101 protein-coding genes and 6 tRNA genes (1 of these 107 running past the window's edge) are annotated in these 115,343 nt (G+C 33.4%); 32 read left to right on the top strand and 75 right to left on the bottom strand.

Translation table 11 applies throughout. The features are described 5' to 3' along the window. Positions 1-63 precede the first annotated feature (63 nt). The 3 genes from JOOMADRAFT_RS10500 to JOOMADRAFT_RS10510 form a co-directional block, all read right to left on the bottom strand. Positions 64-1,146: a Gfo/Idh/MocA family protein gene (locus JOOMADRAFT_RS10500; protein WP_040879677.1), complete on the bottom strand. Its 1,083-nt coding sequence runs from the start codon at positions 1,144-1,146 to the stop codon at positions 64-66. A 153-nt stretch (positions 1,147-1,299) separates the two neighbouring features. Then, positions 1,300-2,655, bottom strand: a complete 1,356-nt coding sequence (locus JOOMADRAFT_RS10505; RefSeq protein WP_008613214.1) for a pyridoxal-phosphate dependent enzyme — start codon at positions 2,653-2,655, stop codon at positions 1,300-1,302. A gap of 128 nt (positions 2,656-2,783) precedes the next feature. Beyond that, positions 2,784-4,019 (bottom strand): ABC transporter permease, encoded by a 1,236-nt coding sequence (locus tag JOOMADRAFT_RS10510; RefSeq protein WP_008613215.1) that lies wholly within the window; start codon positions 4,017-4,019, stop codon positions 2,784-2,786. A gap of 3 nt (positions 4,020-4,022) precedes the next feature. Between JOOMADRAFT_RS10510 and JOOMADRAFT_RS10515 the strand changes: the two genes are divergently transcribed. Continuing rightward, on the top strand, positions 4,023-5,252 hold the full coding sequence (locus JOOMADRAFT_RS10515) for an exo-beta-N-acetylmuramidase NamZ family protein (protein WP_008613216.1): 1,230 nt from the start codon (positions 4,023-4,025) through the stop codon (positions 5,250-5,252). A gap of 8 nt (positions 5,253-5,260) precedes the next feature. On the opposite strand, the gene JOOMADRAFT_RS10520 is transcribed toward JOOMADRAFT_RS10515, so the two are convergent. After that, positions 5,261-6,076 (bottom strand): sterol desaturase family protein, encoded by an 816-nt coding sequence (locus tag JOOMADRAFT_RS10520; protein ID WP_008613217.1) that lies wholly within the window; start codon positions 6,074-6,076, stop codon positions 5,261-5,263. Between the two features lie 69 nt (positions 6,077-6,145). After that, on the bottom strand, positions 6,146-6,640 hold the full coding sequence (locus JOOMADRAFT_RS10525) for a YkgJ family cysteine cluster protein (protein WP_008613218.1): 495 nt from the start codon (positions 6,638-6,640) through the stop codon (positions 6,146-6,148). Positions 6,641-6,794: 154 nt separating this feature from the next. On the opposite strand from JOOMADRAFT_RS10525, the gene JOOMADRAFT_RS10530 reads away from it, so the two are divergent. Together JOOMADRAFT_RS10530 and JOOMADRAFT_RS10535 are read left to right on the top strand one after the other, a co-directional pair. Further along, positions 6,795-7,466 carry a hypothetical protein gene (locus JOOMADRAFT_RS10530; RefSeq protein ID WP_008613219.1) on the top strand — a complete coding sequence of 224 codons (672 nt, stop codon included), beginning with the start codon at positions 6,795-6,797 and terminating at the stop codon, positions 7,464-7,466. Between the two features lie 3 nt (positions 7,467-7,469). Continuing rightward, complete coding sequence (locus tag JOOMADRAFT_RS10535; protein ID WP_008613220.1) at positions 7,470-8,177, top strand: class I SAM-dependent methyltransferase; 708 nt, start codon at positions 7,470-7,472, stop codon at positions 8,175-8,177. A gap of 31 nt (positions 8,178-8,208) precedes the next feature. Here the strand turns inward: JOOMADRAFT_RS10535 and JOOMADRAFT_RS10540 are convergent, their stop codons facing one another. Next, on the bottom strand, positions 8,209-8,841 hold the full coding sequence (locus tag JOOMADRAFT_RS10540; RefSeq protein ID WP_008613221.1) for a 7-carboxy-7-deazaguanine synthase QueE: 633 nt from the start codon (positions 8,839-8,841) through the stop codon (positions 8,209-8,211). Between the two features lie 226 nt (positions 8,842-9,067). On the opposite strand from JOOMADRAFT_RS10540, the gene JOOMADRAFT_RS10545 reads away from it, so the two are divergent. Then, positions 9,068-10,582 carry a helicase HerA-like domain-containing protein gene (locus tag JOOMADRAFT_RS10545; RefSeq protein ID WP_008613222.1) on the top strand — a complete coding sequence of 505 codons (1,515 nt, stop codon included), beginning with the start codon at positions 9,068-9,070 and terminating at the stop codon, positions 10,580-10,582. Between the two features lie 789 nt (positions 10,583-11,371). Here JOOMADRAFT_RS10545 and JOOMADRAFT_RS10550 read toward each other — a convergent pair. The 10 genes from JOOMADRAFT_RS10550 to JOOMADRAFT_RS10590 all read right to left on the bottom strand — a co-directional run bounded on the left by JOOMADRAFT_RS10550 (position 11,372) and on the right by JOOMADRAFT_RS10590 (position 18,443). Beyond that, the gene (locus JOOMADRAFT_RS10550) at positions 11,372-11,866 is read right to left on the bottom strand and encodes a VOC family protein (RefSeq protein ID WP_008613224.1); all 495 of its coding nucleotides are present in this window, start codon (positions 11,864-11,866) and stop codon (positions 11,372-11,374) included. A gap of 75 nt (positions 11,867-11,941) precedes the next feature. Continuing rightward, positions 11,942-12,757 (bottom strand): AraC family transcriptional regulator, encoded by an 816-nt coding sequence (locus JOOMADRAFT_RS10555; RefSeq protein WP_008613225.1) that lies wholly within the window; start codon positions 12,755-12,757, stop codon positions 11,942-11,944. Between the two features lie 106 nt (positions 12,758-12,863). Next, positions 12,864-13,691 (bottom strand): mechanosensitive ion channel family protein, encoded by an 828-nt coding sequence (locus JOOMADRAFT_RS10560; RefSeq protein WP_169313490.1) that lies wholly within the window; start codon positions 13,689-13,691, stop codon positions 12,864-12,866. After that, positions 13,684-13,860 (bottom strand): hypothetical protein, encoded by a 177-nt coding sequence (locus JOOMADRAFT_RS20310; protein WP_008613227.1) that lies wholly within the window; start codon positions 13,858-13,860, stop codon positions 13,684-13,686. The genes JOOMADRAFT_RS10560 and JOOMADRAFT_RS20310 overlap by 8 nt, the downstream gene beginning before the upstream one ends. Positions 13,861-13,862: 2 nt before the next feature. Further along, positions 13,863-14,435, bottom strand: coding sequence for an RNA polymerase sigma factor (locus tag JOOMADRAFT_RS10565; protein ID WP_008613228.1), 573 nt, complete (start codon positions 14,433-14,435; stop codon positions 13,863-13,865). An 83-nt stretch (positions 14,436-14,518) separates the two neighbouring features. Next, positions 14,519-14,998 (bottom strand): SRPBCC family protein, encoded by a 480-nt coding sequence (locus JOOMADRAFT_RS10570; RefSeq protein WP_008613229.1) that lies wholly within the window; start codon positions 14,996-14,998, stop codon positions 14,519-14,521. After that, the gene (locus tag JOOMADRAFT_RS10575) at positions 14,988-15,686 is read right to left on the bottom strand and encodes a lycopene cyclase domain-containing protein (RefSeq protein ID WP_008613230.1); all 699 of its coding nucleotides are present in this window, start codon (positions 15,684-15,686) and stop codon (positions 14,988-14,990) included. The genes JOOMADRAFT_RS10570 and JOOMADRAFT_RS10575 overlap by 11 nt, the downstream gene beginning before the upstream one ends. After that, positions 15,686-16,135, bottom strand: coding sequence for a sterol desaturase family protein (locus JOOMADRAFT_RS10580; RefSeq protein ID WP_008613231.1), 450 nt, complete (start codon positions 16,133-16,135; stop codon positions 15,686-15,688). The genes JOOMADRAFT_RS10575 and JOOMADRAFT_RS10580 overlap by 1 nt, the downstream gene beginning before the upstream one ends. Then, positions 16,132-16,983: a phytoene/squalene synthase family protein gene (locus tag JOOMADRAFT_RS10585; protein WP_008613233.1), complete on the bottom strand. Its 852-nt coding sequence runs from the start codon at positions 16,981-16,983 to the stop codon at positions 16,132-16,134. The genes JOOMADRAFT_RS10580 and JOOMADRAFT_RS10585 overlap by 4 nt, the downstream gene beginning before the upstream one ends. Continuing rightward, entirely contained in the window at positions 16,980-18,443 is a 1,464-nt protein-coding gene (locus JOOMADRAFT_RS10590) for a phytoene desaturase family protein (RefSeq protein WP_008613234.1), read from the bottom strand. The genes JOOMADRAFT_RS10585 and JOOMADRAFT_RS10590 overlap by 4 nt, the downstream gene beginning before the upstream one ends. Positions 18,444-18,754: 311 nt before the next feature. Here JOOMADRAFT_RS10590 and JOOMADRAFT_RS10595 point away from each other — a divergent pair, with 311 nt between their 5' ends. Further along, positions 18,755-23,599 carry a T9SS type B sorting domain-containing protein gene (locus JOOMADRAFT_RS10595; RefSeq protein WP_008613235.1) on the top strand — a complete coding sequence of 1,615 codons (4,845 nt, stop codon included), beginning with the start codon at positions 18,755-18,757 and terminating at the stop codon, positions 23,597-23,599. Here JOOMADRAFT_RS10595 and JOOMADRAFT_RS10600 read toward each other — a convergent pair. From JOOMADRAFT_RS10600 to JOOMADRAFT_RS10655, 12 genes are all read right to left on the bottom strand, one after another. Beyond that, positions 23,596-24,516 (bottom strand): ROK family protein, encoded by a 921-nt coding sequence (locus JOOMADRAFT_RS10600; RefSeq protein ID WP_008613236.1) that lies wholly within the window; start codon positions 24,514-24,516, stop codon positions 23,596-23,598. The two genes, JOOMADRAFT_RS10595 and JOOMADRAFT_RS10600, sit on opposite strands and share 4 nt — an antisense overlap. A gap of 249 nt (positions 24,517-24,765) precedes the next feature. Next, positions 24,766-25,794, bottom strand: coding sequence for a LacI family DNA-binding transcriptional regulator (locus JOOMADRAFT_RS10605; RefSeq protein ID WP_008613237.1), 1,029 nt, complete (start codon positions 25,792-25,794; stop codon positions 24,766-24,768). A gap of 624 nt (positions 25,795-26,418) precedes the next feature. Next, entirely contained in the window at positions 26,419-28,038 is a 1,620-nt protein-coding gene (locus tag JOOMADRAFT_RS10610; RefSeq protein ID WP_008613238.1) for a sodium:solute symporter, read from the bottom strand. Between the two features lie 2 nt (positions 28,039-28,040). Further along, positions 28,041-29,234 carry an aldose epimerase family protein gene (locus JOOMADRAFT_RS10615; protein ID WP_008613239.1) on the bottom strand — a complete coding sequence of 398 codons (1,194 nt, stop codon included), beginning with the start codon at positions 29,232-29,234 and terminating at the stop codon, positions 28,041-28,043. Between the two features lie 112 nt (positions 29,235-29,346). Next, on the bottom strand, positions 29,347-30,852 hold the full coding sequence (gene araA, locus JOOMADRAFT_RS10620) for an L-arabinose isomerase (RefSeq protein WP_008613241.1): 1,506 nt from the start codon (positions 30,850-30,852) through the stop codon (positions 29,347-29,349). Positions 30,853-30,868: 16 nt separating this feature from the next. After that, positions 30,869-31,573, bottom strand: coding sequence for an L-ribulose-5-phosphate 4-epimerase (locus tag JOOMADRAFT_RS10625; RefSeq protein WP_008613243.1), 705 nt, complete (start codon positions 31,571-31,573; stop codon positions 30,869-30,871). Between the two features lie 14 nt (positions 31,574-31,587). After that, the gene (locus tag JOOMADRAFT_RS10630; protein ID WP_008613245.1) at positions 31,588-33,267 is read right to left on the bottom strand and encodes a ribulokinase; all 1,680 of its coding nucleotides are present in this window, start codon (positions 33,265-33,267) and stop codon (positions 31,588-31,590) included. Positions 33,268-33,271: 4 nt separating this feature from the next. Continuing rightward, the gene (locus JOOMADRAFT_RS10635) at positions 33,272-35,245 is read right to left on the bottom strand and encodes an alpha-L-arabinofuranosidase C-terminal domain-containing protein (RefSeq protein ID WP_008613246.1); all 1,974 of its coding nucleotides are present in this window, start codon (positions 35,243-35,245) and stop codon (positions 33,272-33,274) included. 21 nt (positions 35,246-35,266) lie between these two features. Continuing rightward, the gene (locus JOOMADRAFT_RS10640) at positions 35,267-37,249 is read right to left on the bottom strand and encodes a glycoside hydrolase family 127 protein (protein ID WP_008613248.1); all 1,983 of its coding nucleotides are present in this window, start codon (positions 37,247-37,249) and stop codon (positions 35,267-35,269) included. A 66-nt stretch (positions 37,250-37,315) separates the two neighbouring features. Next, positions 37,316-38,296 (bottom strand): arabinan endo-1,5-alpha-L-arabinosidase, encoded by a 981-nt coding sequence (locus JOOMADRAFT_RS10645; RefSeq protein ID WP_008613249.1) that lies wholly within the window; start codon positions 38,294-38,296, stop codon positions 37,316-37,318. A gap of 151 nt (positions 38,297-38,447) precedes the next feature. Continuing rightward, positions 38,448-39,410 carry a glycoside hydrolase family 43 protein gene (locus tag JOOMADRAFT_RS10650; RefSeq protein WP_008613251.1) on the bottom strand — a complete coding sequence of 321 codons (963 nt, stop codon included), beginning with the start codon at positions 39,408-39,410 and terminating at the stop codon, positions 38,448-38,450. Positions 39,411-39,412: 2 nt separating this feature from the next. Beyond that, positions 39,413-40,969 carry an alpha-N-arabinofuranosidase gene (locus JOOMADRAFT_RS10655; RefSeq protein ID WP_008613253.1) on the bottom strand — a complete coding sequence of 519 codons (1,557 nt, stop codon included), beginning with the start codon at positions 40,967-40,969 and terminating at the stop codon, positions 39,413-39,415. A gap of 316 nt (positions 40,970-41,285) precedes the next feature. Here JOOMADRAFT_RS10655 and JOOMADRAFT_RS10660 point away from each other — a divergent pair, with 316 nt between their 5' ends. After that, the gene (locus tag JOOMADRAFT_RS10660) at positions 41,286-41,975 is read left to right on the top strand and encodes an NUDIX hydrolase (protein WP_040879682.1); all 690 of its coding nucleotides are present in this window, start codon (positions 41,286-41,288) and stop codon (positions 41,973-41,975) included. A 76-nt stretch (positions 41,976-42,051) separates the two neighbouring features. On the opposite strand, the gene JOOMADRAFT_RS10665 is transcribed toward JOOMADRAFT_RS10660, so the two are convergent. The 7 genes from JOOMADRAFT_RS10665 to JOOMADRAFT_RS10695 all read right to left on the bottom strand — a co-directional run bounded on the left by JOOMADRAFT_RS10665 (position 42,052) and on the right by JOOMADRAFT_RS10695 (position 57,023). Continuing rightward, a complete protein-coding gene (locus JOOMADRAFT_RS10665; RefSeq protein ID WP_157136673.1) occupies positions 42,052-43,488 on the bottom strand; it encodes a TolC family protein in 1,437 nt (478 codons plus the stop codon). 10 nt (positions 43,489-43,498) lie between these two features. Next, positions 43,499-46,648 (bottom strand): efflux RND transporter permease subunit, encoded by a 3,150-nt coding sequence (locus JOOMADRAFT_RS10670; RefSeq protein ID WP_008613268.1) that lies wholly within the window; start codon positions 46,646-46,648, stop codon positions 43,499-43,501. A 158-nt stretch (positions 46,649-46,806) separates the two neighbouring features. Continuing rightward, complete coding sequence (locus JOOMADRAFT_RS10675; RefSeq protein ID WP_008613269.1) at positions 46,807-47,967, bottom strand: efflux RND transporter periplasmic adaptor subunit; 1,161 nt, start codon at positions 47,965-47,967, stop codon at positions 46,807-46,809. Between the two features lie 65 nt (positions 47,968-48,032). After that, entirely contained in the window at positions 48,033-48,629 is a 597-nt protein-coding gene (locus tag JOOMADRAFT_RS10680; protein ID WP_008613270.1) for a TetR/AcrR family transcriptional regulator, read from the bottom strand. Positions 48,630-48,808: 179 nt separating this feature from the next. Continuing rightward, positions 48,809-51,508, bottom strand: coding sequence for a DUF5695 domain-containing protein (locus JOOMADRAFT_RS10685; RefSeq protein WP_008613271.1), 2,700 nt, complete (start codon positions 51,506-51,508; stop codon positions 48,809-48,811). A gap of 96 nt (positions 51,509-51,604) precedes the next feature. Beyond that, the gene (locus JOOMADRAFT_RS10690) at positions 51,605-54,661 is read right to left on the bottom strand and encodes a beta-L-arabinofuranosidase domain-containing protein (protein WP_008613272.1); all 3,057 of its coding nucleotides are present in this window, start codon (positions 54,659-54,661) and stop codon (positions 51,605-51,607) included. 91 nt (positions 54,662-54,752) lie between these two features. Further along, the gene (locus JOOMADRAFT_RS10695) at positions 54,753-57,023 is read right to left on the bottom strand and encodes a S9 family peptidase (protein ID WP_008613273.1); all 2,271 of its coding nucleotides are present in this window, start codon (positions 57,021-57,023) and stop codon (positions 54,753-54,755) included. A gap of 226 nt (positions 57,024-57,249) precedes the next feature. On the opposite strand from JOOMADRAFT_RS10695, the gene JOOMADRAFT_RS10700 reads away from it, so the two are divergent. Then, positions 57,250-58,089 (top strand): AraC family transcriptional regulator, encoded by an 840-nt coding sequence (locus JOOMADRAFT_RS10700; protein ID WP_008613275.1) that lies wholly within the window; start codon positions 57,250-57,252, stop codon positions 58,087-58,089. A gap of 221 nt (positions 58,090-58,310) precedes the next feature. Here JOOMADRAFT_RS10700 and JOOMADRAFT_RS10705 read toward each other — a convergent pair whose 3' ends face one another. From JOOMADRAFT_RS10705 to JOOMADRAFT_RS10715, 3 genes are all read right to left on the bottom strand, one after another. Next, entirely contained in the window at positions 58,311-59,912 is a 1,602-nt protein-coding gene (locus tag JOOMADRAFT_RS10705) for a RagB/SusD family nutrient uptake outer membrane protein (protein ID WP_157136674.1), read from the bottom strand. Positions 59,913-59,923: 11 nt separating this feature from the next. Further along, positions 59,924-62,920, bottom strand: coding sequence for a SusC/RagA family TonB-linked outer membrane protein (locus JOOMADRAFT_RS10710; RefSeq protein WP_008613279.1), 2,997 nt, complete (start codon positions 62,918-62,920; stop codon positions 59,924-59,926). A gap of 319 nt (positions 62,921-63,239) precedes the next feature. Further along, positions 63,240-63,313: transfer RNA gene (locus JOOMADRAFT_RS10715), tRNA-Arg, on the bottom strand. Between the two features lie 102 nt (positions 63,314-63,415). Between JOOMADRAFT_RS10715 and JOOMADRAFT_RS10720 the strand changes: the two genes are divergently transcribed. The 6 genes from JOOMADRAFT_RS10720 to JOOMADRAFT_RS10745 all read left to right on the top strand — a co-directional run bounded on the left by JOOMADRAFT_RS10720 (position 63,416) and on the right by JOOMADRAFT_RS10745 (position 67,784). Then, the gene (locus JOOMADRAFT_RS10720) at positions 63,416-64,048 is read left to right on the top strand and encodes a Crp/Fnr family transcriptional regulator (RefSeq protein ID WP_008613286.1); all 633 of its coding nucleotides are present in this window, start codon (positions 63,416-63,418) and stop codon (positions 64,046-64,048) included. A gap of 130 nt (positions 64,049-64,178) precedes the next feature. Further along, positions 64,179-64,736 carry a YeeE/YedE family protein gene (locus JOOMADRAFT_RS10725; RefSeq protein WP_008613287.1) on the top strand — a complete coding sequence of 186 codons (558 nt, stop codon included), beginning with the start codon at positions 64,179-64,181 and terminating at the stop codon, positions 64,734-64,736. 10 nt (positions 64,737-64,746) lie between these two features. Further along, positions 64,747-65,160, top strand: coding sequence for a DUF6691 family protein (locus tag JOOMADRAFT_RS10730; protein WP_008613288.1), 414 nt, complete (start codon positions 64,747-64,749; stop codon positions 65,158-65,160). A gap of 4 nt (positions 65,161-65,164) precedes the next feature. Beyond that, positions 65,165-65,956: a sulfite exporter TauE/SafE family protein gene (locus tag JOOMADRAFT_RS10735; RefSeq protein ID WP_008613289.1), complete on the top strand. Its 792-nt coding sequence runs from the start codon at positions 65,165-65,167 to the stop codon at positions 65,954-65,956. Between the two features lie 123 nt (positions 65,957-66,079). Next, positions 66,080-67,480 (top strand): MBL fold metallo-hydrolase, encoded by a 1,401-nt coding sequence (locus tag JOOMADRAFT_RS10740; RefSeq protein ID WP_008613290.1) that lies wholly within the window; start codon positions 66,080-66,082, stop codon positions 67,478-67,480. An 88-nt stretch (positions 67,481-67,568) separates the two neighbouring features. Beyond that, complete coding sequence (locus tag JOOMADRAFT_RS10745) at positions 67,569-67,784, top strand: YgaP family membrane protein (RefSeq protein ID WP_008613291.1); 216 nt, start codon at positions 67,569-67,571, stop codon at positions 67,782-67,784. On the opposite strand, the gene JOOMADRAFT_RS10750 is transcribed toward JOOMADRAFT_RS10745, so the two are convergent. The 5 genes from JOOMADRAFT_RS10750 to JOOMADRAFT_RS10770 form a co-directional block, all read right to left on the bottom strand. Next, complete coding sequence (locus JOOMADRAFT_RS10750; RefSeq protein ID WP_008613292.1) at positions 67,785-68,060, bottom strand: ATP-dependent Clp protease adaptor ClpS; 276 nt, start codon at positions 68,058-68,060, stop codon at positions 67,785-67,787. Between the two features lie 15 nt (positions 68,061-68,075). Continuing rightward, positions 68,076-68,909 carry a 50S ribosomal protein L11 methyltransferase gene (gene prmA / locus JOOMADRAFT_RS10755; RefSeq protein WP_008613294.1) on the bottom strand — a complete coding sequence of 278 codons (834 nt, stop codon included), beginning with the start codon at positions 68,907-68,909 and terminating at the stop codon, positions 68,076-68,078. 248 nt (positions 68,910-69,157) lie between these two features. Continuing rightward, the gene (gene tpiA, locus JOOMADRAFT_RS10760) at positions 69,158-69,907 is read right to left on the bottom strand and encodes a triose-phosphate isomerase (protein ID WP_008613295.1); all 750 of its coding nucleotides are present in this window, start codon (positions 69,905-69,907) and stop codon (positions 69,158-69,160) included. 101 nt (positions 69,908-70,008) lie between these two features. Beyond that, positions 70,009-71,103, bottom strand: coding sequence for a BT_3928 family protein (locus JOOMADRAFT_RS10765; RefSeq protein WP_008613297.1), 1,095 nt, complete (start codon positions 71,101-71,103; stop codon positions 70,009-70,011). 51 nt (positions 71,104-71,154) lie between these two features. Continuing rightward, positions 71,155-71,700: a DUF1599 domain-containing protein gene (locus JOOMADRAFT_RS10770; RefSeq protein WP_008613299.1), complete on the bottom strand. Its 546-nt coding sequence runs from the start codon at positions 71,698-71,700 to the stop codon at positions 71,155-71,157. 89 nt (positions 71,701-71,789) lie between these two features. Here JOOMADRAFT_RS10770 and folP point away from each other — a divergent pair, with 89 nt between their 5' ends. Further along, on the top strand, positions 71,790-72,629 hold the full coding sequence (folP, locus tag JOOMADRAFT_RS10775) for a dihydropteroate synthase (RefSeq protein WP_008613301.1): 840 nt from the start codon (positions 71,790-71,792) through the stop codon (positions 72,627-72,629). A gap of 128 nt (positions 72,630-72,757) precedes the next feature. Further along, complete coding sequence (locus JOOMADRAFT_RS10780) at positions 72,758-73,540, top strand: diadenylate cyclase (protein WP_008613303.1); 783 nt, start codon at positions 72,758-72,760, stop codon at positions 73,538-73,540. A 23-nt stretch (positions 73,541-73,563) separates the two neighbouring features. Here JOOMADRAFT_RS10780 and JOOMADRAFT_RS10785 read toward each other — a convergent pair whose 3' ends face one another. Beyond that, on the bottom strand, positions 73,564-75,333 hold the full coding sequence (locus tag JOOMADRAFT_RS10785; protein ID WP_008613304.1) for an ABC transporter ATP-binding protein: 1,770 nt from the start codon (positions 75,331-75,333) through the stop codon (positions 73,564-73,566). Then, positions 75,326-76,078 (bottom strand): tRNA pseudouridine(38-40) synthase TruA, encoded by a 753-nt coding sequence (gene truA, locus JOOMADRAFT_RS10790; protein WP_008613306.1) that lies wholly within the window; start codon positions 76,076-76,078, stop codon positions 75,326-75,328. The genes JOOMADRAFT_RS10785 and truA overlap by 8 nt, the downstream gene beginning before the upstream one ends. A 459-nt stretch (positions 76,079-76,537) precedes the next feature. On the opposite strand from truA, the gene JOOMADRAFT_RS10795 reads away from it, so the two are divergent. The 7 genes from JOOMADRAFT_RS10795 (at position 76,538) to JOOMADRAFT_RS10825 (ending at position 81,024) form a co-directional block, all read left to right on the top strand. After that, positions 76,538-77,035, top strand: coding sequence for a metallophosphoesterase family protein (locus tag JOOMADRAFT_RS10795; RefSeq protein ID WP_008613308.1), 498 nt, complete (start codon positions 76,538-76,540; stop codon positions 77,033-77,035). A 78-nt stretch (positions 77,036-77,113) separates the two neighbouring features. After that, complete coding sequence (locus JOOMADRAFT_RS10800; protein WP_008613315.1) at positions 77,114-77,830, top strand: DUF4197 domain-containing protein; 717 nt, start codon at positions 77,114-77,116, stop codon at positions 77,828-77,830. 272 nt (positions 77,831-78,102) lie between these two features. Further along, positions 78,103-78,348, top strand: coding sequence for a hypothetical protein (locus JOOMADRAFT_RS10805; RefSeq protein WP_008613316.1), 246 nt, complete (start codon positions 78,103-78,105; stop codon positions 78,346-78,348). Between the two features lie 62 nt (positions 78,349-78,410). Then, entirely contained in the window at positions 78,411-79,208 is a 798-nt protein-coding gene (locus JOOMADRAFT_RS19700) for a GLPGLI family protein (protein WP_008613319.1), read from the top strand. Positions 79,209-79,279: 71 nt separating this feature from the next. Continuing rightward, a complete protein-coding gene (locus JOOMADRAFT_RS10815) occupies positions 79,280-79,909 on the top strand; it encodes a hypothetical protein (RefSeq protein WP_008613320.1) in 630 nt (209 codons plus the stop codon). Further along, entirely contained in the window at positions 79,875-80,636 is a 762-nt protein-coding gene (locus tag JOOMADRAFT_RS10820) for a hypothetical protein (protein WP_008613322.1), read from the top strand. Before JOOMADRAFT_RS10815 ends, JOOMADRAFT_RS10820 begins: the two co-directional genes overlap by 35 nt. A 7-nt stretch (positions 80,637-80,643) precedes the next feature. After that, a complete protein-coding gene (locus JOOMADRAFT_RS10825; protein WP_008613324.1) occupies positions 80,644-81,024 on the top strand; it encodes a hypothetical protein in 381 nt (126 codons plus the stop codon). Here JOOMADRAFT_RS10825 and JOOMADRAFT_RS10830 read toward each other — a convergent pair. The 17 genes from JOOMADRAFT_RS10830 to JOOMADRAFT_RS10910 all read right to left on the bottom strand — a co-directional run bounded on the left by JOOMADRAFT_RS10830 (position 81,021) and on the right by JOOMADRAFT_RS10910 (position 96,454). Next, complete coding sequence (locus JOOMADRAFT_RS10830) at positions 81,021-81,335, bottom strand: DUF3467 domain-containing protein (protein ID WP_008613325.1); 315 nt, start codon at positions 81,333-81,335, stop codon at positions 81,021-81,023. The two genes, JOOMADRAFT_RS10825 and JOOMADRAFT_RS10830, sit on opposite strands and share 4 nt — an antisense overlap. A 151-nt stretch (positions 81,336-81,486) precedes the next feature. Further along, a complete protein-coding gene (gene rpoC, locus JOOMADRAFT_RS10835) occupies positions 81,487-85,791 on the bottom strand; it encodes a DNA-directed RNA polymerase subunit beta' (RefSeq protein WP_008613327.1) in 4,305 nt (1,434 codons plus the stop codon). A 183-nt stretch (positions 85,792-85,974) separates the two neighbouring features. Further along, a complete protein-coding gene (rpoB, locus tag JOOMADRAFT_RS10840) occupies positions 85,975-89,784 on the bottom strand; it encodes a DNA-directed RNA polymerase subunit beta (RefSeq protein WP_008613329.1) in 3,810 nt (1,269 codons plus the stop codon). Between the two features lie 137 nt (positions 89,785-89,921). After that, complete coding sequence (rplL, locus tag JOOMADRAFT_RS10845) at positions 89,922-90,296, bottom strand: 50S ribosomal protein L7/L12 (protein WP_008613330.1); 375 nt, start codon at positions 90,294-90,296, stop codon at positions 89,922-89,924. Between the two features lie 54 nt (positions 90,297-90,350). Continuing rightward, positions 90,351-90,872: a 50S ribosomal protein L10 gene (rplJ, locus tag JOOMADRAFT_RS10850; RefSeq protein ID WP_008613331.1), complete on the bottom strand. Its 522-nt coding sequence runs from the start codon at positions 90,870-90,872 to the stop codon at positions 90,351-90,353. Between the two features lie 23 nt (positions 90,873-90,895). Then, positions 90,896-91,585 carry a 50S ribosomal protein L1 gene (rplA, locus tag JOOMADRAFT_RS10855; RefSeq protein ID WP_008613333.1) on the bottom strand — a complete coding sequence of 230 codons (690 nt, stop codon included), beginning with the start codon at positions 91,583-91,585 and terminating at the stop codon, positions 90,896-90,898. Positions 91,586-91,604: 19 nt separating this feature from the next. Beyond that, entirely contained in the window at positions 91,605-92,042 is a 438-nt protein-coding gene (rplK, locus tag JOOMADRAFT_RS10860) for a 50S ribosomal protein L11 (protein ID WP_008613347.1), read from the bottom strand. A 73-nt stretch (positions 92,043-92,115) separates the two neighbouring features. After that, positions 92,116-92,667 carry a transcription termination/antitermination protein NusG gene (nusG, locus tag JOOMADRAFT_RS10865; protein ID WP_008613358.1) on the bottom strand — a complete coding sequence of 184 codons (552 nt, stop codon included), beginning with the start codon at positions 92,665-92,667 and terminating at the stop codon, positions 92,116-92,118. A gap of 24 nt (positions 92,668-92,691) precedes the next feature. Further along, the gene (secE, locus tag JOOMADRAFT_RS10870) at positions 92,692-92,877 is read right to left on the bottom strand and encodes a preprotein translocase subunit SecE (protein ID WP_008613363.1); all 186 of its coding nucleotides are present in this window, start codon (positions 92,875-92,877) and stop codon (positions 92,692-92,694) included. 23 nt (positions 92,878-92,900) lie between these two features. Next, a tRNA-Trp gene (locus JOOMADRAFT_RS10875) sits at positions 92,901-92,971 on the bottom strand. A 69-nt stretch (positions 92,972-93,040) separates the two neighbouring features. Further along, positions 93,041-94,228, bottom strand: a complete 1,188-nt coding sequence (gene tuf, locus JOOMADRAFT_RS10880; RefSeq protein ID WP_008613365.1) for an elongation factor Tu — start codon at positions 94,226-94,228, stop codon at positions 93,041-93,043. Positions 94,229-94,284: 56 nt separating this feature from the next. After that, positions 94,285-94,356 (bottom strand) — tRNA-Thr (locus JOOMADRAFT_RS10885). 168 nt (positions 94,357-94,524) lie between these two features. Beyond that, positions 94,525-94,597 (bottom strand) — tRNA-Gly (locus tag JOOMADRAFT_RS10890). A gap of 43 nt (positions 94,598-94,640) precedes the next feature. After that, a tRNA-Tyr gene (locus JOOMADRAFT_RS10895) sits at positions 94,641-94,722 on the bottom strand. Positions 94,723-94,895: 173 nt separating this feature from the next. Then, positions 94,896-94,969, bottom strand: a tRNA-Thr gene (locus JOOMADRAFT_RS10900). A gap of 88 nt (positions 94,970-95,057) precedes the next feature. After that, complete coding sequence (gene hpf / locus JOOMADRAFT_RS10905) at positions 95,058-95,360, bottom strand: ribosome hibernation-promoting factor, HPF/YfiA family (protein ID WP_008613366.1); 303 nt, start codon at positions 95,358-95,360, stop codon at positions 95,058-95,060. A gap of 200 nt (positions 95,361-95,560) precedes the next feature. After that, positions 95,561-96,454, bottom strand: coding sequence for a tyrosine-type recombinase/integrase (locus JOOMADRAFT_RS10910; protein ID WP_008613367.1), 894 nt, complete (start codon positions 96,452-96,454; stop codon positions 95,561-95,563). Positions 96,455-96,485: 31 nt separating this feature from the next. Between JOOMADRAFT_RS10910 and JOOMADRAFT_RS20175 the strand changes: the two genes are divergently transcribed. After that, on the top strand, positions 96,486-96,737 hold the full coding sequence (locus tag JOOMADRAFT_RS20175) for a hypothetical protein (RefSeq protein ID WP_157136675.1): 252 nt from the start codon (positions 96,486-96,488) through the stop codon (positions 96,735-96,737). Positions 96,738-96,785: 48 nt separating this feature from the next. Here JOOMADRAFT_RS20175 and JOOMADRAFT_RS10920 read toward each other — a convergent pair whose 3' ends face one another. The 13 genes from JOOMADRAFT_RS10920 to JOOMADRAFT_RS10980 all read right to left on the bottom strand — a co-directional run bounded on the left by JOOMADRAFT_RS10920 (position 96,786) and on the right by JOOMADRAFT_RS10980 (position 107,833). Beyond that, positions 96,786-97,166 carry a hypothetical protein gene (locus JOOMADRAFT_RS10920; protein WP_157136676.1) on the bottom strand — a complete coding sequence of 127 codons (381 nt, stop codon included), beginning with the start codon at positions 97,164-97,166 and terminating at the stop codon, positions 96,786-96,788. A gap of 568 nt (positions 97,167-97,734) precedes the next feature. After that, on the bottom strand, positions 97,735-97,929 hold the full coding sequence (gene rpsU, locus JOOMADRAFT_RS10925) for a 30S ribosomal protein S21 (protein WP_008613369.1): 195 nt from the start codon (positions 97,927-97,929) through the stop codon (positions 97,735-97,737). 612 nt (positions 97,930-98,541) lie between these two features. Next, positions 98,542-99,087, bottom strand: coding sequence for an alpha/beta hydrolase family protein (locus tag JOOMADRAFT_RS10935; protein WP_008613371.1), 546 nt, complete (start codon positions 99,085-99,087; stop codon positions 98,542-98,544). A gap of 101 nt (positions 99,088-99,188) precedes the next feature. Then, complete coding sequence (locus JOOMADRAFT_RS10940) at positions 99,189-100,328, bottom strand: acyl-CoA dehydrogenase family protein (RefSeq protein ID WP_040880055.1); 1,140 nt, start codon at positions 100,326-100,328, stop codon at positions 99,189-99,191. 87 nt (positions 100,329-100,415) lie between these two features. Further along, positions 100,416-100,778 (bottom strand): helix-hairpin-helix domain-containing protein, encoded by a 363-nt coding sequence (locus JOOMADRAFT_RS19705; RefSeq protein ID WP_050989692.1) that lies wholly within the window; start codon positions 100,776-100,778, stop codon positions 100,416-100,418. After that, the gene (locus JOOMADRAFT_RS19710; protein WP_050989693.1) at positions 100,775-101,128 is read right to left on the bottom strand and encodes a hypothetical protein; all 354 of its coding nucleotides are present in this window, start codon (positions 101,126-101,128) and stop codon (positions 100,775-100,777) included. The genes JOOMADRAFT_RS19705 and JOOMADRAFT_RS19710 overlap by 4 nt, the downstream gene beginning before the upstream one ends. A gap of 152 nt (positions 101,129-101,280) precedes the next feature. Continuing rightward, a complete protein-coding gene (locus JOOMADRAFT_RS10950; protein WP_008613373.1) occupies positions 101,281-103,362 on the bottom strand; it encodes an amino acid carrier protein in 2,082 nt (693 codons plus the stop codon). A gap of 86 nt (positions 103,363-103,448) precedes the next feature. Then, the gene (locus JOOMADRAFT_RS10955) at positions 103,449-104,474 is read right to left on the bottom strand and encodes a potassium channel family protein (RefSeq protein WP_008613375.1); all 1,026 of its coding nucleotides are present in this window, start codon (positions 104,472-104,474) and stop codon (positions 103,449-103,451) included. Positions 104,475-104,531: 57 nt separating this feature from the next. Then, positions 104,532-104,759, bottom strand: a complete 228-nt coding sequence (locus JOOMADRAFT_RS10960; RefSeq protein WP_008613376.1) for a PspC family transcriptional regulator — start codon at positions 104,757-104,759, stop codon at positions 104,532-104,534. Between the two features lie 15 nt (positions 104,760-104,774). Further along, positions 104,775-106,046: a DUF2851 family protein gene (locus JOOMADRAFT_RS10965; RefSeq protein ID WP_008613378.1), complete on the bottom strand. Its 1,272-nt coding sequence runs from the start codon at positions 106,044-106,046 to the stop codon at positions 104,775-104,777. Between the two features lie 169 nt (positions 106,047-106,215). After that, positions 106,216-106,530, bottom strand: a complete 315-nt coding sequence (locus tag JOOMADRAFT_RS10970) for a rhodanese-like domain-containing protein (protein WP_008613380.1) — start codon at positions 106,528-106,530, stop codon at positions 106,216-106,218. A 118-nt stretch (positions 106,531-106,648) separates the two neighbouring features. After that, positions 106,649-107,263, bottom strand: a complete 615-nt coding sequence (locus JOOMADRAFT_RS10975; protein WP_008613382.1) for a thioredoxin family protein — start codon at positions 107,261-107,263, stop codon at positions 106,649-106,651. A 15-nt stretch (positions 107,264-107,278) separates the two neighbouring features. Continuing rightward, positions 107,279-107,833 (bottom strand): TlpA disulfide reductase family protein, encoded by a 555-nt coding sequence (locus JOOMADRAFT_RS10980; RefSeq protein ID WP_008613387.1) that lies wholly within the window; start codon positions 107,831-107,833, stop codon positions 107,279-107,281. 143 nt (positions 107,834-107,976) lie between these two features. Between JOOMADRAFT_RS10980 and JOOMADRAFT_RS10985 the strand changes: the two genes are divergently transcribed. From JOOMADRAFT_RS10985 to JOOMADRAFT_RS11025, 9 genes are all read left to right on the top strand, one after another. Beyond that, positions 107,977-108,426 carry a MarR family winged helix-turn-helix transcriptional regulator gene (locus JOOMADRAFT_RS10985; RefSeq protein ID WP_008613389.1) on the top strand — a complete coding sequence of 150 codons (450 nt, stop codon included), beginning with the start codon at positions 107,977-107,979 and terminating at the stop codon, positions 108,424-108,426. A gap of 50 nt (positions 108,427-108,476) precedes the next feature. Continuing rightward, a complete protein-coding gene (locus JOOMADRAFT_RS10990; protein ID WP_008613391.1) occupies positions 108,477-109,091 on the top strand; it encodes an NAD(P)H-dependent oxidoreductase in 615 nt (204 codons plus the stop codon). Between the two features lie 54 nt (positions 109,092-109,145). After that, entirely contained in the window at positions 109,146-109,718 is a 573-nt protein-coding gene (locus JOOMADRAFT_RS10995; protein WP_008613393.1) for a YceI family protein, read from the top strand. Between the two features lie 509 nt (positions 109,719-110,227). Continuing rightward, positions 110,228-111,628: an anthranilate synthase component I family protein gene (locus JOOMADRAFT_RS11000; RefSeq protein ID WP_008613395.1), complete on the top strand. Its 1,401-nt coding sequence runs from the start codon at positions 110,228-110,230 to the stop codon at positions 111,626-111,628. Between the two features lie 79 nt (positions 111,629-111,707). Next, the gene (locus tag JOOMADRAFT_RS11005; protein ID WP_008613397.1) at positions 111,708-112,271 is read left to right on the top strand and encodes an anthranilate synthase component II; all 564 of its coding nucleotides are present in this window, start codon (positions 111,708-111,710) and stop codon (positions 112,269-112,271) included. Positions 112,272-112,363: 92 nt separating this feature from the next. After that, positions 112,364-113,356: an anthranilate phosphoribosyltransferase gene (gene trpD, locus JOOMADRAFT_RS11010; protein WP_008613398.1), complete on the top strand. Its 993-nt coding sequence runs from the start codon at positions 112,364-112,366 to the stop codon at positions 113,354-113,356. A gap of 145 nt (positions 113,357-113,501) precedes the next feature. Then, on the top strand, positions 113,502-113,864 hold the full coding sequence (locus JOOMADRAFT_RS11015) for a four helix bundle protein (protein ID WP_008613399.1): 363 nt from the start codon (positions 113,502-113,504) through the stop codon (positions 113,862-113,864). A 71-nt stretch (positions 113,865-113,935) separates the two neighbouring features. Then, complete coding sequence (trpC, locus tag JOOMADRAFT_RS11020) at positions 113,936-114,721, top strand: indole-3-glycerol phosphate synthase TrpC (RefSeq protein ID WP_008613400.1); 786 nt, start codon at positions 113,936-113,938, stop codon at positions 114,719-114,721. Positions 114,722-114,796: 75 nt separating this feature from the next. Further along, a protein-coding gene (locus JOOMADRAFT_RS11025) for a phosphoribosylanthranilate isomerase (protein ID WP_008613401.1) crosses the window boundary here: on the top strand, positions 114,797-115,343 show its 5' portion. 146 nt of this gene lie beyond the right edge of the window; the window shows 547 of its 693 coding nt (coding positions 1-547); it begins with the start codon at positions 114,797-114,799; the stop codon falls past the right edge of the window.

The following is a 115,343-nucleotide window of genomic DNA, read 5'->3' on the forward strand; positions in this document are numbered from 1 at the left end:
TATAACACAAAACTTTCCGATAAACCCAGAACAGACTTGACAATTTAAACTTTCATAGAAGGTTTAAATTGAAATCCAACTACTATTTTTAGAAGCCGACTCATAAATTTTTTCTACAATATGGATATCCTTCATCCCTTCTTCTCCAGGAACTAACATTGGTTGATGGTTGAGAATTGCCAAAGCATCATCGTCCATTTGTTTTGCTTGTTGATTGCCTTTCCAAGGTTTTAATATCTCACCATCGCTAGTAGCTCCTTGAACTCCACTGTATGATTGAAAAGGTTTTAAAAAATAGCTTCCTTCTTCACAAGTAGCTTCTAAATTATTAAAGTGCTCTCCTAAACTTGTTTCTCCATGCGCTATAGTCCCATCAGAAAATTTTAAATCGAAAATGGTAGTCTCGTCAACTTCATGATAAATTTCTGGTCTCTTTGTTATATGTTTAGCGCTAACAGAAATAGGTTCTTTCCCTTTGGTATAACGAATAGCATTTAGTGGATACACTCCCATATCGTACATAGCGCCGCCGCCGAGTTCTTTTATTTGCTTCCAATGATTTGTTCTAGTATCAAAATACCCTGCCTTAGCTAAAACATTATTTATTTGTCCGTAAGGCTCGGTCTCAGCCCAATTCATCAAAGTTTGTGTATTTGGCTCATGATGCATTCTATACCCAATAGCTAGTTTTACTCTATTTTTCTTGCAAGCATCTATCATAGCTTGACACTTTTCTGCACTTACCTCCATTGGCTTTTCACACCAAACATGTTTCCCCGCATTGGCTGCTATAATACTATATTTAGCATGTAAAGCAGGTGGTAACACAATATAAACTACATCTATTTCATCATTATTTGCAATCTCATGCATTGTTTCATAAGAATATACATTACCATCTTTTATTCCGTATTTGGATTGCCATACTGGAACCTTTTCTGGACTTCCTGTTACAATTCCTTTTAGTTCACAATGCTTGGTTAATTGCAATGCAGGCGCCAATAAATCGGTGCTATAATAGCCCAAACCAACTAAGGCAATTCCTAGTTTTTTATTTTTCTGCGGAAGCAAAAAGGATGGATATGGCATCATCCCAGCTGCCATAATTAATCCTGATTTATGTATAAAACTCCTTCTGTTAATCATAAATATCTATTTTACTGAAAGTTACTGATTTTTAATCAACTACCTCGAGGCAAGCCTACGAAATTTTCAAAGGAAAATAATTTAACTTATTTTGATACAAAGCCTTCGAAATACTTAGTACAGGCTCTATGGAATTAGACCCTCAATGAGGGATTAAATAGCACTTATAATATCATGTTTGGTAATTATTCGAAACTTCCCATTCCCTAAATCCACCAAAACAGCTTTATTTTCTCTATTAATAAGCTTTGAAAGTTCATCTATTGCTAGATTCTTTTTCACCATTGGAAAAGGAGATTGCATAATCTCTTTAATTGGTTTATCTGCAATATCTTTGTTGTCTATGTATGCTTTAAAAAGTGTAGATTCATCCAAAGAACCTACAAAACCTTTAGAATCTACCACAGGAATTTGAGAGATGTTGTATTTCTTCATTCGTTCAATTGCATGAGCCACCAACTCTTCTGTTTTAGCTGTAATTAATTCATGTTCATTTATACCTATTAAATCTTCCGCCAACTTAACCTCAGTTTCCAAAAACCCACGATTTCGCATCCAATCGTCATTAAAAACTTTGGCAATATATCTACTTCCCGAATCGTGAAATAAAACAACCACTACATCTTCTGGCTTGAAATGCTCTTTAAGTTGTAGTACTCCTTTTATGGCGGAACCTGCAGAATAACCAACAAAAATGCCTTCCTCTTTGGCTAGTTTCCTTGTAAAAACAGCTCCATCCTTATCGGTAACTTTAGTAAAACCATCAATTACCTCAAAGTCTACATTTTTAGGAAGAATATCCTCCCCAATTCCTTCGGTTATGTACGTATAAATTTCATTCTCATCAAAAACACCTGTTTCATGATATTTTTTAAAAACAGAACCATAGGCATCTACTCCCCAAATTTTAATGTTTGGATTCTTTTCTTTAAGGTATTTTCCTACCCCAGAAATGGTTCCACCAGTACCCACTCCTACAATAAAATGAGTGATTTTTCCATCTGTTTGCTTCCAAATTTCTGGCCCTGTTTGCTCGTAATGTGCTAATGAATTTGAAAGATTATCATACTGGTTTACGTACCATGAATTAGGAGTTTCTTCAGACAATCTTTTAGAAACTGAATAATAAGAACGAGGATCTTCTGGAGAAACATTGGTAGGACAAACTACCACTTCCGCTCCAACAGCACGAAGGATATCCATTTTTTCTTTGGATTGCTTATCGCTAATAACACATATTAATTTATACCCCCTAGCAATTGCAACCAATGCAAGTCCCATTCCTGTATTTCCGCTTGTTCCTTCTATTATGGTCCCCCCAGGTTTTAAACTCCCATTTGCCTCTGCATCGTCAACCATTTTAACCGCCATTCGGTCTTTTACAGAATTCCCAGGGTTAAATGTTTCTACTTTAGCCAATACTAAAGCTTCAATACCTTTAGTTATTCTATTTATTTTAACCAAAGGAGTATTTCCAATGGTTTCTAATATATTCTTTGCGTATTCCATGTCTTCTTTTCTTCCTTTTAAAGATAAGAAATGATAGCACAGAAAATTAAATGTAAGAAGTTAAATAATAGATAAATTGGTTTTATATGAATTACTAAAGAAACAGGTTATCAATAAATTGCATTGAATTATTCAAATTTAATCGACCTTGCTGGAGATATTTTTGTGATGATATACGAAGGAATTAAAAGCATTAATAAGCATAAAATTAACACTCCAACATTTAGAATAATAACATGAATAGGATTTATATAAACTGGAGCTTCAGAAACATAATAAGTAGCGGCATCCAAGCTTATAAAACCAAATTTATCTTGTAAAAACAAGATTCCTAGCCCTATTAGATTTCCCCAAAAGAGTCCAATAACAATAAGGTAAGTGGCGTTGTATAAAAATATTTTTCTAATACTCCAATTATTAGAACCTAAAGCTTTTAAAAGTCCTATCATTTGAGTACGCTCTAAAATAAGAACAAGCAGGGCAGTTATCATATTTATCCCTCCTACAATAATCATAATCCCTATGATTATAGCTATATTAAAATCGAATAACGATAACCATTCGAAGATGATGTAGTATTTTTCAGCAATTGTTTGAGAATCTAGTGTGGAGAGCGTTACTCCATAAATCTCTCTTCCTTTTTGCTCTATTTGATCAAAATCGTCTAAAAAAACTTCAAAAGTACCAATCTCATCATCTTTCCATTTGTTCATTCGTTGAATATGGCGTAAATCAACGAAAATGTAATTGGCATCAAAATCCTCAAAGCCACTATCGTAAATCCCTACAATCTTAAATTTCACCTGACTTGGAATGGCGCTCACTTCATCTTTTAAAAAAAATGCCCAAAATTCGGTTCCTACTTTAAATTGTAACCGATTTGCTAAGTATCTCGAAATTAAAATTTCTTCATTTCGTTTTCCAGAATAATCGGGGATTCTCCCTTCAACTAAAAAATCTTTAAAAGGATCCCAGTTATAATCGGCGCCAACTCCTTTGGCTATAATCCCTTCAAAAGTATTTTTTGTGCGTATAATCCCTCCTTTTGTAGCTACTGCTTGCACATGACTAATGCCACTTACGTTTTTAAATTCTGGATAAAAATCTTGATGGATGGAAATCGGATTCACAGAAACATCCGAGGTATTATTATCGTAATTATAAATTTGAACATGCCCATTAAAAGCTGCAATTTTTTCACGGATTTTTCGTTGTAAACCAACTCCAGTGGCAATTGCAATCAACATCATAATAACCCCCATTGCAATTGCTGCAATAGCGATTTTTATTATTGGTGCCGATATACTACTTTTATGCTCCTTTCCCTTTATAAGGCGTTTGGCAATAAAATATTCTAAATTCAAACTATGCGATACTTTATGAGTTTCAAAAATACATTTTTATTATTGTTTTTAGTAGTGATTTCCTGTGCGAATGGAAATCAAGAAAAAAAAGTTGATATTTCTACTGAAGAAAAACCAAAAGAAACTCCAATTATTGTTGGCGCTAATAGAACTGAAGAATATTTATCTCTTTTAAAAAATAAAAAAGTTGGAATAGTAGCCAATCAGACTTCTGTTATTTATAAAGAAGATGGTAACTACACACATTTGGTTGATTCTCTTACAGCTTTACAAGTAAATATTCAAAAAATATTTTCGCCTGAGCATGGTTTTAGAGGAAAAGCGGATGCTGGAGAACATGTAAAGGGAAATAAGGATGCCAAAACAGGTTTGGAAATTGTTTCACTATATGGAAAGCATAAAAAACCAGCTGCTGCCCAATTAAATGCTATAGATGTTATGGTGTTTGATATTCAAGATGTAGGAGTGCGTTTTTACACCTACACTTCAACCCTACATTTGGTAATGGAAGCTTGCGCCGAAAATAACATTCCACTAATTATATTAGACCGTCCAAATCCCAATGCTAGCTATGTTGATGGCCCTACACTTGAAGTTGAACATGCTAGTTTTTTAGGAAAAGTTCCTATTCCGCTTGTATATGGATTAACTATTGGAGAGTACGGAAAAATGCTTAACGGAGAGCTTTGGTTAGCCAATAAATTAAAGTGCGATTTAACCGTTATTCCTGTTAAAAATTACAATCATAGCCTAGCATATAGTTTACCAATTCGCCCTTCTCCTAATTTACCTAATGATCAATCTATTTTGCTATATCCTAGTTTAGGGCTTTTTGAAGGTACTAATGTAAATGCAGGAAGAGGAACAGAATTCCAATTTCAGCGTTATGGTGCTCCATGGTTGGATAAAAAAGTGTTTTCTTTTGAATACACTCCAAAGCCTAATTTTGGCTCTAAAGATCCAAAGCAAAATGGAAAAATATGTTATGGGGAAAATCTTTCAGAAATAACACCGCCTAAAGAAGTTACTATGAAATGGATTATTAAAGCTTATGAAAATTCCACCGATAAATCTAATTTCTTTAAGACCTCTGGATTTACACTCCATGCTGGAAATGAAAAACTACAAAAACAAATAGAGGCTGGAAAGAGCAATGAAGAAATTAAAGCCTCATGGCAAGCAGACATAGAAAATTTTAAAAAAATTAGAAGCAACTATTTAATTTACGAATAACACACGTTTTAACTGTTTCTATATTTTTCAAAGGGGATTTTTAATAATTTCCCTACTCTTGTAGATGTATTTATATCTGGATGTGTGTCTATTCCGTAGATCAAATCTTTTGAATTCATTTTAGAAAAAGTACCTAAAAGCCGATCCCAGATAGCAAAGATATTTCCGTAATTGGTGTCGGTATACGGTAAGACATAATGGTGATGTACTTTATGCATATCTGGAGATACAAAAACCCAACTCAACAAGGTATCCAGTTTTTTTGGTAATTTAATATTTGCATGATTAAATTGGGAAAAAACCACGGAAAGCGACTGATATAATAGTACAATTCCTACTGGAATTCCTCCTATAAACACTCCTAAAGTTGTAAAAACAAACCGTACAAAACTCTCCCCAGGATGGTGCCTATTTGCTGTTGTAGTATCTACATAGGTATCTGTATGATGTATTAAATGAAACTTCCATAACACCTTAACCTTATGTTGCACCCAATGCGCCAACCAAGCCCCTATAAAATCTAATAAAAGCACTCCTAATAACACTGTTGCCCACATTGGAAATGCTATCCATTGAAGGATTCCAAAACCATTTACAACCACCCAATCGCTTGTTTTTAAAAGAATAAATGCCAATAAAAAATTAACAATAATAGTAGTAAACGTAAAGAAAATATTAGGCCAAGCATGTTTAAGTTTATGATACCTAAATTTAAATAATGGTATTCCGTACTCCAATATCCAAAAAAAAGTAATCCCCGAAATCAAAATTAAACTCCGATGTGAGGACGGAATTGTTTCAAAATAAGTAATTAAAGTTTCCATATAAACAAGATACAATAATTTTTAATTTGAAATATAAATGACTTAAACTCACTCTATTTTACAAAAATTTTATTTTGGAAGTTTTGCTTTCATAGCCTCTACAATATTATATACGGCAGGACATATGGATGTATTTTTTATAGTTAAATTGCTTATCTGCTGAAATTTCTTTCTGTCCGTATGTGGATATTCGCGACAAGCTTTAGGGCGTACGTCATAAATTAAGCAATAATTATCGGCTCCTAAAAATGTGCAAGGCACTTCTTGTAAGACATAATCATTGTCTTCATCAATTCTTAAATAAGTATCTATAAACTGCTGGGGCTTCTGCTTAAAATGTTTTGAAATACGTTCAATATCTGCATTGGTAAATAGCGGACCAGTAGTTTTACAACAATTTGCACATGTTAAGCAATCGGTTTTTTCAAACTCCGCTTCATGCAATTCTTGCATTACATAATCTATATTTTTTGGTGGCTTCTTTCGTAATTTAGCAAAATACTTTTTGTTCTCGTTTTGCTTGTCTTTAGCCAGTTGCGGGAGTTGTTTTAAAAAATCGTCCATTTATTTCTTATCAGAAGAAAAAATCCTTTCAGCTACAAAGATAAGGCTTATTATAAAATAACTGTTCCTGTCTTATTTTCATTAATATGTTTTAGTATTTTTTTGGTTTTTAAAGAAAATTCCTCTTAATTTACTGTAAATGAATTACATTCTTATGAGAAAAATAATCTTATTACTATGCATCCTCGCTTGCACTTTACTCCAAGCGCAAATTGATCAATATGGATACCAAAATGGTCCATTAATAGACACTAAGAGTTCTAACGAATTTGCTGGTTTAGAAGGTTCTATATATTTAAATGGAGATGAATTTACAAAAGGAAAAATTTTTGCAGATGGAAAAGTGTATGATAATGTAGATTTACGGTACAATATTTACAAAGATTATATCGAAATTAAAATGTCGGAATCTGAGATCTATAAAGGTTCTACAAAGCCAAATTATGCCTACGAGATTCATGGTAAAAAGCTATATTTAGTAGACTACCAAGACAAAAATGAAAAGAAGACTGGATATATGGTTTGTCTTTTCTGTACAGCAGATGATATGCTTTTAAACAAATACACCAAAATATATTATCCACCAGAAAAAGCAAACACAGGTTACCAAAAAGATAAACCTGCTAAGTTTAGCGATAACGAAGATTACTTTATAAAGTTAAAAGGAAGTTCTTATGCTATTCCTCTGGAAAGTAACACAAAGAAGATTTTAAAACAGTTTGATAACAAACAATTAGATAAATTTGTAAAAGAAAAAAAATTAAATTTAAAGAAAGAAGACGATTTAATTACTTTCTTTAAATATTATGTCAACATTAATCAATAAACTTTGAAAGACCTCCTCGGGAAAGCTATTGTAGACTTTTATTCTGATAATTTTTCAGAAGAAGTTCTTACCGAAACCTCCATCTCCGAAGAAGATATTCTTCCTATTTCCTATTTATTTAGAAGTTATAAAGAGATGCCTCCTTTGGAGAAAAAAGCCTTAGATAAAAGTTTTGGTAATATCCTCGATATAGGATGCGGTGCTGGGAGCCATGCATTATACTTACAGGAAACTAAAAAAAACTCTGTAACTGCTATTGATATTTCTGCTGGAGCTATTGAGGTTGTTAAAAAAAGAGGTCTTAAAGATGCATTTCAAAAAGATGTTTTCGAGCTAAAGGATAAAAAATATGATACCATTTTAATGCTCATGAATGGTACTGGAATTTTTGGAACCTATAAAAGTGTTCCAGAAAAACTAACACACCTAAAAAACTTACTTACTGATAACGGACAAATACTTATCGATTCTACAGATATTATCTACATGTTTGATGAGGATGAAGATGGCGGAAAATGGATTCCTATGGATAATGATTACTATGGCGAACTTACCTATACCCTCAAATATAAAGGAGAAACAGAAACTACAACATGGCTGTATTTAGACTTTAATACTTTAAGCCTCTTTTGCGAAATGGTAGGACTCCAATGTAATCTCCTAGCCGAAGGCAAACATTACGATTACCTAGCCCAACTCACAAAAAAATAACAACATATAGGAAGCAATTTTCAACTTTCAACTAAGGAATATTCAAGTATTTATGGGTTTGTAAAGACACTTTCCATTTCGGATTCTTCATTACGTACTCCACTATCTCTGGAATCATCTTATCACGTTTACTCCATTCTGGTTGTAAGTATAAAATGCAGTCTTTTCCTACCTTTTCAGCTTGAGCTTCAGCAAACTCAAAATCATTTTTATTATAAACAATACATTTAAGCTCGTTCGCTTTTTCGTACACTTTTGCAGTTGGCAACTTCATTTTCTTTGGCGAAAGGCAAATCCAATCCCATTCTCCTGTTAATTCATATGCCCCAGAAGTTTCAATATGCGTTTTCAAGCCTCGCTTTTTTAATTCAGAAGTAATAAACGTCATATCCCAAGTAAGCGGTTCTCCTCCAGTAATTACAATAGTATCTGAGTATTTTGCAGCATTCTCTACAATAGTAGCAACCGCTGTTGGCGGATGGGTTTCGGCATTCCAACTTTCCTTAACATCGCACCAATGGCAACCCACATCACAGCCTCCTATTCTAATAAAATAAGCTGCTGTCCCTTTGTAAAACCCCTCTCCTTGGATGGTATAAAACTCCTCCATCAACGGGAGCATTTCCCCCGCATTTACCTTCGCTAAGATCGCTTCTTTTGTCATGCCGCAAAGATACGTTTTCCTTTTTTATTTTTAGTAGCCATTTCCTATTGCTTTTTTGGAGTCGCCATTTCCTGCTTTCGCTACTACACGGTAGTTAGCTCAATCAGGGCTAGCATCAATAATTAGCGTACGCTTACTAATGGTAACACTATAAAAAAATACTCCTTTCAACTTAGCAAACTTTACCTTATTTTAGTAAACACGTTCAATAGCAAATAATTTCAAGATGAGCAATAAAGACGCTTTTTTTCAACATATAGAAGAAGGTTATAAAACTAAAGGTGATTATATAAGCATGGGAGCCGCCATGCTTAATGGTGACCCGCTAACAAATGCCTTGGTTAAAATCCCTCTAAAAACTTTAAACCGACACGGACTCATAGCCGGTGCCACAGGAACTGGAAAAACAAAAACACTTCAAATTCTGGCCGAAAATCTTTCGGAAAAAGGAATTCCAGTTTTGTTGATGGATTTAAAGGGGGACCTTAGCGGACTAGCACAACCTGGAAATGATAATGCTAAAATACAAGAGCGACATACCAAAATTGGATTTCCATACGAAGCAAAAAAATTCCCTATAGACATCCTTACTTTATCCGAACAGAACGGAGTGCGACTTCGTGCTACCATCTCTGAATTTGGTCCTATTTTACTATCTCGGATTTTAGACCTAACAGATACGCAACAAGGAATTGTAGCGGTGCTTTTTAAATATTGTGACGACCACCAGCTTCCGCTTCTTGATTTAAAAGACTTCAAAAAAATATTACAATACTGTACTTCCGAAGGAAAAGAAGAATTCCAAGAAGCCTATGGGCGAATTTCAACATCTTCTACTGGAGCTATCTTACGTAAAATTATAGAATTAGAACAACAAGGAGCTGACCTATTTTTTGGTGAAAAATCTTTTGATGTAGAAGATCTTACCCGTATTGATGAGAATGGTAAAGGAATTATAAACATAATCCGATTAACAGATATACAAGACAAGCCTAAACTTTTTTCTACTTTTATGTTGAGTCTACTAGCCGAGGTTTATGCTACTTTTCCTGAACAAGGAGATAGCGACCGTCCAGAGCTTGTTATATTTATAGACGAAGCACACCTTATTTTCAATGAGGCTTCAGACGCACTTTTAGACCAAATAGAAAGTATTGTAAAACTAATTCGCTCTAAAGGAATTGGACTCTATTTTGTAACGCAAAACCCAACTGATGTTCCAGATGCCGTGCTTTCTCAACTCGGATTAAAAATTCAACATGCGTTACGTGCTTTTACTGCAAAAGACCGAAAAGCAATAAAACTAACAGCAGAGAATTACCCTATTTCAGATTTTTACAATACTTCAGAAGTGCTTACTTCACTCGGAATTGGAGAGGCTCTCATCTCTGCTTTGGATGAAAAAGGACGACCAACACCTTTAGCTGCAACTATGTTAAGAGCTCCTATGAGTAGAATGGATATTTTAACAGATACTGAAGTAAAACAAGTAATTAGTACGTCTAAATTAATTCCAAAATACAATGAGGTAGTAGATCGTGAAAGTGCGTATGAACTTCTAAATAAAAAAATTGAAAAAGCACAAACTGAGGAGGCTCAGCAAAAAGCAAAAGAAGAACAAAAAAAGACTTCGAGAACTTCTACTCGAAAAAGTTCGGCTATGAATCCTATTATAAAAGTACTAACAAGTGCTACTTTTATAAGAGGTGTTATGGGAATCCTAAGTAAAGCCATGCGATAAAAAAACAGCGCTTAAGAAATTAATCTTAAGCGCTACTGTTTTGGAAATTATTGCTACAAAACCCTCATAATGTAACAACTATTGCAATTTCTTACTTATCATTTCATTTTTTCAACTTCATATAAGTTTCTCTAGACTTTTTGTAATCAAACCAACTAATCAAAATCAAAAAAATTAATCCTGGCAAAATTAAAAATTGAATAAGTAAAAAAACCATTTCCATTATTTATCTATTTAATTTGTATGTTATTATATGTTTTGGCGTTTGCTTCTCTATATTATAAGACACACGTTTTTTAAAAAGGTCACATGTACTATTATCAAAAATTTGAAACATCCTATCACTGAAAACACACAACAAACTCACTGTCAATTACTTAAATATAAAATGTTAAAATTTATTAAATTGTGTAAGGGAGCTATCATAATAGAAGAAAATTATAAAGCCTTGTAAATTTTATTGATTTTGAATTGAATAAACCACTTCAAACATAAATGCAAAGAGCTTTGTAGTAAACTAAAAGTGTTTTAAGATGAATTTAAATTCATAATTTATTTCTTACTGTGTGGCATAGGTAATTCCTACAAGGAAGTAAGACACAAGTTTTTTAGTAAAATATTTTGGAGTAAGCTCTCGTGGAATTCAAAATAAGAGTTATATATAGCTTAAGAACGTCGTTAACGTATAGATGTTGACATCGGTTCTAGTTAAAAGTTATGGAGTTACAAAGAAAAACACTGTTTACTGCTATTACCTATAAACATTGCTGAGCGTTCGCTCTTTTCTACTTAATTTGAGGAGTTTAAACCAAGTCTATTTCCTTCTGTATCCAAAAATAAAGCAAAAAATCCATTTCCATCTGCATGGGCTGTTTTCGGCATAAGGATTTTTCCGCCATTTTTTTCAACTTTATCAAGAATGTTTTGAAAATTGTCTCCGCCATTTAGGTATATTGTTACTCCATCAGCAGAAGGTTTGTATCCATCTCCTTTTATAATTACTCCTGTTACCATTTGTTCTTCGTATGGAAATATTCCCATCTCCATTCCTGTCATTTCTATTTTTTCAATATTAATATTTAAAATTGCTTGATAAAAATTTACTGCCCTTGAAATATCCGTTGCAGGAATTTCAAAAATTGAGATATGACTTTTCATTTCTATAGTTTTTTGATTTAGATTAGATTCAACCGCGTAAGATTCTGTTTTTGATTTATTTTGATTGTTGCATGCAACTATATTTATAGATAGTAATACAATTGCACAAAGCATGTCCTTATTCATACAGTTTTGTTTAATTTGATAGGACAAATCTAGTTTACTTGTATAAATCAAAATTGTAAAAATGCGACACGCTAACTATTTGTAGAAAAGAGTAGAAAGCGTCATGTTTTCATTACCTAAAAACTCCTTTGGGTTGATTCCAGTAAATTCTTTAAAGTCTTTTATAAAGTGTGCTTGGTCAAAATATTCACTTTCATAGGCAATGTCAGTTAGACTTCCTGAGTCTTTGTTGAGCAACATTTTGAGAGCCGTTTGTAGTCGGATTACTTTGCCTAATTGTTTCGGACTTACACCAATTTGTTTAATAAAATTTCTCTCAAGTTGCCGTCGTTTGGACAGATCTTCTTTAAGGATTTTACTTATTGAAGCACTCCCTTTTGATGCTAAAAGTGCATCTATAGTAGTTTTTACAATAGTATTAATAATAGATTTTTCATTAAATTTCTTTAAAAGAAAATCTTCAATAATTTCTATTCTTTTACTAGTATTCTTTGCCTCTATTATTTTTCGCTCTAATTCACTAGCAGATTTTTCTCCGAACAATAGTTTTATTGGTGTTTCTTTATTAGCCAATTTCTTAATCGGCATTGTTACGAAATTCGAAAAACCATAAGGATAAAAACGAATGGCAAAAGTATTGACATACCCTGTCGGTTCGATATAAAAAGGTTCAATTGTCTGTCCGAGAACCATTGCACGAGGCTGTATAATGAATTCATTTTCTGAAGTGTATCGTTTAATATCGTCTCCAAGAATAAAAGCCATTTCAATTGTTCCATCTGGAATTATTCGCTGTCTTTGCGCAGAAAATTCTGCAGGAACTTCTAAAGTCCAATAACAACTGATAATAGATTCTAAATCAGAACTTGGTTGAAATGTTTGATAATTCACAACTTAGGAAATCGTTTTTTAAGTGATATACAATTAGCAAATAAACTGTATTCAGTTTAAAATAAATGCTTTATAAATTTATTTTCAATAATTTACTAACCAATTATCAATTTAAAATCTCTACTTTTTCATTAACTATTTGCTTAATTGGAACCACTATCTTTTTATTTTCGTCATTTTTTATAAGAATGGAGATATTATTTACAGCGAGTACAACTCCCTCTATTTCTCCAAATTTTATACGCTTCCCAATGGAAAAAGTCTTTCTTGTATAAAAAACAAAAAGTAAACGAGAAACAATGTCTCTAGAACCTAAACCAAGTGCTATTGCTAAAGCTGCCATAAATGTTCCTATTATTAAAAATAGGTTATTAGTGATTATTTCGGTATCTACCCCTGCTTGGTTAAGAGACATGATGGCCACTATAATAAACACTAAGTAAAAAACTAAAATACTTATGGCTTTAGAGCCATTCATATCAAAAGCTTTTATGGCAGATTGAACTGCTTTTCGTAATAAAACTGCACCATAGGTACCTACAAGAAATATAATAACTGCAGTGAAAATTCGAGGTAAGTACTGTACTAGTTTACCAACTTCGTTGGAAACTATAGATAGCCCTAAAATATCGGCCCCAACAATAATTAGTATTAATATTAAAAACCATTTTAAAAAGGCAAGAATAATTTTTGTTGGTTTAATTTTTACAGAATCTCCAAATATTGGATTTTTATCATTTACATTCTCTAATAACGAATCTATTTTAGTTAGTTTCAATGATTTTTTTGCTATAAAAAGTATCAATTTTAATAGTAGCCAACTTAAAATTATGAATACAATTCCTCCTACAACTTTAGGCAAGACCTCTAAAAAATCATTATAATAATTGTGTAAAATCTTGAAATCAAAATTCATTTGTAATTGTCTAATCATTATCATCTCCTAGGTTTAAAATATTAGTTATTGTTTCTGGATATTTAATAACAAACAAATCCGCAACATCGAGCGACAGCTTAATTAAATCAATATCCTTCATTACCTTTTTCCTTACGGCTTCTGGTAATTTTTCATTGTTTATTATTGTTTTGAACGGATTATCCATAATTACAACGTGTTGTAGATTTCAATTAAACGTCCTTTTGCTCTATTCAATCGCATTTTTACTGCACTGCTTCCCAAATCTAGAACTTCTTGAATTTCTTTTATTGAAAAATCATCTTGATATCTCATTAATAATATCATCTTGTCATTAGCTTCAATCTTTTTTAGCGCTTTTTCTAATTTCTTAGATTTTAACTGATAAATATTTTCATCTAAAATTTCCTGATACTCATGCGATTCACCAGGTAATTCTTCTGTCTGCACAAACTTATCTTGTCTTTTATTTAAGCTCCTTTGGACATAATTCACACAAAAATTATAAGTAAAGGAATACAACCATGTAGAAAATTTTGACTTTCCTTTGTAGGTTTTTAGCTTTAAGAATAAGTTTATGAAAATATCATGAGTTAAGTCTTGAGCCTCTTCTGCTTCATGCGTAAAACTGAGGCATTTGTTATATATTATTTCAGAATATCGGTCGTAAAGAATCGCAAATAAATGCGTGTTATTAGTTGCAACAATTTCTGCTACAAGCTGTTCATCATCTATCTCACTATCTCCCTGCGTGTTTACCAAAATAACAAAAAATTAGGTTAAGGCTAGTCCCAATCATTTAGACACAAGAAGTAAGAAATGGTCACATTAAATTTAAAAAATTATTAAAAAAAATTAAAAATTACTTCTTTCCTAAAGGTAAATATTTCTACAAAACGTTTACGAATTATTTTTCCTCCAATAAAACGTCCTAGTAAACCAAATGGTAATTTATAGGTAACTATGTCTTCAACCAAGGTTTTATTTGCATCAATCTTTTTAAAATGATGTTCATGATGGAGCATTTTATAGGGTCCTAAACGTTGTTCATCAACAAATAAACTTTGATTTTCGAACTGTGTAATTTCAGTTACCCAATTAGTTCTATATAAAGGTAACACTTTAATACTGTATGTTATAATCTGACCCTTATAGGTTTGATTACTTTTTGGAGAGGTTATTTTAAAGTCTAAATCCTTTGGGGTTAAACTATTTAAGTTCTGCGGATTTATAAAAAACTCCCATACATCTTTTATAGAAGCGTTAACTTCTTGAGAGACTCTTAACTGATAAATCCCTGAATGAGATGTTATTTTAATGCTCAAAACGTTTTTTTTTTAAATGTTCAAATAACAAAATGCTTCCATAGAGCATTGAAAAACAATAGAAAAAATCTTCTAGTGGAATGGTTCCTACACGAATTCCTAAATTCTCATCATCATTATAAAAAACAATAGGCTCTGCTGTAAAAGCCCCTGTAAGCCATGAATTGACAATAAAAAAGGGGATTAAAATAATAAGGAATGAAAGTATATATCTCTGAAAAATGGCAAAACCATACTTTAATTGTATAAGCATTAAGATACTGAAAAGTCCAAAACTACAGAGGGTATATATTTTATCGAAATTTAAAACTGCCACTACCGCACTCAAAATAAATAATGAAAGACTTAAATAAAAACTAGATTGTGGAGTTAGTTTAGGCTTCGGGAAAAAGTATTTTAAAGAATAATGAATAAAGTTGCTAGCATAAGGAATTAGCAGAAAAAACAACCATTCTTCTAGTGGAAGATAAAAAATATTTATCCCGACTAAATAACGATTGTTAAACCCCCAAACTCCTTCTACAGTAAAGTAAACATCCCAAGCAATAAAAAACAATCCTACTAATAAAATAGCCAAGAAATAGGGTTTCCAATATTGAATAAAATGAAGATGCTTACGTTCAAAGCTATACGCAAACGGAATAAGAAAACTAAAAACATCTAATACTAAATACAGAAATTTCTCCACTACATTTTAAAGTATTTTTTTGGAACAAAAAGCATCCCAAAACATTCTCCGTCTTCTTTCCCTAAATGTTTATGATGAATCTTATGAGCCTTTCTAAGCCCCTTTAAATAGGTGTTATTAGTACGCTTAAACCACTTAAATCTTTGATGAATTAAAACATCATGCACTAAAAAATAAGCTATTCCATAGAATAAAATTCCTAAACCAATAAACAACAAATAATTTACTCCGTCTATGGTTCCAAAGTAGAATAATAAAATACTAGGAATGGCAAAAATGATAAAAAAGAAATCATTTTTTTCAAAAACATGTGGATATCCGGGTTGGTGATGATCGTCATGAAAATACCACATAAAACCATGCATAATATATTTATGTGTAAACCAAGTAACCGCTTCCATTAAACAGAAAACAAAAACAGTAAGTACTATATAAAAGACATAAATCATATTTGAATTTTTAGACTTTTCTGAACATATATTCTTGAAAACAACATTAATTTTTCAAGATTATTTACTCGAATACGCTTTTTAAATAGTAGCGCAGAATCGGTCTTTTTAATTTTATCAAACAAACTAGTGTAATAAAGATACGCAAGGTAAACTGCAAATCGGGAGGAAAGGGGTAATTTTTTTATTCCTATTATTGCCTCTTGAAAATCCTCCTTAATCTCTTCTTCAATCCTTATTTTATCTTCTAATGTAAAACTTTGGAAGTCTACATTTGGAAAGTAAGTACGATTAAGCTGATGAAAATCTGCACTGATATCTCTTAAAAAATTCACCTTTTGTAAAGCAGCTCCAAAACGCTGTGCATGAGGCTTGAGCGCTTCAAAATCTTTACAATCTCCTTTGAGAAAAACATTTAAACACATTAAACCTACTACTTCTGCAGAACCATATATATATTTCTGGTAGGCTTCTGAATTTAAATCTTTCATCACTCCTAAATCCATATACATCGAATCTAAAAATGAATCTACCAAATGCTGAGGGATAGAAAACGCTTTTTGAGTTCTACAGAATGCTTGTAAAACTGGATTTAATGAAATCCCCTGAGAAAGTGCCAAATGATAATCTGCTACAAACCGATCTAATAATTTTTTCCGATCGTGCTCATAAAAAGTATCTACAATTTCGTCTGCAAAACGAACAAACCCATAGATATTATAAATATTCTCTCTTATTTCTGGGGTTAAAAATAAAATAGAACGGGAAAAAGACGAGCTGTACTTTTTGGTAACCATTTTACTCGTTTCCGAACATACTTTATGATAGAGATTGTAGTTGGTTGTCATAGGTTTTTCTTTTTTATATAGTTACTCACAATTTTACCAGAAATTAATGCTGGTGGAACTCCTGGCCCTGGAACTGTAAGTTGCCCGGTATATAACAAATTGTTAATTTTTTTATTTTTAATACTTGGTCTTAATACCGAGGTTTGTAAAAGTGTATTTGCTAAACCATATGCGTTCCCTCTACAAGAATGGTATCTCGACTTAAAGTCTGTTACTCCAAAAGATTTTTTATATACAATTCTATCCTTCAAATTTTCTCCAGTGCAGGCTTCCAATCGTTTTAAAATAAGATCTAAATAGTTATCATGCATTGTAACATCGTCTTCTATATCTACAGAAACAGGGATTAAAAAAAAAGCTGTAGACATTCCTTCTGGTGCTAATGAAGCATCTGTTTTTGAGGGGAAATTTGCATAAAATAATGGATCCTTAGGGAGACATTTTTCATCATAAATTTCTTCGGCATGGGCTTTAAAGTCGGTATCAAAAAACAAATTATGGTGCGCTAACTTTTCTGTATCTCCTTTAAATCCTATATAATACAAAAATGCAGAAGGAGCAAATGTCTTTTTCTGCCAATAACTCGATTTATAATTACGTAATTTTGAGGTTAATAGTTTTTCTGTATGTGCATAATCTGCACCAGAAACTACCAAATTACAATGAAATAAATTTGTTTTTGTCTCTACCCATGAAACTTCTTTTCCTTCCAATTCTATCGACATAACCTCTTGGTTGGTAAGATATTTTACCCCTAAAGACTTCCCTAAAGAAACCATTGCTTTTACAATTTCATTCATTCCTCCTTCTGGATACCAAGTTCCTTTACCAAAATCGGCATAATTCATAAAATTGTAAAATGCAGGTGTTTTTTCTGGTTTTGCTCCCAAAAAAAGTACTGGAAACTCTAATATACTTTGGAGCTTTTCATTATTGGTAATCTTTTTTACTTCCGAAGTTATATTGGTAATAAATAAATTAAGTCTAGAAATAGTCTCGGCAGTGACTAATTCTGAAATTGAAATTCCAGGCTTGTAAACTAATTCTTGCATCGCGATAGAATAATTTGTTTTTGCCTCATCAATAAATTTTTTTAGCTTACTACCACTTTCTGGGTCTATAGATTCAAATGTTTCAATAATTTTATCTAAACTATCACCAATTGTTATAACATCGTCCTTACCAAAAAATACTTTATAAGCAGGCGATAATTTTTTAAGCTGATAATAATCGGAAACTTCCTTTCCGAAGTCGTTAAAAAAGCGCTCAAAAATATCGGGCATCCAATACCATGATGGTCCCATATCAAATTTAAAACCTTCTTCCTCCAAAACAGACGCACGTCCTCCGAGCTGTTCATTTTTCTCCAAAACAACAACATTTCTACCCGCTTGCTGTAAATAACAAGCAGTAGCCAATGATGAAAATCCAGAGCCTATTACAATAACATCATTATCCATATAAGCAAAAAGATGTATTTAATTTGTTGAGATACATCTATTGTTTTGTTTAATTTTTACACTATAAAGTTAAACAAAAAAATCAATAAGCTATAATAACTTTCAAGAAAAAAATTAATTTCCTACAATATACAGAAATCTAAAAATTATGATTCAATAAAACTCAAAGAAAATAAGACATAACCTACTGAAATTCAGCACCATTATTTGCTACATCTGAAAGAATTGACTACATTTAAATAACTATTTAATCTTACAAACACCCCATAGCAGTTTCACCCCAACCTCTATAAATTCTTTTTTATATTAGGATGAAATTAAAATGGTATACATTAATCTTTGTAGGTGTGTTATGCATTGCTAAAATCAATGCGCAACGGCTAACTATTGATAATAACCAACCACTTCCAGAGTTAATTGAGGGGAGTTTTGTAGAGGGTTGTGTAGAAATTTTAAATGTGAGTTCTCCCATTAATGGTATGGCTACTGGTATTGAAAGCTATGGATATTTTAGTAATAATGCTCCCTCCTTTCCTTTCTCTGAAGGAATTGTAATTACCACTGGAGCTATTAACCAAATTAGTGGATCGGTTAATGGTGAGTTATTAAGTGCTGGAGATGAAAATTGGAGCGGAGATCCAGATTTAGAGGTTATTACTGGGGTTACAGAAACCTTTAATGCTACTACAATTGAATTTGAATTTATTGCAGGAACAAATACTATTAGCTTTAATTACTTACTAGCTTCTGAAGAATATTCCAATCATTTTCCATGCGAATATTCTGATAGTTTTGCTTTTTTAATTCAACCCGCCGATGGATCCAAACCCTATCAAAATATAGCTTTAATTCCTAATACAACTATTCCAATTGCTACAAACACTATCCACCAAGAGATTGTAGGATTTTGCGATGCTGAAAATGAAGAGTTTTTTGATGGATATAATATAGGAAACACAAACTTTAATGGACGTACTGTTCCACTTACTGCAACTGCAAATATAGAACCCAATAAACCCTATAGGATTAAACTTATTGTAGCAGACCAAAGAGATACTCTCTCCGATTCTGCTATTTTTATTGAAGCACATAGTTTTACTACGGAAATAGATTTAGGTCCTGATATTAGCACCTGTGCCAGCGCCGTTAAATTAGATGCGAGCATTCAAAATCCGCAAGCTACTTATGAATGGTTTTTAAATAACGTAAAACTTCCTCAAACCACTTCTTCTATTATTGCAAACGAACCCGGTGGAAATTTTAAAGTTATTGCATCTATTCCTCTTGGCTCAAATATGTGTACTATTGAAGATGAAATTAATATTAGTTTAAGCACAGAGCAAGCTTCTACTACCCTCAGCGATTTTATAAAATGTGATGCTGAAAATGATGCTTCTGAAACTTTTAATCTTTCAGAAAAAGATGAAGAGGTCTTAAATTCTCTAGGAAATACAGGTAATTACACCATTACTTACCACCTAACCGAAGCAGATGCTAATTCCAGTAGGAATCCGCAAACTACTGTTATAAATAGTAGTAATCCGCAAACAATTCATGTAAGAATAGAAGAAAACGAGAGTGGTTGTCTTGCTTTTAATCATTTTAATCTTATTGTGAATCCGCTTCCTATTGTAAATAATGATATTACACTAGAGAAATGCGACACCAATGTGGTGGGCTCTGAAAGTTTTGATCTTTCTGAAATTACTCCTCTACTTATTGATGATGAAAACAAGTACGTAGTTACCTACCACGAAACTCAAACAGCGGCAGATAGTGGTATAAATTCTGTAAGTGAAAATTATATAAGCTACCAAGAAACTAAAACACTATTTGTACGTATTAGAGACCCTATTACCCGATGTTTTGCTACAACAACGGTTACACTAAAAATTAAAAAAGGGGTTCTTCTTTCAACAACAGTGAACTCCATTGATGCATGCGACAATGATTTGGACGGATTTGCAAACTTTGATCTTATAAGTGCTGCACAGCCTATTATTGAATACCTAACAAACGTTTCTATTAGTTATCATCTTACCAATCAAGATGCTTTAGATGGGGTAAATCCAATTGATAACCCATCTAATTTTACAAATACTACTTCTTTTGAACAAATTATTTATATAAGAATTATCAATACAAATTCTGGATGTATTACTTTGGGGTACATAAGACTTTTTACGAATAGACTGTTGAGTGACACTAATTTAAATCCGTTTTATGTTTGTGACGATGAACTTAATGACGGAGTTGAGATTTTTGATCTTTTAGAAATTGAAACTACCATTGCCAGTATTGTTCCTAATGTAAATGTTACTTTTTATTTAACGGAAACCGACAGAGATAATCAACTTAACCCTATTGATAAAAACCTCCCTTTTACAAATACCCAAAATCCGCAATCATTATATATTACTATTAGCGATTCTAATTGTTCTGAAGATGATGAGATAGAAATTGGAGTAACACCTCCCATTCTAATAAACCCCATAGGAAATCAACAAATATGTGATGATAGCCAAGATGGATTTACCACAATAAACCTAACGCAATATAGTAACCATTATAAACAGGGAAATCCGAGACTTTCTGTATCCTATTTTTTATCTGAGGAGGATGCTGAAAGCAATACTAATCTTATTCCAAATTCTCTTTTATTTGAAAACACATCAAATCCACAAAAAATAGTGGTTAGGGTAACAAATACTGTAACTCAATGCTTTGGATTAGATAACTTTGAAATTGAAGTCCTCCCCATTCCTATTGCTAACCAACCTACAGATATTTTTGTTTGCGATAATGATGATGACGGAATTGCCACAATTGATCTATCTGAAAAGAGAACAGAAATAGTTGGGAGTTCTTCTACAAGTACAGTTCGGTTTTTTCCTTCAGAAGAAGATGCAAATAATAGTAGTAATGAAATTATAAATCTGAATAATTTTAGTAGTAATTCTACCAAAATTTTTGCGCTTATAGAAAATCCTGTTAATACATGTAACTCTATAGTTTCCTTTGACATTATTATTTCTTCCAAACCTCAAAAAAAACCTATCTCAGATTATGAATATTGCGACACTAATAACGATGATGTTGGGATATTTATATTTAACTCCAAAGACGATGAGATTCTAAATAGACAGACTCAAAAACAAATTACCTATTACACCTCATTACAAAATGCAGAAAATAGAACTTCGGCAGCTAATAAAAACCTTCCATTTACAAATACTGAAAATCCGCAAACAATATATGCTCGAATAGAAAATACTGCGGATCAGAATTGTTATGAAACTGTTTCTTTCGATTTGGTTGTGGTGGATGGGCCAGAATACAACCCTCCTACCGACCTATATACTTGTGATGATATAAGTAATAATGGACAAGAGATCTTTGACTTACAACCTGTAGAAAACGAAATCCGAAATGGATTTCCAGATATAGCAGGTGTTAGTTTTTATTATTCTGAAATAAATGCTATCAACAACACCAATTCCCTCCCTTATTCTTATGAAAATATCGAAAATCCACAAACTATTTTTACTAGAATCGAGTCCAATAATGGGTGTTTTCAAGTGGTAGAATTTGAATTAAATGTTGTAATTGTAGGTTTGGTTAACGATCCTGCTCCTATTATTGCCTGTGATGATGATTATGATGAAATAACTACTTTCGATTTGACAGATGAAAACATTGATATCCTTGGAATACGGCAAGACGATGTGGTTCTTGATTTTTTTTATACGGAAGTAAATGCAGAAGCTAATACCAATCCTATTTCAAATCCTGAAACTTTTGTAAATACCACCAACCCCCAATTAATATATGTAAGAGCTACCAATACTGTTTCTAATTGCTATTTAATTGTTCCGTTAGATTTACATGTTGAGGGACCACCTCTTTTAAAAACCTTCAATACCTTAAGCCTATGCGCTGATAATATGAATACTGTTTTACTCTCTGATTTAGACATTCAAATTGCACAAAACCCTTCCAAAGTATCCATTTCATATTTTCCTAACCTAACGGAAGCTGAAAACAATACTAATGAGCTAAATACTATTTATGAGCCAATAAATTCTATAAATACTTTATATGCTCGAGTTACTAATACCACCTCTGGGTGCTTTATTATTACAGACATTTACATTGAAGTATCCGACTTACCAAAATATAACATCCCTCCTACACTCCGTAAATGCTCAGAAAGTTTAACTGCAAATTTTGACCTGAGTATACAGTCGGATTTTATTCAAGTTTCCCCAATTCCAGAAGCACAACAAATAGGTTATTTTACAAACCATGAGGATGCTGTGTCAAATACAAACTCCTTAGCTTCCGAAGAAATTTTAAATTTTGAAGCAATAAATGGAGATGTGATTTTTGTGAGATTAAAAAGCCAAAAAACAGGTTGCTTTATAACTACCTCATTTGAGATAAACATCAACCCATTTCCTACTATTCCTATTCAAGATGTTACCGTAAAATGTGCTGCCAACTCCCAAACAACAATAAGTGCAGCCACTGGCACTACCGGAGAAACTTATTTATGGTCTACTGGAGCTACTACTCCAGAAATTGTACTAAATAATGATGGAGATTATTGGGTTACTGTAACCTCCTCTTTGGGGTGTAGTAACACCAAAAACTTCAAAATATCAACCTCCCGAACAGCAAGTGTTTTAACTATTGAAGAAATTATTTTTACTGATGAAAATAGTATTGTTGTAAATGCAAGTGGAAGTGATAACTATATATTTTCTTTAGATGATAGCGCACCTCAAAACAGTAATGTATTTGAGGATATTCCCATAGGTTATCATACTGTAACTGTAGCAGATTTATATGATTGTGTAGGAATTGCACAACAACAAATTTTAGTTTTAGGATTTCCAAAATTCTTTACCCCAAATGGAGATGGAACCCATGAAACTTGGCATCTTACAGACGCCGATATACGTTCCAATGCAACAGTTTCTATTTATGACCGTTATGGTAAACTTTTAAAAGTACTAAATGCTAATGACCCTGGTTGGGATGGAAAATTTAATGGTAGAGACATGCCAGAAACCGATTATTGGTTTAGGGCAGCTATTGCAAACAATGAAGATTTAATCATTGCAAAGGGGCATTTTAGCTTGGTTAGAAATTAAATTGTAGGCAAACTATTTTTCATCTCGTTCCAAAACTCATTATTGAACGTATGAGAGGCTCCAATTATATTTGCTTCTTCTGTATTGTCAATTATTTTTATAGACAACGGGAGTATTTTATTAAACTCTTCCTCTAAAGAAGGTAAAAACAACGCTGAAGATTTTGCTATACTTCCACCAATAATTAATACATCTGGTTTAAATTTTAATAGATAGGGAGTCATAAAAGCTACCATATTCTTATTAAACTCCTTAAATATTTCTATAGCAGCTGCCCTGTCGGTATCCAAAATACATTTAACCCCATGTACATCAACATCGTTAAAGTTCTTTTTGTATTTATTAAGAAACCAGCGCGTAGAAAAATAATCATCCGAGATTCCTTCTTTAAATTTCTTATCCCATAAGCACCCATTTTCTGGAATAGATTCTCCACTAATTAATGGGGTTTGTTTGTCAAAAAAAGCAGCCCCAAAACCTGTTCCTAAAGTAATGGCTACTACTTTATCATTTTCCATTTCTCCTTTATGTAAAATACTTCCAAGTCCAAACGCAGAAGCATCATTTAAAAAACGGAGTTTTATTTTTTTATCGATAAGATATTTAGGCAGTTCTTCAACAATAGAAACATTATACAATGCTTCGTACTTATCGTTCACTTCAAACATTGCAATTCCCTCTTTATATAAAAAAGGGCCTGGCATTGCAAAGCCTATTCCCTCAATTAATTCGGGAGCTATACTTTCAATCGACTTATTTATGGTAGTTGCCCATCTCTTTAAGATCTCCGTTTTACTTCCTTTTGAATCTACTTCATCATGAAAATAGGTGTTCGAAATTATTCTATGACCATCTTTTGCAATGGCGGCACAACTAATATGGCTACCTCCTACATCTACTCCAATAGTTATTGGCATCTCTTCAATTTTTGCGCAAGATACTAAACCGATTTAGCAATTAAAAGTATATTCGATATTTGATACGCTATTTTTGATAGAAATAGACTCCCTCGGGCCAAGCCCATGAGCTATTCAAAGGAAAATAAATCAACTACCTCAAGGCAAGCCTACGAGGTATTCAAAGGAAAAATATTTTAACCCATTTAGACGTAGAACACTTCGATACACTCAGAACAGGCTCTGGGAAATAAAACCCTCAATGAGGGATTAGTTTCTTTTTTTAGAAGATTCTCTAACTATTAATGAAGATTCCAAGGTAATTGTTTGCTTACTTTTAGAACTATCTTTCTTTTTTATAAGATCCAAAATTAAAGACATTGCCATAGTGGCCATTTCTTGGGTTGGTTGAGAAACTGCGGTAATAGTGGGGCTATAAGTTTTAAATAGTTCATTATCGTCAAAAGTGATGATTCCAATGCTATTTATTAAATCTGGATACTCTTGCTTAATAACTTTTAACCCTGATTGCGTTAGGTAGTTGGTTGCAAAAAGAATTGAATCTATTGATGGATTTTCTTCCATGAAATCCTTAATATACCTCTCACTATTTCCTTGAGTGGTTTCTTCAAAAGGAATTTGAAGCGTATAATTAGGAATATTATATTTTTCTACAACCGCTTCATAACCTTCTAATCTATCTGCCATCTGAGATTGTATTGCATCAATAGTAATATAAGCAATGTTCCTAAATCCATTTTCAAATAAATGAATTACAGCATTCTCTGTTGCAGCTTTATTATTTGTAATTACATAATTGGCTTCTAAGGACGCAAAATATCTATCAAAAAGCACCACAGGGATATTCTCATCTAATAAATGAGCAATCGTTTTATCTAAATTAGGAGAGGGTACAATTATAAACCCATCTACTTGCCTATCTTTAAAGAGATTTATTAATTCTATAGATTTTTTATCATCATTATCATTACTACAAAAAAGAACTTTATATCCTTTTTTATAGGCTAAATCTTCAATCAATCTAGCAAGTTGAGCAAAGAATAGGTTAGAAATATCTTCTACCATAAACACCAAAATTTTAGACTGTCCAGTCCTTAAACTTTGAGCTATTTGATTGGGAGTATAATTTACTTCTTGTACATATTTTAAAACCTTTTCAGTTAATGCCTTTGATATATGCTTTTCTTCTGCTTTTCCATTTAAAACAAAGGAAACTGTGGTAACAGAAATATTTAAATGAGCAGCAATATCTTTAATTGAAATACGTTTTTTCTTCATTATCTATAAGTAAATTATTACTAGGTAATATTTTTCATTAAGACTTCTAATATAAATAAATTTAATTTAACACTTTGCACATTATAAGCAATCCTAATTCTAATAGTATTTCTATTAACTCAACTAAGTTGGTTGTACCTTAAAACCTTACCCTCTATAAAACACAACCTCCATTTAGGTAAAAAGATGACCTGTTTGAGTGTTATAATGATGTTATTTATTAGAAAGATGCTATTTTTAAACGATAGAATGAAAATTATAATTAGTTAGATTAAAATTTTGGGGATTTTAATTAAAGTTTAAGGGAAATAGATTTAAATTTTATTGATTGGGATTAAAAACATCTATTTTTAACCCTAACACAGCTTCTTTTAATCTAAACACACTTACTTTTTACATAAAACTATCTCTAAAACACTTAAACAATAGTGCAGCTTAGTTAAAGGCTTCAGGCAATAGATAAACATTTGACTGTTCAATCCAAAATTTTAAGGTAACTCCCTAAAAATATATGCATTCATACTAATTACTTAAGTATGAATGCATATTGTATAAACTCGTGCAAAAAAATTGAAAGCTTAGTACGATTCTACCAAAACAAGTTCTATTTTTATATTCTAACCTCTATGCTCCGTTAAAAAACATCATAACCCCTATAACAATAACTATAATTAGTATAGATACTAAAATATCTATCCATGAATAACTTACTTTATTGTTACGTTTTTCTTCTTCAGTAATAGTTTGATAGGTAAGATTTTCTACCTTTTCTTTTGATGGTGCAGGCGAAAGGAAACTTACTACCACAATCAATATTACACAGAAAAGGAAGAACCAAGATGCAAAATATAGGAAGTTCATGTGTCCTATATAATACAACACACCATCTGGATTAAGAGACTCCTTAATAAGTTCTAATACTATTCTAAGTGCAGCTACAATTAATCCTGTTACCAAAGTTATAAATGCCCCTGTTGCATTGATTCTTTTTGAGAATATTCCCAATAAGAACACTGCTGTAATAGGAGGTGCTATATAAGATTGAACACTTTGCAAATACTCATATAATACTCCAGAGATATTTGCCATAATAGGAATCCAAATAATACCAATAATTACTATAATCCCTGTAGCAAACTGTCCTGTTCTAACTAATTTCTTTTCAGGAGTATTTGGTCTCAACTTCTTATAAATATCAACTGTAAAAAGTGTAGAACACGAATTAAATACCGACGCCAAAGAACTCATAAGAGCTGCTAATAACCCAGCAGCTACCAAACCACGCAATCCAGAAGGAAGTAAATTACTCATTAAAACAGGAAAGGCCTCATCTGGGCTATCCCAATTTAATTCTCCTCTCATTTTTAGGGTAAGTGCTATAATTCCAGGTACTAAAAACAAGAATACAGGTAAAAGTTTTAGTAACGCACCAAAAATAGTTCCTCTTCGTCCTTCTTTTATATTTTTAGCAGTTAGGGTACGCTGAACAATGTATTGATCGGTACACCAATACCATATCCCAGTAATGGTACTAGCAATAAGCAATGGCAACCACGGGAAGTTTGGGTCGTTCATTGGTCGCCACATATTTAAATATTCTGGTCCTACTGTATCTGCCATACTCTCCCATCCGCCAACTTTATCTAGACCAATAAAAGTAAGTGCTGCTGCTCCAATAACTAAGATAATAGCTTGTAGTGTTTCTGTATAAACAACTGCTCTCATTCCTCCTAAAACGGTATAAATACCTGTAAGTATTACGGTTCCTAAAGCACCTGTCCAAAAATCGATTCCTAATAAAGCCGCTACTACAACCCCTCCAGCATATATGGTTACAGAAATTTTAGTAAGGACATATGCAATAATTGAGAAAACGGAAAGCACCCAACGTGATCGAGCATCAAATCTTTTTTCTAAAAATTCTGGCATTGTAAATACCCCACTACGTGCGTAAAAGGGTAAAAACACCCATCCTAGAATAAGGACTACCCAAGCTTGAATTTCATAAATAAGCATAGGCAATTTATTTCCAGCACCAGCACCAGCAAGTCCTACCACATGTTCTGAACCAATATTGGAAGCAAAAATGGAAGCTCCCACTACAAACCAGCCCACATTACGACCAGCAAGAAAATAATCTTCTGTATTTGAGTTTTTCTTTTTGATTACCCAAACCGCTATTCCTATAAGAACAGCAAAATAAATTGAAATCGTGATCCAATCAAAAGTATCTAGTAATTGCATGATTATTTAGTTGAAAATTTAAAAGATGTTTCTGTTTTATAAGTCTCTCCAGGTTTTAATTCCACCGAAGGAAATTCTTTTTGATTAGGAGAATCTGGATAATGCTGAGTCTCTAAACAAAAACCTGTTCGCTTAGCATATGTTCCTCCCCCTTTAGCAGGCAATGTACCATCCAAAAAGTTACCAGTGTAAAATTGAATTCCAGGTTCATCGGTAAAAACTTCCATAATTCTCCCACTCTCAGGATCATAAGCCGTAGCTGCTAATTGCTGACCGTTATTTTGGTTATTTAAAACCCAACAATGATCGTAACCCAAGCCACGCTCTAACTGTTCGTTTTCGGTATTGATTTCTTTTCCTATAACTTTAGGAGACCTAAAATCGAATGGAGTTCCAGCAACATCTTTAAATTCTCCTGTTGGAATTAAAGACGAATCTACAGGCAGAAAAGCATCAGCATTAATCATAATCTGATGATCTAAAATAGTTTTAGAAAAATCTCCCGATAAATTAAAATACGAATGTTGAGTAAGATTTACCACCGTTTTCTTGTCGGTTGTAGCTTCATACGCAACCTTTAATGTATTTGTGTTGTCTAATGTATAAGTAACAATAGTTTTTAAATTTCCTGGATACCCTTCTTCCATATCCTTACTTGTATAAGAAAGTTGTAGTGCTAAATAATCCTTTTCTTGTATTGGCTTTACTTCCCAAACAACTTTATCAAAACCTTTATTTCCTCCATGTAAATGGTTTTTTCCATCATTTTGAGCTAAGGTATATTCTTCTCCATCGATTGCGAATTTACCCCCAGCAATTCTATTGCCATAACGTCCAATAATGGCTCCAAAATATGGTGGCGGAATTAAATAATCTTCTAAAGAATCAAATCCTAAAACTACATCTTCAATAGCTCCATTTTTATCTGGAACTTTTAAGTTGGTAATAACCCCTCCGTAATTAATAATAGCTACCTCCATACCATGCTTGTTTGTAAGCTGGTATTTTGTAATTTTTTCTCCGGAAGGAAGTTTTCCAAATTCTGAGGTTGAAATATGGAGAGCTTCGGTGTTTTCTTGTATCTCACTTTGCTCTGAATTAGCAGTTGCTTTTTCCGATTTTGTTTTACATTGAGTAAAAACAACAGCAAGACACACCAGTGAAATATACTTTAAGTTTTGTTTAAATGAATTCATCTGTTAATATTTATTATTTTAAAAAGGTCAGATGTAATACCCACAATCATCATATCTATGTGTTTGATAAAGTTGTTAATGGGCATTTCATAATCTATTTAGGTTTAGAAGGTTACATTCTATGTTGAAATAAATGATAATACGATTCATTTGCATTGAGAGTATTCTTAAATTCACGAATACTTGTTTTATCATCAATTACTAATAATTCAATTCCTGCAATATCTGCAAAATCTTCCATATATGCAGTAGTAAGTGCTTGGGAGTATACCGTATGATGAGCTCCACCAGCTAGAATCCAAGCGGTAGTAGCTTCTTCAAGACTTGGTTTACAATCCCAAAGTACTCTTGCAACTGGCAATTTAGGTAAATCTGCCATTGGTTCCACAGCTTCTACTTCATTAACAATTAATCTAAAACGATTCCCCATATCTATTAAAGAAGCATTAATTGCAGGACCAGCAGGCGAATTAAAAACCAATCGAACAGGGTCTTCTTTCCCTCCAATTCCTAAAGGATGTACTTCACAAGAAGGTTTTCCATCGGCAATAGAAGAACATATTTCTAGCATATGCGAGCCTAATACATACGATTTTTCAGGAGTAAAATGATAGGTATAATCTTCCATAAACGAAGTTCCTCCTTCCAAACCTTGCGCCATTACCTTCATGGTTCTCAACATAGCTGCCGTTTTCCAATCGCCTTCTCCACCAAAACCATAACCATCTGCCATTAAACGCTGTACTGCAATTCCTGGCAACTGTTTTAAAGCTCCTAAGTTTTCAAAAGTATCGGTAAAAGCTTTAAACCCACCTTCATCTAAAAAAGCACGAAGTCCTAATTCAATTTTAGCAGCATCTATTAACGATTGTCTTTTTGCTCCTCCTTCTTTAAGAGATGCTGTTAAATTATAAGACGTTTCATAAACCGCAAGTAAATTCTGTAATTGCTTATCTGTAACAGCATCAATATGCTTTACTACATCCGAAGAATCATAGCCATTTACTTCCAGTCCAAAACGCATTTGAGCCTGTACTTTATCTCCCTCAGTAACTGCAACTTGGCGCATATTGTCGCCAATTCTGGCAACTTTCATATGTTGTAATTCGTCCCAACCTAAAGCTACACGCGTCCAAACACCTAATTGTTTTTGTACATTTTCCGATTTCCAATGTCCTACAATTACTTTTCTTTTCTGACGCATTCTAGACATCATAAATCCAAATTCACGGTCGCCATGCGCCGATTGATTTAAATTCATAAAATCCATATCTATATCATTCCATGGAATCTCTGCATTAAACTGCGTATGAAAATGACATAATGGTTTTTTAAGAATATTAAGTCCTGCAATCCACATTTTAGCTGGAGAAAATGTATGCATCCAAGTAATAATTCCGATACAATTTTTTGTGGTATTTGCTTCAATACAAATAGCTGTTATCTCATCGGGAGTTGTAACGATATTCTTACTTACTATTTTTACATCAATTTTTGAAGAAGCATCCAATCCATTTGCAATGGTATTTGCATTTTGTGCTACCTGTTTTAGAGTTTCGGGACCGTATAAGTGTTGGCTCCCCGTTACAAACCAAATTTCTTTTTCCGTTGAAATCATTAATTATAGTTTTTTATTATTTCTGTCCGTAGTAAGCATCTTTTCCATGCTTACGTTCGTAATGTTTTTTTATAAGTGAATCTTTTAATCTTGGTGCATTTGGATTAATTTGAAGTGTTAAATAAGCCATTCTTGCTACTTCTTCCAATACTTTACTATTATATACTGCTTTTGAAGCTGAATTACCCCAAGTAAACGGACCATGATTACCCAATAATACCATCTGTACTTCTTGATGGGATATCTTTTTATCTTTAAAACAATCTAAAATCTGAATTCCAGTATTGTGTTCGTAGTTTCCTTCAATTAATTTATCTTTCATTGGAGGAGCACAAGGAATATCGGCTACCAAATGGTCGGCATGTGTAGTTCCAAAAATAGGAATATCTTTTTGCGCTTGCGCCCAAGCTACAGAATAGGTAGCATGTGTATGAGCTATACCTCCAATATCTTCCCAATTTTTATACAAGAACGCATGTGTTTTGGTATCAGATGATGGTCGCATTTCCCCTTCAACAATATTGTTTTCAAAATCGACAATTACTATATCCTCTGGTTTTAATTTTTCATAAGGAACCCCGCTTGGTTTAATAGCAAAAACCTTATTCTGTCTATCAACAGCACTTACATTTCCAAAGGTATAAATTACCAAATCCAATGCGTTAAGCTCCATATTTGCCTCGTAGCATTCTCTTTTTAATTCTTTATATTTTGACTCCATAATTACTAATTGTATTATTTGGATGTGTTGTTTTCTATATAAACTGAAAGTCCTGAATAAGACTCCAATAGTGTTTTATAAACCGCTACTTGATCTTCCTGCGGATGATATTCGGCTTCAAAATTGCTTCCTAAATGTTTACTAGCTTCTATTACGTCTTTATAAATTCCAGCGGCTACAGCAGCATAAATAGCCGCTCCCAATGCTGGAGCTTGATCTGAGGACGCTATTTTTATTGGCATATTTAATACATTGGCAAGAGTTTGCATAATAAAAGGAGATTTCCTTGCTACTCCCCCAATACCAATAACAGTATTAATTTTTACCCCTTCGCTCTCAAAACGATCTACTATTTTTTTAGCACCAAAACAAATTGCGTTTACTAATGCCTTAAAAATATGTGGTGCTTTGGTTCCTAAGTTTAAGTCCATCATGGCAGCTTTTAATTCCTGATTTGCATCTGGAGTTCTTCTACCATTAATCCAATCTAAGGCTGTAGGAACACTTTCTTCCAACGGGATATTTTTGGCTGCTTCAGCTAATTGTTTGATGAAATTCCCTTCAATCTCTTTCTTTAAATTATCTTTTTGAGCTTCGGTTAAACTTTCTGAGGTATAAACCAAATTATGAAGAGGCCAAGAAAGCACATCTTTAAACCAAGCTAATAAATCTCCAAATGCAGATTGACCAGCTTCCAAACCTACCATTCCTGGAATTACAGAACCATTTACTTGACCACAAATTCCTTTAACAGCCTTTTTTCCAATTACATTTTCATTGGCTACAATAATATCACAAGTAGATGTTCCCATTACCCTAACCAACGTATGCTCTTCTATTCTAGCTCCCACTGCTCCAGCGTGCGCATCAAAAGTTCCAACTGCAATTACCGTTTCTGTAGTTAACCCCAATCTCTCTGCCCATTCAGAGTTTAAATTTCCAGCAACCTCATCAGAAGTATATGTTTCTTTATAAAGTTGATTTCTTAGTTTGGATAAATACGGATTTAATTTCCCTAAAAATTCTTCGGAAGGGAGTCCGTCCCAGCTTTCATGCCACATTGCTTTATGACCAGCAGCACAACGACTTCTTTTAAATGTATTTAAATCTTTTTCGTCGCCTAATAAATAAGTGATGTAATCGCAATGTTCCATCCATGTATAAGCAGCATTCTTAATAACTTCATCTTCTCTGGCTATATGAAGTATTTTAGCCCAAAACCATTCAGAAGAATAAATTCCTCCCTCAAACTGCGTAAAATCTTGTCCTCCCCAACTTCTAGAGAGCTTATTAATTTCATTGGCCTCCTCAATAGCGGTATGGTCTTTCCATAAAACCATCATTGCATTTGGGTTTTCACTAAATTCTGGTAATAAAGCAAGTGGAGTACCCTCTTTAGAAAGCGGCATTGGAGACGAGCCTGTGGTGTCTATACAAATTCCTTTAATAGCAGCTGGTTTTACCCCCGCTGTAGCAACAACTTTTTTAATAGTCTGTTCTAATCCCTCAATATGATCTAATGGATGCTGACGAAATTGATTTTTAGAAGCATTACAATATAATTTCTGTTTCCATCTTTTATAATATGAAACATCTGTAGCTATTTCTTCCCCATTTGCTGCATTTAACAATACAGCTCTTACAGAATCTGTACCGTAATCCAGCCCGATTACGTATGATTTATTATCGCTCATTAAATTAATTAATTTTCAATTTGAATACATTTACAGAATAAGGAGCTAATTGAACTCCATCTTTAGCATCTATTTTAATTTCTTTAGATTTTGGTATTATATTTTTAGGTTTACTGATGGAATTTACATCACTCAACCCTTCACTTACAAGAACAATTTGAGTAGCATTATTAGCAACAGAAACCCCATTCCATTTAAAATTAATAGTATTTTTTTCAGATAGTGTATTTACCACTTTAACAATCATTTCGTTGGTTTCTGTATCTTTTACTACAGAAGCATATAAACTCTTCTGTCCTATTATTTTTTTACCATCAATAGTAACTTTCATAAGATCGGTGCCTCGATTGGTTGCAAATAATTTTTGCACATAATAATTTGGTGTCCCATAAGAAGTAAGATTGTTAAACCAAATTAAATCGGGAGTCCATTGCCAACCTTCTGTATGCGCCATCAAGGGTGCATAAGACGTTAATTGAACTACCTCAGCATTACGCTCTAATCCAGTCATAAATGCTGCTTCAGACATGGCACACTCCCAATTATTTTCGTTTTTTGGGCTTGCAATTGCAACACTTTGTGCAGCGTATTCTCCAGCAAAAATTTTAGGACCATTTCTATCGTAATCATCATACCTATCGGCATTATCTCTAAACCATTGCGGACTACGGTAATAATGCTCATCTATAATCTCTGCATTTAGTTTTTTCAACGCTTCCATTCCGTATTCAAAATAATCGCCATCTGGAAAAGGACCACTTCCAGAAACAATAATCATATCTGGATATTGTTTTTTAATAGCTTCAGAAAAAACCTTGTAACGCGCAATATAATCTGGTCCCCATTGTTCATTTCCAACCCCAATATATTTCATATTGAAAGGCTCTGGATGCCCCATATCACTACGTACTTTTCCCCAAGGAGTTGAAACATCTCCATTAGCAAACTCTATTAAATCTAAAGCATCTTGCACATAAGGATCAAGTTCTTCCATTGGCACTAATTCTCCAGTATTGAACTGGCATGCCATTCCGCAACTCAAAATTGGTAATGGTTCTGCCCCCATATCTTCTGCTAATTGGAAATATTCAAAAAAACCAATTCCAAAACTCTGATAATAATCGGGGGTTGGACGATGTCCAAACTCTGTATTCCATCTATTGACCAATATTTCACGATCTTCAATAGGGCCTACTGTTTTTTTCCATTGATAGCGTTTTGCTAACGTTCTTCCTTCTACAATACAACCTCCTGGAAAACGTAAAAACCCTGGATCCATATCTGCTAACAATTGCACCAAATCTTTACGCATTCCATTTTTTCTTTGTTTCCATGTATCTTCAGGAAATAAAGAAATCATATCCATATCAATTTCTCCCGTTCCAGAAAACGTTATTTCAAGGGTAGCTTTTTCTGCGGTTGCAGTTGCCGTTAATTGTGCTTCATATTTTTTCCAATCGTTGGCATCTACTACTACCGAGGTAGAAGCAATTTCCTTCTTATCTTTCCCGACCAGCTTAAAGTGAAGCTCCTTTATATTACCCGATGTTTTAGCAGCTAAAAAGGACAGATTATAAACAGCCTTGGCATGTATCCCCATCCCTCTAAAACCTTGATTGATGATTTTGTAACCTTGATCGTCTTTTACAGTAATTCTACAATAATTGTGATTGGTTTGATCTCCAGAATATTTTATAATTGTAGCAATTCCTGAATTGTTATTATAAGAATGACGATCGCTATTAGGTTGTTCCCAACCCATTAAAGGCTCATCAAATTCAAAAGATCTATTTTTAATCATCTCAGCATACAACCCACCATCTGCGGCAAAATTGATATCCTCAAAAAATATCCCGTACATTGTGGGTTGTATTTTAGCAATAGATTGTGATGCATCTACCTCTAAAGTTGTTATTTGTGCATAATTTATTCCTACACAAAAAAATGCTAGAATGTATATCTGTTTTAAAGTTTTCATTTTTAGTTTTTGTTGATTTATCTATTTTTTAGGCAACCATACTTTCATTTTTCCTATTCCTCTGTTTGACCATGCATAATAAGGAATGGCTTTTAATTTATTGTTCTCTATTACATTAACCCCTTCTAAAAGATCGTTCTCCTTTTTTACTTGAAAAGTATCGTCATTAGAAATCGTAATAGCATCAAAATTATTTTTATTATCTATTTCTTCCACTGCATATACAATTGGACCATATTCCAAAGCAATTTTCCCACGGTCTTCTTCCACTTTTTCATTTGCTAATACTTCTCTAACTTTCATTGGAATCTCTAAAGAAATGGTTTCTCCTTTTTTCCAGTTTCGAGTAAGTGTTATATATCCATTATCAATTGTTGCTTCCACTAGCTCTCCATTAACCTTAACTTCTGGTACTGCTTTTATTTTTTCTTTATATGAATAAAGTGTTCCTGGGAGCACCTCATTTCTTGCCCAACCTGGAATTCGTAATTTTATAGTAAAATCTGACGCTGTTTCTGGAGTAACTGTTAACTTAACACTTCCATTCCATGGATAAGAAGTTTCCTGAGTAATAGCTATAGCTGTTTCCTCCAAGCCTATTGTTGCCTGATTTGCAGCATATAGATTTACAAATACTGTATCGGAAGTTTTAGAATAAATTAACCCAGGTAAAGAAGGAATAAAACGAATTACATTAGTAGGACAACAAGAGCAATCAAACCAATCTTTTCGGGTACATGCCCCTTGATTAAATTTATACACTCCATCTGATTCTAATGCATTTGGATAGAAAAATTGAGTCCCGTTTAATGAAAGTCCAGAAATTAAACCATTATACAATGTACGTTCAATAACATCAAAATATTTTACATTCCCAGTCATATTATGCAATCTGTGATTCCAATAGACATCTCCAATTGCAGCACAAGTTTCGTTATAAGCAGTTAAATTAGGAAGTTCATAATTTTCTCCAAATGCCTCACCTTCATGCCTAGCTCCTATTCCACCAGTGAGATACATTTTTTTATTTACCATATTCTCCCAAAGGTTATCTACAGCTTTATGGTAAGCGGTATCATTCTCAATAGCCGCAATATCCGTCATAGCGGCATACATATAAACAGCTCTAACAGCATGTCCCACTACTTCATCTTGTTTTATAACAGGAACATGATCTTGAGCATAGGGACCAAAATCCATTCTTCCTTCATGAAACCCTCTTCCATCTAAAAAGTATTTTGCCAATTCTAAATACTTCTTTTCGTTGGTAATTCTATACAACCTTATCAATCCTGTTTCTATAATTTGGTGTCCTGGAACCGTATGGATTTTTCCATCTTCTGGCCCAAAGGTTTCTACCATTAAATCTGCATTTTTTAAAGCTATATTTAAGAAATTCTTTTTCCCAGTAGCCTCGTAATGAGCAGCAGCAGCTTCGTATAAATGTCCAGCATTGTATAATTCATGACTCATCTCTAAAGATTCCCAACGCTTCCCTTCATTAACCTTTACCCACGTTGCTGGGGGATGAGCAGGATTTATAGTTCGCCAAGTAGTTAGATAACCATCTTTTTCCTGACCAATACTTATTACATTAATAATGGAATCTAATAAAGTTTCTAGTTGAGGATTCGGTGCACTAATTAAAGAGTAAGATGCTCCTTCAACAATTTTATAAACATCGGTATCATCAAAAGGCATAACACCTTTTACTTCGCCTTCCATTTTTCCTCCAGCAATTAAGAAGTTATCAAAGCGACCTTCTTCTGTAGATTTTTCTATAGCGTATTCTATAGTTCTTTCTTGTACTCTTTCTATAATAGGAAGCCAAAAATTATCATTCAATTTTACATGTTGAATATTTACCGATTCTATTTGGTAACCCGATTCATTCTCAATTTTTGTAGTAACACCTTCCTTCTGACTTTCTTGCTGACAAGAAAATAATAACAATAAAGAAAATGTTACTAAAATAGTACTGTCAATTCTTCTTAGACTTCTCATTTTAGGTAGTTTTGGCGGTTAACTTTTATAAGTGTGCAATTTACATTTTTAATTTTAAAAAACAAGTTAATCTAAATAATCCTTATCTATTTTAGGCCATAACTCCTCATCCCATTGCAATTCTAATACCTTTAGCTTAGGTTTTCCATTATCTTGAGCATCATAAGCATGGAAAAACAAATAATCCTTTCCATCAAAATTATAGGTACTATTATGTCCTAAACCATACCAGTTTTTATTCCCTTCTAATACTAAGGTACCTCCTCCATTTACTAATGATTTCCCATTTTGATCTAGATAAGGCCCCATTACTTTTTTAGACCTTCCTACTACAATTTTATAGGTACTTTCTTTACCTCTACAACATAAATCCCACGATAAAAACAGGTAATAATATCCGTTTTTCTTAAAAATAAAGGGCGCTTCTAAAGCTCCATTTCCAGGATCATTATCGAGAATCTTAAAGTCTCTTTCTCGTCTTGCAAGGGTGTGCCATTCTTCGGGTTTAGCAACCGATTTTAAATCTTTGCTTAATTTTACCAATTTTAAACCTTCCCAAAAAGAACCAAAAGACAACCATGGCGTATTGTTTTCATCAAATATTAAATTTGGATCAATAGCATTCCACATATCCCGATTGGGAACCGATTGAACAACAATCCCTGCGTCTTCCCATTTATAATTGGCATCAGTAGCATCTAAGGTTGTATTTGTTGCTACACCTATTGCAGAAGTATTTTTTCCAAAGCTTGAAACCGAATAATATAAATAGTATTTTCCATTGTGAAAAGAAATATCTGGTGCCCAAATATGATTTTTAAAATTAGGAACAACACTATCTGTCCATGTTGGTTTTTGCTGAAATACGGCTGGCTCTTTCTTCCAATCTTTTAAATCTTTAGAACTGTAACTTGAAATTCCATTTCCTGTACAGAAAAGATAGTATGTATCTCCTTGTTTGGCAACTACAGGATCATGAACCATAATATCTTGAGCTAAAATTCCTGCTGAAAACAGTACAATACATAATTGAAAAAATAATTTCATGCGAATAAATTTAGTTTAAACATCTCATTTTAAATATTTTATATTATTTCACAAAGAATGACTCCCTTATAAAAATCTCTGCTTTATTCATTTTATTTTATGGAAACAATTACTTTGGCTATACTTAATCCCTTTATGAAGGATTCATTACTCAATCATTATTTTGAATTCCTTCAGAAGTCATTTGGATTCTCTTAATAGTTCCATCCTCATTATAGTATAAGCGGTCTATACAAACAGAACGCCTAAAACTCCCCCCATTAGGTTCAATACTTCCATTATGATATATAAAATATGGGATTCCTTTATACTCAATTATGGCTTGATGGTTTGTGTTTGTATTTCCTGCAACTTCATTTAAAATTCCTTTAAATTCCCATGGACCAGTAATAGATTTACTCATAGCATAGGCTGTTTTTTCAGGAAAACCATATGCATAAGACAAATAATACCAGTCTCCTTTTTTATGTATCCAAGGAGCTTCTGTAAATTTAGGAAGGTCTACCGTATGGATGGGACCATCAAATTCTATCATATTTTCTTTTAATTTGGCATAATAACAAGCTGTATTACCCCAATATAAATAGGCTTGCCCATCATCATCTATAAAAACAGACGGATCAATATCATCCCAACTTATATCTGTATGCTCGGTAGTCATATCATTAGTTACTAAAGCCTTTCCTAAAGCATCTTTAAAAGGTCCAGTTGGAGAATCGGAAACAGCTACACCAATTGCTTTTCCGTGTATGTTTTTATGAGTTACCGTAACATACCAATAAAACTTACCATCTCTTTCAATTACCTGTGCAGCCCAAGCATCTCCTTTAGCCCATTTAAAATCGGAAGGTTTTAAAGGTACTGGATGCTCTTTCCAGTTTACCATATCTGTAGATGAGTATACCAACCATTCATCCATTTTATAAAAATGAAAATCTTTTGGAGCCTCATCATGCCCAGCATATAAATACACTGTGTTGTTATGTACCAATGCCGCAGGATCTGCCGTAAACTTGTCTTTAATAATTGGATTATTAAAATTTTCTTGATCTTGAGCTTCTGTTAATAATGTTCCTATAAAAAATAGAAACACACTATATAATTTTACTCTCATAATTATTTTATTTCAAAAACGATTACTGAAAAAGCAGGAACTTCAAGTTCAAGTGTTCCTTTCTTAAATTTAAAATCCTCATACTCTTTTACTACAATTTTGTTTGGATTTTCAAATGAATTATGATCCTGAACTTTAGCAGAAGTTAAGATGTTGGCTGTTGCCTTATTTAGCTTCATTTTTTGAAAATCTAGCGTAATCTTATGTGCTTTGTTCATATCAACATTTACCAAAGAAACATGTGCTACTCCTTCTTTATTAATAGATGCAGACGCAGATATTGCTGGAACTGAATTTCCTTCAAACTCATATTTATCAGATTTTAAATCTATTGGTAACAAGGTTGCATCTTGGTGCACCGCATACATTTTCATTACATGATAAGTTGGTGTAAGAATCATTTTTTCATCATCAGTAAGAATAACTGCTTGTAAAACATTTACGGTTTGCGCTAAATTAGCCATCTTAACACGTTCACTATGATTGTTAAAAATATTAAGTGTTGCCCCAGCAATCATGGCATCTCTCATAGTGTTTTGTTGGTATAAAAAACCAGGATTAGTTCCTTCTTCCACATTATACCAGCCACCCCATTCATCTACTATCAAGTCTATTTTTTTATCAGGATCATATTTGTCCATTACAGCAACATGCTTGGTTATTAAAGTCTCCATATTCAATGCACGCTCCATAGTTTTAAAATATTGCTTTTCATTGAAATTAGCTGCAGGACCTTTATCATTCCATTCTACAAAAGAATAAGAATGTAATGCCACACCTTCTATAAGATGCTTTGGAATGTCTCTCATTAAAACTTCTGTCCAATGATAATCGTCTACATTTGCTCCAGAAGCAATTCTGTAAATCCCTTTATCATTATTCCAGCTACTCATAAAAGTAGCGTATTGACGATACAGATTTGCGTAATATTCTGGAGTCATATTACCACCACAACCCCACATTTCATTACCTACTCCCCAATAAGTTACTCCCCAAGGTTTATCTCTCCCATTTTCTTTACGAAGGTTTGCCATCGGACTCTCCCCGTCGTGATTTACATATTGGATCCAATCGGTAAACTCTTTTACGGTTCCGCTCCCAATATTAGCTGCCAAGTAAGGTTCTGCCCCCAAAGCCTCACATAAATTTAAAAAATCGTGAGTTCCAAAACTATTATCTTCGGTTACCCCACCCCACCATTGATTCACAATAGTAGGTCGGTCTTCTTTAGCTCCAATACCATCTTTCCAATGATACGTATCTGCAAAACAACCTCCTGGCCAACGTAAATTTGGTACTTTTAACTCTTTAAGTGCTTCAATAATATCTGTACGTACCCCGTTTGTATTAGGAATATTACTGTCTTCGCCTACATAAAAACCCCCGTAAATACAACGGCCTAAATGCTCTGCAAAATGCCCATAAATATGCTTACTTATTATGGGAGCATTTTCCTTTTCTTGTATAGTAACTGTAGTTTGTGCACAAGTGACTCCTGCTAAAAGAAGGCAAAGTATCAATACAATACCTCTTGATTTTATATTTTTTTTTGAAATCATATAGGTTAATTTATAAGTGTTATTTTTACATTTCCAAATTAATTAATAATTTTTAATAAAAACAAATGATTTATTAAACAATTCGTTTTTTTAATGTTATAAAAATGAACAAACCCTAATAAAAATAAATTTTAGCAGTTACAAAACTAACTGCCTCAGAGCAAGCCCAAGAAGTGTTAAGCGAAATAACCTCAACCCAAAATTCTTCAACAAACTCTGGAAAATTAAATTAGCTATGTGGTATTAAAATGTGAATTCATTGATTATTTTTAAAAAAAATGTAATTTTACCCGTATTCTGTGAAAATCTACCCCACATGTTAAATAATTATAGTAAAGAAGATAAGGTATTACTTGCCGTAGATTGTATCATTTTTGGGTTTGACAAAGAAGAACTTAAAATTTTATTGATTAAAAGAGATTTTGAGCCTGAAAAAGGAAAGTGGTCTCTTATGGGTGGATTTTTAAAACGCAATGAAACGTTAGATGATTCGGCAAATAGGATTTTGCATCATTTAACGGGATTCCATAATATCTACATGGAGCAATTGTATGGTTTTAGTAAAGTGGACAGAGATCCAGCTGAACGAACCGTTTCTGTAGCCTACTATGCCCTTATCAACATTGAAGAGCATAACCAAGAATTAATTGAGCAATATTCTGCTAGGTGGTTTAGTATTTCTGAGGCTCCAAAATTAATTTTTGATCATGACCAAATGGTAAACCATGCTATTAGGCGTTTGCGCTATCGAACTTCAAACAAACCTATTGGATTTGAATTATTACCTGAGAAATTTACAATGAGACAGCTTCAAAAACTTTATGAAGCTATTTTAGATGAAGAGCTTGATAAAAGAAATTTTATCAATAAAATAAATGGTTTGGACATCCTTATAAAGTTGACAGAAAAAGATATGTCTTCCTCTAGAAAAGGTTCTTTTCTATATCAATTTGATAAAGAAAAATATGACAAAAAAGTGGAAGATGGATTTACTTTTAAAATATAAAAATCCCCCGAAAATAAACTCCGAGGGATTTATAAAGAAACAAATTCAACCCACTTAAAACAAGTTTTTACACAAGCTATTCCACTACAGAATCAGGAAGTAATCCTAAGGCTTTAAACAAAGACACTCGCTCTTTAAGTTCTTGCCCAAAAAGCTGAACACTTAATTGTTCGGCCTCCAAAGCTTGTCGTTCTGCATCTACAACATCTATATAATTAATAAGCCCTTTTCTATACCTTTCATTTGTTAACTCTGCCGCGTTATTTGCTGCTTTTACAAATTCTTGTTGTGCCAGCAATTGTTCATGCACCCATTTAATATTAGAAATGGAATTTTCTACTTGTCTATAAGACACTAGAACATTTTGATTGTAAGCAGCTTCTGCTTGTTTTAACTCACTTTTTCTAAGTTTAATTTCTGCACGTTTTTTTCCACCTTCAAAAATTGGTAAGGAAGCTGAAACTCCTGCTACCCATGTTCTACTATCATTCTCAATCCAATTATTACTGTCACCCGACAAGTAACCGAAGGCGCCATTTAGATAAAATGATGGTAATAATTGTTTCCATTGATTCTTTACCAAACTTTTAGATGATTCTAACATGAGTTTAGCAGATTTTAAATCGGGGCGTGTAGCAGTTAAAGAGTCCTTTTCCAAAAAGATCAAATCTGGTGGCATATAGCTAATTTCTGTTTTATGTATACTGAAATTACTTGCATCTACTCCAACCAATGGTGCTAAAATAAGTTCGATTTCGGTTCTAAGTTTATGAATCCTTTTTATTTGAACTTGCACCGATGACAATTCAGTTTTAGCTCTTAAAACATCAATCTGACTTACCAAACCTGCTTCATAACGAGTTGTGGTTATTTCTAAATTATTCAACCTTGTTTTTTCTGTTTCTTTTAAAAGATCCTTTTCAGCATCAACCTGTAATAACAAGAAATAATTTTGAGCCACTTCTGTAATTACCTGTAGTAAAATATCTTTTCTACTTTCAACAGTTGCATCGGCTGCCAAGCGGTTTGCTTTTACATTATCAATGTTCTTACCAAACACATCGAGCTCATAATTTACCGTAAGCGGAATATCAAAAGTATTAATAGTTACCCTATCTAATTGACCTCCAAAAGGGTTTGGTCTATTAGCCGAGAACTCTTGTCTAGCAACCGAAGGCTCCAAACGCAACATTGGTAATAATGATGAAAATGCTATTCTTTTCTGCGCTATTGCCTGTTCTACTCTAGCCTGCGCTATCTTCAAGTCTTCATTATTTTGCAATGCCAAGGCTATTAAACTATCCAATTCCTTATAACCAAAAGCTTCCCACCATTTGTCTGTTTCAATAACAGGAGCTGCTTTTTTAGATATGGTGTCCGTTCCTATATACAGCACCTCATTTGTCTGCTCTGGCACATCCCATTTCCATGTGGAGGTACTGTCTTGACTATATCCAATTGACTGATAGAATCCTATCAAAATCAATATAGTTTTTATAAATATCTGATTCATTTTTATTTTTTTACTTAACATCTACGGTTGCTTTTTTTAAGACCATTTTTCTACAAAGCACATAAAATACAGGAGTAAATAGTAATCCGAACAATGTTACTCCCAACATTCCACTAAAAACTGCCGTTCCTAAAGAGCGTCTCATTTCTGCTCCTGCTCCCGTTGCTGTAACCAAAGGAATTACCCCAAGAATAAAAGCAAAGGCGGTCATTAAAATAGGTCGTAATCTTAACCTTGCAGCCTCTTTTGCCGCTTCTTGCAAACTATACCCTCTATCTTCAAGTTGCTTTGCAAATTCTACAATTAGAATAGCATTTTTACTAGCTAACCCTACTAGCACAACCAATCCAATTTGTGTTAAAATATTATTATCCATTCCCATTATTCCTACTCCAAACATTGCCGATAGTAAACACATAGGCACAATAAGAATTACAGCCAATGGCAATACCCAACTTTCATACTGAGCAGCTAATAGTAGAAAAACAAATAAAACGGCCAATGCAAAGGCTATTCCTGCTGTATTACCTGTACTTTTTTGCTGATATGCAATTTCAGTCCATTCATAATCAATACCATCTGGTAATATCTGCGCTGCTAGTTGTTCCATAGCATCCAAAGATTCTCCAGAACTATGCCCAGGAGTAGTGTTTCCTGTAAGTGCCAAAGAAGGATATAAATTGTACCGAGGTACACGTGCTGGGCCAGAAATATCTTTTAGATCTCCAACAGCACTCAAAGGAATCATATTTCCATATTTATTTCGAACTCTAATGTGCTCCAAATCCTCTGGAGTATATCTAAACTCTCCATCGGCTTGGGCGGTTACTCTAAATGTTTTCCCTTGTAGGTTAAAATCATTTACAAATGCAGAGCCCAAATAAACCTCTAAAGCGCTTGAAACTTCTTCAATTGGGACACCCAGCTTTTGAGCTTTTTCTTTATCGAGATCAAAAAATAATTGAGGCGAGCTGGTATTAAAAAATGTAAAAACATTTGTCATTGTCGGATCTTGATTAGCAGCTCCCATAAGCTCATAAGCCGATTTTAACAATTGCTCATTGCCTAATCCACCTCTGTCCTGCAACATCAATTTAAATCCACCAGCATTACCAATTCCTCTTACAGGTGGAGGTGGAATAACAATAACGTAAGCATCTGTCATCTTACTTAACGAACTAGTTAAAGACTGTTGAATCCCTTCATAGGTAACCCCTTTATCATTACGTTCTTCAAAACTTTCCAATGCAGTAAAAATTACCCCTGCATTTGATGAATTTGTAAATGTTGCCGCATCAAAACCTGTAAATGCAACCGCGTCTTTTACCCCATCAACTTTAAGTACACTGTCTATTGCTTTATTTACAACTTTGTCTGTTCTCTCTAGCGAAGAACCTGGAGGTAACTGTATTACAGTAATAAAATATCCTTGATCCTGTTCTGGAATAAACCCAGTAGGCACCTTGTAAAAAGCAAAAACAGTTAAAGCTATAAGTCCTAAATACACTAGCATCACTCCTTTTCTTATATTGATAAGTCTTGACGTTAATTGTGCGTATTTATTAGATGTCCAATCCATTAACTGATTAAACTTATCAAAGAATTTAGTTATAAAACCTTGTGCTGCAACATTAGAATGCTTAGGAGAGTCATCGTGCTTTTTCATTACTTTGGCTGCAATTGCAGGACTTAATGTAAGCGAAACAAAAACAGAAATCATGGTTGCAACAGCTATGGTTACTCCAAATTGACTGTAAAACTGACCACTAATTCCTTTTAAAAATATGGTAGGTAAAAATACAGCAACAAGCACTAGTCCCATTGCTACCAATGCTCCCCCAACTTCATTCATTGTTTTTTGAGCAGCTTGTTTTACCCCCATTCCTTCTCTAAGGTTTCGCTCCATATTCTCAACCACCACAATGGCATCGTCTACCACAATCCCTATGGCTAGTACTAATCCAAACAGTGTTAAACTATTAAGAGAATACCCTAAAGCTTGCATTACGGCAAAAGTTCCAATAAGCGAAACAGGGATTGCAAGGATTGGTATAATAGCCGCTCTCCATGTTTGTAGGAATAATATAATTACCAATACCACTAAAATTACGGCTTCGTAAATAGTTCCCCCTACTTCGTCGATTGATTGTTGAATAAACTCCGTTGGGTTGTATGCAATACGATATTCTATCCCCTCTGGAAAATCTTTTGATGCTTCTTTCATGGTATTGATCAAAGCATCTGCTGTTTCTAACGCATTGGTTCCTGGGCGCTGAAAAACTGGTAAGGCTACAGCAGGATATTTACTTAAATACCCTTTGGTAGCATAGCTTGCCGATCCTAACTCTACACGTCCAATATCTTTAACACGAACTAATGCCCCATCTTCTCCATTTCTAATAATGATATTTTCAAATTCTTCAATTGAATTTAATCTTCCTTGTGTTTGAATATTAATTTCAAAAGCGTTTTGGGTAGTTAAAGGTTGCTGATTTAAAGTTCCTCCCGCAATTTGAACATTTTGAGCTCTTAAAGCAGTTAACACCTCATTTGGTGTCATGTCCAAATTTGCTATTAAATCTGGATTCAACCAGATTCTCATGGAGTATTGATCGCCTCCAAACATTCTTACAGCTCCAACCCCATCAATTCTTGAAAGTTTATCTATAATTTGAAAATTGGCATAATTTGCAAGATATGTTTGGTCATAAGTCTCTTCTGGAGATATTAAATGGATAACCAACATAAGGTCGGGAGCACTTTTTTGTGTTGTAATTCCCAATCGTCTTACGGGTTCTGGCAATCTAGGTTCTGCAATGGCCACACGATTTTGCACCAATACTTGGGCATTATCTACATCTACCCCTTGTTTGAAAGTGATTGTTAATTCCATAACACCATCATTTGTAGCTTGAGATGCCATGTATATCATTCCTTCAACTCCATTAATTTCTTGTTCCAAAGGCGTTGCCACCGTTTTGGAAATCGTTTCTGTGCTAGCTCCAGGATAGGTTGCCCTCACTACTACTGTTGGAGGAGCTACTTCTGGATACTGTGAAACAGGTAGCGAAAAATACGCCAATCCACCAACTATCATTAATATAATAGATATCACGATTGACAATATTGGACGCTCTATAAAAGTATGCGTGAATTTCATTTTATTTTCTTTATATTTTTATTGGATTTTGACAAAAAAAGAGCCTCCCTCAAATCAAAAAATATGATAAGAGGCTCTTTTACAGATGATTAAAAATTAGCTTTTTAACTAAGTCCTTTTAACCATCAAAAAAACAACTACATGAGAGTTATTGAAATTTACTTATAGGCCACACTTTTAGTGTTTTGTTGAATTTTAAAATTATCTTCTGAAGGAGCTACCTTCATACCTGGTCTAATTTTTAAAAGATTTCCAGTAACAATTTTATCATCCAAAGTAAGTCCTTCTTTCACTATTCGGTACTTCATTTTAAAAAGTTTCCCTAGTTTAATAGGCTTAGCATGCACCGTGCTATCTTCAGCAATTACATACACTACTTTATTGGATTGATTAGAACTTATAGCTTCTTCTGGGATTAAAATTGCTGAGGAATTCCCCTTCATAAGTCGTAGTCTCCCAAACATTCCAGATTCTATTTTTAGATCTTCATTATCAAAAACTGCGCGCCCTCTAATGGTTCCTGTATTTCTATTAACTTCATTATCAACAAAATCCAGCACCCCTGCTCTGCTATATTCTCCCTCTGTTGAAAGTTTTACTGCTACTGGGGTATTAGAATTGCTATTATAATTAACAAAATCGTTTTCACTTCCTTCAAAATAAAAGTGAATAGGATTAATTTTCACAATGGTAGTTAACGGAGTGGCATTGGCAACACCTCCAGTTACATAATTTCCAGCATCTATAAAGTCGTCACTAATTTTCCCACTAATAGGCGCCTTAATTTCTGTATAGCTTAGATTAAGTTTAGCCTGCTCTAGTCGTGCATTGGCAGCCATTAATTGTGCCTCTGAAGATTTAGCAATTTGTTTACGTTGTTCTACTTCTTCTAAAGATACCGCACGAGAATCTTTAACCGATTCTATTCTGTTGTAATCACTTGTGGTTCGGTTAAGATCGGCTTCGGCTCTTAATTTTTCGGCTTCGGCTTGTTTTAATTCAATATAAAATGGCCTTTGATCGATTACAAAAAGTACTTCTCCTTTTTTTACAATATCCCCATCTTTAAAATTTACCGATTCGATATACCCGTTTACACGTGAACGAACCTCAACTCTTTCAGATGCAGCAAAACGCCCAATATATTCGTCCCAATCATCTACAGAGTTTTGAACAGGATGAACAAATGGAGTTGCCATTAATGCATTCCCTCCATGTTCTGCAGCTTTAGAATCGCTACAAGAATGGATGGCAAATACAAGTACTGCAAGCAAGGGGACTCCAAACACTATTTGTATTAATTTACTTCTCTTTTTCATTTTTTGGATTTTTTTAGTTGTTTTTAATTATAATTGACCGGTCGTCTATTACTAGTTAAAAAAAATTATTTTAAAATAAGAGTTTTCAAAAAGTATAAAAAATTGTTTAGTGGATCTGCACATTTGTTTTCTTTCATAGAAGTAAGCATTCCTTTGTAAGCATCTTCCATAAAATCTACAATTTTAGCGGCGTCTATATTCTTATCAATACTACCGTCTATTTGCGCTTCCTTTACTACATCAACAATTATTTCTCTAGTTTTTTGTTCTTCATGAACAATAGTAGTTCTAATACTTTCACTATGTTCGGCCATTTCTAAACCTATATTACAACCCATACAACCCAAAGAACAATTTAATTGATCTCTCACTATGGTAACTCTATGATTATAATAATTGAATAGCCTTTCTACAGCAGGAATGTTTTCATGACTAAGAACTTCAATAGTAGCTGCCCTTTTTAATGAAAAATACCGTTGCAATGCATGAACTGTGAAATCCTCTTTAGATTTAAAATAAAAATAAAAAGACCCTTTCGGAACATCCGCAGCCGATACAATATCGTTTACGCTTGTTCCGTTATACCCTTTAGACCATAAAATATTAAGACCTTTGTCTAAAAGGTAATCTGCCTTATCTCTATTTTTAACTGTTGCTGACAACTATTCTAATTTGAAGGAGCAAATATATGACCAGTCGTCTACAAAATCAAACATTGTGATGTTAAATTTATGCAAATAAAAACAATTTACTGATTACAAGTGTTTTACATCGTAAAACTAAGGACTCTTCCCCCTAACTATTTTAATAGAATTAATAAATATTTATAAGATGCCTCAAACTATAGTTTTATTACTATCTCACTTTCTTTTTCTGAAAGAGGAATTTTATAAGCTCCATTATCCATTTTAAAAGGAAGATTTACATTTTTATTACTTTGTAAAAAAGCTGTAGGAGTATAATCATTTTTGGGATTTAGATATAGTCTTACTTCCTTTTCTTTTTCATTATAGCCTACCTTATTAATACTTCCAGCATCTAGAGTAATTAGTAACCCTTCTGGAGCTATAAAAACTTTATTTTTAGCGGCTGTAGTTAACATCATTTCTACCTTATCTTTATTGCTTTTAATATTTCCACCAAAAGAAACCCAACCAAAATCGGCTGTTTTAGTTAAATAAGAAGTAGAATTAATAGCATACCCAAAAAACCCAGAACCATAATCGCCCGACAGGTAATCAATTTCCAAAGTTTGCGGAAACGAATGAAAAGCTGCTGGACCAAAACCATCTTTAGTAATATTAGAAATTCCTCCTAACAAACCTCCATATCCCACTTTTAGAAGATGAAAATCGTCTGGAGAGTTTTGATACGCTTTTAACACTGGAATGGCATTTAAAGCCGATCCATAATGATGTATTTGTCGTTCTACTCTCGACAATTTTCCTCCGTAAAGAAAATCCCAATACCGCCTTGCATTTCCATTATATGCCCAGTGTGGCATGGTAGGCATGTATGCTAGCACTGCATTTAAGGTAATTGCAGCTTTTTCTGTATACCCAAAATAATCGGACCACATAAACACTTCTTCTTGCCCCGTTGAATCCCAAGGCATTTCACTTCCGAAGGGATAATTTAATGACTTCCAATGATCGGCACGTTCTTTCATCTTAAATTCTAAATTCTCGGCTAAATCATTAATTCCTTCCCGTTTTAAATCTTTTAAAACATTCAAAAAAACAGTCCCCTCCATTTGTCCGAATTGTGCATAATACGGAGCTAACTCTGTCATTGCTATAGCTGTATGATATGCTTGTTTTAAATACCAATCCCACGGCTTATTTTCCACTAAACCTGTATGATATCGAGCCAAACGATACATTACCCAATAAGCAGCTGTTACATGCGGATAATTATACGATCTCCCAGGATCGTTAGCGTGTTTATGATTCCAAGCAGCCCATGTTTTATAATTAATGGTATCATTATAAGTTCCTTTAGGCATGCTATCTGGTTCATAATAGAAAACACTTTTTTTAACTCCATATTTATTTTCACCCTCTGCATATTGTATAGTACCCCATAAAGTTTTATGTACAAATTCTGATAGTTTGTCTATTTCCTCCTTATCTGGTTGTACATACTGCTTCATCATTGCTGCCAACCAGCTTCCAGCTCCCCCCTCGTCGCTCAAGCCTGCAATCCATGCTCGGCTATCTTGAGTTACTTGCTTTTTTGCTTCATAATCATAAGATATTACCGAAGGATTACGATTAAAAGGATCTTCTTCATTGTCAAACCACTGCTCAGTTGTTAAAAAATGACCAAAATCTGCTATTACTTCCGCTTCCGACTTAATTATTTTATAATTTATAGTTTGCTGTTTTCCATCTTCATAATCAATAGTTATACGAGCTCTACCCCATTGTTGTCCATTGACTTGATATGCAACATAACCACTTTTTAATTGCTGCTTTTTTTCAATAGAAATTGCTCCCTGAGGCTCAACTGCTATATTTTTTATTTTTGAAGAATTTTTAATGAATAATTGTCCGTTTACATTCTTTGGCAACACATATCCTGGAACACCAACAGCTGTTGGCATTTTATGATCGATAAGAGATTGTTGAACATTTTTAATGCTTTTTGCCAATACAAATTTTACCGCAAAGTCTTTTTCTTCATCTGGTTTTAACAGTATCGATGTGGGCTTATTCCATTGCTGTACACCTTTCCATTGATTTACTGCATAGGCTTTACTCAAAGACATCCATTCATGAAATCCTTCAAAAACTATGCTTCTCCGAGTGGGGTCGTCCAACAAAGGTCTGTATGCCTCAAAAGGCATATTCTCTTCGGGGAGTACCAATAAAGCGGAACCTTTTCCGCTTAAATGCTTAACTTCCAAATACCCTGCATCCATTCCAATATAAGGGTCGAAAAACACATTATCTGCATGAGCTTCATCTAATGATTTTCCTTCTAAAATATTATTGAAAATCATTGGAACTCCCAAAGCTCCAATTTCCAATGGCGCATCACTTGTATTTTTTAAGACAAAACGCAGTATTAAATTCCCGTTATCCTCTTCATAATAACGTTTAATATTTACAGGAAGTTCTTCCGGAAAAGTATTGGTCATATCCGAAGCCATTAAAACATTTCCTTTAACAGAAAGTTTTTCCACAGGCTTTCTTTTATAAGCTGATGAATAATTTACCCAATCTCCTTGTGTATTTTTCAGCGTTAAATTAAGATCTCCAAGATGATACAAACTGTCCTTATCTCGAATTTCTAATCTTTCCCCGGGAGTAAAATCAAAATTGGCATCTGCTACAGGATATAAACCAGCTACTGTTTGTGAAGTTTTTACCAATTTTAAATTAAATTCTGATGTTTTTACTTCTATAAAACCATTTTCTAATCCTAGGCTAGAAGGCTTCTTGACAATATTATTCCAATATTCCTGAGAATGTCCTTCAAAAGAAAAAAATACTAATAATAAGAGAATAAAATTATATTGTGAACGAGGGTTTATCATTTGTTTATGCGTTTGGTTAATGTATTAAAAAACATACATAGCTATGAGTTCTTTGGGTATTTAAGTTCTTGCTCTACCCTAATTATAAATTTCAGGTTACTTTAATGTAACATCTAAATAAACAGAATACCTATTGTAAGTATCATAAAAAGGTTTGTAAGTAATTCCATCAATTATAAATTCTAATTTTTCAGGATCTCCAGAAATATCCTTTCCTATCTCGTTTTTATCAAACGTAACCTTACGCCATTCTGTACGGGGTTCAGACTCTTGAGCAACAAGTAAAATAGGACCATAAAATAAACTAGCTATATTTTGTTGATCCATTATTGATTCTAAATGAAACTGAAATGGCATTTTTAATTCCACAGTATCCCCGTCTTTCCAAGTACGATTTAAGGTTAGGTAACTTCCAGGAATAGCTTCTACTTTTTCCTCTTTTCCATTAATCTTCACTATAAAACCTTTGGTAGCCCAATTTGGTACACGAACTTTCAAATCAAATTTTCCATTACCATTAATAGTTAGTTGTGTAAAATCTTCTTTCGGGAAAGCAGTTTTTTGTGTAATTGTTAGCTTTTTTTCCGCCCAATGTAAAGTTGATGGCACATATAGATTTACATAAAGCGCGTCATTTTCTACACTTTTAAAATAAATAGAATTTTGAAGTTTTGTACTACTTTCTATAGCTGTACCGTTACAACAAGTAAACCCTTTCATATCTGGATTTCCAAAATGCTTTACAGAACCTGGTCTTAATGGAACATGGTATGTATTTGCTGGAGTTTTCTCTGCTACAGACGCTAGAATATGATTATATAAACCGCGTTCATAATAATCCATGTATTCGGCTCTTTGATCAAAAAGAAACAAGTTTCTCGTTAATTTAAGCATGTTATAGGTAGCACACGTTTCATTTTGCCCTCCTGCTGATAATCCATTTTCATATATAGTTGCTGGTTGTGAGATAAAACATTCTGCATTTGCTGGGTTTCGTGCTCCTGCAACTCCACCAATACTATACATATAATCGTTTTTGCTTTTAAACCAAAAGTTATCGGCTATACGGTAATATTCGGCTGTATTGGAATCTCTATACATTTCTATGGCTCCCACAATTTGAGGAATGTGTTGATTGGCGTGAAGTCCTCTAAAAGTATCTACGTTCTTTGCTAGTCCGTTTGAATGGTTAGCATCGCCATAAAACACTTTAATATTATCAAATAATTGTGCCACTTGTAAGTATTTCTCTTCATCTGTTAACCTATATAAACGAGCCATTACTTCATTCATTCCTCCAAACTCTCCCGCAATATATCTATTCCACATACTAATCAGCGTTTCTGTTGGCAGTTCATTTAAACGAGCATAGACCCAACTCCCCATTCCTTCTGCAACTTCTAGTGCCTTTTTGTTTCCACTTACTTCATAAATATCTAATAAACCTGCAAGTATTTTATGTAGGGTATAATAAGGAGCCCAAACTTGGGTTTGTTGTCCTCCATAGGTAGCTCCATTTTCTAGCATAATAAATTGATCTGGCGGATATGCACTTATAAAGCCTTCTCCCCAGTTCCAATAATCGGTTCGAATTCCATCTTCACTTAAATCAGAATCATAGTTTGATTTTCCTGGTCCAGGAGGAACTTCTGTTGGATTAGCCACATAGGAACCATCTTTTGTTTTTGGATTTCCAGACATTTGAGCTAATTTGTACAAAGTATTTACCATATACTCCATCTTATCGGCAAAGTTATTTTGGAGCGATTTATCGTACCCCGTACTTGCATATGCCTGTGCAATTGCTGTGAGGTAATGCCCAGTTGCATGTCCGCGTAATTTAGTTTCCTGAGAATCCCATACTCCCAATGGCTCGGCAGCATCTGGTTGCGGCTGACCAAAAGTGTTTCGGAACATATATAAAAAAGCATCTGGATTTGTTTGAGCAAGAGTGCTTATAAACTTATCACGATTTTCAATAAATTTAGATTCATGACCATGAGTATCTACATCTAGAGAAACCTCATCTAACTCAAAAGCCTCTAAAGTTTTATCTGGTGTTGCAGATATTTTTGCATCTTTTACTGTAACAATAGCCTTAGGTTTTAAATTTGTTCCTGCAACACATCCTATTACCGTATAACTACCTGGTTTCTTAACCTCACTATTGTCTTTTGGCGCAGGCCAAATTACTCTAGCTTTTTCATTTTTTATTCCATTTCTATACACTCCTTTTACATAACGAGGTAAACGAGGTAGGTAACCTACTACAGTTTCTACTTCAATATCTGGCACACTTGTTAAGTATTCGTTATAAAGTTGTGGGGTTGTTTCTGAAAAAATTGGTAGATTATCATCAGGTTCTTCACGTTCGTTTACAACAGATTCCCCATCAGATAACGCATTTTTATATATTCTAGCTACTTGTTTTTCACTCAAAGGGATTCTATAAATTCTAAAATCGTATAATTTAGCATCGAGATAGGATTTAGATGACACCGATTTTCCTATATAAAATTTATTATTTTCTCCTGAATTATTATCGAACAACTCGGCTAGTATAACCTCAACATTTTCAGTTTCTTTTACCAACTTTCCATTTACATAGGTAGCAATAGTTTTTGAAGGAATATTAATAGTAACAGCCACATGATTCCATTCGTTTACTTTTACTCCAGATGAAAGTGTTTGGTACATAGCTCCTTTGGCTGTTGTTATTTCTGCAACCAAGCCATCATTCTCTTTAGTTCCTGTAGGTGCTACAAAAAAATGTGCTTTGTTGCTTTCCCCAAAGTCAAAAAAATACTGATTTGCATTAGAAGAAGTTAGGTATAACCAACTTGTTATACTTATAGATTCCTCATTAGCAACAGTCCCTTTTGGAAGTTCTATATAATTTTTACCTTTTTCTGATAATGAAAGTACTTTCCCAAACTTACTATCATCTACAAATTGAAATCCATCACCATGAATTTCTCCATGTAAATTATTTCTAGACCAATCTTTTGCATCTCCATTAAAAACATAACGGGCAATTAATCCTGTTTCTCCAATTCCATCAAGAATCTGATCCCCACTTTGCGCTAATACTTTTGATGTACTTAAGGTTAAAAAAACTAACATTGTACATAGTAATAATTTGTATGTTTTCATCTATTTTAATTTTCTCAATTAATTGTTTCTAGTGTTTTAATTATTTCGATAGAACAGTCTAAATAAACTTTCTAAAAAGGTTTAAAAGATTCTAATTGTATATTTCATCCCAAGAAGGAGGATCTACTTCTAATAATTTTTTCACAAAGAAATCCTTACGTTTTTTATCTCCAAATGTTCCTCCAGATGAATGTCCCATTCCTGGAACTACCACTAATTCGAAATTTTTTCCTGCTTTAATTAAAGCATTTGCAAACTGATATGTTGAAGCAGGGTCCACATTATCATCTACCTCCCCAACAATCAACATTAGATCTCCTTCCATTTGGGTTGCATTTTCAATATTTGAACATGCTGCATATTGAGGCCCAATTGGGAATCCCATCCACTGCTCGTTCCACCAAATTTTATCCATACGGTTATCATGGCAACCACAAGAAGCTACTGCCACATCATAAAAATCAGAATTAAAAACTAAGGCTGCACCTGCATTCTGTCCGCCTGCAGAAGTTCCTCTAATTCCAACTTTTTCAATATTCATATATGGATATTTCTTTGCTGCTGCTTGCATCCATAATTTTCTATCAGGAAAACCTGCATCTTTAAGATTTTTCCAACAAACATTATGAAAAGCTTTGGAACGATTGGAGGTCCCCATACCATCTATTTGAACCACAATAAAGCCCAGCTCTGCCAAAGAAGACATCGACCAATAATAACTTTGAAAACTTTTTGGCACAAAAGAATCATGAGGTCCCGCATAAATGTATTCAATAATTGGGTATGTTTTTGAAGGATCAAAATTTGTTGGACGAACTATAATTCCCCAAATATCGGTTTTCCCGTCTCTTCCTTTTGCATTAAAAACTTCGGGAGACTTCCATCCAGTTGCTAAAAGTTCTGAAATATCAGCTTTTTGCAATTCTTTTATTATTTCACCTTTTTGATTTTTCAATAAAGTAACAGGTGGCATATCTACCCTTGAATATTGGTCTACATAATATTGATAATCATCTGAAAAACTTACCTTATGATTTCCATTTTCCTCAGTATATCTTTTAAAGTTTTTTCCATTAAAATCAATGCTACAATAGTGTTTAAAATATGGATCTTGATCTTGATCTAAACCACTTGCAATAAAATAAATACGCTTGTTTTCTTCATCTACTTTTACCACTTCCCGTACTGGCCACTTCCCTTTTGTTATTTGGCGAATTACTTTTCCAGTTTTTGCATCATATAAATATAAATGATTCCAGCCATCTCTTTCGGATGCCCAAATAATCTGTGCTCCATCGCTAGTATCATATCGATATTTTTTTTCGCTATAATCAATAAAAGTTGGGCTCGTCTCATTAATAATTACCTGTACTTTTCCAGTAGTTGCATCAACAGAAATCACCCTATATTTTTGGTGTCCGCGCTCATTATATTCAAACCTAAAAGCACCACTGTCTTCTAGCCATTGTATAGTTCCTAAATGAAATTGTTGCTGAAACTCATCTGTAGGAATTCTTATATGCTTTTTTGATGCAATCAAAAATAACTGCGGACTCCTAAATGCAACTTGATCTCCTGGTTTTAAATAATCTCTCGATTGTAGCTTTGGCTGCAACTGATCTGTAGGACTAGACTCCACAAAATAAATCTTATGATCTTCTGCTGGACGTAATTTGTAAGCCATAATTTTCTTACCATCTGGAGCCCATTTTATTTGCCATGAATAGTAATAACCATTAGACCCATCATAACTCAGCTGAGTTTCTTCCTCCGTCTTAATGTTTTTTATATATAAATTGTAATTCTTAACATATGCAGTATACTTCTTATCTGGAGAAACTACTGGTTCCCCTTCCCGTTCATCATCTTTACTTCCCCAGTAATGCTGGCGATTGCTCTTTTCTAAAGTATCTAAAACCGTTAAGGTATAATCGGATAGGTTACATTTAACTTTGAGACTATCGGTATTAAATAAGACAGAATTTTGTTCTGTATTAAACTCTAAATCTGTTATAGCAATCTTCCCACTGGTAATTGTACCTTCTGTTAAAATTGATAAACTCTTAGCCATTCTCTCATGGTCAAAAGCCAATTCTTGGGAACTGCTTAAAGCGTTTACTTTTATATACTCTTTTCCTTGTGGCGTATTATTTACATACCAAAATAATTGATTGTTTTGCCAATAAAAAGCAGTTGGAGTATTGTATGTTTTGTTTTTAAACAATGTGTCTACAGCAATAGATCTTTTGTAATCTTTCAATGTTCCTTGTGCAAAGGAGAATAAAGAATTAAAAAGTGTTATAAACACACATATTTTACAGAGGTAGGTTTTCTTACTATACATAAGTATAAAACTATACATAAAATATGCCTTTTAGTTGAAGAATATTACCAGAATATCATACTATCTTATCCGTTAAAAGATAAAACTACGATTTACAATGGTATTTTGGTATTAAGAAATAATGGAAACCACAAGAACACCCTAACTATTATAAGTAAAAATTAGCTAATTGTAGTATTATATTACCCTAAATAGTATATTTATACGTTATTATGACTAATATTGTTTAATTAGTTATATTATTATGAAAGTACTCCCCTTTAAAATACCTAAACCAGAACAAGAAGCACTGGTATATCAAGAAGATCATGAAGTTTATTTTTACGATCAACTCCATCAACATGAAGAAATTCAGATAAGTTTTATTAAAAAAGGAAGCGGTTCCTTAATTGTTGGAGACTCCATAAACACCTATAATAAAAATGATATTTTGGTTATAGGTGGAAGCATCCCCCACGTTTTTAAGAGTGATGTTGAGGCAGCTCCAGAATCTATTATGTATACTTTATTTTTTACAAAGCATGCTTTTGGAAATAACTTTTTTCAAATAAGCGACATGGAAGCTACCAAAGATTTTTTTAGACCTGCAGAATATGGTATGAAAATTTCTAAAAATCATAATAAAATCATTAGAGTTTTTAATAAACTACAAAATCAAAATAAAATACAACGTATTGCTTCATTACTGAAAATTATAAATCAGATTATTGAAACTGAATACACGCCTCTTTCTTCTTTTGTATATGAGAAAAATTATACAGATGATGAAGGAAAACGTATGAGAGCTGTATTTGAACATGCTATGGAAAATTACCACAATCAGATAACTTTAGAGGAGGTAGCAAATATTGCTAATATGACTAAAAACGCATTTTGTAGGTATTTTAAAAAGCGTACCAATAAAACTTTTTTTCAATTCTTAATAGAAATACGTATTGAAAATGCCTGTAAATTACTTTATCGAAACAAAGAAATGTCTATTACAACCATTTCTGAATTATGTGGTTTTCAAAATATTACAAATTTCAACAGAAAATTTAAAGAGCTTAAAGGCACTACGCCATCTCAATATAGAGCTCAATAAATAAACTTGATAAGTTTACGAGGAAATCAACTACCTCGAGGCAAGCCTACGAGGTATTCAGAGGAAACAAATTAAATCCATTTCGATACAGAGCCCTTAGATAAACTCAGGACAAGCTCTGGGGAATTAAACCCTCAATGAGGGATTAAAAAAGGCGAATGATAAAATCATCCGCCTTTTCCTTTGGTGTAAAAATAAACTAACTAAATCTAATATGAAGACTAATAGCCAGGATTTTGTTTTAAGTTTGTATTGGTATTTAGTTCTTCTAATCCAATAGGAAATATAATGGTATGATCTCCTTGTGGAGTATGATTATACCAGTTTTTGGTTTGAAAAACTCCAAAGCGAATTAAATCGGTTCTTCTATGAGCTTCCGCAGCAAATTCCCAGCCCAATTCATCTAAAAAGCGACCATATTGAACAGGAGATTGATCTCCAGGAGCATCAATACTTCCATCTTCTGCTAGTGTTCCATATTCTACAGTGGTATCTGCTTCCAATTCTGCACCAGTTACAGTAGCATCTGCTGGATTATCAAAAGAACGCATTCGCACCTCGGTTACAATTTGAGCTGCAACACCACTTTGACCAGTTCTTAATAAACTTTCAGCTTTCATCATTAAAACTTCTGTATATCTTAAAAAAGGAAAATCGTTATTCAACGCTCCGGTTGCTCCTGGTTCAATTTCATATTTTGCACAACGAAATCCTTCAGTAAAGGTACAGTCGTAAATACTTGGCATCTCTTTTACTAAAGTCATTACAACACTCCCATCTTTAGCATTTAATTGGTCTCCCATTAACCAAGTATCGGATAAACGTTTATCTGTTGCTTCGTAGCTATCTATAAATTGCGGATTACAACTTGAACCTCCCCAAGGCTGTGATTCCATATCAAACACCAATCTATGATCTGGCAATAACATTTTCATATGCGCATTCCATTCTGCAGCATAAATTTGATCATAAGGAACTGCAAAAACCATTTCAGGATTTCCTTCATTTTGAGCACTAAAAATATCTCGGTAATTAGCAGAAAGGCTATATTTTTTACTATTTATAATTTCATTACAAGCAGCAATACATTTATCCCATTGCGGCGTTCCTGTATATACTTCGGCATTTAGATATACCTCTGCCAACACATGGTATGCAGCCCATTTTGTCATCCGTCCATAAGTTGACTGATCTACGGTTTCAGATAGTGAAGGAATCACCTCAGTTAATTCGGAAACTATAAAATTGTAAACTTCTTCTCGGTTACTCTGCACTGGTAATTCATCACTATAGCTTGCTATAATAGGCACATTTCCGTGAGTATCTATTAACATTGAATAATACAAGGCTCTTAAAGCTCTCATTTCGGCAACAATATTAGCAGCTTGTTCTTCAGAAACTGGTAATCCTCCAGATTCAATTTGTAGAATCACTCTGTTTGCACTATTGATACCGTTAAAACACGTTATCCAAGAATTTCTAGGCTGGTACTGCGTATTATCCCATTTATGAAAATGCATTCTCTTATAAGTTCCTCCATCATCCCAACCGTTTGGTCTTGTAGGAGTTACAAACATATCTGCAGGCTCTTCTTGCACATCAAAATAACCCTGCCACCCCATAATATATCTTAAAGGAGTGTATGCTGAAGCCATTACAGCCACAATATCTGTTTCTGCAGGAACAAAAGAATCTTCTGTTACCTCTGAAAAAACCTCTTCATCAAGATTTGTACATCCTACAAAAGTAAAACCTGCTACTAATGCGAACATCCAAAATTTTATCATAAATGAAGTCATATAATTTATTTTTCTATTATTCATCGTTTAAAATTTTATAATGTGAAATTAATTCCTAGTGTAAATGTTCTGGTAGATGGATATTTATCCCTTTCATCATTTCCAGGTGCAAGTCCGTCTCTATTAACCTCAGGATCAATCCCCTTATAACTAGTAAAAGTAGCTAGGTTTAATCCTGAAAAATAGATTCGGAAACTGTCTGTAAACTTTAAAGCATCCTTAGGTAAAGTATATCCTAAAGTAACATTATCAATTTTTAAGAAATCTCCATCTTCAACATAATAACTTACATAACGCTGCACATCGTTTAAAACTGCTTTTCCATACACCTCATCAAATGCAGAATCTAGCACATTGTAATTTACTGTAGGGTTCTCGTAAAACATTCTTGAAAAATTAAGTATTTGATAATCAAGCGCTCCACGTAAATTCATATTAAAATCCCAGTTTTTATATCTTACTGTGTTATTCCAACTATAATAAGCGGTTGGCAAACCATTTCCAAGAATTTGTCTATCCTCGGTAGTAGCTTCTGTAGCAGGAATAATTCTTCCGTCAGGAGTTTCTATAAGAAAAACCCCATCATCTGTAATATCTACACTTTTAAGTCCAAAGAAATTCCCAATAGGTTCCCCTTCTTTTACTCGATGTGTTTCTATTTGGATTGGTTCTCCAGTATATCCTTGATCAAAAAAATCATTAGTCAACTGGAATTCATCATTAGATAAAGAAACTACTTTATTGGTATTTGTAGAATACGTTAAATTAGCAGTCCATGTAAAGTTTTCTGTTTCAAATGGAGTTACATTCAGTAAAAATTCCAACCCTGAATTTTCAAGTTCCGCCACATTTGCTGCTATAGTTCCATAAAAATAAGGAGGTGTTGGTACGCTATAATCAAACAATGCTCCTTCTGTTCTTCTTTGATAATAATCTACAGAACCACTAATACGATTGTTTAAAACTCCAAAATCCAATCCAAAGTTTAACTCTTTCTTCTTTTCCCAGCGTAAATTTGGATTTGCATTTCTAGAAGGCACTAATTCTCTAATCCACTCTCCATTGTTTAAAAAGTAGTCGCCATAAGTTAATCCACTAAGCGATTGGTAATTTGAACCTGCATTAATTCCAGTAATACCATAACCTGCACGAAGCTTTAAGTTATCAATCCAGTCAACATTTTCCATAAACTCTTCTTGATCTATACGCCATCCAGCGGAGATCCCTGGGAAATTACCCCATTTATTGTCTTCTCCAAATCGAGAAGAACCTTCATGACGGATACTTGCTAACAACAAATAACGGTCGTCATAATTATAAGTTACCCTTCCAAAAAAGGCTATTAATTTATCTGAGTTTTTATAACTACTCATGCCTGCTTCTCCAAGCTGTAGACCTTGCCCAGAACCAATATTATTATAAGAAAAACCATCTGTTGGGAAACGTCTGTTGGTTGCCCAAAAGCCTTCGTTTACATTATCTTCATAATTATAACCCGCTAAACCTGTAACGGTATGTTTTCCAAAAGTTTGTTTATAATCGAGGGTTAATTGTCCATAATTTCCTCTATAATCGTCTGTCCCTCTGGAAGCAAAACCATCTTGACCATATTTTACAGTCGACACATGATTTTTAGTTTGGTAGAATCCACGAATGTTTGAATTTCCTTTTCGTGTATACAATCCTTTCAACGTAAAATTATCATTAAAATCATAACTCATACTAAAATCAAAACGAACATTTCTATAACGATTCTCCCCTATTGTTTCTTGAATATAACCAACAGGATTATCATAGAAATAAACATCTCTTTCAAACCAATTACCATTATCATCATAAACGGGCTCAGTAGGGTTACGTATAATGGCCTGTCTATATATGTACGGATCAAAACTGGTACCATCTCCAAGAGCGTTGTAGACCTGCTCACTCGCAATCATGGCAACATTTGTTTTCAATTTATTATCAAACATTGCATGGTTTACACTAATACGACCCGTATATTTTTCGGTCTCCGACTTGTCGAAAATTCCTTCTAAATCTCTATAGTTAATAGATGCTGTAATATTAGTAGCATCATTTCCACCTCTAAAAATTAAGTTATGAACTTGACTTACGGCGTCTCTAGTAATCTCGTCCAGCCAATCGGTATCGTGACCAAAATCTTGTAAGTTTGCGCCAACAAAAGTATATCCTTCAGCATATTTTTGTCTTAATTCTCCTGCATCCAAAAAGTCCATTTGTCTTGCAATGGTAGACAAAGAAGAATATCCATTGTATTCTATAGAAGGCTTTGCATTATAATTTCCTTTTTTGGTAGTAATAATAATAACTCCATTAGTTCCACGAGTTCCATATATTGCTGTAGCAGAACCATCTTTTAAAACGTCTATCGACTCAATATCCTCTGGCGCTACAGTACCTAAACTCCCCGGCACTCCATCTACCAATACCAATGGATTTGTACCCCCGCTTAAGGAGGAAGTTCCTCTTAATTTTATTTGGGAGCTCTGTGTAGGATCTCCAGAAGGGGCAGATACTGTTAAACCTGCAACTTTTCCTTGTATAAGTTGTGCAGCATCTTTTACATTACCCTGTACAAAGTCTTCCGACTTTACAGTGGCCACGGCACTGGTTACATCTGCTTTCTTTTGAGTTCCATAACCTATTACTACTACTTCATCTAGTTCTTGAAGGTTCTCTTTAAGTGTAATATCAAAAGTAGTTTCTGTTCCTACTTTTACTTCTGAATTTGTAAAACCTATGTAAGAAATTACAATCGCTGCATTTGAAGATGCAACCGACATTTCGAATTCACCATCAAAATTAGTCACAACACCATTTGAGGTATTTTTTTCTGCCACAGAAGCTCCGGCAATTGGTATTCCTTGTTCATCTCTTACAATTCCATTAATTTGTTGTTGCGCCAACGAAACAAATGAGGTTAAAAGAAAAAATAGTGTAAAAAGCAGTTTTGGAATACCAAAATTTATTCCAGCTTTTACCCTATGAGGGAAGTTAGTTTGTTCCATAATACATGTTTTTCTAGTTAGAATTTAGTTTTGGATTAGCTATATATTTGAAGTAAAGCACTTCATATATATTTAGTGTCTTTATTACACTTGTAAAATTATAACTAAAAAAAATGTTAAATATCTATATATTAGCTAATCCTCATACTATATTATCTTGTTTTACTTAATAAACTAGCTAAAACATGAAATTTGAAAAATGAAGAGGTTTACAAACCTACACTCTAGTATTAATTTGTAGTTCTTAATAGAGTAAAGATTACATGGAAAGTTTAAAAAAACAAAAAGCTCAGTATTTTCATACAGAGCTTTTATTTTGTGACCTCGCCAGGATTCAAACCTGGAACCTTCTGAGCCGTAATCAGATGCGCTATTCAGTTGCGCCACGAGGCCTTTTGCACATTTGTTATTACTCAAATGCGGGTGCAAATATAATATTTTTTATTAAAAACAACCCATGATTTTTAAAAAAATATAAAAGCTTACTTTTACTCTATGAAAAACATTCTTCAACAGAAACTTGCTTATCTTTTTCCTACAGCTCTCCTCCAAGAACTTTCTGAAGTAGGGAAATTAGCTCATTACACTAAAAATGATATCATTATGGATGTAAATCAAGAGTTACATTCGGTTCCTTTGGTTATAAGTGGTAGTGTAAAAGTGCTTCGAGAAGACATTAATGGAAACGAACTCCTCCTTTATTTTTTAGAAGAGGGAGATACTTGCGCCATGTCTCTTACCTGTTGCCTAAAACATTCTAAAAGTAAAATTAGAGCTATTGCAGATATAGATTCTGAAATTTTATTTATCCCTGCTGAAAAAATGAATGAATGGTTTGAAACAGAACCTAGTTGGCGGAATTTTATTTTGGAAAGCTACCAAATTAGATTTAACGAAATGCTCGAAACTATAGATACTTTAGCATTTTTAAAAATGGATGAACGACTGCATAAATACATAATAGACAAGATAAAGGTTCAAGGACACACATTATTACACATTACCCATCAAGAAATAGCGGAAGATTTAAACACCTCTAGAGTTGTTGTCTCAAGACTTTTAAAACAACTTGAAAATCAAAATCTCATAAAACTCTTCAGAAATAAAATAGAGGTCTTAAAGTTTTAGTATTTGTACTTTTTTGATTTTTAAATCGCATATTTCCCAGTTCTAGGCTTTAAAATGTGCCACTAAGTAACATTCGTTACAAAGCCTCTTATGGAATAAAATTACCTTTGCTTAAATAATTAGTAACAAAATGGATCTTATATTACAACCTTGGCCGTGGTATATTACTGGCCCACTTCTAGCTATTGTTATGTTTTTACTTATTTACTTCGGAAAAACATTCGGTATGTCTTCTAATCTCAGAACTTTTTGTGCCATGGCTGGTGCAGGAAAGAAAAGCGACTTTTTCAAAATAGATTACAAAACCCAAAAATGGAATTTAATGGTGGTTTTTGGGGCTGTTATAGGTGGTTTTATAGCTCATTTTTTTCTTTCAAACGAAACTAATATTCAACTCAATCCACATACTATTGAAAAGCTTCAATCTTTTGGCTTCGAAAATATTGGGAAAGCTCTAGTCCCTCCAGAAATTTATAATTGGGATGCCGTTTTTTCTATCAAAGGAATATTAATTCTCGTTATTGGAGGTTTTTTAGTTGGTTTTGGCACTAGATATGCTGGCGGATGTACTTCTGGTCATGCTATAACAGGATTGAGTAATTTACAAATTCCATCGCTTATTGCCGTAATCGGTTTTTTTATTGGTGGGCTTATTATGACTCATTTTATTCTTCCCTTAATTTTTTAAACTGATAAAAATGAAATACTTAAAATTTATATTGACTGGAATTTTCTTCGGAATTGTACTGGTAAAATCTGAAGCTGTTTCTTGGTATCGGATTTTTGAAATGTTCAGATTTGAATCGTTTCATATGTATGGAATTATAGGAAGTGCTGTTATTACAGGCATTATCCTTGTCCAAATTGCTAAAAGAAAAAAAATTAAAAATATTGAAGGGGTTCCTATACATCCAACTCCAAAAGATAAAAGCATTACTCGCTACCTCCTAGGTGGTCTATTATTCGGTCTTGGTTGGGCACTTGCTGGAGCTTGCCCCGGACCAATGTACATTCTAGTTGGTACTGGTGCTTTCTCTATGTTAATTGTTATTATTGCAGCCACTTTAGGAACTTTTGTTTACGGATTGATTAAAAATAAACTCCCTCATTAACCTTATGGATAGTATTTTTGGATATTTTGGAGCTCTATTTATCGGACTAATTATTGGATTATTAGGTGGTGGTGGTTCTATTTTAACAGTACCTTTACTCGTTTACCTATTAGCCTATAATCCAGTAGTAGCCACTGCATATTCTCTTTTTGTTGTAGGTTCTTCCTCATTAATTGGCGCTATTCAGAAGTATAAAAATGGTAATGTAGCTATTAAAACAGGACTCGCTTTTTCTTTTCCTTCTTTTATAGCGGTATATGCTTCACGCAGGTTTTTAGTTCCAGCTATTCCCGATAAACTATTTACTACCCAAAACTTTATTTTCACTAAAGACATCCTCATTATGGTCTTTTTTGCAATTATTATGCTAATTGCATCTATTTCCATGATTAAAAAAAGAAAACGCAACTTAAAAAGTCTACATTATAAACAACCCTATTACAAAACTTTTTTACAAGGTTTGGCTATTGGTATTATAACGGGGTTAATAGGAGCTGGCGGCGGATTTTTATATGTACCTGCGCTCGTATTGTGGGCAAATTTACCCATGAAAAAAGCTGTTGGAACTTCGTTAGTAATTGTAAGTTTTAATTCGCTTATAGGTTTTACAGGAGATATGCAAACTCTAGAAATCGACTGGAATTTTCTTTGGTTATTCACTTCTCTTACAATAGTCGGGGTAATTATAGGTGGCCGTTTGTCTAATTTTATCCCTAATACAGTACTAAAAAAAGGTTTTGGCTATTTAATTTTACTGATGAGTTTTTATATTCTTTTAAAAGAACTTTATCAGTAATCCTTAGGTAGGATATGTAACATAGATCACATTTAGAAATGAAGTAGTTTCGTATCTTTGAACAAGAAATTTATACAATAATCTGATTTAAAATAAAATACTAAATCAGTAATAAAATAAATAATGAAAATAGAACAAATATATACTGGATGTTTAGCGCAAGGGGCTTATTATATAGAGTCTGAAGGAGAAGTTGCTATAATTGACCCTTTGAGAGAAACGGCTCCTTATCTAAAACGAATTGAAAAAGAAAATGCTAAAGTAAAATACATTTTTGAAACACATTTTCATGCTGATTTTGTTTCTGGACATGTTGATTTAGCTGAAAAAACAGGTGCTACCATTGTTTATGGTCCTAATGCAAAAACTAGTTACGATATTTACCAAGCTAAAGACAATGAAACCTTTAAACTTGGTAAGGTTACTATAAAAGCACTCCATACACCTGGACATACCCTTGAGTCTACCACGTATTTATTGATTGATGAAGATGGAAAAAATCATGCATTATTTACTGGAGATACGCTTTTCCTTGGAGATGTTGGTAGACCAGATTTGGCAATAAAACAAGATATTACTAAAGAGGATTTGGCAGCAATGTTATTCGATTCTTTACGCAATAAAATTATGCCTTTAGCAGACAATGTTATAGTATATCCTGCACATGGTGCTGGTTCTGCCTGTGGGAAAAACCTTAGTAAAGAAACCGTTGATACCCTAGGAAACCAAAAGAAAACAAACTACGCCCTCCGTGCCGATATGACTAAGCAGGAATTTGTAGATGAAGTTTTAGACGGAATAATGCCTCCACCTCAATACTTCTCTAAAAATGCAATGCTCAATAAAGAAGGGTATAGCACTTTTGATGATGTACTTGAAAAAGGAGACGTGCCACTTTCTCCAGAAAAATTTGAACTAATTGCAAATCAAGAAGGCGCCTTGCTGCTCGATGTACGCACACAAGATGAGTTTTTAAAAGAACATATTCCAAACTCAATCTTTATTGGACTCAATGGTTCTTTTGCTCCATGGGTAGGTGCTTTAATAACCGATTTAAAACAACCTATTCTTTTAATAGTTCCTGAAGGAAAATCCAAAGAAGCAGTTACCAGACTTTCAAGAGTTGGTTATGATAATACTTTAGGATATTTAGATGGCGGAATTGAAAATTGGAAAAAAGCTGACAAAGAAGTAGCTACTATCAACTCTATAACTGCAGAAACTTTTCAAGAAGAGTACAACGATTCTTTAAATATATTGGACGTTCGTAAACCAGGAGAGTACGAATCGGAGCACCTAGAAAAAGGGATAACTTTTCCTTTAGATTTTATTAATGAACATATGGGCGAGTTAGATAAAAATAAAAAATATTATGTGCATTGCGCTGGTGGCTATCGTTCTGCAATTGCTGCTTCCATATTAAAAGCAAGAGGTTTTGAAAACCTAGTAGATATAAAAGGTGGTTTTGGTGCTTTAAAAAACACAGAAATCCCTAAAACAAATTATTCATGTCCAAATTCTTAAAACTTAAAAAGCTATAAACTATTAAAGAACAAAGCCCAGAAATTTCTGGGCTTTGTTCTTTATTTATATTTTTATAAAAAATTTTATTATGAAGAAAAACATGAGTCAAAAAGACAAGCTTATCCGTGTAATTATTGCTTTTGGAATAGCTTTACTTTTTTACTTTCAAATTATAAAAGGCATTTTTGGAGTAGCGCTAATGCTATTTGCTATTGCACTTTTACTAACTTGTTTATTCCGCTTTAGCATACTTTACAAAATAATTGGTATAAATACCAATCTCGACAAAAAAGAGAATAAATAACTAAACTATTTCCGCACTTAGCCCAGCTTGTAATAATTTAGAGCAACGAGGCTTTAAATCATCATAATCTCCTGTTTTTACAGTACATTTTCCTTTATAATGTACAATAATAGAACACTGCTCAGCTTGTTCTGGGGTATGGTCGCAGGTAGCTACGAGCATATCAATTACATAATCAAATGTATTTACCTCATCATTATAAAGTACAATCTCGTTCTGTTTTAATACTTCTTCGTCAAGTAATAATTCTTCTAAAATTTCTTCCTTCGTACTCATATTCAGTATTTTAAGCTAATTTAAAAATTTTACAGCAACCCAATGGTTCTTTTCAAGATTTTCAATAAATTTTAACGAAAATTCCTCACATCGTTCCTGTATTTGAGGTATATCGTCTTTATAAAAACCACTTAACAATAAAGTTCCTCCTTCATTTAAACAATTTACATAGGTTGGAATATCTGCTAAAAGTATATTCCTATTTATGTTTGCTATAATAACATCATACTTGTTTCCTTCTAATAAAGAGGCATCTCCTTCTAACACTTTTATATGCTTACAGTTATTGCGTTCAACATTTTCCAATGAGTTTAGGTAGCACCAATTATCAATATCAATAGCATCCAAATCTATAGCACCTTCTTTTTCAGCTAAAATTGCTAAAACTCCAGTTCCACACCCCATATCGAGTACTTTTTTATCTTTCAAGTCATTTTTCAGTAGAAACTGAATCATCATATGTGTGGTTTCATGATGCCCTGTTCCAAAACTCATTTTAGGCTCAATAACAATATCATATTTGGTAGTAGGCTTTTCATGAAAGGGAGCTCTTACTGTACACAGGCCATCTACTTCTATAGGGTGAAAGTTTTTCTCCCACTCTGCATTCCAATTCTGCTGTTCTATTTCTTTAAAATCAAATGTAATTTCAAACAAATCACTCTCTAGAATTTGAATATCTTCAAGTATTTCTGGTTTCCATTCTCCTTTTTGGATATAAGCTACAACTCCTTCTTCATTTTCAACAAAACTTTCAAAACCAGCATACCCCAATTCAGCAATTAAAATTTCATTTCCTTGCGCTATTGGTGCTACTTTAAAAGTGTACTCTAGATATATCTGATCCATATATTCAATTAAAAAATTATTAGAAAAAATGAAGTCGAAAACTGTACAAAAATACAATCTTTCGACTTCATTTAAAATATTGAGTTTAATCAACTACCTCGAGGCAAGCCTACGAGGTAGTTAAAGGAAAATAATTTAATCCATTTCGACGTAGAACCCTTCGATATACTCAGAACAGGCTCTAGAGAGTAAAGCCCTCAATGAGGGATTTAAACTTTTTCTATTTCCTAGAAATGTCTAAAATTTGTTTAGATAGCTTTTACTATCCCAATAAAATCTTCTGCTTTCAATGCTGCCCCACCAATCAAACCGCCATCTACATCTGGCTTAGAAAAAATCTCTTCTGCATTTGCTGGTTTTACACTACCACCATAAAGAATAGAAATACTATCGGCTAAGTCTTGACTGTACTTGTCGGCTAATGTTTTTCTAATAAATTCATGCATTTCTTGTGCTTGCTCTGGACTTGCTGTTTCTCCTGTACCTATAGCCCATACTGGCTCATAAGCCAAAACAATACGCTTCCAAGCAGCAGCTTCTAAATGAAATAAAGCATTTTTTAACTGACTTTCAACTAATTTAAAGTGATTATCAGACTTTCTATCCTCTAATTCCTCTCCAAAACAAAAAATAATATCCATTTCGTGTTTTATAGCAGTATCTACTTTTTTAGCAAGTAAAGCATCGTCTTCTCCAAAATAAGCACGACGTTCTGAATGCCCTAAAATAACCGTTTTAATCCCTACACTTTTAAGCATAGAAGCAGAAATTTCTCCTGTATACGCTCCATTTTCTTCTTGGTGCATATTCTGTGCTACCACTTCTATGGCGCTATCTTTAAGAGCTTCATAAGCTGGGTATAGATTTGTATATGTTGGCGCTATTTTTACTTCTGCATCGGTAGCTGGTAAACTTTTCTTCAAATCACTAATTAAGGTTTGTGTTTGAGCAAGATCGTTATTCATTTTCCAGTTTCCAGCAACTATTTTTTTTCTCATTTTATTTTTTTTAAGTTGAATTTTTATTTTCATAACAAAAATATTAATTAAAGCCTATTTAAACGACTTCTTAACATCTTGTTACAATTAAGTTCTTATTGTTAATTTTCAAACTCAAAATCATGTGCATCTTTAAAATGCAATTTTTGAGTAATTGTTCCTTTTTGCAATTCCAATATAGCTGGATTTGAACGTATTATTGTTTTTACCGTAGTTAAATCGCAAAAGTAAAAGTCAAAATTTAATTGATACTTTTCTTTAAAAGGGGCTAACTGCTCTTCATTTGAAGCAGATAAACCTATTATTTTATACCCTTTAGACCTAGCTTCTTTTACAACTTCCATTATAGCTGTTAAACCTTTGGTATTTGCTTCTTCTATATTTCTAGAAACTACCACCAAAACTTTATCCCATTCCATTATCTCCGAAGTATAGTCTGTGCCATTCAATTCCATCGTAAAATCATGAATTGGAGGCTCATACCCTTCTTGGAGTAACGTAGTTTGAACATCAATAAACTCTCCATCAACCGTTGGATAATCTCCTTCGGTACTTATTATTTTTTCTTCTCCGTTTACATTAAATTTCCAATCGTATTGATACACTGCCTCAGGAGCTCCTTCTGGCACTTCCATCCCTTCTATAATATTTACCCCTATTTTATATGGGCGAAAATCTACAACTGGCAAATGGTTGTACACATAATATGCATATCCAGAACAAAATATTATAGCTAAAAAAGTAGCAAACCCTGCAAAGCTAAACTTATTAATATATACTCTTTTAAAGAATAATATTAAAATAAGTAGCAATAAGGCCACATCTTTAAAGAACGACTCCCAAGGGGTTAATTTTATAGCATCTCCAAAACACCCACAATCGGTAACTTTATTAAAATATGCAGAATAAAACGTTAAGAATGTAAAGAATATAATCATAAGGAGTAAACTCCAAACTGTAAATTTACGTTTAAAACCCACTAAAAGCATGACTCCTAGAACGGTTTCAAAAATTACTAAAAATATAGCTATGGCAAGTGCATAAGGCGCTAAAAACTCTAAATTTAATACACTGGGACTAAAATATTCTTCCAATTTAAATGAAAACCCTACTGGATCGTTTAATTTTATAAGTCCACTTATAATAAACAAAACCCCAACTAGTATTCTTGCAATTGAAACTACTATTTTACCCATTCTTTACTTTTTCTATTATTTTTAAATTCAGTTTTTATATGAAACTCATTATTAACTTTTCAACTCTTCAAGATGAATCATTGCAAAAACTGCATAATTAATCATATCTTGATAGTTTGCATCAATCCCTTCACTTACCAATGTTTTCCCTTTATTATCTTCAATTTGCTTTACACGAAGTATCTTTTGTAAAATCAAATCCGTCAAAGAACTTACACGCATTTCTCGCCAAGCCTCTCCATAATCATGGTTTTTATTTAGCATTAAATTCTTTGTCTGCTCAATATAAAAATCATACAGTTTTACAGCTTCATCAGTAGTTAAATCTGGTTGTACTGCTATCCCTTTTTCTATCTGAATAAGCGCCATAACGGAATAATTTATAATTCCGATAAATTCAGATATTTCGTCTTCATCTACTTTTCTAACACTATTTTCTTGAAGGGAACGAATACGTTGTGCCTTTATAAATATCTGATCTGTAAGCGATGGCAATCGTAAAATACGCCACGCACTTCCATAATCTTTCATTTTCTTTTCAAACAATTCACGACAAACACTAACTACCTCATCGTATTGTTTTGATGTATTTTGCATAAGTTTGATACTATTTTGCGTAAATTTCGCTTAAAATTTTCAATTGTTCAAAGTTAGCCCTTTAAACTTTATATTTTAAGCCCTTTTTAATGACAATTAACTGTAACGGAACCCTTATCGATATTTCAAGCCCAAAAGTAATGGGCATACTAAATACCACTCCAGATTCATTTTTTGATGGAGGAAAATACACCAATGATAGTCACATTTTAAATCGTGTAGAATCGATGTTAAATGATGGCGCTACTTTTATTGATTTAGGCGCCTACAGTTCTAGACCTGGAGCAAAAGAAGTTTCTGTTCAAGAAGAACTAAAACGCAGTGTTCCTACTACAGAACTTATTCTGAAAAACTTTCCTGAAACCTTACTCTCTATAGACACCTTTCGTGCTGAAGTTGCAAAAGAAGCTATTGAAGCAGGAGCGTGTATAGTGAACGATATTTCTGGCGGAACATTAGATCCTAATATGATTCCGACTGTAGGAAAACTTCGAGTTCCATATATTTTAATGCATATGAAAGGGAATCCAGAAACAATGCAAACAAAAATAACCTACCGTAATTTTATGAGAGAACTTCTTTATTACTTTTCTGAAAGAATAGCAGAAGCCAATGCTCATAAAATAAACGATGTGATAATTGATCCTGGTTTTGGATTTGCTAAAAACTTAGACCAGAATTATGAGCTAATGGCTAAACTAGATGTATTGCACATTTTAGGATTACCTCTATTAGTAGGAATCAGTAGAAAATCTATGATTTACAAACTATTAGAAACTGATGCTTCTCAAGCCCTTAACGGTACCACAAGTTTAAATACAATTGCTCTAAGCAAAGGTGCTAATATTTTAAGAGTGCATGATGTAAAAGAAGCTATGGAGTGTATCAAAATTAAGGAAATGATTGCCAAAAATAATTTCAGTATCTAATTGCTCTCAATATTTTACTGCAAAAAACAAACAGTCTGAAATTCATAAAAACATTTTAACCTCACTTAGTGAGCAATTCTATTTTTTACTAATCTAAATTTTATATTTTTACATAAAACCGAAGTACTTTGGAAATATTCGATTTTGTTGAGCTTAAAATTGTAGATATCATAGATATCTTCCTTGTTGCCTTTCTTTTTTACTACTTATACAAGTTGGTAAAAGGAACTGTTGCCATTAATATCTTTATTGGTATCGTTATAATCTATGTTATCTATTTACTTACCGAAGCATTAGATATGCGTATTCTAAGTAACATTTTTGGTAAATTTATAGGTGCAGGATTTTTTGCTTTGATTGTAGTTTTTCAGCAAGAAATTAGAAAATTCTTATTAATGGTAGGCTCTACAAACTTTAGTAAAAGAGGGATTATGAAGCATCTCAATTTTATGAAACACGACGGTTTGGGGGTAGATACAAATGTAGATGCCATAATTTCTGCTTGTGAAAAAATGAGCTCAAAACTTACTGGTGTACTTATAGTTATTGAAAGAAATAACTCTCTAGAATTTGTAAAACATACTGGAGACCACATGAATATTGAAGTAAATCAACCTATTTTAGAAAGCATCTTTTACAAAAATAGTACCTTACATGATGGCGCTGTTATTATTGAAGGAAACCGAATTGTGGCAACACGAGCAATCCTACCTGTTTCAAACGAACGAAACATTCCGCTTCGGTTTGGGTTAAGACATCGAGCAGCTATTGGAGTTACCGAAAAAACTGATGCTGTTGCTTTGGTTGTTAGTGAAGAAAACGGGCAAGTTTCTTATATTAAGAATGGAGAATTTGTTTTGTATAATGAATTCAACGAACTTAAGAAAATTATTATAGACGATCTTACATAAGATTTTTATCCTTACTCCCTTATTTAGATAGCTTCTTCAGCTAAAAATTGAACTTCGTATAAATTACGATAGTATCCATTTTCTTGTTTTAATAAATCTTCATGTGTGCCAGACTCCACTATTTTCCCTGCTTCCATTACAATAATCCGATCTGCTTTTTTAATAGTTGCCAAACGGTGAGCAATTACAATAGAAGTTCTTCCTTTAGTTATCTTATCTGTTGCTTTCTGAATTAATTTTTCTGAATGCCCATCTACAGAAGAGGTTGCTTCATCCAACACCAATATACTTGGATTACTTACATACGCACGTAAAAAAGCAATGAGCTGACGTTGCCCACTAGAAAGCATACTTCCTCTTTCTTTTACATTATAATGATACCCTCCAGGCAAGCTTTTTATAAACTTATGAATTCCTATATCTTTTGCTGCTTGGACTACATCTTCTTCCTTAATTGAAGGGTCATTTAGTGTAATATTATTTAAAATTGTATCTGCAAATAAGAAAACATCTTGCAAAACAACTGCTATTTGAGAACGCAGGGATTGTATGGTAAATTCGTTAATATTAGTTCCATCTGCTAAAATTTCTCCTGAATTAATTTCATAAAAACGATTCAATAAATTAATAATAGTAGACTTCCCAGCTCCTGTTGCTCCAACAATAGCAATAGTTTCTCCAGGTTTTGCTTCAAACGAAATTCCGTGTAAAACCTCTTCATTTTCAATATATCCAAAACGGACATTCTTAAAAGCAAGTGCTCCTTTTAAGTTTTCTGCGGTAAGATTTCCTTTATTTTCAATCTTACTATCGGTATCCAAAATATCAAACACCCTATTTGCAGCAACCATTCCCATTTGTAGGGTATTAAATTTATCGGCTATTTGTCTAAGCGGTCTAAAAATCATTGTAGCCAACATAATAAACATAAAAATGTTCCCTAAATCGCTGGCACCATCCATTACTGCACGTAACCCACCATACCAAACAATTAAACCCGTTGTTATAGCCGACATAAGTTCTACAACCGCTATAAAAATGGAGTTATACCAAACCGTGTTAATCCAAGCTTTTTTGTGTTTTTCGTTTATTACTTTAAATTGTTCGTATTCCTCTTTTTCTCTTACAAAAAGCTGAACTATTTTCATTCCCGTTAACCGCTCCTGAACAAAAGAATTTAAGTTTGAAACCTCTTTTCTCACTTCAATAAATGCTTTCTTCATTGCTTTTTGAAACAATCTAGTAGCATATAACATCAATGGAAGTACTGCAAACACTATTAAAGATAATTGCCAATCAAAATAAAGCATTACTCCAGCCACAACTATCATTTTTAGCAAGTCACTAACAATCATAAAAAGTCCGTCGCTAAAAATAGCTGCAATACGCTCAATATCACTTACAGCCCTTGTTACAAGTATTCCTACAGAAGAACTATCAAAATACTTCATTCTAAAACTAAGCATATGCTTAAATAGTTTTACCCGAATATCTTGAATTACCGATTGTCCCAACCAATTGGCATAATAAATAAATGAAAGCTGACTAATAACTTCTAAAAATAGCACAATCGTCATGTAAACCACAAACATCAAGAGTCCGTGACTATCTTTTGAAAGTACGTAATCATCTATGGTGTATTTTAATAATATAGGACGAACAGAAGAAAATACTGAAAGCGAGATTGCCGCAAAAGCAACCCCAATAAATGTTAATCGGTATGGCCTTGTGTAACGCATTAAACGCTTAAAAAGTCCTAAATCAAATGTATTACCTGCTTTATCTTTACTCATTAATTTTTTTAATTGAATTGGGGTAGACCACTTCTGTTAAATAAAGTCCATGTGCTGGAACCGAGGCTCCTGCATTACTTCTATCTTTACTTTTTATAATTTCTGTTACTTCCTCAAGAGATATTTTTCCTATTCCAACATCCAACAAAGTTCCTACAATAGCTCTTACCATATTACGTAAAAATCTGTCGGCTGTGATATGAAAAACTAACAATTCTCCTTCACAAATCCACGCTGCCCTTTTTACATCACAAATATATGTTTTTACATCTGTGTTTGATTTAGAGAAACATTGAAAATCTTTATAATTTAATAATTCTGCAGCGGCTTTATTCATGGCATCTACATCTAAATCTGCCTTTATAAAGTGTGCGTACTCATTAAAAAAAGGATTCTTTTCTTGTACCAACCAATATTCATAACTCCGTTGTGTAGCATCAAAACGAGCATGCGCTTCATCTACCACTAAAAAAATATCCTTTATAGCAATATCATTAGGTAAAAAGCTATTCAGTTTATGCTTTAATATGGCAGTTTCTATAGCTATATTAACATCAAAATGAGCAAACATTTGCTTTGCATGTACTCCAGAATCGGTTCTACCGGCGCCCATTATCTGAATTTCTGTTCTTAAAAGTGTAGAAAGTGCTTTTTCTAAAACTTCTTGTACAGAAATTGCGTTAGGCTGATTTTGCCACCCATGGTATTGTTGCCCATTGTAAGAAAGCTCCAAAAAATATCTCAAATCAAAATGCTATTTTTGTAACAAGCTACAAAGATACTCATTTTGATGGGAGTATTTTATTTTGAAAGTCCATAATGGGCATTTAATAGGCAATGACCAATACCAATCGAAATAATTAAACTACTAGAAAGCAATTAATTGTAAAATCAACTACCTCGAGGCAAGCCTACGAGGTATTCAAAGGAAAATAATTTAACCCATTTCGACGTAGAGCCCTTCGATAAACTCAGGGCAAGCTCTGGGGAATAAAACCCTCAATGAGGGATTTAAATAGATGAAACATCCATGTCTAATTTTTAAACACTCAGCTGAATGATTATTTGGATGTTCCATATGAACATTTAAAGACAATAAAAAAAACATATAAAACCCCTCATAAAGGGATTTATTATAGATAAGGTAAATGCCTCCGCAAAGGGGGATGAATAAATCAAAGGCTTTTTAAAACGTAATTATTTTATGCGAAAAATTCTTTTACTTTCAGACACACATAGTTATATAGACGATGCCATTCTAAAATATGTAAATCTAGCTGATGAAGTATGGCATGCCGGAGATATTGGCGACCTCCAAGTTACCGATGCTTTAAAAAAACTAAAACCTCTAAAAGCTGTTTTTGGAAATATTGATAATGACAAAGCACGATTAGAATTTCCAGAAAATAACCGCTTCTTTTGTGAAGGGGTGGATGTTTGGATTACACATATTGGAGGATATCCTAATAAATACGACCGTAGAATTAGAGAGGAAATCAAGGTAAACCCTCCTAAACTCTTTATTTGTGGACACTCGCATATCTTAAAAGTAATGTGGGATAAAAAGCTGAATTTATTGCATATGAATCCTGGTGCAGCTGGGAAACATGGGTTTCATAAAGTTAGAACTATGTTACGCTTTGTAATTGACAACGAACAAATTAAAGACCTTGAAATTATAGAACTCGAAAAACGAGTATAAATAAAGGTTAAACCCTGCTATATATTACTTATTTTCTAAAAAGATATTACTTTTACACTCTTTAAAAAAAATCATATTATGATCAGAAAAATTTTAACGGTTGTTGTTCTTACAGCAACACTTTTATCTCTAAACAGCTGTGATACACTTAACACTGCTGGGAACACAAGTCAAAACAGCAATGTAGCTCTAAATACTGTACAATCTGTTTTAAATAACGGAACACAAGAAGCTTTTTCGGTATTTGGCGACTCTAATGAATTTATGACTAATGCTTTGATTGATGCTGCCATGCCTCAAAAATTAAAAGATATCAACAATAAATTAGAATCTTTAGGACTTTCTAGTGTTGTTGCAAAGGAAAAAGCACTAATTAGCGATATTGCAAATGCTTCTATTACCACCGCAAGACCTATAGTTACTAAAGCTATAAATGAAATGACTACTCAAGATGCAATTGCTATTATTTCTGGTGGAAAAGATGCTGCAACGTCCTACCTTAAGGATAAAACTTACAATGATTTAACTACTGCTATTGCTCCAGTTGTTACCGATAAAACAGAAAGCTTAGGCATCAACTCCTTATTAAACAATGCGCTTGGAGGTAATAATAGCTCATTAAATGGAGTTTTAGGCGCTGTTTTAGGAACAGGAAGTACCGCCAGTGGTTCCGAGCAGTTAAACGATGCAGTAACCAAACAATTAGTAGATGGTTTATTTAATATTGTAGAACAAACCGAAAATAACGTACGTTCAAATCCCTCTACTATTTTAAACTCTGTTTTGAGTAATTAAAGAAGGAGCTAAATGTATTTCTACTTCAAAGGCTAAGAATATCGTTGTTAATATCAATAATTAAGACATCTTAGCAATCGAATATTTATTATGTTTATATGCTATAAAAACATATAAAATGATGTTTTTAATTGTTTGTTTTTAGAGTATTTATTATGAAATAATGTTTTTTTTTACTATATTGGTATTATATGCTATATAATTTTAATTATTTAAGAGCTCTACGTAAATGTTTAAAAATTCATTTATTAACACTTTAAATATTAGAAAACATGAAAAAAACAATTCTTTCTTTTGCGCTAATCACTATTATATTTGTAGCATTCGCATTTGCACCTGCTGAGACAAATAATTCACTAACTGATGACTTTGAAATAACTGATACAGTTATAGAAGCACAAGCTACATGTTCTACTAAATATCGAACTCAAGAGTCTTTTTCCGAATGTAATAATACACATACTGGAGAAGTACTTAAGCAATTTGAAGCTATGTCCAACATATTAGGTAAATACTAAATGCTTTATAGTATTGTTCTCTTTAATAGAGAGAGCAATACTTTTTCTATTAAAAAAAAAAGATGATATCCATTCATAAATGTTTTCTTGCTCTTTTTTTAATTTACTGTACCATACAGGCAAAAGCTCAATCAGAAGCAAAAAATATTATCAAAGTAACCTATACAAGTACTCCGATCAGTCAATATAAAATGACGGAGTCACACATGCAGGACTCGCCAACGAAAGCGTCATTGCACGAATTTATGAAGGGAATAACAGATTATTATAGTTTGTATATTAATGTTAAAGATCGCTCATCTATCTATGTTTTGGATTCTACGGTACAAAAAAGACCGATAGGCTGGGAAAACCCTAGAACTACAGCAGCTCTTGCCGATACAGTTTTATTCTCTATAAAAACTACCGAAAACAAGACCTTTAAACATGAGTGGATAATGAATCAAACCTTTTACACCGAAGGTGAAGTTGGGAATATAGAATGGGTTTTAACCAATGAGCAAAAGAAGATAAAAGGGCTAAATTGTTTCAAGGCAAAATCGAAATCAAGTGATTACCCTATGTTAACGGTCTGGTACACCAAAGAACTACCCGTATCAAACGGGCCCTCTGTGTACCAAGGACTCCCAGGACTAGTAGTAGTTGCAGAAGACTATTTTCGAACTATACAAATCCAAAAAATTGAATATAATAGTGAGATTGATTTTTACGAAACTCTTTATAAAACGAAGTATAATATTTTTATAGAAGAAAAGAAAAAGAAAAAGCACTACGATATAGAACCCATATTACTTATTAAAAAAGGAGATCTTGCAACAGGTCTCTATGAATATTATCATAAAAAGCCATATAAAAGATAAACTATTTTTCCTTTATAAAAGGTCTTGATATCGTTGTTTTATCCATTTAAAAACACCAGTAAAAATGTATTATGAAAAAAACATTGTTAGTACTCTTCTTTACTGGGCATTTATTACTTATTTTTTTTCAATCGACTTGGACTACAATTGACGGATATTGGGGTTTCCACTATAATAAAAAACCATCCATCTTTATTTTTAACTTTTTAAAACAGAACCAATACACCGAGCCATATTATTTATTGACAGGTATAAATACAGGTTATGGGTTTTATGGCATCCATGCCGCTACAGAAAAATACTTAAGGGCAACTTATTATGATTCTCTGGATCAGGTGCTAAAAAAAGATCGCTACTTTAACTTCTCAAGTACCAATGGTATTTCACGGTTGGAAGGGTATGCATCATTTTTAGCAAATTATGTAGCAAAAACAAAAAATGCAATAGATGCTGATTCTCTCTCAATAGCTAATAACGATCCAGATGTTCTAAGTTTAAGGAATGAATATAAGTTCAAAAAAGACTACGTAGTTAAAACCTTAAAATGGTTAGGAAAAAAAGAAGCCTTAAAGCGCTCCGAATGTGCTTCATATAAAATAGAATTACTTACTATAGTTCCCGAAAATATTTGGGAAAGGAAGGAACGTCAAGCTAAACCTAATATATATGTTATTCAAGAAGGTAGATTTCCTGTACAATAAATTAGAAGGCTTATTCAAAATAGATGGTAGTGAAAAACTCTTTTTAATTTTTTTTCGCTTAACAATTAGTACCATTGCGCTTATCGAAATTGCTAGTTTAATAAAGGATTTACCCTTACTATTTTCTTCTGCAGAAACTTTAATCCCTCAAGAATTAATTTATTTAAAATCTGGATATTTTAAATACTTCCATCCATTATATCAATTTATAGAAACCAACGGGATCTCAAACATCTTTTTTCCAACAGTAACAAGAATCTATATAGGAGCTTTAATTTTTCTTCTATTGGGCTTTTTCACACGTTATGCCGCTGGAATAGCTTTGGTTTTTCAGCTAATCATATTTAGAAGTTTTACTCCTTTCAACTACGGCTATGATTTTTTTTTAACCATGTCTTTATTTTACTGTTTGGTGTTTCCGGTAGGATATTTTTTTTCAATCGACAAAAAATTATTTAACCCTGTATTAAATTTAGGTTTCAACTACAGGCGGGTAATTCAAATTCACTTAGCTATGGCGTATTGTTTTTCAGGAATTGCCAAAGGGCTTGATAGTGGGTGGTGGAATGGCAACTCCGTTTGGAAAGCACTAGCTTCAGCAGATAATAATTATCATACATTCCCCTCAGAAATTTTCATAATAATAGGAATAGGTACAATATGTAAAAGCCTTAGCAGAAGTAAATTCATGGAATCCAGAGGCAAAAATTACATTTGCTCCCCGTAATTTTTTCATGAGCGAAATGGGCAATCGTTTTGAGTGGAGCGAACTTTCTTTTAATCTTGACGGCAAAGAAACCAACAGACAATCTGTCTTTACCAATACATTTTCCATAAAAGGTTTTGGAGATAAAGTCAGCTGGAATCTTGATTTCATATATCGTAAATATAATACAAATGACGAAATATTTGATGTTCCTGATACTCATCTTGAATTTAAATATGATCTATCTGAAAAATTATCATTTTCAATCAAAGGACAATCTCTACTCACTTTATTCAATTTAAATAACTACAGCTTTATAAATACAGTTTCAGATGGAAATACAGTAATCCAAACTAAAACCAGTAATAATCTAGGTTATCTTATTTTATATACATCCATAAAATTCTAAGCCTCTCCAGTAGGACCAAAATTTAATGGGATTGGTGGCTGTTCATAATCCTTTATTTCGCCATGTGCTTGTTCAAAGCGTTGTACATTATCTGCTAATGCTTTTAAAAAGCGCTTAGCATGTTGAGGAGTAAGTATAATTCTACTTTTTACTTTAGCCTTAGGTCTCCCAGGCATAATACTTACATAATCCACTACAAACTCAGATACAGAATGATTTATAATAGCAAGATTGGCATATGTCCCTTCTGCTGTTACATCGTCTAATTCTATGTTTATTTGGTTCTTGTTTTTGTCGTTTTGATCGCTCATCGTATAATTTTAAAAGTTGAAAGTTTGTAAAGTCTAAAGTTGCAATAACTTTTTATTAATCTTCTTCAAACTTTTGTAAAAATAGCATTTTAAAAAAGAAAACCCCAAAGGAAAATTCCTTTGGGGTTTTACTATATAATTTTAAGTATTCTTAAAAGTTAACGTGCTGTTGTTTACTAGCCATAATCTCATTGTACTCTTCTTTAGATCCTACAATAATATTATCATAGTCTCTCATTCCAGTACCAGCTGGGATTCTGTGTCCAACAATTACATTCTCTTTTAATCCTTCAAGATCATCTATTTTACCGCTTACAGCAGCTTCGTTCAGTACTTTTGTAGTTTCCTGGAACGATGCAGCAGAGATAAACGATTTTGTTTGTAACGATGCTCTTGTAATACCTTGAAGTATTGGCGTAGCTACTGCCGGAACAGCATCTCTAGCCTCAACAAGTTGTTTGTCATTTCTTCTTAAGATAGAATTCTCATCTCTCAACTCACGTGGAGAAATAATTTGTCCTGCTCTTAAAGTATCTGAATCTCCTGCATCCTCGATAACTTTCATTCCAAAGATTCTATCATTTTCTTCAATGAAATCGTCTTTATGAACTAATTGTTGCTCTAAGAAAGTAGTATCTCCAGAATCTTGAATATTAACTTTACGCATCATTTGACGTACTACTACTTCAAAGTGCTTATCGTTAATTTTCACCCCTTGTAAACGGTATACCTCTTGTACTTCGTTTACTAAGTATTGCTGTACCGCAGATGGGCCTTTAATTCTTAAAATATCTTCTGGTGTAATAGAACCATCAGAAAGAGGCATTCCGGCACGAACATAATCGTTTTCCTGAACAAGAATCTGGTTAGATAATTTAACCAAGTACTTTTTAATGTCTCCTAATTTAGATTCTACAATAATCTCACGATTACCTCTTTTAATTTTCCCGAAAGAAACTACACCATCAATTTCAGATACTACAGCTGGATTAGATGGGTTACGTGCTTCGAAAAGCTCGGTAACTCTAGGTAGACCCCCTGTAATATCCCCTGCTTTAGAAGATCTTCTAGGAATCTTAACCAATACTTTACCTTCTGCTATCTTCTCCCCATTGTCCACCATAATGTGTGCACCTACTGGTAAGTTATAAGAACGTAAAGTTTCTCCTTTAGCATCTTTAATCAATAAAGTTGGAATAAGCTTTTTGTTTCTAGATTCAGAAATTACTTTCTCTTGGAAACCAGTTTGCTCATCAATCTCTACTTGGTAAGTAACCCCTTGATCAATATTTTCGTAAGCAATTTTTCCTGAGAATTCAGAAACAATTACTGCGTTATATGGATCCCATTGACAGATTACAGCTCCTTTTTCTACTTTTTGTCCTTCTTTCACAAAAATTTGCGAACCATAAGGAACGTTATTTGTAGCTAAAACAATACCTGTTTTTTCGTCAACAAATTTAACTTCGGCAGTTCTAGAAATTACAACATCAACCTCATTTCCTTCAGCATCTGTTCCCTTAACTGTTTTAAGGTCTTCTATTTCTAACTTACTATTAAATTTAGCAATTACTTTATTTTCTTCTGAAATGTTTCCTGCAATACCTCCTACGTGGAATGTACGTAGCGTAAGCTGTGTACCTGGTTCCCCAATAGACTGTGCAGCAACAACTCCAACAGCTTCTCCTCTTTGAACCATCTTACCAGTTGCAAGATTACGTCCGTAACATTTCGCACAAATACCTCGTTTTGCTTCACAAGTAAGTGGCGAACGTACTTCAATTTTCTCAACAGGAGATGCATTAATTTTCTTAACGATTGCTTCTGAAACTTCCTCTCCAGAACGAACTAATAATTCTTCTGTTAACGGATCGTAAACATCGTGTAAAGAAACACGTCCTAAAATACGTTCTCCTAAAGATTCTACTATCTCATCATTCTTCTTCAATGCTTCAACTTCTACACCACGTAAAGTTCCGCAGTCTTCTGTATTCACAATAACATCTTGAGAAACATCCACCAAACGACGTGTTAAGTAACCCGCATCGGCAGTTTTTAACGCCGTATCCGCAAGTCCTTTACGCGCACCGTGAGTAGAAATAAAGTACTCAAGAATCGATAATCCTTCTTTAAAGTTAGAAAGAATTGGATTCTCAATAATTTCTCCACCACCAGCGGTAGATTTTTTAGGTTTTGCCATTAATCCACGCATTCCTGTAAGCTGACGAATCTGTTCTTTAGATCCCCTTGCTCCAGAGTCAAGCATCATAAATACCGAGTTAAATCCTTGGTTATCTTCACGAATACGCTTCATTGCAAGTTCAGTAAGCATTGCATTGGTAGAAGTCCAAACATCAATTACCTGATTATAACGCTCATTATTAGTAATAAGTCCCATGTTATAATTGGCCATAATTCCGTCTACCTGAACATTTGCCTCATCAATCATTGGTCCTTTCTCTTCAGGAATAATAATATCTCCTAAACTGAATGATAAACCTCCTTTAAATGCGAAGTTATACCCCATACTCTTGATTTTGTCCAAGAAGTCTGCAGTTGTAGGAACATCTGTAGCCTTTAAGATTTCTCCAATAATATCTCTAAGCGACTTTTTAGTCAATACTTCATTAATATATCCCGCCTTTTCTGGAACTACTTGGTTGAATAAAATTCTACCTACTGTAGTTTCAATAATTTGGTACACTAATTCTCCTTCTTCATTAAAGTCCTTAGCACGAACCTTTACCATTGCATTTAAGTCAACTTTTTTCTCATTAAAAGCAATTGTTACTTCATCTGCAGAATAAAAAGTCAAACCTTCTCCTTTAATAGGATGCTCTGGTGTAGATCTTCTAGCTTTAGTCATATAGTACAGCCCCAAGACCATATCCTGAGAAGGTACTGTAACTGGCGAACCATTTGCTGGGTTCAATATGTTGTGAGATGCCAACATTAACATTTGTGCCTCTAAAATAGCTTCTGGCCCAAGAGGTAAGTGAACCGCCATCTGGTCACCATCGAAATCGGCGTTGAATGCCGTACATACCAATGGGTGTAACTGGATAGCTTTCCCCTCAATTAATTTAGGCTGGAATGCTTGGATACCCAAACGGTGAAGCGTAGGGGCACGGTTAAGTAGTACTGGGTGTCCTTTAAGAACGTTCTCAAGAATATCCCAAACTACTGGCTCTCTTTTGTCTATAATCTTTTTGGCAGATTTTACCGTTTTTACAATCCCTCTTTCAATTAGTTTTCTAATTACAAAAGGTTTGTATAGCTCTGCTGCCATGTTTTTAGGAAGACCACATTCAAACAATTTCATTTCTGGTCCAACAACAATTACCGAACGTGCCGAATAATCCACACGTTTACCTAGAAGGTTTTGACGGAAACGTCCTTGTTTACCTTTTAATGAATCTGAAAGCGATTTTAATGGTCTGTTAGATTCTGTTTTAACTGCAGAAGACTTACGGGTATTATCAAATAATGAATCTACAGATTCTTGAAGCATACGCTTCTCGTTACGTAAGATAACTTCTGGAGCTTTAATCTCCATTAATCGTTTTAAACGATTGTTTCTGATAATTACCCTACGGTAAAGATCATTTAAATCTGATGTTGCAAAACGACCTCCATCCAATGGAACTAATGGACGTAATTCTGGTGGAATAACCGGAATTACTTTCATAATCATCCATTCTGGATTGTTTTCTCTATTCTTTTGAGATTCACGAAGTGCTTCAACAACTTGAAGACGTTTTAAAGCTTCTGTTTTACGTTGTTTAGAAGTTTCAGTATTTGCTTTATGTCTAAGCTCGTAAGAAAGTTCGTTAAGTTCTATTCTTGACAATAACTCTATAAGACATTCAGCTCCCATTTTAGCAATAAACTTATTAGGGTCTGTATCTTCTAAATATTGATTTTCTGAAGGAAGCGATTCTAGAATATTTAAATATTCTTCTTCCGTTAAGAAATCCATTTTTTGAACAGGTTCTCCATCAGCATTTTTTGCATTACCCGGTTGGATAACAACATAACGCTCATAGTAGATAATCATATCCAATTTCTTAGATGGTAATCCAAGAAGGTATCCTATTTTGTTTGGTAAAGAACGGAAATACCAAATATGTGCAACAGGAACTACTAAATTGATGTGTCCTACTCTATCTCTACGTACCTTTTTCTCGGTAACTTCAACACCACATCGGTCACAAACAATTCCTTTATAACGTATTCTTTTATATTTACCACAAGCACATTCGTAATCCTTTACCGGACCAAAAATACGCTCACAGAAAAGACCGTCACGCTCTGGTTTGTGCGTACGGTAATTAATGGTTTCCGGCTTTAGCACTTCTCCTCTAGACTCTGCTAAAATGGATTCTGGAGACGCTAAACCAATAGAGATTTTATTAAATCTCTGTTGTACTGTATTCTTATCTTTATTTCTAGCCATAATATATGGTGATAATGAATTAAGTGTAATTACCCTCTTTGAGGTTTTAATTCTTCAACCTTATGTTGAAATGAATTAAATTGTTTTACTATAAAAACCTTTAGGACTTTCCCCGCAGGTAGTTGGTTATAACTTTTTTAGTGAAGGCACTCCGTATCATACCGAGTGCCTCTACTAAAATTATTATTCTTCTAATCTGATATCTAAACCAAGACCTTTCAACTCATGCATTAATACATTGAAGGATTCTGGTAATCCTGGTTCTGGCATCATCTCTCCCTTAACGATAGACTCGTAAGTTTTAGCTCTACCAATAACATCATCAGATTTTACAGTTAAGATTTCTCTTAGTGTACTTGATGCACCGTATGCCTCAAGTGCCCAAACCTCCATCTCACCAAAACGCTGACCACCAAATTGTGCTTTACCTCCTAAAGGCTGTTGCGTAATTAATGAGTATGGTCCAATAGAACGTGCATGCATTTTGTCGTCTACCATGTGGCCTAATTTAAGCATGTAAATTACACCTACTGTAGCCGCTTGATCAAAACGCTCTCCAGTTCCACCATCATAAAGGTATGTATGACCAAATCTTGGAATTCCAGCTTCATCTGTAAGCTCATTAATTTGATCTAATGATGCACCATCAAAGATTGGAGTTGCAAATTTTCTACCTAAGTTTTTACCTGCCCATCCTAAAACGGTTTCATAAATCTGCCCAATGTTCATACGAGAAGGTACCCCAAGTGGATTTAATACAATATCTACTGGTGTTCCATCTTCTAAGAATGGCATATCTTCTTGACGTGTAATTCTAGCTACAATACCTTTATTACCGTGACGACCTGCCATCTTATCTCCTACTTTAAGCTTACGTTTTTTAGCGATATACACTTTAGCAAGTTTCATAATTCCTGCTGGTAATTCATCCCCAACAGAAATAGTAAACTTATCTCTACGTAACGCTCCTTGAAGGTCGTTTAATTTAATTTTATAATTATGAAGAAGATCGTTGATTGATGCATTAGTCTCATCATCTGTTGTCCAAGTTCCGCTTACTAAGTGTGCGAAATCGTCTACAGCATTCAACATCTTTTGTGTGTATTTTTTACCTTTAGGGAATACTTCTTCTCCTAAATCGTTAAATACTCCTTGTGATGTTTTTCCGTTTACAATTGAGAATAATTTTTCAACCAATACATCTTTAAGTCCAGTGAATTTTGTCTCAAATTCTAACTCTAACTTAGCAATATCTTCTTTATCTTTTGCTCTCTTACGCTTATCTTTAATAGCTCTTGAGAACAATTTCTTATCAATAACTACTCCATTTAATGATGGAGAAGCTTTTAATGAAGCGTCTTTTACATCTCCTGCTTTATCTCCAAAGATTGCACGAAGTAATTTTTCTTCTGGAGTTGGATCTGATTCTCCTTTTGGAGTAATCTTACCAATTAAAATATCTCCAGGTTTTACTTCAGCTCCAATACGAATCATTCCGTTTTCATCCAAGTCTTTTGTAGCCTCTTCAGATACGTTAGGAATATCATTTGTTAATTCTTCAGCTCCTAATTTTGTATCTCTCACTTCAAGAGAATACTCATCAATATGGATAGATGTAAAGATATCTTCTCTAACTACTTTTTCAGAAATTACAATTGCATCCTCAAAGTTATACCCTTTCCAAGGCATAAAGGCTACTTGTAAGTTTCTTCCTAAAGCAAGTTCTCCTTGTTGTGTAGCATAACCTTCACAAAGTACTTGTCCTTTTTTAACTTTATCACCTTTTCTTACAATAGGTTTAAGGTTAATAGAAGTTCCTTGATTTGTTTTTCTGAATTTAACTAGGTTGTATGTTTTGAAATCATCATCAAAACTTACCAATCTATCATTTTCAGTTCTATCGTACTTAATTGTAATTTTAGACGCATCTACATAATCTATTACTCCATCTCCTTCTGCGTTAATTAATACACGAGAATCTGAAGCCACCTGACGTTCTAGACCTGTCCCTACAATTGGAGATTCTGGTCTTAATAAAGGAACTGCCTGGCGCATCATGTTAGATCCCATCAATGCACGGTTGGCATCATCATGCTCCAAGAATGGAATTAAAGATGCAGAAATAGATGCAATCTGGTTTGGTGCAACATCCGTGTAATGAATCTCTTCTGGATCTACTACTGGGAAGTCACCTTCCATACGTGCAATTACTTTATCAGTATCAATAGTTCCATTATCTGATAAAGGAATATTTGCTTGTGCAATTTTCTTTTCTTCTTCTTCTTCAGCACTTAAATAAAGTATTTCAGAAAGATCTACTTTACCTTCAGTTACTTTTCTATATGGAGTTTCAATGAATCCCATTCCGTTTACTTTCGCAAACACACTTAATGAAGAAATCAAACCAATGTTTGGTCCCTCTGGTGTTTCAATAGGACAAAGACGTCCGTAATGCGTGTAGTGAACGTCACGAACCTCGAATCCTGCTCTCTCACGAGAAAGACCTCCTGGTCCTAATGCAGATAAACGACGTTTGTGTGTAATCTCTGCCAATGGATTTGTTTGATCCATAAACTGAGATAACTGATTTGTACCAAAGAATGAGTTAATAACCGATGATAATGTTTTAGCATTAATCAAATCGATAGGTGTAAACACCTCGTTATCACGTACATTCATACGCTCACGAATGGTTCTAGCCATACGTGCTAAACCTACTCCAAACTGAGAAGACAATTGCTCTCCTACTGTTCTAACACGACGGTTAGATAAGTGATCGATATCATCAATCTCTGCTTTAGAGTTGATTAACTCAATAAGATATTTAATAATTGTAATAATATCTTCTTTTGTTAAAACTTGTTTATCCATTGCGATATCCAAGCCTAACTTTTTATTCATTCTGTAACGACCAACTTCTCCTAAGTTGTAACGTTGATCTGAGAAGAATAATTTGTCTATAATACCTCTTGCCGTTTCTTCATCTGGCGGTTCAGCATTACGTAATTGACGGTATATATGCTCTACAGCCTCTTTTTCTGAGTTTGTAGGGTCTTTTTGTAATGTGTTATAGATAATAGCATAATCTCCTGTTTGGCTATCTTCTTTATGCAATAAGATAGTTTTAACATCGGTATCTACAATTTCATCTATATGATCTTTTTCAAGAATCGTGTCTCTGTCTAGAATGATTTCATTTCTTTCGATAGAAACCACCTCGCCTGTATCCTCATCAACGAAATCTTCATGCCAAGTTTTAAGCACACGTGCCGCTAACTTTCTGCCCAACACTTTTTTCAAGCCACTTTTTGAAACTTTAACCTCTTCAGCAAGGTCAAAAATTTCAAGAATATCTTTATCGCGCTCAAATCCGATAGCACGGAAAAGTGTTGTAACAGGTAATTTTTTCTTTCTATCGATATATGCGTACATAACGCTATTAATATCGGTAGCAAATTCTATCCAAGAACCTTTAAAAGGAATTACTCTGGCAGAATACAATTTTGTTCCATTCGCATGGAATGATTGACCAAAGAATACACCTGGAGATCTGTGTAATTGCGATACAACTACGCGTTCCGCTCCGTTTATAACAAAGGTACCACTAGGTGTCATGTAAGGAATTACCCCAAGATAAACATCCTGTACTATGGTTTCAAAATCTTCGTGCTCAGGATCTGTACAATAAAGTTTTAGTCTAGCCTTTAATGGTACACTGTACGTTAATCCTCTTTCTATACACTCTTGAATTGAGTATCTAGGAGGATCGATAAAGTAGTCTAAAAATTCAAGTACAAATTGATTACGCGTATCAGTAATGGGGAAGTTCTCCAAGAAGGTGTTATAAAGACCTTCGTTACCTCTCTCTTCAGATTTTGTTTCCAGTTGAAAGAAATCCTGGAATGACTTAATCTGAATGTCCAAGAAATCCGGGTATGCCGGAGTATTCTTTGCAGAGGCGAAATTAATTCTTTCAGTCTGATTTGTGAACATCAATGGACAATATTTTGATTAAAGTGAAAATTAAAAAAACGTATACATTTATATACGCAAAAAGGGTTTAGGTCACTACCCGTAATATTCGGGAAGGACCTAAACCGTATCTTACAGCTAAGCGCTGTAGGGTGGAATTAGTTTAATTCTACCTCTGCACCAGCTTCTTCTAAAGATGCTTTAAGCGCTTCCGCTTCATCTTTAGCTACTCCTTCTTTGATAGCTTTAGGAGCTCCGTCTACCATTTCTTTAGCTTCTTTAAGTCCTAAACCAGTTAATTCTTTAACTAATTTTACTACAGCTAATTTAGAGGCTCCAGCAGCTTTAAGGATAACATCAAATTCTGTTTTCTCCTCAGCAGCTTCACCACCAGCAGCAGCTCCACCAGCAACAGCAACAGCTGCAGCAGCTGGCTCTATACCGTATTCTTCTTTTAAGATATCAGCTAATTCGTTTACTTCTTTAACTGTTAAATTAACTAATTGTTCTGCAAAATCTTTTAAATCTGCCATTTTCTATCGTTTTAATAAATTTTTAAAAATATAATTGTTTAAGTGCGTACTACTTTATGATTCCTTTTCTGATAAGGTTTTAAGGATACCAGCTAATTTACCACCACCTGATTTAAGTCCGCTAATAACATTCTTAGCAGGCGACTGTAACAATCCGATGATATCTCCAATAACTTCCTCTTTAGATTTGATACTAACAAGGGCATCTAATTGGTTATCTCCAAGGTAAACTGCTTCTTCTATAAAAGCACCTTTTAATAAAGGTTTATCAGATTTTTTACGGAAATCTTTGATAAGTTTCGCAGGACCGTTTCCAGTTTCAGAAAACATTAAAGATGTATTACCTTTAAGTACTGTTGGAAGATCTCCGAAATCTTTATCAGAAGCCTCCATTGCTTTTGCAAGCAATGTATTTTTTACAACTGCAAGTTTGATGTTTGCTTTAAAACAAGCTCTACGTAAGTTAGAGGTTGTCTCGGCATCCAATCCTGAAATATCTGCTAAATAGATATTTCCATTATCACCTAACTGCGCAGTCAAATCTTCTATTACCGTTAACTTTTCTTCTCTAGTCATGATTAAAAAATTTATACTGCCAATTAAACTGCCTTAGGATCTACAGGAATACTAGGACTCATTGTACTAGATATAAAGATACTCTTTACGTAAGTTCCTTTGGCCGCAGTTGGCTTCAGTTTTAATAATGTTTGTAATAATTCGTTTGCGTTATCAGCAATTTTGTCTGCTGAAAAAGATGCTTTACCTACTGCTGCATGAACGATCCCTGTTTTATCAACTTTAAAGTCAATTTTACCAGCTTTCACCTCACTTACAGCTTTAGCTACATCCATAGTAACTGTACCTGTCTTTGGGTTTGGCATTAAACCTCTTGGTCCTAGAACACGTCCTAAAGGCCCCAATTTACCCATTACGCTTGGCATAGTGATTATTACATCAACATCTGTCCAACCGTCTTTTATCTTTTGTAAGTACTCACCTAACCCTACGTAATCTGCTCCAGCTTCTTTAGCTTCGGCTTCCTTATCTGGAGTAACCAATGCTAAAACTTTTACATCTTTACCAGTTCCATGCGGAAGTGTAACTACCCCTCTTACCATTTGATTAGCTTTACGTGGATCTACTCCTAAACGTACTGCTAAGTCAACAGATGCATCAAACTTAACGTTAGTGATATCTTTTACTAGTTGAGAAGCCTCTTGAACAGAGTATAATTTACTCTTGTCGATTTTCCCAACTGCTTCTTTTTGCTTTTTTGTTAATTTTGCCATTTCTAGATTCTTTTAAGATTTAAAAAGGCTTATCACCTGAAACCGTTAACCCCATAGATCTTGCTGTTCCTGCAACCATGCTCATAGCAGATTCTACAGTAAACGCATTAAGATCTTGCATTTTGTCTTCTGCGATAGCTTTTACTTGATCCCAAGTAACGCTAGCAACCTTTTTACGGTTTGGCTCTCCAGAACCCTTTTTAACCTTAGCCGCTTCCATTAGCTGAACTGCCGCTGGCGGTGTCTTAATTACAAAGTCGAATGATTTGTCTTTGTAAACGGTGATAGCAACAGGTAATACTTTACCTTGTTTGTCCTGTGTACGAGCATTAAACTGCTTACAGAACTCCATGATGTTAACACCGGCAGCACCTAGAGCGGGTCCAACCGGTGGCGACGGATTCGCAGCACCTCCCCTAACTTGTAGCTTAACTACTTTACTAACTTCTTTTGCCATTGTTTTTGTTCAATTTAAAATTTGAATCGCCTTATCTAATGGAAGCAAGACGAATCTATATAATGTGTAACAATTATACTTTCTCTACCTGCATATAACTCAACTCTAATGGTGTTTTTCTTCCGAAAATCTTAACCATTACCTCAAGCTTACGCTTCTCTTCATTTACTTTTTCAACAGTTCCATTAAATCCATTAAAAGGACCATCTATAACTTTTACTGTTTCTCCTAAAACATAAGGAATAGCAACATTATCTGTTTTAACAGATAACTCATCCACTTTTCCTAACATTCTATTTACTTCAGATTTTCTCAATGGAACAGGATCTCCTCCTTTTACTTCACCAAGAAAACCTATAACTCCAGTTATAGATTTAATAACATGAACTATTTCCCCTCCTAAATTAGCTTTCACCATTACATAGCCAGGGAAGTAAACTCGTTCTTTATTTATCTTTTTACCATTACGTATCTGAATCACCTTCTCTGTAGGCACTAATACTTCATCTACATAATCTGAATACCCAAGGCGAGCTATATCTTGTTCTATGTAGCCTTTAACTTTATTTTCCTGACCACTCACAGCCCTTACTACATACCACTGTTTTGCCAACGCTTCTGCCATTGCAATACTCGTCTTTAAATATTATTAATTAATTGCACCGAAATAAAGCTTGATAAGCTTAGCTAAAGCTGTATCAACGCCCCAAACAGCTAACGAAAAAAGTATAGAGAAAACAGCAACAACAACCATTAGGTTCTGTCCCTCAGCCCATGATGGCCAAGTAACATTCGCTCTTAACTCTTCGAATGATTCCTTTATATAATTTACCATTTTTACTCTATATATTTTTTTTGCACGGGTGGAGAGATTCGAACTCCCATCAACGGTTTTGGAGACCGGTATTCTACCCTTGAACTACACCCGTTTATTCAAGTTCAAAGGCGTCTAGCTTATAAAAACTAGACACCCTTAAAACTTGTATATTATAATGAAATTAGTCTAAAATTTCAGTAACCTGTCCAGCTCCTACTGTTCTACCTCCTTCACGGATAGCGAAACGTAGACCTTTGCTTAATGCAATTGGCTGAAGTAATTCAACTGTAATAGTTAAGTTATCACCAGGCATAACCATCTCAACTCCATCAGGTAAAGAAATAGTACCTGTTACGTCAGTTGTACGTACGTAGAACTGTGGACGGTAGTTGTTATGGAATGGAGTGTGACGTCCACCTTCTTCTTTTTTAAGAACGTAAACCTCTGCTTTAAATTTAGCGTGAGGAGTTACAGAACCTGGCTTACAGATAACCATACCTCTTTTGATATCAGTTTTCTCAATACCTCTTAAAAGAATACCTACGTTATCTCCAGCTTCACCTCTATCTAATATTTTACGGAACATCTCAACCCCTGTAATAGTAGAAGTTAATTTTTCAGCTCCCATACCGATAATATCAACACCTTCTCCAGTTTTAGCAACTCCAGATTCGATACGTCCAGTAGCAACTGTACCACGACCTGTAATTGTAAATACATCCTCGATTGGCATTAAGAAATCTTTATCGATATCTCTAACTGGTAATTCAATCCACTCATCAACAGCTTCCATCAACTTCATTACAGAGTCAACCCATTTTTGCTCACCATTTAAAGCACCAAGAGCAGAACCTGGAATTACAGGACCATTATCTCCATCATACTCGTAGAAAGAAAGTAATTCTCTTACCTCCATATCAACAAGCTCTAAAAGCTCCTCATCATCAACCATATCAACTTTATTCAAGAAAACAACGATTCTAGGAACCCCTACCTGACGTCCTAAAAGGATGTGCTCACGAGTTTGTGGCATTGGACCATCTGTAGCAGCAACTACCAAAATAGCACCGTCCATTTGAGCAGCACCTGTTACCATGTTCTTTACGTAATCCGCGTGACCAGGACAGTCAACGTGAGCGTAGTGACGATTAGCAGTTTGGTACTCTACGTGAGAAGTATTAATTGTGATACCTCTTTCTTTTTCTTCAGGAGCGTTATCGATAGAATCGAATGAACGTGCATCAGAAAGACCAGCATCTGCCAATACTTTAGTGATAGCAGCAGTTAAAGTAGTTTTACCGTGATCTACGTGTCCAATAGTACCTATATTTAAGTGTGGTTTGGAACGATCAAAAGTTTCCTTTGCCATGATTTAATAATTTTAATCTTAGTTATATATTAGTGTTCAAATTTAAACGCAACAAGAGCCAATGACGAGAATTGAACTCGTGACCTCTTCCTTACCAAGGAAGCGCTCTACCCCTGAGCTACACCGGCTTGAAAATTCAAGCTTCAAGTTTAAAAATTGCTTTTTAAAAAATCACCTCAATCAACAACCATAAACTCAAAGTACTAGAATAAGAGAGGAGAACACACCTTATTTTCTTAAGATTAGTCTCATCTCTATTTTTAAACTTAAGCCTAAACTCAAGCCATTCTGTTTTGAGCGGGAGACGAGGTTCGAACTCGCGACATTCAGCTTGGAAGGCTGACGCTCTACCAACTGAGCTACTCCCGCATTCACAATTCTAAAATAAATAAGAATCGATTTGCATTTTTTGTGGGGAGAGCAGGATTCGAACCTGCGAAGACATAGTCAGCAGATTTACAGTCTGCCCTCGTTGGCCGCTTGAGTATCTCCCCAATAAAGCATTTTGGAATTAAAAAGAAGTTAATCATAACCACTTTTTATTTAAAATTCCGAGCGCAAAAGTAATTAATTCTTTTCAATTAATCACTATTTTTTTATCTTTTTTTTGAAGATAAATTTTACGCTTCTAAAAATCATCAAGTTATCAAAAAACTAAAACTTTTTGAGCCGATGGAGGGACTCGAACCCACGACCTGCTGATTACAAATCAGCTGCTCTAGCCAGCTGAGCTACATCGGCTTTTCAGTAAAAAAGTCCGCTATTTCTAACGGACTGCAAATGTATATAAATTATTCTTTTTACAAAACAAATTACGAAAAATTTTTACTTATATATAAGCACGTAATTTTTGCTTTCTTTTTTTTAACGACCTTTCTAAGGAACTAGCAGCACTATCTACTGCTTCTTCAAAAGTTTTACACTGTTTCTTTACTATGTATTCATCCCCAGGAACATGCACTTTAATCTCGGCTATTTTATTCTCCTTAACACTTGTGTTTTGAACCTTTAAATACACGTCTGAATGGACGACTTTGTCATAATAGTGGTCTAATTTATCCAATCTCTTTTGAATAAAATTTAACAATTTTTGATCCACATTAAAGTTTACAGATTGTGTGTTTACTTCCATTTCCTTTAAAATTTAAGGTTAAACAATACTCCCAATTAAATGGGCTCTACAGCTTCGATGATTTTCATCGAACATCAAACTAACTCATAATATATAATTATGTTTCTCACTAAGTGAGATTAGAATACTCCAAAGCTTGCTTCGAAATGTTTTCTTTTGGTTTTTCCTTCCTACATCTCTTGAGCTTGCTCTGAGGTAATTTATTTTTTTCTATTTCGCGGATGCGCCTCTCCGTATTGCTTTTTCAATTCTGCTATACTATTATGTGTATAAACTTGTGTTGAAGCTAAACTAGAATGCCCTAATAATTCTTTTACTGAATTTAAATCTGCTCCATCATTCAATAAATGTGTTGCAAATGTATGCCTAAGAATATGCGGACTCTTCTTTAGTTTTGTTGACGCCTTACTAAAGTACTTATTTATTGTTCTATAAACAAGACTTTCATATATTTTATCACCACTTTTAAGAAGAAATAAAGAGTCTTTTGTATCCTCATTAACATAATCGTTTCTTACCGCTATATATTTTTTTATTGAAGATTCTATTGACACCATAAGCGGGATAAATCTTTCTTTATTACGCTTCCCTAAAACCTTAATGGTTTTATTGGCAAAATCTATATCCTGAAGTTTCAAATTAACCAATTCAATACGCCGCATTCCTGTGGCATAAAAAAGCGCTATCATTAATTTATCTCGAATCCCTTCAAAATCTTCTCCAAACTCCATTTCATCTAAAACCTGTGTCATCTCATTTTTAGAAAAAGGAACTTCAATTTTTTTTGCAGTTTTTAAAGCTTTGTGTTTTGCTAACGGATTAACCGTAATCTGATTTGTTTTCAACAGAAATTTATAATACGCCTTAAGCGATGCTACTTTTCTATTTATACTCCTATTATTTAAACCACTATCTACTAATAGAACAATCCAAGAACGGATTTGGGAGTAATTTACATTTTCAAGCGTATGCTCCTCAAAAGTAGAAATACAATAATCTAAAAAAGACTGAAGATCATTTTTATATGCCAACACTGTATGCTTTGAATAATTTTTTTCAAGCTGAAGATAATCGAGAAATTTAGCAAATGGCATTACTTATGAGTTTATATCAAAGATACAAATTTTGAATCACGCATTCACCAAAGCTAGCACTACTCATAAAAAAGATACATTGCCAAACAATAGAAACCATACTATTGCCCCTATCCCTCCTCCTAGTACACCTGACGCTATAAATAGTACTCTATTACTTTTCTTTATAAAAATCAAAAAAGACATACATGATATTATTCCACCTAACACACCCAAAACAATAGGAAAGACTCCCAATGAAACTTCTGATGATATAGACAATTTTAATTCATCTCCTCCATAAATAAAATTAGTAACCCCTAATCCATATAGCATTATAGACAAGCATAGATTAAAAGGCATTCTTAGCCAGAAAAGGCTTAAATAAAAAAAAAATAACAGTATATGGTTTCGACTTAAAAAATAAAACAACTAAAAAACCTAAGGTTCCAATCATAGCTGTTGTAAAAACTCCAGAAGAAACTATTAAAAAACGCTCTTTATTTAATTTACGCATCAATTCAATTCGGCGTTCTTTTAAAGGGAAGTCTGCTCCTTCAATTATCTCATCCTTATACTGCTCATAAATATTTTCAAATTCCTTATGAAATTCTGTTGTATCATAAGAAACATAACTAAAATGAAATTTAGGATTATACCCTAAAAATTTAGCCATTACATAATGCCCATATTCATGCGTCATCACTCCTATAATAAATGAAGCAACAAACATAAAAGCATTTTTAAAGAAAAAATACTTTCTTTCACCCTCTTTTAAATTGATATTAAACATAATAGTTAAATAAAATTAACTCTTTTAAGAACAATCTATTCAAATTCCAAACAAGCTTTTCGAATCAATCTTAATATAATCTATTTTTTCAATCAACTACCTCGAGGCAAGCTTATGAAATATTCAAAGGAAACAAATTAAACCCATTTCGATGCAGAGTACTTCGGCAAACTCAGTACAGGCTCTAGGGAATTAAACCCTCAATGAGGGATAAAAGTTAACGGAATTTATTAGACCCCACTACATCAAGGCTCAATGGAGGTTTTCAAAATAGACTCCTCACTATTAATTAAAAAAGGATTTCAGTAATGTTATTTCTATTAAATGCTTCTTTTTTGATAGATAAGAATTAGTCTTAGTTTTTTTCTTGTAGCGAAGCGGTCTTGTATTTTTACTCCGACATTAATGAAAGTCCTTATACAAAACGTATAATCTATATGTTTTATATAAACAAAAAAATCCCGCTTCTAACGAAACGGGATGTATTTATTTTAAGTAGAAAAAAGCCTTATACTTCTTCCTGATCTCTTAAATTTTGAACGTAAGCTGCTTTTTGAATTTGCGCTCTCTTCTCTACTGAAGGTTTTGTAAATTGCTTACGGCTACGTAGCTGACGCATCGTACCAGTTTTATCAAATTTACGCTTGTAACGCTTAAGCGCTCTGTCTATATTTTCTCCTTCTTTTATTGGTATAATTAACATAAGTTGACCACCTCCTTTCTTTTATGGCGGCAAAGATAAAAATTAATTTAAAATGAAAAATAAAAAAATAAAAAAAATATCGCTCCTTAAAACCTGTTAATCAGAAATTAAACTCCCTCGATATAGACTCACTATTACTTAAAAATAGAAAACCTCATTGTTACGCAAACGTCGGAATAGTTAAATCTCAATTATGATTAACAAAAATCAATAGCGCCCTAAATAATTATTGCTGTTCATTTTTTAAATAATTCCTCATATCCGCTTTTACATATTTCAGTAAGATATTTTTCTTGAATTAGTGAATTCTCTAATAAACTATGAATATTCTGTTTGTAAATCAGTTCTCCCTCAATTGGATCGATTTCTGTTATTAATTGGTTGTGTCTGATTTCAGAGCATAATTCAAACTTCTCGTCTGCTATTAAGTCAGTTGTGTTTTTTATTGAACCACAAGCTGTGATTAAAGTTAGAATTATTATTTGAAGTAGTTTTTTCAATGTTGTAGGTAACGTTTAGTATATGAAAAATAGGCGATTTCGAAGCACTAAACATTCGGTTAAACACATATTTTAATACGAGCCGAAAGCCTTGATTTTATTACTATTCCGCCTATTTTTTATATACATTGTTGTGGTGTCGTTTTATTATTTTGCTGCTTAAATGTTCAGCGAATTGAGTTTCGCAATAGACTTGATGTCCTTTATCTGATAGGACTTCATATTCAAGTTCCATATTTTCAAACCATTCTACCGTAGGTTTATATTCGTCATTTTTCCCAAAGTAAAGTTCTAAATTTCCTTTAGGTCTTTCAGTTTCATTTCTAAGTCTTGTTGATGAGACACAGACTAATGACTTAATATTATCAGTTTTAAGACCGAAATTCCAAGCAATTGTTCCACCAATGCTAAATGCAAGAATATTCACCTTTTGCTTTTCACTCTCTACAAGTTTGTCTATTGCTTTTTCTATACCACCACTTATAAACTGTTTGTGTAAGTTTTCTTGAGTATAATTTGCTACATCAATTTGTCCAAGTTCGCAACTGTCGTAGAACAAAATATCAAATTCTGTCTCTAAAATTCGAGTATAATTAATTAACCATTCAGATTTTTCCCTTCCCCACAAATCTGAAATTATTATTATTCGTTCTTTCATAAATGCTTTTTTCAAATGCACCACAACTACGCTCTAAACATAACTATAAAAAGCTTCTATAAGATTTATGATAAACGTTTAGGACGGAGTTAAACAAAAACTTATTTTAAAAGATGACGGGAAATAACTACTTTTTGAATCTCGGTGGTTCCTTCTCCTATAGTACACAACTTAGAATCTCTGTAAAACTTCTCTACAGGAAAATCTTTTGTATATCCATATCCACCATGAATCTGAACTGCTTCATTAGCTATTCTAACACAAGCTTCTGACGCAAACATTTTACACATTGCGCTTAACTTGGTCATTTTTCTACCTGCATTTTTTTCGAAGGCTGCTTTGTGCAATAATAATTCAGACGCTTCAATATCGGTAGCCATATCTGCCAGTTTAAAAGAAATTCCCTGAAACTCCGAAATTGGCTTTCCAAACTGAACTCTTTCTTTTGAATATTTCAAAGCTGCGTCATAAGCTCCTTTTGCAACTCCTAAGGAAAGTGCTCCAATAGAAATACGACCGCCATCTAGAATTTTCATGGACTGAATAAATCCATCTCCTACTTCTCCTAAACGATTTGCATCTGGAATTCTACAATCAGAAAAAACAAGTTCAGCAGTTTCACTGGCTCTCATTCCTAACTTATCTTCTTTTTTTCCACTAGAAAAACCTGGAGTTCCTTTTTCCACCACAAAAGCTGTCATTCCATGAGAATCTCCTTTTTCTCCAGTTCTCACAATAACTACAGCTACATCTCCGCTTTTTCCATGGGTAATAAAGTTTTTTGCGCCATTAATAACCCATTCATCTCGATCCTTTACTGCCGTAGTACTCATCCCCCCAGCATCCGAACCTGTATTGTGCTCGGTAAGTCCCCAAGCACCAATCCATTCGGCTGTAGCCAATTTAGGCAACCATCTTTGCTTCTGTTCTTCATTCCCAAAAGTTAAAATATGATTAGTACAAAGCGAATTGTGTGCAGCAACCGATAAACCAATAGAAGGATCTACCTTAGAAATTTCATCTAGAATAGCAATATATTCATGGTATCCAAGTCCAGAACCTCCATAAGTTTCTGGTACTAAAACCCCCATAAAACCTAATTCTCCAGCTTTTTTAAAAACTTCAATTGGAAAAGTTTGAGATTCATCCCATTCCATTACATGAGGTCTTATGTATTGCTCCGCAAACTCTTTAGCCGAATTTGCAACTAATTGCTGTGTTTCTGTATAATCAAAATTCATTTGTGCCGCTATGTCCAATTCCATTCGTTCGTTCTAATCCCAATAGTTGGGTTTAATTTCTCAGGAGTACCGAGATAGTTATTAGTATTACTTGTTCTGTTGAATTTGTCTCGAGAGAGTAGATTCAGCTGCCAAATATAATTCAATTCTATTTAATTTATCTGAAGGAAAATCCTCAATTTTTGTTAATTCATCAATTGAATTGATTTTTAAATGGGCGCTTCTATAAGATACAATTTTTTTAGCTAACTCCCAGTCTATATATGGGAGATTATTTAACTCCTTAACAGTAGCCTGATTTACGTCTAGTTTTTTAAAATTGGGCAACTTTTTAATGTCAAATAATTTCCATACTTGCTTTACAGTTGCTTCATCTAAACCATAAACCTCATTAAGTTGGTCTTTAAAGTAAAATCCTCCTAATAAATCTCGGTATTTTACAATTCTCAACCCCAATTTTCTCCTATCCCATATACATTCTCAAAATCTTTAGGATTAGCTAGATTAACATCTGCCTTTTCAAAATGTTTTTTAATTATTGTTTTCTGCGGAAGGGTTTTAAACTCAGGAAATTTAAAATAAGGATCGATGGTTTTCAACAAAGAATCTGACACACCAGTTACTTTTTGAAATTCTAATGAAGAGTTTACAAAATTTCCAGCTTCTCTATATTCAAACAAAGCATTTATTTCTTCAGTAGATAAACCTAAAGAATATCCTTTAAAATCGGTTAAATAATTTGGATTAAACTTATAATGTTGAAACTTTTGCTCAACGTTATTTTCAGTAACAATCGACACCTTTTTAGCAGAAATACTTCTTTCTATTTTAAAAACACCCCAACCTACTGTTAGAAATTGAATCCCAACTACAATTAATATTAAAAAAATATCCCACTTCTTTGGCTTTTAGAAAACCTGAAGTGGGATAAAAATTTCATTAATGTAGTATATTAAGCAGTCTCTTTTGCTGCTTTTTGCTTTTTAAATAATTCGCCAGCTTTTAACTTTCTAAAATACTCACGAAGGTCTTCTCTAACTTCTCCACTCATTATATAAAGACCTATAATATTAGGGAACGACATTGCTAAAATCATCATATCCGAAAAGTCTAACACTGCGCCTAAACTTACAGAAGCTCCAATAACAATAAAGATCATGAAGAATATTTTGTAAACTATCTCGGTTTTTCTACTCTTTCCGAATAAGAATGTCCAAGCTCTCATTCCGTAGTAGGACCAAGAAATCATAGTTGAAAATGCAAATAAGAAAACAGCAACTGCTAGCACATAAGGGAACCAACTAATTACACTCCCAAAAGCATCTGATGTTAACTGCGCTCCAGCAATTCCTTCTACTTCATGCATTCCTGTAAAAATTAATACCAATGCTGTTAAAGTACAAACTACTACCGTATCTATAAAAGGCTCTAATAAAGCCACAAACCCTTCTGATGGCGGATGATTTGTTTTTGCCGCACTATGGGCAATTGCTGCAGATCCTACTCCAGCCTCATTAGAGAATGCTGCTCTTTGGAAACCTACAATCAATACTCCAATTACACCACCTTTTAATGCACTTGGACTAAAAGCTCCATCTATAATTGCAGAAAAAGCTGGCCCTATATTTTCTATATTTACTCCAATAACAATTAAAGCTGCTAATACATAGATTCCAGCCATAAATGGTACAATCTTTTCTGTTACTTTAGCAATACTACTAATACCTCCTAAAATTACAGTTCCTACTAGAATTGCGGTGATAACCCCAAACCAAAATCCATGACCTGCAAGTACTGGAAACTGACCCGCTAACTGCTCAAAAGATTGATTTGCTTGGAACATATTACCTCCTCCAAAAGAAGCTCCTACTGCTAAAATAGCAAAGAATACAGCTAAGAATTTACCAACTCCTTTAAGGTTTCTTTTTTCTAAACCATAACGCAAGTAATTCATCGGACCTCCAAAAACACGTCCATCAGGAAGAATATCTCTGTATTTTACTCCTAAAGTACACTCCACAAATTTTGAAGACATTCCTAAAAGTCCTGCTAGAATCATCCACATTGTTGCACCAGCTCCTCCTAATGAAACTGCCACTGCAACCCCAGCAATATTTCCTAGACCTACAGTTCCAGAAACTGCTGTAGCCAATGCTTGGAAATGTGTTACTTGACCTGGAGCATCTGGATCGTCATATTTTCCTTTTGCTAAATCTAACGAATGTTTAAATCCACGAATATTAATAAAGCCCATTCTAAGCGTAAAGAATGTTGCTCCTAATAACAACCAAACAACAATAAATGGAATGTTTTTTGTTTGAGGATCTCCGTTTGGATGTACTAATGGGATAGGCTCATCATATTTAATTTCTGCTAAATATTGAGCGCCTTGCTCAATAACATGCTTTTTATTGTCGGAATTGTAAATTACTCCACCTTCTTTTACCAAATATTTTAGCTCCCCGTTTGCTTGCGCAAAAGCATCTACGGTTCCTCCTGTTGATTTTGAAATAACAGCTATTTTATCTCCTTTATTAACATGAGATCCTTCTGGCTTTAACCATTGCTGTAAAGAGAATTTACCTTCTGTATCTGCATTCCATTCTGGAATTGAAATCAACTTTACATCTGCATATACAACTGGGTCATATATCCCTGTTGCAGCAAATGGATCCCAAAATAAAACGGAACCTAATCCTGCTACTGCTGGGGTCATGGTTCCGTTGAATATCTCTGTTATTGACTCGGTATCAATATTAAATGTTTTTTCGACCGACTTTCCTGTGGCGTCTTTAACTAATACCGAATAATCTACTCCTTCTGTTAAATTAATTGCCGTATTAGATTTAAGTGAAGTTTCTTGACTGCTCCACTTATATGTGTATGGGGGAGTTCCACCAGTAACTTCTAACTCTACTTGTCCGTCATTAATTTTATTTGACGGGTTAATTAAAGTTTCTTTTACTGTAAGTTCTTGTGCAAAAACTGCAACAGAACAAAGCATTATAAAAATCGAGAGAAATTGTTTTCTCATAAAGAATTATGTTTAGGTTATATTTAAATTAAGAATTCTTAAAACTGACGGGGCAATATCATAAAAAAAAGGCGTTTATTCAAATTTTACCCGTTAAATGTACTTTCTGCAATCTGAAAAAGCGTATTTAGCTTCTTTATTTGTTCTGGTTGACCAAGTACCATTAACTTAGAATTTGGCAACAATTGCACACTCGCATCTGGGTTGATTATATATTTTCCATCTGGCTGTTTATAACCAATGGCAGTACATCCTGTTTGTCTTCTTAAGTCTAAATCTACTAATGTTTTATACAGATAGCCATCTGGCAAATTATCTACTGCCACTTCTTCTAAATTAATTGTAGTTTCATCATCAATAGAAAGCTGATCCATAAATTCTATTAAATCTGGTAAAACCACTAAGGAAGCCATATGATCTCCTCCTATTTTATCTGGCATTATTGTTTTGTTGGCTCCTGCTAATTTTAGTTTTCTTTGAGAAGTTTCTTGAGAAGCTCTACTAATTATAACTATTTCTTTATTTAATTGTCTTGAAGAAAGTACAACAAATAAATTATCGGCATCATTAGGAAGGGTTGTAATTAAACATTCTGCTCTTTGGATTCCTGCTGCTTCAAGAGTTTCGTCTTCATTTGCATTTCCAATAACAAACAAGACTTCATCATTATGCTTATTAACCAATTCTTCATCTTGCTCAATAACAACAAATGATTTTCTATAGGCATTGAGTTTCTTTGCTGCTTGCATTCCATTTCTACCATAACCACAAATAATGATATGGTTATTAAGACTATCAACTTGTTTTTTCATTTTCCTAAATTTTATATTCTGAAGCGTACTTCTAGATAAAACATATTCTGTAACTACAGAAATAGCATATGCTACAATAAAAACACTCGAAGTAATAAGTACAATTGTAAATATTTTGGTGATATCGTCCGTTGGCCTTACTTCACTAAAACCAACTGTTGTAATAGTAATCACCGTCATATATGCGGCCTCCACCCAACTATAATTTCCAAGCAATCGATACCCAATAATTCCAAAAGAAAAAATAAAGAGTAATAAAGCTACTGCAATGTAAAACTTGGATTTAAATAATTTGAACATCTTTTAAACTTTGGATTTCTTACAACTAAATATGTGTTACTACTCAATTAAACGGGTTTACAAATCAAACACAGAAGTTCGTTTTGTGTACACCAAATCTTTTAGTTTTAACCAAAAAGCTAAAGTCAAATACACTAAAAACCAAATCCCCAACGTAAAAAAAGAAGCATATATAAAAAATAACCTCACATTTTTTGTTTTCATTCCTAGCCTATCAGCCAATCTTGAAGAAACAGCATAGCCATTTTTTTCAAAATAATATCGAATGTCTTGAAAAGTATTCATAGTACAAATATAGAATTATCGATTCATTAATTTAACTCCTATTTCGCATTGCAAACATTTATTTTTACTACAATAATTATTATAGAGTTGTAGTTGAGCCTGACTCCCTAAAGCCGTATTAGTTTTAAAACCAATTTTATCAAAGCTATTAATAATTCTATTATCTTCTTTTTTAATTTTTTCAATCATTAAAAAAATACTTTCACTTGCATCTTCTCCTGTTGCTTTTAAATAACAGAATTTTAGTGGAAGAATGGTGTTAACAATAAGTAAATCTATAAAACTTTTACTGAGTTTTTTTATTTTAGATGAAGTTGTTTCTTTCCCAAAAGTATAATGTTGCTCCCAATAATTACTAGCTGAAACATCAAAAATAGTATAATAGTTTTCCAGCTCATTACAAGATACCAATTGCTGAAAAAGGTTAACTTCCTTATTGTATAACGAAGCTATTTGAGCTAATCTAATTGTAGGAAAATTATAGGGACGTAATTTAAAATATGCAGGGGTTAAATGAGACTTTTTTAATGCGTATTTACTTTCTAGGTATTTATATTCTTCTTTTAAATCAATAAAATATTGATCGGCACATTCTACTTCTAACATATTTGAAACTCCAAATAACAGTGCTTCTACTGTTAAAACGGAATCTCTATTTTTTCTAAGGATCGAAAAAGGTAATTCTTCGGAAAGCTCAAAAAAAGCTTCTCCATTTATTTTTAATCCAAAATTTTTCAGAAGCATTTTATACAATACAGCTTCCCAATCATTTTTAGATTCTTGAAGTTTTTGGAGGATCAATTTTGATTTATCATTTAACCGTTCTACATACAAACGCTCTAACCAGCGGTTTCTAAAAAATGAATCAATTTCCGTTACCTCACTTTCACAATTTACAAAACTAGAACACTTATTTATTAAAGCTTGATACGAGATAAGTGTTTCTTTCTGAAGAATGTTTTTTAAAACCAATGTAGCAATTGGAGAATTGTTTTTACTGAACACTTCTGTATTATGTTCCCAAACTACATGAAGAATTACATTAGTATAAGCTTCATCTTTTTCATGGTGGTGTGCATACCAAAATGATGATTTTTCATGAATTTCAACATTTCCAGCCCAATGCTGCCCATCTATTCTAAGTTGGGCATTTAAAAAGTCTGGACCAGCCAGTAAGTTATGAGTCCCTAAAGAAATAACCTCTAACGTTTCCCCGCTTTCAGTTTTCAAATTGTTAGTCGAAAACTTTTTAAACTTCCATATATAATGCAAAAAATCTTCTTTCAAAATAGTGACACCTCAAAATTTTGAAAGAAGATACTGAAAATTTATACAAATAGAACTTATTTACTCGATAATCGAGGTTTTAACTCCGAGCCTAGCCTCGAAATCAAAATGTGCTCCCTGTTTATATGCCTTATGGGCTTACCTCAGAGGTAGTTTACTATAAAATAAATTACTCTTCAACTACTTCACCTTCCCAGTTTGAAAAACCTCCTAATAAATTACTAGTATTTTCAAACCCAAGTTGATTCATTAAAGTACACGCTTGAGCACTACGCGCTCCAGAACGACAATAGACATAATAGTTTTTTGACTTGTCTAATTTTTCAACTTCGTCTAAAAAACCTTGTCCTTTATATATATCAATATTTATTGCATTTGGGATATATCCATCTTCCACCTCTTCTTCTGTACGTACATCCAAAATAACAGCATTGCTATCTTGTGCTAATTCCTCTGCCCACTCTTCTTGAGTTAAATCTGCCATAATTATTTTTTAAAATTAATATGAAAAAAATCCGAAGCAATTACTTCGGATTACAAATTTATATAAATCTTGTAGAATTAAAGCTTTAGATATCTTTAAAAATTAAATCCCAGAGGGTTTAAAGCTTAATAGAACACCCTATAGCTTTTGTATTTTTTATTTGAATTTCCTCTCCTACCAGCATGGCGTCTATTGCATTTGCCACATAAGCCGTTTCCACTGCTGCTTCGTCTTGATAATTATCGTCTATTGCACCAATATATTTTACAATATTACCATTGCTTGTTTTTTCAAGCAGAAAGCAATGAGGGGTGCGCTGAGCTCCATAAAGTGGCGATATATTTTGACCTTTGTCTACTAAATAAGGAAATGTATACCCCTTATTGGCAGCTCGTTCCTGCATTTGTTCGAAACTTTCCTCAGGACTTTTTGAAGGATTATTAGGGTTTATAGCTATTACAGGAACCCCTTTTAGTTTATACTTTTTATCCAAAGCAATAATCCTTTCTTCGTAGGCATTTGCATACGGACACGTATTACATGTAAATACAACTAAGAATCCTTTTGCGTCTTTATAGTCGGATAAAGAAACGGTCTTTCCGTCAATATTTTTTAACTTAAAATCTGCTGCCTTATCTCCTATTTCATACCCATCCCCTATTGAACTAGGAAATGTAAACGCACTGTTAGTGATAACCACCACAATGAGGAATATTATTTTTAACGGTTTCATTTTATGTAGGTTAGTTTAGTTAGTAATAAAACCCTTTAGTTGATCTTCTAATTCTATAAAGGTAAAAGATTTTTCATAAAAAGAACGGTTATTTTCATTAATTATTATTGTTGCTGGAATTGCCCCCGACCAATCTTTATCTACTTTTGGAATCCAACGATTCTGTTTAGGATCATCTAAAAGAATAACATTACTTTTTAATTTATTCTTCTCTATAAATGGAACCAATACATCATCCACTTTTTTGGGAAAGTCTAGGCTTACTAAAATAACTTCTACATTTTGTCCTTTATATTTATCATAAATTTTTTCAAAACTTGGAAGCTCTTCAACACAAGGTTTACACCAAGTAGCCCAAAAATTAACTACATAAGTTTTAGTATCGTTTGTTGCTATTAACTTTTCAAAACTGTCATAATCATACACAGGTATTGTAATATCCTTAGCCTTAATAATATCTATTGGTTCTACCATATTAAAATTATTTATGGCTACTACTTTACGTTCCGAATTGGACTCTTTACAACCAAATAACACCACTATAAATACTATTGTTACTATCGTTTTCATTCTCATTATTCATTAATTAGCATCTTATAAATGTATCAATAGGAAAGACATCTCAATAAGTTTTAACAATATTTTATAAGTTAAATGTTTTGCACTTCATTCAAATCATATTACATTTGTATATACAAATATTGTAATAACAAATGAAAATTGAAGACGCTATAAAATCTAATGCTATGCCAGATGGTAGAAAAACTGCTATACATATTATGTATACAGCCAATGCCATTCAGGATAAATCGGCAGAGATTCTAAAGCCATTTGGAATTACACCCCCGCAATTTAATGTATTGCGCATTTTAAGAGGCCAAAAAGGGAAGCCTGCCAACCTTTGTACCATTCAAGAACGAATGATTAGCAAAATGAGTAATACTACTCGTTTAGTTGATAAGTTAATTACTAAAGGACTGGTAAATAGAGTTACTTGTGAAGAAAATAGGCGGAAAGTAGAAATTAGTATCACAGAGGAAGGACTAAAATTACTTTCTGAAATAGATGAGCCTATTGATCTTCAAAATGAAAATATTATAAAAAATCTATCTTCAGAAGAAATAGAACAATTAAATAATATACTTGAAAAAATAAGAGGTTAAAAAAATTTAAAATAACAATTGTACATACAACTAATGTAAAAACAACAATCATGAGTACTTATAACAATAATTTAAATTGGCGTTATGCCACCAAAAAAGTATCAGAAAAAGACCTAGAAGCTTTAAAAGAAGCTATCCAATTATCTGCTTCTTCTTATGGATTACAACCTTATAAAGTAATTATAGTTTCCGACCAAGAAACTAAAGAGAAATTAAAGCCAGTAGCTTGGAACCAGTCGCAAATTACAGATGCTTCACACATCGTTATTTTTGCTAGCATTAACAACTTTGGAGAAGATCATATCAATGATTTTATAAAAAATGTAAGTGAAACAAGAGATTTAGCTATTGAAAATCTTCAAGGCTATTCAGATTTAATGAAAAACTCATTAATGCCTCTTCCAGAAGACATTAGAAATATATGGTCTGCAAAGCAAACCTATATTGCGCTTGGAAATTTATTGTCTGCAGCAGCAGATTTAAAAATTGACACTTGCCCGATGGAAGGTTTTGAAGCTGATAAATTTGCAGACATTTTAGGTTTAAAAGAGCTTGGCTTAACTCCTTCTGTAATTGCACCTATAGGGTACCGTTCTGAAGAAGATGAAACACAACACTATAAAAAAGTTAGAAAATCTACAGAAGAATTATTTATCAATATTTAAAAACAACAGAATACGTACTATATTATTATAAAGAATTATTAAAAAAATAAACATATGAAAAATAAAATATTAAAATCAGTAACAATATTCGCAGTAGTATTAGGAACATCATCTTTTACAGAACCAGATACCAAAAAAGTTGATACCGAAAAGAGTGAAATTACTTGGAAAGGGTATAAAGTAACAGGATCTCATGAAGGTACTATTGCTTTAAAAAGCGGAGAGTTAAAATTTGATGGAGATAAACTTATAGGAGGAGAATTTGCAGTAGATATGACTACAATTGGTGCTACCGATTTAAGTGGAGAATACAAAACAAAACTAGATGGTCATTTAAAATCGAATGATTTCTTTGGTGTTGAGAATCATCCTACAGCTACTTTAGTAATTACAAAGGTAAATCCTACTGGTAAAAATTCTTACGAAGTTACTGGAGACCTAGCTATTAAAGGTAAGACAAATCCTATAACTTTTGAAATGTCTGTATACGGAAGTAAAGCTACAGCAAATTTAAAAATAGACAGAACAAAATACGATGTTCGTTACGGTTCTGGAAGTTTCTTTGACAACCTTGGAGACAAAACAATATATGATGAATTTGATTTAGTGGTAGATTTAGTATTCTAAATCAATTCATTCCCAAACCTTAAAAAAGCTGCCTCTGGGCAGCTTTTTTTTTGGCAACTTTCTAACATTCAAAAAGAATTTAGTTGTAAATACTCTTTTTAGTTTGATAAATGAAAATTGATTTCTATATTTGGTTCATCAATGAGAACAATTAGAAGAAATACTTGGTGGTGGTCTAACTTACGTAAAACGTCGTGAGGTAGCATTGCTGTGATATTTTTAAAATATACAAAAAGGCTTGTCAATCACGACAAGCCTTTTTTTTATTTAAAAAGTTACACAGAAATCAACTACCTCGAGGCAAACCTACAGGTGTTTAAAGGAAAATAATTTAATCCATTTCGACCAAGAGCCGTTCGGTAAACTAAGGACAGGCTCTGGGGATAAAAACCCTCAATGAGGAATTTAATAAAAGTTATGAAATGCCTATTAGCAGTTTTATCAAACCAAACAATGTAATAATTGATGGCATTACATCCGACTTTTAAAAAAGCAATAAAAATAAACGTATGAAAACATATCATTTAAAAACTAATTACAAACAAATACTAGCGGACACCATTACTCCTGTAAGTGTTTACTTAAAAATACGAGACCGCTATCCAAATAGTATCCTGCTAGAAAGTAGCGATTATCATGCAAACGATAACAGTTTTTCTTATATCTGTTTTAATCCAATTGCTACAATTAAGGTTGAAAACAATGTTATTTCAAAAACATTTCCAGACGGGGAATCTTCAGAAGAAAAAATTACAAAAGAGGTGCATGTGCCGTCGGTTATTGAAGATTTTACAAAGCATTTCAAAACCGATAAAACCGATTTTAAGTTTATAAACAACGGTCTTTTTGGCTATATTGCTTATGATGGGGTTCAATATTTTGAGGATCTTGAAATTTCTAAAAAACAAGATTCTTTAAATATTCCTGATATTTATTATGCAGTTTACCAAAATATAATTGCCATCAATCATTTTAAAAATGAAGCCTATATCTTTTGTCATTGTTATGATTGCGACACTAATATTGACGATATCCATCAACTTCTTCAAGCTAAAAACTTTGCTTCCTATAATTTTAATAAAGTAGGCGAGCCTACCTCTAAATTAGAAGATAACGATTATAAAAAATTAGTAGAAAATGCAAAAAAACATTGTCACAGAGGGGATGTTTTTCAATTAGTTCTTAGTCGCAGATTTGCACAAAAATTTAAAGGGGATGAATTTAATGTCTACAGAGCATTACGCTCCATAAACCCCTCACCTTACCTGTTTTATTTTGACTATGGAAACTTTAAAATTTTCGGAAGTTCTCCAGAAGCTCAATTAATTGTAAAAGACAACAAAGCAGAAATCCATCCAATAGCGGGAACATTTAAGCGTACTGGAAACGATGAAAAAGATGCGGAATTAGCAAAACAATTGGCGGTGGACGAAAAAGAAAATAGTGAACATGTAATGTTAGTTGACTTAGCAAGAAACGACCTCAGCAGAAATGGAAATACAGTTGAAGTAGAAACCTATCGAGAAGTACAATTTTTCTCTCATGTTATTCATTTAGTCTCTAAAGTTACAGGACAGAAAAAGAAAGAAATTCCAACAATGCAAGTAGTTGCAGATACCTTTCCCGCAGGAACTCTAAGTGGAGCACCAAAATATATGGCAATGCAACTTATTGATAAATATGAAGCTACCAATCGAGATTATTATGGAGGAGCAATAGGCTTTATGGATTTTGAAGGGAATTTTAATCACGCTATTATGATCCGTACTTTTTTAAGTAAAAATCACGAGCTGTACTATCAAGCTGGCGCAGGGATTGTTTCTGAATCAAAACCAGAAAGCGAATTACAAGAAACATATAACAAATTAGGAGCTTTGAAAAAAGCTATGGAAATGGCGGAAGATATATAGCTGATAGTTTTTTGGTTATGGTAACAACAAACCATTTCCAATAAAACTTTCAACTTTAAAATTTTACAAACTTATAGAAATGAAAAAAGTATTAGTTATAGATAACTACGACAGTTTTACTTACAACTTGGTGCACTATTTAGAAGATTTAGGTTGCGAAGTAACTGTAAGAAGAAACGACCAATTAACCATAGAAGACGTGGCTCCTTTTGACAAGATTGTCCTCTCTCCAGGCCCTGGAATTCCAGAGGAAGCGGGTTTATTAAAAGAAATTATAAAAACCTATGCGCCTAGCAAAAGTATTTTTGGGGTTTGCCTAGGGCAACAAGCTATTGGAGAAGTATTTGGTGGGAAACTCATTAATATAGATGAAGTTTACCATGGAGTGGCTACAAAAATTGAAATCACCCAAGAAGATCCTATTTATAAAGGTTTACCAAAAGAAATTGAGGTAGGAAGGTATCACAGCTGGGTAGTAGACCCTAATTTGCCCAACGTTTTAAAAGCTACTTCATATGATAAAAACGGACAAGTAATGTCTCTTACTCATACCGAATATGATGTCTGCGGAGTTCAATACCATCCTGAATCGGTTTTGACTCCAGATGGTAAAAAAATATTAGAGAATTGGCTTACTAAATAGATGTTAGAATTAAGTACAAAGTAGTTAGATTAAATATTTAAATCGATTTTTTTAAACACTAACCACTTAACTAACAACTCAATACTATTAAAATGAAAGAAATACTAAACAGACTTATAAATCACGAAACCATATCGAAGGAAGAAGCTAAAAATGTATTAGTAAATATTTCGAATGGTTCGTACAATACGAGTCAGATTGCGGCTTTTTTGACCGTTTACATGATGCGAAGCATCACTATTGAAGAATTAGAAGGTTTCCGAGATGCCCTTTTAGATTTATGCTTAGCTGTAGATTTAAAAGATTACAATGCTATAGACTTATGTGGAACTGGAGGTGATGGCAAGGACACTTTTAACATCTCAACATTGGCATCTTTTGTTACAGCTGGCGCTGGAGTACATGTTACTAAACATGGAAATTACGGAGTTTCTTCTAAATGTGGTTCTAGTAATGTAATGGAATATTTAGGAATTAAATTTTCAAACAATCAAGATTTCTTAAAAAAATCTATTGACAAAGCTGGAATCTGTATTTTACACGCGCCCCTTTTCCATCCTGCCATGAAAAATGTGGCTCCAATTAGAAAAGAATTGGCTGTAAAAACCTTTTTTAATATGCTCGGTCCCATGGTAAACCCAGCCTTTCCTAAAAATCAAATGGTAGGCGTTTTCAATTTAGAATTAGCTAGAATGTATGGCTATCTATATCAAAACACCGATAAGAATTATACCATTTTACATGCTTTAGATGGTTATGATGAAATCTCCCTGACAGGGCCTGCAAAAGCTATCCGTAATCAAACCGAGCAAATGCTTTCTGCTCAAGATTTTGGTGTAAAAGAACACGCTCAAGCAGCTATTACAGGAGGAGATTCTATAGAAGCTTCCGCTAAGATTTTTGTGAATGTTTTAAGCGGAAAAGGTACAGAAGCACAAAATAATGTGGTATGTGCCAATGCAGGAATGGCCATTGCAACGGTAAAAGAACTCACTCCAATTGAAGGTTTTGAACTAGCCAAAGAATCGCTTTTAAGCGGAAAAGGAATGGAAGCGTTTAAGAAATTGAAAGATTTAACAATTTAAGGATTGAAAGATGGGAGTTGGGAGACGGAAAACGCATAGAAAATTAAAAGATTGAAGAATTGAAAGATTGAAGGACTTGATAGGTGATGGATGTCGGAAAAAACTATTATTTAAAATATGGAAACGTATAAGGAATTTAAAGATTATGACTAAATCTTTTGAAGAATTTGAAGTCTATAAAAAAGGAATCCTATTAGCTAAATTGATTTTTGAATTAGTAAACAACAAACCTTTTGAAAGAGAATTTGGATTCAAAGATCAAATAAAAAGAGCTGTAATTTCAATAACTAATAACATAGCTGAAGGATCTGAATATAATAACAACAAACAATTTATTAAATATTTGAAAATTGCAAAAGGTAGTTGTTCAGAAGTAAGAAGCATGTTGATTTTAGCAAAAGAATTGGAATTAACATCTCCATTAGAGATTGAAAAAAGTTATTATTTAAGTATCGAAATTTCTCAAAACCTATCCAATTTCATCAAATATTTAAAAACTAAAATGTAAAGTTAAATATGCCTATATCAAATTATTCAATCTTTCAATTCTTCAATCATTAAATCTTATAAACAGAAAAAATGAACATCCTAGATAAAATAGTAGCAGATAAAAGAAATGAAGTTGCTTTAAAAAAAGAATTAATTCCTATTTCACAATTGGAGTCAAGCGTGCTCTTTGAGCGTGATTGTGTTTCTTTAGCCAATAAACTGAGCGCTAGCAACACTGGCATTATTGCCGAACATAAACGTCGTTCTCCTTCAAAATCGGTTATCAATCAATCTTTAAACGTACAAGATGTAGCAAAAGGTTATGAAGATGCAGGAGTATGCGGGATGTCGGTTTTAACAGATGGCAAGTATTTTGGAGGCTCTTTAGACGATTTGCTATTGGCTAGAGCCGCTGTTCAAATGCCTTTATTACGAAAAGAATTTATCATCGACCCATATCAGATAATAGAAGCTAAAGCTTTTGGTGCTGATGTAATTTTATTAATAGCAGCTATTTTAACTCGCAATGAGATAAAATCATTATCTGAAGCAGCTAAAAATTTAGGTTTAGATGTATTATTAGAGATCCATAATGAAGAAGAATTACAGAAATCTATTATGCCGAGTCTGGATATGTTAGGAGTAAACAATCGGAATTTAAAGACTTTTGAGGTGAGTTTAGACATCAGTAAAACCTTATCAGAAAAAATTCCTCACGATTTTGTAAAAGTGTCGGAAAGTGGAATTAGTGCTATTAAAGCTATAAAAGACCTACAGCAATTTGACTATAAAGGTTTCTTAATAGGCGAGAATTTTATGAAAACTGGAGATCCAGGAGCAAGTGCAAAAGAGTTTATTGGGAAATTAAAAGATTGAAAAATTAAAAAATTGGTAAAGCTGTAAATTTGTTAAGTAATTACCTTCAATTCTATCTCTAACTGATACAAAAAAATGGACAAATCGGATTCAAATAACACTCTCAAACCCAAACATCAACATAGAAGCGTTGAGATAGGTCTCAAAATATGTGGAATGAAATATGAAGATAATATCAGAACTATTGCAGGGTTACAACCAGATTATCTCGGGTTTATTTTTTATGAAAAATCGGCACGTTTTAATGAGGACGTTATTCCAGAATTACCAAAAAACATCAAAAAAATAGGTGTTTTTGTAAACGCAACTATTGATTATATAATTGAAAAAGTTAATCAGCATCATTTAAACGGAGTTCAATTACATGGAGATGAGTCGGTCGAATTTTGTCAAAATCTAAAAAAAGAACTTCCTCATAAAACAATAATCATAAAAGTGTTTTCTATTAAAGATGAATTTGATTTTTCAATCTTGTCTCCGTATGAAAAAATAGCCGATTATTATTTATTCGACACCAAAGGGAAACTCCCTGGAGGCAACGGATATACCTTTAATTGGGAAGTACTAAAAAATTATCCATCAGAAAAACCGTTCTTTCTAAGTGGCGGAATTGGTACAGAAC

Source organism: Galbibacter orientalis DSM 19592, assembly GCF_000260115.1.
Classification (GTDB): domain Bacteria; phylum Bacteroidota; class Bacteroidia; order Flavobacteriales; family Flavobacteriaceae; genus Galbibacter; species Galbibacter orientalis.

Excerpts from the sequence above, each read along its gene's own strand:
- JOOMADRAFT_RS10500 (WP_040879677.1), bottom strand. The coding sequence starts at position 1,146 with ATGATTAACAGAAGGAGTTTTATACATAAATCAGGATTAATTATGGCA.
- JOOMADRAFT_RS10505 (WP_008613214.1), bottom strand. The coding sequence starts at position 2,655 with ATGGAATACGCAAAGAATATATTAGAAACCATTGGAAATACTCCTTTG.
- JOOMADRAFT_RS10515 (WP_008613216.1), top strand. The coding sequence starts at position 4,023 with ATGCGATACTTTATGAGTTTCAAAAATACATTTTTATTATTGTTTTTA.
- JOOMADRAFT_RS10520 (WP_008613217.1), bottom strand. The coding sequence starts at position 6,076 with ATGGAAACTTTAATTACTTATTTTGAAACAATTCCGTCCTCACATCGG.
- JOOMADRAFT_RS10525 (WP_008613218.1), bottom strand. The coding sequence starts at position 6,640 with ATGGACGATTTTTTAAAACAACTCCCGCAACTGGCTAAAGACAAGCAA.
- JOOMADRAFT_RS10530 (WP_008613219.1), top strand. The coding sequence starts at position 6,795 with ATGAGAAAAATAATCTTATTACTATGCATCCTCGCTTGCACTTTACTC.
- JOOMADRAFT_RS10540 (WP_008613221.1), bottom strand. The coding sequence starts at position 8,841 with ATGACAAAAGAAGCGATCTTAGCGAAGGTAAATGCGGGGGAAATGCTC.
- JOOMADRAFT_RS10545 (WP_008613222.1), top strand. The coding sequence starts at position 9,068 with ATGAGCAATAAAGACGCTTTTTTTCAACATATAGAAGAAGGTTATAAA.
- JOOMADRAFT_RS10550 (WP_008613224.1), bottom strand. The coding sequence starts at position 11,866 with ATGAATAAGGACATGCTTTGTGCAATTGTATTACTATCTATAAATATA.
- JOOMADRAFT_RS10560 (WP_169313490.1), bottom strand. The coding sequence starts at position 13,691 with ATGATTAGACAATTACAAATGAATTTTGATTTCAAGATTTTACACAAT.
- JOOMADRAFT_RS20310 (WP_008613227.1), bottom strand. The coding sequence starts at position 13,860 with ATGGATAATCCGTTCAAAACAATAATAAACAATGAAAAATTACCAGAA.
- JOOMADRAFT_RS10580 (WP_008613231.1), bottom strand. The coding sequence starts at position 16,135 with ATGATTTATGTCTTTTATATAGTACTTACTGTTTTTGTTTTCTGTTTA.
- JOOMADRAFT_RS10585 (WP_008613233.1), bottom strand. The coding sequence starts at position 16,983 with ATGACAACCAACTACAATCTCTATCATAAAGTATGTTCGGAAACGAGT.
- JOOMADRAFT_RS10590 (WP_008613234.1), bottom strand. The coding sequence starts at position 18,443 with ATGGATAATGATGTTATTGTAATAGGCTCTGGATTTTCATCATTGGCT.
- JOOMADRAFT_RS10595 (WP_008613235.1), top strand. The coding sequence starts at position 18,755 with ATGAAATTAAAATGGTATACATTAATCTTTGTAGGTGTGTTATGCATT.
- JOOMADRAFT_RS10600 (WP_008613236.1), bottom strand. The coding sequence starts at position 24,516 with ATGCCAATAACTATTGGAGTAGATGTAGGAGGTAGCCATATTAGTTGT.
- JOOMADRAFT_RS10605 (WP_008613237.1), bottom strand. The coding sequence starts at position 25,794 with ATGAAGAAAAAACGTATTTCAATTAAAGATATTGCTGCTCATTTAAAT.
- JOOMADRAFT_RS10610 (WP_008613238.1), bottom strand. The coding sequence starts at position 28,038 with ATGCAATTACTAGATACTTTTGATTGGATCACGATTTCAATTTATTTT.
- JOOMADRAFT_RS10615 (WP_008613239.1), bottom strand. The coding sequence starts at position 29,234 with ATGAATTCATTTAAACAAAACTTAAAGTATATTTCACTGGTGTGTCTT.
- araA (WP_008613241.1), bottom strand. The coding sequence starts at position 30,852 with ATGATTTCAACGGAAAAAGAAATTTGGTTTGTAACGGGGAGCCAACAC.
- JOOMADRAFT_RS10625 (WP_008613243.1), bottom strand. The coding sequence starts at position 31,573 with ATGGAGTCAAAATATAAAGAATTAAAAAGAGAATGCTACGAGGCAAAT.
- JOOMADRAFT_RS10630 (WP_008613245.1), bottom strand. The coding sequence starts at position 33,267 with ATGAGCGATAATAAATCATACGTAATCGGGCTGGATTACGGTACAGAT.
- JOOMADRAFT_RS10635 (WP_008613246.1), bottom strand. The coding sequence starts at position 35,245 with ATGAAAACTTTAAAACAGATATACATTCTAGCATTTTTTTGTGTAGGA.
- JOOMADRAFT_RS10640 (WP_008613248.1), bottom strand. The coding sequence starts at position 37,249 with ATGAGAAGTCTAAGAAGAATTGACAGTACTATTTTAGTAACATTTTCT.
- JOOMADRAFT_RS10645 (WP_008613249.1), bottom strand. The coding sequence starts at position 38,296 with ATGAAATTATTTTTTCAATTATGTATTGTACTGTTTTCAGCAGGAATT.
- JOOMADRAFT_RS10650 (WP_008613251.1), bottom strand. The coding sequence starts at position 39,410 with ATGAGAGTAAAATTATATAGTGTGTTTCTATTTTTTATAGGAACATTA.
- JOOMADRAFT_RS10655 (WP_008613253.1), bottom strand. The coding sequence starts at position 40,969 with ATGATTTCAAAAAAAAATATAAAATCAAGAGGTATTGTATTGATACTT.
- JOOMADRAFT_RS10660 (WP_040879682.1), top strand. The coding sequence starts at position 41,286 with ATGTTAAATAATTATAGTAAAGAAGATAAGGTATTACTTGCCGTAGAT.
- JOOMADRAFT_RS10665 (WP_157136673.1), bottom strand. The coding sequence starts at position 43,488 with ATGAATCAGATATTTATAAAAACTATATTGATTTTGATAGGATTCTAT.
- JOOMADRAFT_RS10670 (WP_008613268.1), bottom strand. The coding sequence starts at position 46,648 with ATGAAATTCACGCATACTTTTATAGAGCGTCCAATATTGTCAATCGTG.
- JOOMADRAFT_RS10675 (WP_008613269.1), bottom strand. The coding sequence starts at position 47,967 with ATGAAAAAGAGAAGTAAATTAATACAAATAGTGTTTGGAGTCCCCTTG.
- JOOMADRAFT_RS10685 (WP_008613271.1), bottom strand. The coding sequence starts at position 51,508 with ATGATAAACCCTCGTTCACAATATAATTTTATTCTCTTATTATTAGTA.
- JOOMADRAFT_RS10690 (WP_008613272.1), bottom strand. The coding sequence starts at position 54,661 with ATGAAAACATACAAATTATTACTATGTACAATGTTAGTTTTTTTAACC.
- JOOMADRAFT_RS10695 (WP_008613273.1), bottom strand. The coding sequence starts at position 57,023 with ATGTATAGTTTTATACTTATGTATAGTAAGAAAACCTACCTCTGTAAA.
- JOOMADRAFT_RS10700 (WP_008613275.1), top strand. The coding sequence starts at position 57,250 with ATGAAAGTACTCCCCTTTAAAATACCTAAACCAGAACAAGAAGCACTG.
- JOOMADRAFT_RS10705 (WP_157136674.1), bottom strand. The coding sequence starts at position 59,912 with ATGAATAATAGAAAAATAAATTATATGACTTCATTTATGATAAAATTT.
- JOOMADRAFT_RS10710 (WP_008613279.1), bottom strand. The coding sequence starts at position 62,920 with ATGGAACAAACTAACTTCCCTCATAGGGTAAAAGCTGGAATAAATTTT.
- JOOMADRAFT_RS10720 (WP_008613286.1), top strand. The coding sequence starts at position 63,416 with ATGAAAAACATTCTTCAACAGAAACTTGCTTATCTTTTTCCTACAGCT.
- JOOMADRAFT_RS10725 (WP_008613287.1), top strand. The coding sequence starts at position 64,179 with ATGGATCTTATATTACAACCTTGGCCGTGGTATATTACTGGCCCACTT.
- JOOMADRAFT_RS10730 (WP_008613288.1), top strand. The coding sequence starts at position 64,747 with ATGAAATACTTAAAATTTATATTGACTGGAATTTTCTTCGGAATTGTA.
- JOOMADRAFT_RS10735 (WP_008613289.1), top strand. The coding sequence starts at position 65,165 with ATGGATAGTATTTTTGGATATTTTGGAGCTCTATTTATCGGACTAATT.
- JOOMADRAFT_RS10740 (WP_008613290.1), top strand. The coding sequence starts at position 66,080 with ATGAAAATAGAACAAATATATACTGGATGTTTAGCGCAAGGGGCTTAT.
- JOOMADRAFT_RS10745 (WP_008613291.1), top strand. The coding sequence starts at position 67,569 with ATGAAGAAAAACATGAGTCAAAAAGACAAGCTTATCCGTGTAATTATT.
- JOOMADRAFT_RS10750 (WP_008613292.1), bottom strand. The coding sequence starts at position 68,060 with ATGAGTACGAAGGAAGAAATTTTAGAAGAATTATTACTTGACGAAGAA.
- prmA (WP_008613294.1), bottom strand. The coding sequence starts at position 68,909 with ATGGATCAGATATATCTAGAGTACACTTTTAAAGTAGCACCAATAGCG.
- tpiA (WP_008613295.1), bottom strand. The coding sequence starts at position 69,907 with ATGAGAAAAAAAATAGTTGCTGGAAACTGGAAAATGAATAACGATCTT.
- JOOMADRAFT_RS10765 (WP_008613297.1), bottom strand. The coding sequence starts at position 71,103 with ATGGGTAAAATAGTAGTTTCAATTGCAAGAATACTAGTTGGGGTTTTG.
- JOOMADRAFT_RS10770 (WP_008613299.1), bottom strand. The coding sequence starts at position 71,700 with ATGCAAAATACATCAAAACAATACGATGAGGTAGTTAGTGTTTGTCGT.
- folP (WP_008613301.1), top strand. The coding sequence starts at position 71,790 with ATGACAATTAACTGTAACGGAACCCTTATCGATATTTCAAGCCCAAAA.
- JOOMADRAFT_RS10785 (WP_008613304.1), bottom strand. The coding sequence starts at position 75,333 with ATGAGTAAAGATAAAGCAGGTAATACATTTGATTTAGGACTTTTTAAG.
- JOOMADRAFT_RS10795 (WP_008613308.1), top strand. The coding sequence starts at position 76,538 with ATGCGAAAAATTCTTTTACTTTCAGACACACATAGTTATATAGACGAT.
- JOOMADRAFT_RS10800 (WP_008613315.1), top strand. The coding sequence starts at position 77,114 with ATGATCAGAAAAATTTTAACGGTTGTTGTTCTTACAGCAACACTTTTA.
- JOOMADRAFT_RS10805 (WP_008613316.1), top strand. The coding sequence starts at position 78,103 with ATGAAAAAAACAATTCTTTCTTTTGCGCTAATCACTATTATATTTGTA.
- JOOMADRAFT_RS19700 (WP_008613319.1), top strand. The coding sequence starts at position 78,411 with ATGATATCCATTCATAAATGTTTTCTTGCTCTTTTTTTAATTTACTGT.
- JOOMADRAFT_RS10815 (WP_008613320.1), top strand. The coding sequence starts at position 79,280 with ATGAAAAAAACATTGTTAGTACTCTTCTTTACTGGGCATTTATTACTT.
- JOOMADRAFT_RS10820 (WP_008613322.1), top strand. The coding sequence starts at position 79,875 with ATGTTATTCAAGAAGGTAGATTTCCTGTACAATAAATTAGAAGGCTTA.
- JOOMADRAFT_RS10825 (WP_008613324.1), top strand. The coding sequence starts at position 80,644 with ATGAGCGAAATGGGCAATCGTTTTGAGTGGAGCGAACTTTCTTTTAAT.
- JOOMADRAFT_RS10830 (WP_008613325.1), bottom strand. The coding sequence starts at position 81,335 with ATGAGCGATCAAAACGACAAAAACAAGAACCAAATAAACATAGAATTA.
- rpoC (WP_008613327.1), bottom strand. The coding sequence starts at position 85,791 with ATGGCTAGAAATAAAGATAAGAATACAGTACAACAGAGATTTAATAAA.
- rpoB (WP_008613329.1), bottom strand. The coding sequence starts at position 89,784 with ATGTTCACAAATCAGACTGAAAGAATTAATTTCGCCTCTGCAAAGAAT.
- rplL (WP_008613330.1), bottom strand. The coding sequence starts at position 90,296 with ATGGCAGATTTAAAAGATTTTGCAGAACAATTAGTTAATTTAACAGTT.
- rplJ (WP_008613331.1), bottom strand. The coding sequence starts at position 90,872 with ATGACTAGAGAAGAAAAGTTAACGGTAATAGAAGATTTGACTGCGCAG.
- rplA (WP_008613333.1), bottom strand. The coding sequence starts at position 91,585 with ATGGCAAAATTAACAAAAAAGCAAAAAGAAGCAGTTGGGAAAATCGAC.
- rplK (WP_008613347.1), bottom strand. The coding sequence starts at position 92,042 with ATGGCAAAAGAAGTTAGTAAAGTAGTTAAGCTACAAGTTAGGGGAGGT.
- nusG (WP_008613358.1), bottom strand. The coding sequence starts at position 92,667 with ATGGCAGAAGCGTTGGCAAAACAGTGGTATGTAGTAAGGGCTGTGAGT.
- secE (WP_008613363.1), bottom strand. The coding sequence starts at position 92,877 with ATGGTAAATTATATAAAGGAATCATTCGAAGAGTTAAGAGCGAATGTT.
- tuf (WP_008613365.1), bottom strand. The coding sequence starts at position 94,228 with ATGGCAAAGGAAACTTTTGATCGTTCCAAACCACACTTAAATATAGGT.
- hpf (WP_008613366.1), bottom strand. The coding sequence starts at position 95,360 with ATGGAAGTAAACACACAATCTGTAAACTTTAATGTGGATCAAAAATTG.
- JOOMADRAFT_RS10910 (WP_008613367.1), bottom strand. The coding sequence starts at position 96,454 with ATGCCATTTGCTAAATTTCTCGATTATCTTCAGCTTGAAAAAAATTAT.
- JOOMADRAFT_RS10920 (WP_157136676.1), bottom strand. The coding sequence starts at position 97,166 with ATGTTTGTTGCTTCATTTATTATAGGAGTGATGACGCATGAATATGGG.
- rpsU (WP_008613369.1), bottom strand. The coding sequence starts at position 97,929 with ATGTTAATTATACCAATAAAAGAAGGAGAAAATATAGACAGAGCGCTT.
- JOOMADRAFT_RS10935 (WP_008613371.1), bottom strand. The coding sequence starts at position 99,087 with ATGAAAGAACGAATAATAATAATTTCAGATTTGTGGGGAAGGGAAAAA.
- JOOMADRAFT_RS10940 (WP_040880055.1), bottom strand. The coding sequence starts at position 100,328 with ATGAATTTTGATTATACAGAAACACAGCAATTAGTTGCAAATTCGGCT.
- JOOMADRAFT_RS10950 (WP_008613373.1), bottom strand. The coding sequence starts at position 103,362 with ATGAGAAAACAATTTCTCTCGATTTTTATAATGCTTTGTTCTGTTGCA.
- JOOMADRAFT_RS10955 (WP_008613375.1), bottom strand. The coding sequence starts at position 104,474 with ATGTTCAAATTATTTAAATCCAAGTTTTACATTGCAGTAGCTTTATTA.
- JOOMADRAFT_RS10960 (WP_008613376.1), bottom strand. The coding sequence starts at position 104,759 with ATGAATACTTTTCAAGACATTCGATATTATTTTGAAAAAAATGGCTAT.
- JOOMADRAFT_RS10970 (WP_008613380.1), bottom strand. The coding sequence starts at position 106,530 with ATGGCAGATTTAACTCAAGAAGAGTGGGCAGAGGAATTAGCACAAGAT.
- JOOMADRAFT_RS10975 (WP_008613382.1), bottom strand. The coding sequence starts at position 107,263 with ATGAAACCGTTAAAAATAATATTCCTCATTGTGGTGGTTATCACTAAC.
- JOOMADRAFT_RS10980 (WP_008613387.1), bottom strand. The coding sequence starts at position 107,833 with ATGAAAACGATAGTAACAATAGTATTTATAGTGGTGTTATTTGGTTGT.
- JOOMADRAFT_RS10985 (WP_008613389.1), top strand. The coding sequence starts at position 107,977 with ATGAAAATTGAAGACGCTATAAAATCTAATGCTATGCCAGATGGTAGA.
- JOOMADRAFT_RS10990 (WP_008613391.1), top strand. The coding sequence starts at position 108,477 with ATGAGTACTTATAACAATAATTTAAATTGGCGTTATGCCACCAAAAAA.
- JOOMADRAFT_RS10995 (WP_008613393.1), top strand. The coding sequence starts at position 109,146 with ATGAAAAATAAAATATTAAAATCAGTAACAATATTCGCAGTAGTATTA.
- JOOMADRAFT_RS11000 (WP_008613395.1), top strand. The coding sequence starts at position 110,228 with ATGAAAACATATCATTTAAAAACTAATTACAAACAAATACTAGCGGAC.
- JOOMADRAFT_RS11005 (WP_008613397.1), top strand. The coding sequence starts at position 111,708 with ATGAAAAAAGTATTAGTTATAGATAACTACGACAGTTTTACTTACAAC.
- trpD (WP_008613398.1), top strand. The coding sequence starts at position 112,364 with ATGAAAGAAATACTAAACAGACTTATAAATCACGAAACCATATCGAAG.
- JOOMADRAFT_RS11015 (WP_008613399.1), top strand. The coding sequence starts at position 113,502 with ATGACTAAATCTTTTGAAGAATTTGAAGTCTATAAAAAAGGAATCCTA.
- trpC (WP_008613400.1), top strand. The coding sequence starts at position 113,936 with ATGAACATCCTAGATAAAATAGTAGCAGATAAAAGAAATGAAGTTGCT.